Consider the following 112,572-nt stretch of genomic DNA (forward strand, 5'->3'; position numbering starts at 1 on the left):
AACTGGCGGAAGCGGTGGAAACGATGCACCCAGGTGGCGTAGTTGCCGGCGCCGTTGGTGAAGATGGCGTCTTCGGGCAGCGCCTTTTCCAGATAATTCATGATCGGCCCCATCTGAACCGGGCCGGGGCCGGTCTCGGGCGGCGTCGACCATTCGAGATAGGCGGCGTGCAGCCTTGGCGCTTCGGCTGTCCAGGCTGGCTCCGAAGCCGGCTTGCGTCCGGCTAAGGCTTCGACGAAGGCCGAGGGTGAGGCGTTGATCGCCAATGTCGGCCGATAGACGCGGCCAAGTTCGCCGGCGTCGGCATGGACATGCACCAGCGCCTGGTCGGGATAGGGGCTTTTCAGCAGCGTGTAGTCCGAGGATGGCATCTCGCCCATGCGGCCGCCGATCAAAAGCACGACGTCGGCCTGCTTGATTGCCGAGGCCAGCTTCGGGTTGATGCCGATGCCGACATCGCCGGCGTAGTTCGGATGGAGGTGGTCGAACAGCATCTGGCGCCGGAAAGAGCAGCCGACTGGCAGCGACCAGGCTTCGGCGATCGTGCGCATCCGCGCTACTGCCTCTTCGTCCCAGCGCGTGCCGCCGAGAATGACGAATGGGCGCTTGGCGCCGGCAAGCAGCATCTCCAGCGCGTCGAGCTCTGCTTCGCCGGGACGCGTCTCCACCGGCGTGTGCGGAAGGGCTTCCGGCGCCTCGACCTCGCTGGTCAGCATATCCTCGGGCAGCGAGATAACCACGGGGCCAGGCCGGCCCGAAGTCGCCACCGCGAAGGCGCGGGTGACGAATTCGGGAATGCGCGCGGCATCATCGATCTCGACCACCCATTTGGCGATGTCGCCGAAGAAGCGTTTGTAGTCGACCTCCTGGAAAGCTTCGCGCTCCTTGGCGTGGCTGGCGACCTGGCCGATGAACAGGATGAGCGGCACCGAATCCTGCATGGCGATGTGGATGCCGGCCGAGGCATTGGTGGCGCCCGGGCCGCGGGTGACGAAGCAGATGCCGGGTTTGCCGGTCAGGCGACCCTGGCAGTCTGCCATCATCGCCGCACCTCCTTCCTGGCGGCAGACGATGGTGCGGATGGGCGAGTCATGCAGCGCGTCGAGCACAGCCAGATAGGATTCGCCCGGTACGCAGAAGATGCGGTCGGTGCCGTTGGCTTCCAGCGCCTCGACTATCAATTGTCCGCCTGTCTTCATTTTTCGGATCTCTCCAGTTCGGCAAGGATTTCCGCGGTGTGCTCGCCAAGGCGCGGCGAGGGGCGCTCGTAGACCAGCGGCGTGCCCGACATCAGCATCGGCGCCCGCACCGATGGCAGCAAATTGCCATGGCCGTCGTCGAGGTCGAGCCGCATGCCGCGCGCGATCGTCTGCGGGTCGGCGAACATCTGGCCGATGGTGTTGATCGGGCTCGCCGGCACGCCTGCTGCCTCAAGTTTTGCCAGCAGCGGATCGCGATCCCAGGTCTTCAACGTCTCGATGATCAGTTCGCGCAGTTTCGCGCGGTTGGCGACGCGGGCAGGATTGGTCGCGAAATCGGGATCGGCTGGCAGGTCGGCGAGACCGACCGCGGCGCAGAATTTGGTGAACTGGCCGTCATTTCCAATCGCCAGGATGATGTGGCCGTCCTTCACCGGCAGCACCTCATAAGGCGCAATGTTCATATGCGCATTGCCCATCTGCACCGGTGACTTGCCGGAGACCAGATAATTGAGGTTCTGGTTGCCGAGCGCCGAGATCTGGCTGTCGAACAGCGCCATGTCGATGTGCTGGCCTTCGCCGGTCTTTTCCGCATGGCGCAGCGCCGCCTGGATGGCGATGACCGAGTAAAGCCCGGTGAACAGGTCGGAGATGGCGACCCCGGCCTTTTGCGGTTCGCGCCCGGCCTCGCCGGTGATCGACATCATGCCGGCCATCGCCTGGATGATGAAATCGTAGCCCGCACGGGGCGCATAGGGGCCGTCCTGGCCAAAGCCGGTGATCGAACAATAGACGAGGCGCGGGTTGAGCTTCTTCAGGCTGTCATAGTCGAGGCCGTATTTCTTCAGGCCGCCGAGCTTGAAGTTCTCGATCAGCACGTCCGCAGTGGCGACCAGCCGGCACAGCGTGTCGGCGCCTTCCGCTTTGGAGAAATCGACAGCGATCGAGCGCTTGCCGCGGTTGCAGGAGTGATAATAGGCGGCCGACAGGTTCACGCCGTCGTGGCTCATGACGAAGGGCGGACCCCATTTGCGGGTATCGTCGCCGCCATCCGGGCTCTCGACCTTGATGACATCGGCGCCGAGATCGGCGAGCAACTGCCCGGCCCAGGGGCCAGCCAGGATGCGGGCGAGTTCGATAACGCGGATGCCTTTGAGCGGAGGTTCGGCCATCGCCGGTTCGGACATGGGATCACCGTGGTTTAACGAAGCGAAGGCTCTATCAATCGCAGGCCACCCTGTCACGGCCCATGCGATGGGCCACACCGGTCAGCACTTCAGCACGCGGTCGGTCCAGGCGGCGAAATCATCCATGACGACGTCGCGATTGATCTCGTTCAGACTTTCGTGGCGGGTGTCGGCGTAAACTTTTGAAACCAGATTCGAAAAGCCCATCATGTGCATGCGCCCGGCCAGGTGGTTGACGGCTTTGCCGTAATCCGACGCGGGATCCTTCTCGCCACCGACAAGATTGACGAAGAGTTCGCGGCGCACATCGGCAAAGCTGCTGTTCTTGCCGCCGTAAAGCGCCATTTTGACCACGTCGCGCCACATCGACACCGAGGCGTCCCAGCCGCAGAGCGGGTCGGCGATGTATTTGTCGACCTCGGCCGGGTCGCGCGACAGCCAGTCGAACAAGGTCCGGTGATCGGGCACCGCCTTGCCCCAGGCCTGGAAGGTCAGCTTCGGCAAAAGCCGAGAAGGGACGTCGGAGCCCAGCCGCATCCGTTCCCAGCCGAGAATGCCCAATGCCAGCTGCCCGAGCAGGCCTTGCGAGAAATTGCCGTTCCAGATCGCGGCGGCATGGACACGACCGGAATGGCGCAGGACAAAGTTCAGCGCGATCGAGGCACCGAGCGAATGGCCGAAGACGATGACCGGCAATCCCGGATGCTCGGACGCGATCAGGTCATGGACCGCGCCGACATCGGCGATCACCTTGGCGATGCCATCAGTATCGGCGAATTTACCGAGCGGCGCGTCGGGTGCCTTCGTCGCGCCATGGCCTCGATGGTCATGCGCATAAACGTGGAAGCCACGGCCCCCGAGGAAATCGGCAAAGCGGGCATAGCGCGCCGCATGCTCGGCCAGCCCATGGTTGATCTGGACCACGGCGCGCGGGTTTGCCCCCGCCTGTTTCACATTAAGGTTGAGGTCGGCCCCTGTCGGTGAGGCCAGCCTGATCTGCTTGTCGAATGGCATGTCTCGCTCCCTCCGCGACTGTTGGGGGAGCGGCTGATCGGCGTCAAGGGCAGAGCCGTTCGATCAGCGCAGCCTGGAAGCGTTCAGCGGGAGATTGTTTTTTTCGCCCGGCGAAAAAAGATCGCAATTCTGACACGCCGACTGTTCTAGTGTGACAATCCAATACTGATTTGTTGCAATCAACTGCCGGGAGAGCGGGAATGCGGGTTTGGGCACTGTGGGGTTCGGTTTTTCTGTGCGCCGCCGGCGTCAACGCGGCGCATGCCGACGTCAAAATGAGCGGCACCTTCGTGGCCGACAGCGCCTGTCCGGCGACGCAGGCCATCAAGAGCGGCAAGAACCCCGGCAATGTCTCGACCGAGGCCGGGCAGAGCTATCAGCTTCTGGCCGGCAACAAGGACCAGCCAAGCCATTATCTCATCCAGGTGCCGGGCGCCGATCCGGAACGGCGCTGGGTGAAGATCGGCTGCGGCCATGTCAGCGGCGGCAGTGCGTCAACCACGACGGCGCCCTCCGACCAGACCACTAGGCCGTCGCAACAGGTCTCGGGCAAGCCGGAATATGTCTTCGCGCTGAGCTGGCAGCCGGCCTTCTGCGAAACCAAGGCCAGCAAGCCCGAATGCAAGGCGCAGAGCCCCGGCGAGTTCGATGCCTCGCACTTCACGCTTCATGGGCTGTGGCCGCAGCCGAACGGCAATTTCTATTGCCAGGTGTCGGGAAGCGACAAGGCCAATGATAATCCATCCCACTGGGGCGACCTGCCGCCGGTCAATCTCGACGCGAACACGCGCGCCGAGCTTGAACAGGTGATGCCGGGCACGGCTTCCAAGCTCGAACGCCACGAGTGGATCAAGCACGGCACCTGCTACGGCAAGAACCAGCAGGATTATTTCTCCGATGCGCTCAATCTGATGCGGGCGGTGAACGCTTCGCCGGTGCGCGATCTCTTCAACAAGAATGTCGGCAAGCAGCTGACGTCGGACCAGATCCGCAGCGCCTTCGACCAGGCTTTCGGCGCCGGCGCCGGCGAGCGCGTGCGCGTGTCCTGCCTGGTCGATCCGTCGAGCGGCAGGCGGCTGATCGGCGAACTGACGCTCGGCCTCTCGGGCCCGATCGCTGCGGATAGCAAGCTCAGCGATCTGCTCATGGCCTCGGCGCCGACAAGCAAGGCCGGCTGCCCGAAGGGCACGGTCGACCCGATCGGGTTCCAGTAGAAGAGCCGGGCCACCGGCACGTCCAGTGCGCAGACGGCGCGGATTTCGGCGTTGTCTGCGGGAACTTGCGAGCTTGCGCAAGCCGCGGGATTGACCGCGGCATGGCGAAAGCGATTGCCGTTGGCCGCTGCATCGCCTACATAGCGCGCAATCTCCATCCAACCGACACTTCAGTTTTCAGGGAAAGCGCGCGTGGCTCGCCAGTTCATCTATCACATGTCCGGCCTGTCGAAGGCCTATGGCACCAAGAAGGTGCTCGATAACGTTCATCTGTCCTTCTATCCGGACGCCAAGATCGGCATTCTCGGCCCCAACGGCTCGGGCAAGTCGACCATCCTGCGCATCATGGCCGGGCTCGACAAGGAGTATCAGGGCGAGGCGTGGCTGGCCGAAGGCGCGACCGTCGGCTACCTCGCGCAGGAGCCGCAGCTCGACCCCAACAAGACCGTGATGGAAAACGTCATGGAGGGCGTCGCCAGGAAGACCGCCATCATCGAGCGCTACAACGAGCTGATGATGAACTATTCCGACGAGACGGCCGACGAGTCGGCCAAGCTCCAGGACGAGATGGACAGGCTGAACCTGTGGGACCTCGAGCAGCAGGTCGAGATGGCGATGGATGCGCTGCAGTGCCCGCCGGGCGATTCCGAAGTGACCAACCTGTCGGGCGGCGAGCGCCGCCGCGTCGCGCTTTGCCAGCTTCTACTGCGCCAGCCGGATCTGCTGCTGCTCGACGAGCCGACCAACCATCTCGACGCCGAGACGACGGCGTGGCTGGAAAAGCATCTGCGCGACTATCCGGGCTCGGTGCTGATCATCACCCACGATCGTTACTTCCTTGACAATGTCACCGGCTGGATTCTCGAGCTCGACCGCGGCCGCGGCATCCCCTACGAGGGTAACTATACCAAGTATCTCGACGCCAAGGCCAAGCGCCTGATCCAGGAAGGCCGCGAGGACGACGCCCGCCAGAAGTCGATCTGGCGCGAACGCGAGTGGATCCAGTCCTCGCCGAAGGCGCGCCAGACCAAGTCCAAGGCGCGCATCAAGGCCTATGAAGAGCTGGTCGAGCAGTCGCAGAACCGCAAGCCGACCGACACGCAGATCGTCATCCCGGCGAGCGAGCGGCTCGGCAATGTCGTCATCGAGGTCGAAGGCCTCAACAAGGGTTTTGGCGACGAGCTTCTGATCGAAGATCTGTCCTTCAAGCTGCCGCCGGGCGGCATCGTCGGCGTCATCGGCCCGAACGGCGCCGGCAAGACGACGCTGTTCAAGATGTTCACCGGCCAGGAGAAGCCGGATGCCGGCTCGATTCGCATCGGCGAGACGGCGAAGCTCGGCTATGTCGACCAGAGCCGCGACGCGCTCGACCCGAACAAGACGGTATGGGAAGAGATTTCGGGCGGCGCCGAGGTCATCAAGCTCGGCAAGCACGAGGTCAACAGCCGCGCCTATTGCTCGTCCTTCAACTTCCGCGGCGGCGACCAGCAGCAGAAGGTCGGCAACCTTTCGGGCGGCCAGCGCAACCGCGTGCATCTTGCCAAGATGCTGAAGGGCGGCGGCAATGTGCTGCTGCTCGACGAACCGACCAACGACCTCGACACCGAAACGCTGAGCGCGCTGGAAGACGCGCTGGAAGCCTATGCCGGCTGCGCGGTCATCATCAGCCACGATCGCATGTTCCTCGACCGCATGGCGACCCACATGCTCGCCTTCGAGGGCGATGCGCATGTCGAATGGTTCGAGGGCAATTTCGAGGAATACGAGAAGGACAAGCTGCGCCGCCTGGGCGCCGAAGCGGCGGCCCCGCACCGCATGACGCACAAGCGGCTGACGAGGTAGGCTTCAATCCGTTGCGAGCATCCCCGGTTTGACCTAAATTGGTCTAATGGAGCTTCCATATGATCACAGTAAAACTGCCTGAGAAAGCCGAGAAGCTGCTGACCGCCATGGCCAAGGCCAGCGGTCGTTCGACAGATCAGGTCGCGACAGAAGCCATTCTCGAGGCGATCGAGGATTGGCAGGACGCCAAGATCGCTGACGAGCGTCTGGGGAATGACGACGGCATTCGCATTCCGCTGGAGGACGTGATGCGGAAGCTTGAGCTTCGTGAAGCCGAGGAACGTCGCAAGAAGCCCGCCGCTGAATGAACTGGCGTGTCGAGTTCACGCCAGGAGCCGTGAAAGACATCGAACGGTTGTCCACAAAAGATCGGCGCCACATTCTTGAATTCCTGCACCAGAGGGTATCGTCCCATCCCAACCCAAAACCCTTGCCAAGCGGCTCACCGCGACCAAGGCAGAGGCTTGGCGTTTTCGCGTCGGCGACTACAGGATCATCGCTCAATTCCAGGATAGCCGTCTGGTTGTTCTGATTGTGGAAGTTGGCAACCGTCGCGAGGTCTATCGATGAGCATCACAGCCACCAGGACGAAACCTGACTGGTCCGCCGCCCAATATCTGAAGTTCGAGGACGAGCGCACGCGGCCGGCGCGGGACCTGGTGGCGCAGGTGCCGGTGGATTTCCCGCGCCGCGTCGTCGACATCGGCTGCGGGCCCGGCAATTCGACCGAGCTTCTGGTCGAGCGCTGGCCGGATGCCGAGGTCAGCGGCTTCGACACCTCGCCCGACATGATCGAGAAGGCGAGGGCGCGGCTGCCGGGTGTCACCTTCGCGTTGGCCGATGCCGCCAGATGGCAGCCTGAGCAGCCGGTCGACGTCATCTTCGCCAACGCCGTCTTCCAGTGGCTGCCTGAGCATCCGACGGTATTCCAGCGCCTGATGGGATTGCTGGCGCCCGGCGGCGCGCTCGCCGTCCAGATGCCGGACAATCTCGGCGAGCCCTCGCATCAGATGATGCGGGATACGGCGGCCGAGATGCCGTTCTCGGCGAAGCTCGACGGTGCGGCGCGCGGGCCATTGCCGCCGGTGTCCTTCTACTACGACCTTTTATCGCCGCTCGCCGACCGGCTCGATATCTGGCACACGATCTACAACCATCCGCTCGCCGATGCCGAAGCGATCGTCGAATGGGTCAAGGCGACCGGGTTGAAGCCGTTCCTCGATCCACTCGATGCGGATGAGAAAAAGCTGTTCCTGGAGCATTATACGGCAAGGATCGCACAGGCCTATCCGAAGACGGCGAACGGCAAGGTGCTGCTGCGCTTCCCGCGTATTTTCATCATCGCCAAGCGGGCTTAAAGCATGTCGCGTGAAAAAGGGTTCACGTGACATGCTTTAAATCTTTGATCTTCAGCATGTCTTTGTCCCGAAACCGCTGCACACTTTCGGGAGACATGCTTTGGCCCGCCGGAACGATACCTGGCGATGCCAGGCTTGGGGCGCCGCAGTGCCCGCGGCGGTTGTCGATTTAAGCTGGCATAAACCGGCCAAATGCGACATGGGTAGCGCGGGTTCGCTTCGGGCTCCGTGCCCCCGGATGGATTGGACATGCATCGCGTCATCATCAGCGGCATCGGCGCCGAAATCCCTGAACCCGTCATCACCAATGAAGAGCTGGTCGAGAGCTTCAACAGCTGGGTCGACACCGAAAATGCGCGGCGCGCCGGGACCGACAAAGAGTTGCTGCAGAAATCCGACAGCGCCTTCATCGTCCATGCCTCGGGCGTAAAGACGCGCCACGTCATCGAGCGCGAAGGCATCCTCGACCCGACCCGAATGGCGCCGCGCATTCCAGCGCGGCCGGACGATGCGCTGTCGCTGGAGGCGGAGTTCGGCATTGCTTCGGCCAGAAAGGCGATTGCCCACGCCGGCGTGGAAGCGTCGGATATCGACCTGGTGATATGCTCGGCCTCGCATCACCAGCGGCCCTATCCGGCGATTGCCATCGAGATGCAGGAGGCGCTCGGCACAAAGGGCGCCGGCTTCGACATGGGGCTTGGCTGCTCTTCCGCCGCGGCCGCCCTGCATGTCGCGGTCAATCTGGTGCGCGCGGGCGCGCACAAGCGCATTCTGGTCTCGACGCCCGAGATCATCACCGGCCATCTCAATTTCCGCGACCGGCAGACGCATTTCATCTTCGGCGATGCTTCGGTGGCCATGGTCGTCGAGGGGCTGGCGCAAGGCGAGAAGCGGCCGGGGCGCTTCGAGGTGCTCGACACGCGCGCCTGGACACAGATGTCGAACAACATCCGCACCAATCTTGGCTATCACACCCGCACCGCCCAGGACGATCCCTATAGGATCGATCTGGTGGGCAACCTGATCAAGCAGGTCGGCAACAAGGTGTTCAAGGAAGTCACGGTCGCCGGGCACAAATTCATCGTCGAGTTCCTGGCCGAGCATGGGCTGACGCCGCAGGGCATCCGCCGCTTCTGGCTGCACCAGGCCAATGCGCGCATGAACGCGATGATCCTGAAACTGTCCTTCGGTCACGATGTCGACCACGACCGCGCGCCGATGGTGCTGGAACGCCTCGGCAACACCGCAGGCGCCGGCGCCATCGTGGCGCTGTCGGAGAACCACGCCGACATGAAGGCCGGCGATTTCGGCCTGCTCTGCGCCTTCGGCGCCGGCTATTCGATCGGCGGCGCCCTTTTGAAAATGCTTTAAATCGCCGCTATTTACGCCGGTGCGAAGGGCACCAGCATCGGCACCCGCCTGGCATAGTCGTCGTAGGCGGTGCCCAACTCGCCGCGCAGGAAGTTCTCCTCGAGCTTCGCCTTGACGACGATGCCGATGAGCAGCAAGGCGGCGCCGGCGATGCCCCAGACCGTGCCCTTGGCAGCCATGGTAGCGAGGATTGACAGCAGCAGGCCGGTGTAGATCGGATGCCTGACCAAGCCGTAGGGTCCGGTATCGACCACACGGTGATCGGCCTTGGCGGTGATGGTGCCGGACCACAGCCGGCCGAGATGCAGGCGCGCCCACCAGGCGAAAGCGATGCCGACGGCGATCAGCGCGACGCAGATCCACGCCTCTGCAAGGGTCGGCATCCAGAGCCGAAGCCTGCCGACATAGCCATGCGCCGGAACGAATAGCAGAATCGTGCCGGCCAGCCACAAAATACGATAGCTGAATTCAGCTCGAACGCCGGCGCGCTTTTGCGCCGGATCGGACCAGAAGGCGGCTGCGGCCCAGGACACGACCCAGGCCAGCCACAATGCCGCAATTGCGGATGCGGGTTGCATGATCGAACGTCCTCCCGAGTTATGGTTCAGGTTTGCCGCACGGCGGCAATGCCGCATAGCGGAAAGCGCCGGCGTTTCCGGTAAGAAAGTCGTGATCGGCCATCAGGTCGCCTGATCGGACCATCAGCGCTTTCGACTGGACCGCGCGAGGGAGGGTCTCTAGACCAGCGATATGCAGGATACGAAAACAAATCCGGACCTCTTCCCGGCGACCGAGGCTCCGACCGATATCGTCCCCGCGCGCAAAATCACCGCAAAAGCGGCGGCGCTGTATGCGGCGCCGTTCGATCATTTCGAAACCAGGCCGGTTGAGGAATTGCGGCTCGGCTTCGACGGCATCGAGGGCGACTTTCATGCCGGCGCGACGCGGCGCTCCGGTGGGCGCGAGCCCTGGTATCCGCGCGGCACCGAAATGCGCAACGAACGGCAATTGTCATTGGTGGCGGCCGACGAGCTCGCCATCGTCGCCGAGCGCATGGGACTCAAGCAGATCAAGCCGGAATGGATCGGCGCCAACCTGCTGATCGAGGGCGTGCCGCAGCTTTCCATGCTGCCGGCCGGCTCGCTTTTGTTCTTCAAGGGCGGCGTGACCATCAAGGTCGACGCGCAGAACGGGCCTTGCCGCATCGCCGGCCGCTCCATCGCCGAGAATGCCGGCATGGCCGATCACGAGGCGGGAGCGCTGCTGTTCCCGAAGGCGGCGAAACGGCTGCGCGGCCTCGTCGCCTGGGTCGAGAAGCCGGGCACGATCAAGGCCGGTGAGGAGATTTCCGTGCGCGTGCCAGAGCAGTGGATCTATCGCGGATAATCAGCGCTATTGCAGAAGGCCGCGCCGCCGTTTTGCGACGCGGCCGGATCGTACCTCAAGCCGCCTTGCGGTTCTTGTTGGCGCCCTGCGCCTTGACCGAAACATCGTCCCACTTTTCCCAGGTGGCGATGCGGTTGGCGTATTCCTGTTTGATCATCGGCAGGCCGCCGTCGCCGAAAAAGACTCTCAGCGGCGGCTCGGCTGCGTCGACGATCGCCAACATCGCGGGGCCGGTCGCCTCTGGATCGCCGGCCACCGCGCGGCTGCGGCGCTCCGCCATGGCGGCGCGGGCCGGAGCATAGGCCTCGATCTGCTTCGACACCTTGGCCGACGGGCCGGCCCAGTCGGTGGAAAAGCCACCCGGTTCGACGAGGGTCACATGAATGCCGAACTCGGCGACCTCGAGGCTGAGCGACTGGCTGAACGCCTCCAGCGCCCATTTCGAGGCATGGTAGAGGCCGAGCGAGGCGAAGGCGTTGACGCCGCCGATCGAGGAGATCTGGATGATGTGGCCCGAGTGCTGCGCCCGCATGATGGGCAAGGCGGCCTGGGTGACCCAGAGCGCGCCGAACACGTTGGTTTCGATCTGGTCGCGGGCTTCCCGCTCGCTGACTTCCTCGATGGCGCCGAAATGGCCGTAGCCGGCATTGTTGATGACGACGTCGAGCCGGCCAAAGCGCTTGTGCGCCTCGGCGATTGCGGCCTCGACGGCTTGCTTGTCGGTGACATCAAGTTTCAGAGCCGCGATCTTGTCGCCATATTTCTCGACGAGGTCGGCGAGGGTGCCGGCATCGCGAGCAGTGGCGGCGACGCGGTCGCCGCGGGCGAGCGCAGCCTCGGCCCAGACGCGGCCAAAGCCCTTCGACGATCCGGTGATGAACCAAACCTTATCTGTCATGATCGGTGTTCCTTGCCCATGGGGGCGTGATTTTTGGGGATAAGCGGAGGTATCTCCGTTTCTGCCATATATGGCGAACACCGGGTTTTTCCAGCGGCGGCGCCGGAAATATTTGGACAGCGGCGATCGAGGTCAGGAATAGCGCACTGCGCTCGACCAGGCCGGATCCTCATGTTTTTGCCAGTAGAGCCGCATCAGGCGATCGGTGATTGTGCCGACTTTGCCGTCGGCCACGGGCATGCCGTCGACCGTCGTCACCGGCATGATGCCGCCGGCAGTCGAGGTGATGAAGACTTCGTCAGCCGCCTTGAGGGCGGCGACGCTGACATCCGCGGCAATCGCGGCGAGCCCGGCTTCGGCACAAAGATCGAAGACAGTGCGGCGCGTGATGCCGGGCAGAACACCGACGGCCGGCGTCGACAGCCTGCCGTCCTTGACGCAGAACACGTTGAAGCCCGGGCCTTCGGCGACATTGCCGTTGAAGTCGAGGACGAGCGCGGTTTCGGCGCCGCGGTCATAGGCATCGTAGAGCCCACGCACCAGGTCCAGCCAATGGTAGTTCTTGATCGAGGGATCGATTGAGGCCGGCGGGATGCGCACCTTGTCGCTGATCGCGACGTGAAGGCCGCGGCGCAGTTGCTCGGCATTGGCGACCGAGCCGAAGGGGACGGCGAAGGCCATGAAGCGGTTGATCGACTGGCGCGGATCGCGGCTGAAGGTCGGCGAGGCGCCGCGCGTGCAAAGCATCTCGACATAGGCGGCGCGATGGCCGGAGAGCGCGACACAATCATGCAGGATTTCGGCGACGTGCTCACGGTCGAACGGGATCGACATGCGCAGCCGCTCCAGCCCGCCGAAGAAACGGTCGAGATGCAGGTCGAGCCGGAAGAAGCGGCCATCCCAGACATGCACCGTGTCGTAGGTGGCGTCGGAGTGCAGGAAACCCCAGTCCAGCACCGAGATCTTGGCTTGCGACATCGGCAGATATTGCCCGTCGAGAAAAGCGACGCCGCTGGGATAGGCATGCGGGTCGACATGGCGGTCCGAGAGCAGGGGCGGCGACCCGGGGGGCCTGGCGGCAGCGTTCTGGCTCATCGCGATCGTCCTCCTCGATATGACAACGCAGGCTATCGCGGCGTCCCTGATGAGATAGAGCCAGCCTGCCCGTGCTGCTTGGCCTCGGAAGCAGACCGAACAAGCATATACGGGCCAGCAGTTCTCATTCTTCCTCGTCATGTTCCTGAAGCAGCCGTGTCGCCCGCCAACGGGTGAGCACCTCGTTGGTCCGCCCAATGACGAAGAAGCGCGCCGAATCCCGGTCGTAACCTTCGGCGAGCAGCTTTTCGTAGTCGGTATGGGCGTGGCGAACATGGGCGATGGTTGCCAGCCACACGGCGATCGACGGCGGCAAGCTCTTCATATGCACCGAACCGGCGTCGGCGCGGATCTTTTCCATGTCCGCATAGGGAGCGAGCGGCAGCAATGCCGTGAGCGCCTTGGCGATGGCGCGGCGGCGGCCGGTCGGCGCGCTCATTTTTCGTCGCGCCCGGCAATGGTCGCGTCGGGGAAAGCGTCGGTCGAGGCATAATAGGGTTTTACGTCGATGACCGGCGTGCCGTCGAGCACATCGATCGCATCGATCTCGATGCGGCCAGCCTCGATATCGAGCGCGACGAGTTTCGCGACATGCAGCCCGACCGGGTTCGGCCGGGCAGGCGAGCGCAGCGAGAAAACCCCTTTCGGTTCAGCGGCATGGCGCGGTTTCTGCACGATCAAATTGCGCGGCGCGTGATTGAGCCAGGACAGGATGACGATGTGGCTGGCGCGGTCGAGGTTTTGCAGCCCAGGGCGGAAAGGCTCGCCGACAAGGATGGTTGCCGTCCGTCCGTCCTCGCGGGCGGCGCGCATGTTCTTGGGGCATTCCTCACGGCTCGTCCAGGGCGAGACGATATGGCCGATGAAGACGACATGGCCGTCCGGCCGCATATCCGCCGGGTCGGTCTGCAGAAACTGCTCACCGTCACGTGTCTCGAACATCGTTTTCATCCCAGTCTTTTCCGCGAAGAACCGCATAGCCAAGCGGATCACGGCTGCGCCATTTTCTTGTCCGGAAGCGACATAGCGCTTGCCAAGATATCAAAATCCACATAAACATATCTTTATATCTTTCAACGAGAACGCGCCCATGCATGCTCCGCTCGACACCATGGTAGATACATTGAAGGCGGCGGCCGAATCCAGCCGGCTGCGCATCCTGGTGCTGTTGTCGCGCGGCGATCTCACCGTCTCCGACCTCACCGAGATCCTCGGCCAGTCGCAGCCGCGCGTCTCGCGCCATCTCAAGCTGTTGCTCGAGGCCGAGCTTATCGGCCGTTACCAGGAAGGGTCGTGGGCCTTCTTCAGGCTGTCGGATGCGGACAGCTCGCGCGACTTCGTGCAGCGGCTGGTCTCCAGCATAAGTGAGGCCGATCCGCAGGTGGTGCGCGATCTCGAGCGGCTGGCAGCCGTCAAGCGCAAGCGGCAGGACCGCGCCGCCGAATATTTCTCGGAAAATGCCGCAAGCTGGGACCGAATCCGCTCGCTGCACGTGCCGGACCGCGCGGTGGAAGCGGCATTGCTCAAGCTCGTCGGCAAACGGCCGTTCCAGTCGATGCTCGACCTCGGCACCGGCACGGGCAGGCTCTTGGAAATCTTCTCGCCGCTTTACCGGCGCGGCATCGGCATCGACATGTCGCGCGAGATGCTGACGGTGGCGCGCGCCAATCTCGACAAGGCCGGTGTGGCCAATGCGCAGGTGCGCCAGGGCGACATCTTCTCGCCGCCGGTCGAGCGCAACGCCTTCGATCTCGTCACCATCCATCAGGTGCTGCACTATCTTGACGATCCGGCGCGCGCCATCGGCGAGGCGGCGCGGCTGCTGCGCCCATCAGGTCGGCTGATCGTCGTCGATTTCGCGCCGCATGCGCTGGAATTCCTGCGCGACCAGCATGCGCATATGCGGCTCGGCTTTTCCGACCGCCAGATCGCGGAGTGGTTCGCGGAAGCAGGCCTCGATCTCGAGGACAGCCAGGAATTCGAGCCGCGCGCCGGGAATGAAGCAAGCCTTACCGTCAAGCTTTGGCTCGGCCGCGATCGCCGCCTGCTGATCGCCGATCCATCCAACGACACGCTGCCAGCAAGGGAAACAGCCTGATGAACCAGTTCCGCTTTTCCCGCCGCCCCGACATTGGCGACAAAGTCAGGGTTTCGTTCGAGTTCTTTCCACCGAAGAACGACGAGATGGAGGCAAGGCTCTGGGATACGGTCACCCGCTTGGAGCCGCTCAAGCCGAAATTCGTCTCGGTGACCTACGGCGCCGGCGGTTCGACCCGGGAGCGCACCGCGCGCACGGTGAAGCGCATCCTCAACGAGACGACGCTGACGCCGGCGGCGCACATGACCTGCGTCGATGCGGCCCGCCATCAGGTCGACGCCGTCATCCGGGAATTCACCGACTTTGGTGTCACCCGTTTCGTGGCCTTGCGCGGCGATCCGGCCGCCGGCGTGGGAACCGCTTACCGTCCGCATCCCGATGGCTATGCCAACGGCGCCGAGCTGGTCGGGGCGCTGAGGAGCGTCGGCGATTTCGACATCTCGGTCTCGGCCTATCCGGAAAAGCATCCGGAAAGCCCCGATTTCGCCACCGATATCGACATGCTGAAGCGCAAGGTCGACAATGGCGCGACGCGGGCGATCACCCAGTTCTTCTTCGACAACGATCTTTATGAGCGCTATGTCGAGCGGGCGCGCCGCGCCGGGATCTACATCCCGATCGTGCCGGGCATCCTGCCAGTGCATAATTTCACCCAGGTCGCCAATTTCTCGGCCCGTTGCGGCGCGCTGGTGCCGGCCTGGCTGGCGGAGCGCTTCGAGGGGCTCGAGAACGACCCGCAGACGCATGCGCTGGTGGCATCGGCGGTGGCGGCGGAGCAGGTGCTCGACCTGGTCGAGCGCGGCGTCGGCGATTTCCATTTCTATACGATGAACCGCGCCGATCTGGTATTTGCCATTTGTCACATGATCGGCATCCGCTCGCATGAGTCGGAGGCAGCCGGATCGGCGGCGGCCTGAACTTTATGTGGGCAGAATGAAATGCAAAAGGCCGGGAGAAAACCCGGCCTTTCGAATAGTTTTTGATTATCAGCTAATTTTGTTCGTTCCGCTCTGGCGGTTACGGAAGAACACCTATGATAAGGGCGCAGATGAATGCGAACGCTGCGCAAATCATCAATGCGTTGATTGGCCTCGTCAGTCCCATGTCATAGCCTCCTGTCAAGAGCTATGGCGGGAGTCTAGGGTCATTTGTGCCACAGGCAAGCGGAAAATATGCTGCAATGCGACGCGATTGTGGAATCCGCGACCCGCAATTTGCTGTTTAGCCGTTGAAACTCTTCGGCAAAAACCGGCTAAGAAGTTGTGAATAAATTATGGCGGCGCTGTGGCATGGTACCGCTACCATCGGCCGAACAAGCGCCCGTCTATGGTGATCAAGCCGAGTCCGATCAGCGCCATGCCGCCCATCTCGAACAGCTGGAGTCGTTCGCCGAGGAACAAAAAGCCGAGCAGCACGGCGCTGACCGGAACGATCAGCGTCACCAGCGAGGCGTTGGTGGCGCCGGCCGAGGCGACGAGGTTGAAATAGAGGATATAGGCGAAGGCGGTCGACAGCAGCGCCAGCGAAAACACCGCTGCCCAGACCGGCGGCGAGGCCGAAAACAGCCCGGCTGGACCATAGGCGATGAGCACCACCGGGATCATGAGGACGGTCGAGGCGGTCAGCTGGCCGGTGGCGATGACCGGCGACGGCACGCCCTTGAAGCGGCGCGCGATCATCAGCGCCACTGCATAAGACACGGAAGCGCCGATCAGCGCGAACTTGGCCCAGACCGGGCCGCCGAGCCCGGCAAGCAGGCCCGGACCGATCATCACCGCCGTGCCGGCGACGCCGAGCGCGATGCCGGCAAGCTTGTTCCAGGTGAGCTTCTCGTCGGTGGTCAGCGCATTGGCGAGGATCAGCGTCCAGAACGGCGTCGTCGCATTGAGCACGGACGCGACACCGGCGCCGAGCTCGGTCTGGCCGGCGAAGATCAGCGAGAAGGGCACGACGTTGTTGGTAAGCGCCAAAAGGAAGAACAGGCCGGCATGCGGCAAGGCGAGGCGGAAGGACGGGCCGCGCAGCCCGAGATAGAGCTGAAGCGCCGCCGCGGCGATCGCCACACGAAACAGCACCAGCGCCAGCGGGTGAATCTCGGAGACGGCGATGCGGGCGAAGAAGAACGAGCCGCCCCAGATCGCGCCGAGCAGCAGGAGTTGCGCCCAATCCCTTAATGTCATCGGTCCGCGCGTCGGCGCGGTGCCGGCGGTGATCGTCATGTCGTCAGCCCTCTCCCGGGGCCGATCGCAATTCGGCCCGTCAAACATCTCCAACCGATATCCGGTCTGGCGGCAAGGGCCACCCGAAACCTGACCGGTGGTTTAGCATTGCCGCGAAATGGTGCGGCCGGCCGCAAAGGAAGGCCAGACACAGAACTGTTTTCTTTGGCGGCTAGCTAGGATTAATTGTGCGCGCTTCAGATTGGGGATTCGTCCATGCAGCGATTCGAAAATGCCAGCGAGGCGGCGCTCGCCCTTCGCCCGGACGACCCTGTCTACTGCTTCCGCCCGCAAGTGCTGAAAGCCGATGCCCTGCAGTTCATGGGTATGTTTCCCGGCAAGACCGCCTATGCGGTGAAGACCAATGGCGAGCAGATCGTGCTCAGGACGCTGGTGGACGCCGGCGTCGGCGCCTTCGATGTTGCCTCGCCCGGCGAATTCGCCGCCGTGCGCGCCGTCTCCCCCGATGCCGAGATGCTCTACATGCATCCGGTCAAGGCGCAGTCCGACATCAAGCTGGCGCTGGAGAAATACGGCATCCGTGTCATTTCGCTCGACCATGAGGACGAGATCACCAAGCTGACGCGTGTGGTGCGGGCGCTCGACATCGATCCGGGCGCAATCAGTGTGTTCGTGCGCATCCAGACCAAGGGGCACGCGGCTTACGAATTGTCGAAGAAGTTCGGCGCCGGCCCCGCCAACGCGGTGGAGCTCGCCGAACGGCTCAACCGCACCGGCTACAGAGTGGGCCTGTGCTTTCATGTCGGCAGCCAGATCGAGGACCCGGACACCTATGAGCGCGCACTGGCATCGGCAGACTGGGTGCGCAACCGGCTGACCTTCGACATTGCGGGGCTCGATGTCGGCGGCGGCTTTCCGGCCGAATACGGCCACGATCCCAACCGCAAGCAGATCGAGATGCCTTCGCTTGGACAGCTGATGTCGCGGCTGGCGGGCGACCTCAAGGAATATCAGTTCGACGAGATGCCGCTGGTGGCCGAGCCGGGGCGGGTGATCGTGGCGCGCTGCCTGTCGCTGATCGTGCGCGTGCTGCTGCGCAAGGGCAAGCGGCTCTATATCAATGACGGCATCTGGGCGTCGCTGTCGGATTCATGGACCGGCAAGATCACGCTGCCGGCGCGCTTCATCCCCGACCCGGCAATCCGCACACGCAATGGCGACGAGAAGACGATCGTGCCGTTCAAGGTCTGCGGCGCGACCTGCGATTCCGTCGATATCCTGTCCAGGCCCTTCTGGCTGCCGGAAACGGTCGACACCGGAGACTGGATCGAGATCGGCCATATCGGCGCCTATTCGCTGTCGCTGCGGACCCGCTTCAACGGCTTCTATCCCGATACCTTCGTCGAGGTGACGACGCCGTTCGACGAAGGCGACGCGCCGGTGGGGTTTGCGAGTTTGGAGACGATGGCGGATTAGGGAATTGGTGAATAGTGAATAGTGAATAGTGAAAATCCACCTATATAAAGTGAAGTCAATCCGAGTTACCACTCACTACTCACTACTCACTACTCACTACTCACTACTCACTACTCACTATTCACTATTCACTATTCAACTTCGCCAGTAGCTCCGGCGTCGGCCAGCCATCGACCGGCATTCCAAGCCGCATCTGTTCCTTGCGGATCGCCTCGCGGGTGTTGGTGCCAAGAATGCCGTCGACGGTGCCGACATCGTAGCCTCTGGCTTCGAGCTTGGTCTGCAGCGTCTTCATCTGGTCGCTGCTAAGGCCCGGATCGGGGGTGCGCGGGTCGAATTGCGGCGCGCCGGCAAGCCGCGACGCAAGGGCGGCCGCGGTCAGCGCGTAGGTGAAGGACTGGTTCCACTCCAGATAGACGTCGAAATTGTCGTAGGTGAGGAAGGCAGGACCCTTGCGGCCCATCGGCAGGGCGAGGCCGGCCTTTAATCCGTTGTCGATGAGCGGATTGCCATTGGGTTCGGTAACACCCCATTGAGCCCATTGCGACAGCGGCAGCTTGTTGGTGCGGCCGGTCTGGTCCCAGGGCATGTCGTCGGGAACGCGCACTTCCTCGATCCAGGGCTGATCGCGCTTCCAGCCGCGCGACAGGATCTTGTTTGCCGTGGTCATGATGACGTCCGGCGCGCTGTTCCTGAGATCGACCTTGCCGTCGCCATCGCCGTCGACACCGTGGCCGAGGTAATCGGTCGGCAGGATCTGGGTCTGGCCGATCTCGCCGGCCCAGGCGCCCTCGACGTCGGGCGGCAGCACGCCGCGATCGATCAGGGTCAGCAACGGCACCAATTGCGGCCTGAAAAGCTGCGGGCGTCGGCAGTCATGCGAGAGCGTGACCAGCGCGTTCAGCGTATGGAAGTCGCCTTGCACGGCGCCGAAATCGGTTTCCAGGCCCCAGAAGGCGGCAATGACGGCCGGCTGCACGCCGAACTGCTGGTCGGCGCGGGCAAAGACGTCGGCATATTTCTTCAGATTGGCGGCGCCCTGCCTCAAGCGGTAGGCCGAGATCATGCGGTTCGAGAATTCAGTGAAGGTCTGGGTGAAGACACCCTGGGCGCGGTCGCGCGCCAGCGCCTTCTGATCGATAGTGGCGTCTTCCAGCGCGTCGAGGCCGACCGCGCCGACGCCGGCCGCCTTGGCTTCTGCCGCGACGCCCTGTTTCCAGGCCTCGAAATCGCCGCCACATTGCTGTGCCGCCGCCGGCCAGGCGAAAGCCCCTAGGATCAGCGCTGCCAAGATTTCAACGCGCAATCGCATCGTTTCCCTTTCGAGACCGGCGCATGGCGCCGCATGACCACGAACCGGTTCTTGCCAGACCATGCGTAAGTATCAAAGTTCAGGGGCGTCCACAGACACCCCCTATGAATGCGCCGCTCGGGTCACCAGCGGTTGCAAAAATCGCCGCTGGCCGTGTCGAAAAGCAGGCGCGGCGGCCGATGTCAACGGGTGTTCTGCCGCAGCCATTTTTTCCAGGCCGCCTCGGAACCGTTGAAAACGTTGATATCGCACTTGCCGGTCATACCGGGAACGATGCCGGTTCCGGTGTATTGCCAGAAGGCGAAGGGATGGCCGCCGTATTTATCGCGCGGATGGCCGGCGACCGAGCGCAGCCAATAGGGATAGCCGCGGAACGTCGCCAGGTCGTTGTCGTCGAAGAAGTCGAGCGAGGTGTAGATGATCGGCTTCTTGCCGTAATGGCGCTCGATCATTTCGAGGAAAATGGTCATCTCTGCGCGCACCGTCGCCGGGTCAGGGCGCAGCCTGCAGGTCGGCGACTTCGGGTTCCATTCCATGTCGAGCACCGGCGGCATCGCCGACGGATCGTTGGGGACATTGGCGATGAACCAGCGCGCCTGGGCTTCGGCCGGCGTGCAGAAATAGAAGAAGTGATAGGCGGCGCGGGGAACGCCCGCGGCCTTCGTCCTTTGCCAATGCTCGTTGAAGGACTCGTCGAAGCGGTCGCCGCCCTCGGTCGCTTTGATGAAGGCGAAAGAGATGCCGCTGGCTCTCGCCGTCGGCCAATCGACCGAGGTCTGATACTTGGAGACGTCGGTGCCGTGGATGGCGTAAGTCCATGGCGCGCCGCTGTCCCACTCATGCGGCTTTGAGTCTTCGAATTTGGGCGCGCGCACGGCAATTGTCTGCGACGGCGACAGCGGCGAAAGATCGTCCACCGTCGAACAGGCGCCCAGCAGCGTCAGCATCAGGATGGCCGCAAGACGGCGCATGATTTTCCCCGAGCCGGTTCCAGCCGGCCGCTGATGGGTCTCTACTGATGGCCTTCGCTCGCTCGGGCCCCCTCCGAACGATCGCCCCACAGGATCGTTCAGCTGTCCAAAGCGCGTCGAAGGGGACGCGCCTTGGTGGTTATTCCTTCGTGCATGTCGTTGTCCCAAAACCGCTCGGCACTTTTGGGCGACATGCATCGGTCATCGCCGAACATGGTTGATAATCCATTGACGGCGCTCGACAACGCTCGTGATTTTGCGGAAGCAATGGCGGCAAATCGATGACATAAGTCGAGCCGGAAAATTTGGGGGAAAGATGCGGGCGGTTGTGAAATTCATCAAATGGCTGCTGGGCCTTGTCGTGCTGGCTGTCGTCGCACTCTTCGCCTGGCTCTATTTCGCGCCGCCGGAGCTGATCCGGGTCGGCTCCGGCTATTCTGCCAAGATCGTCTGCTCCAACGTCTTCATTGCCGGCCGCGACGCCGATCAGGTGCTGGCGGTCGACGTCCAGGCACCGGGCCATCCACTGCTGAAACTGATGAAAGTGTCCGTCGACAAGGAGAGGGGGATTGTTTCGGCGGGCCTGCTTTGGGTGCTGGGAAAAAGTATCGCCGTCGAGCGGGACGGCGTCGGCTGCGCTTCCGTTCCCGACGGCGACACTGGCAAGTCCAGACAGACGTCCCTGCATGCCGCGCCGCCAGCCGCAACGCAACCGGACGCGCTCTGGCCCGAGGGCGAGCGGGTGGATGCCTCGCAAAACCCTGAGGTTTCGAAGATCGTCGACGATCAGGCTATGGCCGGCATCGGCATGCGCGCGATCGTGGTGGTGAAGAACGGCCGTATCGTCGCGGAGCGCTACGGCGACGGCTTTTCGGCAAAGACGCCGCTGCTCGGCTGGTCGATGACCAAGACGGTGAATGCCGCGATCGTCGGCACGCTGGTGAAGGACGGCAAGATGGCGCTCGACAACAAGGGCCTGTTCGCGCCGTGGAAAGCCGACGGGCGGGCGGCAATCAGCCTTGCTGACATGATGGCGATGTCGAGTGGGCTGGAATTCAATGAGGATTATGGCGACGTCGCCGACGTCACACGCATGCTCTATCTGGAACCGGACATGGCACGGTTTGCCGGGGCCAAGCCGCTGACCGGCGAGGTCGGCAAGGTGTTTTCCTATTCGAGCGGCACGGCGGTGATGCTGTCGCGGCTCTGGCAGGATGCGATCGGCGACAAGGTAAAGGCGCTGGCATGGCCGAGGACGGCGCTGTTCGAGCCGCTCGGCATGCGCAGCGCGGTGCTCGAGACCGACGAGCAGGGCACTTTCGTCGGTTCATCCTATCTCTACGCCACGGCGCATGACTGGGCCCGCTTTGCACAGTTCCTGCTGCAGGGCGGGGTCTGGGACGGCAACCAGATCCTGCCTGCCGGCTTCGTCGACTGGATGCGCGAACCGGCGCCGGCCTCGAGAGTCTACGGCAAGGGCCAAGTGTGGATCGAAGGTCCGGGCGACGAGGAGAATCCCGGCGCCGGCGTCACCGAGGGCCTGCCCAAGGACACTTACTGGATGGAGGGGCATGACGGCCAGACGGCGGCCATCATTCCGTCGGAGCAACTGGTGGTGGTGCGGCTAGGACTGACGCCGGGCAAGTTCGGCTACCGGCCGCAAACGATGGTGGCGGCGCTGGTCAAGGTGCTGCACCAGTAATGTGTTATTTTGGGGATCCAAGCACGGCCAACCAGGCGTAGCCGCGATAAAGCGTTCTGAAATGGAAGCCTGCGCCGGTCCGCTCGGATTCCGATTCCAGCACCTCACGCAGCGAAGCGCGTGGCTGGACATGGAACTTCCGCAGCCAGCCGCGCAGCATCGCCCGGAACCACCGCGGCAGGCCTTCCTGCTGGCCGAAGTCGACGACATGCAGCGAGCCGCCGGGTGCCAGCGCAGCGAGTGCTGCCGAAACGGTCTTTTCCCAGCCTGGGATCATCGACAGCGAATAGGAGACGAAGACGCGGTCGAACCGCTCAACGCCGAAGAGCGCCCCAGCGTCGAAATCGGTGGCGTCGCCGCGCGCCAGGCTGACTTTGGCCGAGAGGCCTTCGCGGGCGATTGCAGCGCCGGCCGTTTCCAGCATCTCGGCCGAGATGTCGAGGCCGAAGAAGCGGGCATCGGGATAACGGCGAGCGGCGAGCACGATGTTGCGGCCGGTGCCGCAGCCGAGCTCAAGCACGGTGCTGCCGGGCGGCACGTCGAGCCCTTCGATCAACCGATCGCGGCCGAGCAGGTAATATTTGCGGGTCAGATCGTAGATATGGCGCTGCCAACGATAGACGCCATCCATCAGTTCGGCGTGGCTGGCGGGCAGCTCCGTCGTGCTCATGCGGCGCGCTTCACATAGAGGTGGAAGCCGCCATAGATGGCCGAGCGGTCCTGCGCCGAGAATTCGCGCGACGCTTCGTTCTCGTAATTCCACTGGTCGAGGAGCGAGTTGGAGAGGCGGCCCGGCAGCAGGCTGGGTTCGGCCGCGGTGCGAAAGATGACGCGGGCGCCGGCCGACGCCGTGCGGGTGATCTCGGTCCACAGCGCATTGAGCTGGTCGTCGGTCATCCAGTCCTGCGCATCGAGGAGCACGAAACGGTCGACGGAGCCGGCATCCTTGCCGGCGAGGAATTCGATCAGATTGGCGTGGTGGATGGCGACGCGATCGATGTTGGCGCGGATCACCTTGTAATTGCGCTTTTCCAGGTAGGCGGGCAGCGCAGCCTCGCCTGGCTGCGGATAGCGGCGGGCAAAGGCCTGCCAGGCAAAGTAGTTGTTCTTCAGCGGGAAATCGCAAGCGAGCTTTTCCAGCCGGGCTTTCAACACGCTGACCATCGTGCCGTCGCCTGAGGTGATCAGCGAATCGTACTGTGCCGGCGGGATGCCGAGGCCGAACAGCGAGGCCTTGCGCGACATCGTCCATTTCAGCAGCTTCTTGTCGAAAACCGGCGCCAGCTCCTCGTTGAAGAAGCGGCGCTGTTCGCCGATGTTGGTCGCGGCCATGATGCCGGCCGGGTCGACGCCGAACAGCTTGGCGACGCGATGTCCCATGGCGATGAACAGGCCGAGCAGGCCGGTTTGATAGAAGTTGCGGTCGAAAACCGCGATGCGGCGGCGGCCTCGCCAGTTCCGGCGCTCCCAATATTGGCGGCTGACCGGATCGAGACGCGGCGCGATGAAGCGGTCATAGGCGTCCGAATTATGGCTTGTGTCGGCGGCGCCGAAGAAGCGGAACAGGTCGGCCTGCGACGGCAGGTGGCGCACGGCCTGCAGCTTCATGCGGTTCAGTGCGACATGCGCGGTATTGAGATCGACGGCGTCTATGCTGGCCGGAGAGCGGGTGAGATAAGCCAGAATGTTGCAGCCGCCCGACGCGATCGTGACGACGCGATGGCCGGCGCCCAACTGCATGGCCTCCATGTCGACGTCCGGATCTTCCCAGATCTGCGGATAGACGAGGCCGGAGAACAGAAAGGCAAACAGCCGCTCGGAGATACCCGCCTTCGACAGGGCCCGGTTCTGATAGACGGCTTTTCCGACTTCCTTGCCACGGCGAAAAACGAGTTCTCCCGAAATATCCGACATGGCAAGGTGATTCCCCGTTTGCGTTGGCGCAAGCGGGTAGCGCAGCGTCATGACAGGCAGGTGACAGGCTGTTGACGCCCGGTTGACACTATTCTTACAGCTTCCCGAAGCCTCCCGGCGTTGGTGTGGTAACAACGACTGCTTCGCCGGCATCGAGCGTCGTCTGGTCGCAAGCCTTCAGCACGTCGACCGATCCGTCGTTGCGGCGGACCTTGGTCGAGCCGGCCTCGCCATCGCCGCCGCCGTCGAGACCACGAGGCGGCCGGTTGCGGTGCGAGGACAGGATGGCGCATTCCATCTTCTCCAGGAAGCGGATCGTGCGCCTGGTGCCGTCGCCGGCGTTCCACTTGCCTTTGCCGCCGGAACCCTCGCGGATGCGGAAGTCCTCCAGCAGGACAGGGAAGCGCAGTTCCAGCACCTCCGGATCGGTCAGGCGCGAGTTGGTCATGTGGGTGTGGACACCGGAGGTGCCGGCAAAACCACGGCCCGAATTCATCCGGCCGGCCGGCGAGCCGGAGCAGATCGTCTCGTAATACTGGTATTGCTTGTTGCCGAAGGTAAGGTTGTTCATCGTGCCTTGCGCATTGGCCATCGCGCCCATGGCGCCGAACAGCGCATTGGTGACGTGCTGCGAGGTCTCGACATTGCCGGCAACGACCGCCGCCGGATAGGCGGGCTTCAGCATGCAGCCGTCGGGAATGATGATATTGATAGGCCTGAGACACCCGGCATTCATCGGGATATTGTCCTCGACCATGACGCGGAAGGCATAGAGCACGGCGGCGCGGGCGACCGGCTCCGGCGCGTTGAAATTGTTCTTCATGACCGGCGAAGTGCCGGTGAAGTCGACGGTGGCCTCGCGCTTTTTGCGATTGACGCTGATCTTGACCTTGATGACTTGGCCCGTGTCTGTCGGGTATTCGTATTGCGAGCTGTCGGGCAGTCTTTCCAGCACCCGGCGCACGCTCTCGGCGGCATTGTCCTGCACATGGCCCATATAGGCCTCGACGACATCGAGGCCGAAATGCGCGACCATCTTGCGCAACTCCGCGACGCCCTTTTCGTTGGCGGCGATCTGCGCCTTGAGGTCGGCGATGTTCTGGCCGGGGTTGCGGGCCGGGTAGGGATGGTCGGTGAGCAGCGTATCGAGCTCCTTCTCGCGGAAGCGGCCGCGGTCGACGATGCGGAAATTGTCGAACAGCACGCCTTCCTCATCGACCGTCGTGGCGAGCGGCGTCATCGAGCCGGGCGCGGTGCCGCCGACATCGGCGTGATGGCCGCGCGAGGCGGCCCAGAACAGGATCTGCTTGCGCGCATCGTCGAACACCGGCGTCACCACGGTGATATCAGGCAAATGCGTGCCGCCATTATACGGCGCGTTGAGGGCGAAGACGTCGCCCGGATGGATGTCGCCCGAGTTCAGGCGGATAATCGTTTCGACCGAGCGATCCATGGAGCCGAGATGCACCGGCATGTGCGGCGCATTGGCGACCAGCGCGCCATGGCGATCGAACACCGCGCAGGAAAAGTCCAGCCGCTCCTTGATGTTGACGGAATAGGCGGTGTTCTGAAGCGTCACGCCCATCTGCTCGGCGATCGACATGAAAAGGTTGTTGAACACCTCCAGCATGACCGGGTCCGCTTCGGTGCCGAGTGCCGCCCGCCGACGCTTCTTGCTCGTTCGCCGCAAAAGCACATGGTTCCTTGCGGTGATCTCGGCCTGCCACCCCGGCTCGACGACGATGGTCTGGTTGGGCTCAATGACGAGCGCTGGCCCCGCCACCTTGTAGCCGGGCTGCAGATCCTCGCGCCTGAAAATGCCCGCATCGCGCCAGGCGCCGTCGACAAAGAATTGCCGGGCCTGCCAAGGACTTGCCGCCTTGTCTTCGAGGTTTGATTCGCTTTCGTCCCGGCCAGTATTGCCGATCTCTGCGCCTTCGACGCCAACTGCCTCGACGATCATCGGCTTGTTCTCGTAGACGAAGCCGAACTGGGCCTTGTGGGCGGCTTCGAAATCGCTTCTGGCCCGGAAGATCGAGCCATGCTCGAAATTCACCGGCAGCGCGGTATCGGTGCCGTCATAGCGGATCTGCAGGATCGGCTTTGAAGCTATGGCGGCCTCACCAATGCCTTGCTCGCTCAGTTCGGCGACGACGCCCTGGCGCAACGCCGCGATTAGCGCCTCGATCGCCGAGCGGGATTCCTCCGCCAGCGGCTGCAACAGCGCCTGCTGGCGCGAGGCAAAAACCGACGACAGGCCGATGCCGTAAGCCGAAAGCAGGCCGGAAAACGGATGGATGAGCACCGCTTCCATGCCGAGCGCGTCGGCGACCAGGCAAGCATGCTGACCGCCGGCGCCGCCAAAACAATTGAGCAGATATTCGGTGACGTCATAGCCGCGCTGCACCGAGATCTTCTTGATGGCGTTGGCCATGTTCTCGACGGCGATGGTGATGAAGCCTTCGGCCACCGCTTCCGGCGAGCGGCCGTCGCCGATGTCGGCGGCAAGGGCGGCGAACTTTTCGCGTACGGCGTCGACATCGAGCGGCTGGTCCTGGCCGGGGCCGAAAATCGCCGGAAAGAAATCGGGCTGCAATTTGCCGAGCATGACATTGGCGTCGGTGACGGCAAGCGGTCCGCCGCGCCGGTAGGCGACCGGGCCGGGATTGGCACCGGCCGAGTCCGGGCCGACGCGAAAACGCCCTGCCTCGTAGTGCAGGATCGAACCGCCGCCGGCGGCGACTGTGTGGATGCGCATCATCGGCGCACGGATGCGCACGCCCGCGACCTCGGTGTCGAAGGCACGCTCATACTCGCCGTCATAGTGGGCAACATCGGTCGAGGTGCCGCCCATGTCGAAGCCGATGACCTTGTCGAAGCCGGCGAGCTTCGCCGTCTCGACCATGCCGACGACACCGCCGGCCGGGCCGGACAGCAGCGCGTCCTTGCCCTGGAACATGTCGGCGGCGGTCAACCCGCCCGAAGACATCATGAACATCAGGCGAGGCGATTCCCTCCCACTTGAGGGGAGGATGGCGGCGGAGCCGCCGGGTGGGGTCGGGTCGACTGGGCTTGGCGTTCTAGCGGTGCCTTCTGAGGTGACCCCCTCTGGCCGCTTCGCTGCGATCTCCCCCTCGAGGGGGGAGATTGGTGCCGTGCCCAGTTCGCCCGCCACCCTTTGCACATAGCGCGATAAAATCGGCGACAGATAGGCGTCGACCACTGTTGTGTCGCCGCGGCCGACCAGCTTGATCAGCGGCGAGACTTCGTGGCTGACCGAAACCTGGCCGAAGCCGAGCTTGCGGCAGACCTTGGCCACGGCCTTCTCATGGTCTGGATATTTCCAGGCATGCATGAAGACGATCGCCACCGCATCGATGCCGTCGGCCTTCGCCTGCTCGATCGCCGGGCGGCAGGCGGCGATGTCGAGCAGCCGCTCGACGCGGCCATCGGCGCGCACGCGCTCGTCGATCTCGATGACGCGCTCATAAAGCTGCTCGGGAAGAATGATTTCCTTGGCGAAGATATCGGGCCGCGCCTGGTAGGCGATGCGCAGTGCGTCGCGAAATCCCTTGGTGATCAGCAACAGGACACGATCACCCTTGCGCTCGAGCAGCGCGTTGGTGGCGACGGTGGTGCCCATCTTGATATCGCCGATCAGGTCGGCGGGAATGGTGGCGCCGGCTTTCAGCCCAAGCAAATCGCGAATGCCCTGGATAGCGGCATCGGCGTATGCACCCGGATTGTCCGACAGCAGTTTACGCGGATACAAGCGGCCTTGCGGGTCGCGACCGATAACATCGGTGAAGGTTCCACCACGGTCGATCCAGAAATCCCATCTGGAGATATCGGCAGGTCCCGGCATTTGCTTGTCCGATTTTGTCATTGAGTCTGTCTGTTAGTTCGCCGTACGTCCGCCGGCAATCGCAAGTTGATGTTACATATGGAAACGCAACGTTACGAAACCGTGCGGCGACTGATGCATTTTTCTTTCGACCGCTCACCGAAACGTGAGCGTTGTTGAAGGAGAGATATCATGAAGAAGCTCATTCTGGCGTCTGTTTCGGCGCTCGCCCTGCTGGGGGTCGCGGCTTGCAGCAACAGCGGCACCGGAACCGACAATACGACCACCCAGAGCACCAACCCGCCGGCCTCCGACCAGACGATGAAGCCGGCGAATCCTGATGCTTCGAAGCCTGCCCAGCCGGCTCCGGCAACACCTCCCGCTGCCCCTGCGAAGTAGGGTTCAGCCCAATGGAATGGAGAAGGCTGGCCTTGTGCCGGCCTTCTTTCTGCTCTGGGAACTCCTCCGCGTGCCGGCGGGTCGGCGTCTGCGGCATTGTCCCAGCTTGATAGTGGTGGCCGGTTCGCACTAAGAAGCCGGCATGTCGATTTGGGACCGCCTCGGCGACTTCATCGCACGTGTTTCGTCGTCGGCGTCCTCGGGCGTTGCGGACGTGGTTGAGGCTGTGCGCACAGTCTTTGCCGGCGACGCGGACCTGCGCCGCCGTGTTGCCTTTTCGGTGGCGATGATCGCACTCTCGGCCAAGATGGCCAAGGCCGACGGCATCGTCACCCAGGACGAGGTGCGTGCTTTCCAGGAAATCTTCGAGGTGCCACCGAACGAGACACGCAACGTGGCGCGCCTCTACGACCTCGCCAAGCGCGACGTCGCCGGGTTCGAAATCTATGCCCAGCGGATGGCGCAACTTTGCGGCTCCGGCCATGCGAACTGCATGATGCTGGAAGATATCCTCGACGGGTTGTTCCACATCGCCAAGGCCGATGGCCTGATCCACGAACGGGAAGGGCTCTTCCTGCATCGCATCGCCCAGATCTTCGAGATCGACGAGGCGCATTACCAGGCGATCCTGTCGCGACATGTCAATCTCGGCGCCGCCGACCCCTATGTCGTGCTCGGCATCGAGCGCGGCAAGTCGTTCGAGGAGGTCAGGAAACGCTACCGCAAGTTGATCTCCGACAATCACCCGGACAGGCTGATCGCGCGCGGCCTGCCGCAGGAGTTCATCAAGATCGCCACGACCAGGGTCGCGGCGATCAATGCAGCCTATGAGATGATCGAACGGGGCCTCAGGCACGTATGAGCGGTTTCCTGCCCGATCAGCCGGGTGCCGAGGTCAGGGTGTCGCCGAATTTCGGCCCGCGTCGCGAAACGCTGAGGCCGGACATGATCGTGTTGCACTATACCGGCATGGCGACCGGCGCCGGTGCCGAGGCATGGCTGTGCGACCCGGCAAGCGAAGTCTCATCCCATTATCTCATCCATGAGGACGGCCGCATCGTCCAGATGGTACGCGAAAGCGATCGCGCCTGGCATGCCGGCAGGAGTTCGTGGTTCGGGCGGACCGACATCAACTCCTGTTCGGTCGGCATCGAGATCGTCAATCCTGGCCATTCGCTCGGCTACAGGGCGTTTCCGAAACGGCAGATCGATGCCGTGGTCAGTCTCTGCACGGGGATCGTCGGCCGCCATTCCATTCCGGCTCAAAGGGTGCTTGCCCATTCGGACGTGGCGCCAGGCCGCAAGGTCGACCCAGGCGAAAAGTTCCCCTGGAGGACGCTGTTTGCTGCCGGCGTCGGTCACCTCGTTCCGGCCGCGCCGATAAGGCCGGGTGCGGCGCTGAAGGCAGGCGATACCGGCGCCGAGGTCGAAGCGCTGCAGTCGATGCTGGCGCTCTATGGCTATGGTGTCGAGATATCGGGCGCTTTCGACAGCCAGACCGAAATCGTCGTCGCTGCATTTCAGCGGCATTTCAGGCGGCGGCTGATCGACGGCGTGGCGGACAGTTCGACAATCCGCACACTGCAAAGGCTGCTGGCTTCCGTAAAGGCAGCCTCGTCGAAATAGTCTCCGCAGGTTCTTTAAGTTACAGCCTGTCACTTAAAGTGACTTGCTCCGCCTTCATTGCCGCCAATTCGGCCTTCAAACGCGTCTCCCGCAAGTTGTCGGACGTCTAGCCCCCCAAGATGTTCCGACATTGAATTGGCTTACCTGCGTGAAGTTCTTCGCGTAGCTCAAACAGAACAGGACTACATGCAAAAATTGACCGTTGTAGCGGCAGCTGTTGCTGCCGGCGTAATGACTTTTGCCATCGGCTCGGCAAACGGCGCACCTCTCAGTCTCAGGGCAGATAACGGCTTCGCCGCAGCCCCAGGCAAAACCGCAACGGCGAAGGCGGCCGCCTCCAGCCCGAAAATGTCGAAGAAGACGAAAGCGGCCCCGGCAAAGGTGCAGGAAGCTGCCGCAACCAGGGCGATGAAACCAGCGGCCAAGCGTGGCGCCGCGCGCAACCGGCAGACCGTCGATCTGACGAAGACCGCCTCCATCCATCCTGAAATAGCCGAGTTGCCGGCCTCCGCCGCAGGCGGCGGGCAATATTCGGCGATCATTCAGCGCTATGCCGCGAGCTATGGCGTGCCGGTGTCGCTGGCCAAGGCGGTCATCAAGATCGAAAGCAACTATCGGCCGAACATGGTCGGCAGCGCCGGCGAGATCGGCCTGATGCAGATCAAGCCGGCGACGGCTCGGATGATGGGCTATACCGGTTCGGTCAAGGGACTGTTCAATCCCGACACCAATATCAAATACGGCATGAAATACCTCGCCATGGCGCAGGGCCTCGGCGGCGGGACGACCTGCGGTACGATCCTGAAATACAATGCCGGCCATGGCGCAACCCGGATGAACCCGATCTCGGCCGCCTATTGCAGCAAGGTCAAGGTGCAGATGGCGGCGCTCGGCTCGCCCGCGTAGGAGACATTTCGCCTTTTTCGTTTGCGTTTTCAGGCGCGAACCCCTTTATACGCGCGTGCCAGCTGGCCGGGCGGCCGCACTCGCAAAAGCCGAAAGGCGGCGGGTGAGGAAAGTCCGGGCTCCATGGAGACACGGTGCCGGCTAACGGCCGGCGGGGGCGACCCCAGGGAAAGTGCCACAGAAAGCAAACCGCCACGGCATTTGCCGCGGCAAGGGTGAAAGGGTGGGGTAAGAGCCCACCGCGCGACTGGCAACAGGAGCGGCACGGTAAACCCCACCGGGAGCAAGACCGAATAGGGGCGGTGCGAGGGGAAACCTTCGAGGGCTGTTTCCGGCCCACCGCCCGGGTAGGTTGCGTGAGGCGCGTGGCAACGCGCGCCCAAGATGAATGGCCGCCACGTTCTCGCGCCGCAAGGCGCGAGGGCCATACAAAACCCGGCTTACAGGCCAGCTGGCATCTTCCGACGTTGCGATAGGCATTTGATATCGGCAGGTTGCGCCGCTCGGCGCACCTGCCGATTCAAGCTTTTACGGCGGGGCAGCCACCTGCACGAACGGATGCATTCCTTGAAACCGGTGCGATTAAATCGTACCTTGAGCGAGAGAGGACAGGAGCGCATCGTGGGACAGGTCGACAAACGCAGCATCACGCTTTCGCCGGAACTGGCGGCCGCCGTCGACGACGTCGTCGCGGCGGGCGAGTACGCCTCGGCAAGCGAAGTGATCCGCGACGCGCTCCGTCAATGGAAGGATCGACGCGACCTGCTCGGCTACACCGTCGAGGAGTTGCGGAAGCTGGTGCAGGAAGGGATCGATAGCGGACCAGGGCTAGAGGGGCCGCCGATTATCGAACGAGCGCGCGCCAAATATCTCAAGATGGCTGAGGCGAAAGGCCTCGAAGAGTGAAATACCGACTGCTTCCTCAAGCGGCGGTCGATCTCGAAGATATTGGCGACTACATCGCTGGCCATAATCCTAATGCCGCGGTTCGTTTCGTGGATGGCTTGGAAAGGCGATGGAGTCTGCTCACCCTGCATCCGTTCTCAGGCGCTCCGCGCGACGATATCGCGCCCGGTATCCGGCATCTGGTCGTCGGTGAGTACCTTATACCGGGTCGGTGACGATGCGATCGAAATCGTCCGCGTGCTACATGGCCGGCGCAAGATCGGGGCCGACGATGTGGCGTCGTGATCGGCTTAGCCGATTTTATCCAGCGACGCTTCGATCGCTTGCCACAATTCCTCTGCCGGTTCGCAGCCGATCGACATGCGCACGAAACCGGGCGGCACTGCGTCGCCACGCTTTGAACGCCGCTCGGCCGAACTGTGCACGCCGCCAAAGGAAGTTGTCGATTCCAACAGTGCGCAATTGTCGATGAAAGCTTCGGCCTTCTCTTCAGACGTCAGTTCGAACGAGATGAGGAAACCGAAGCGCTCCATCTGGGCGCGCGCCAGATTGTGCGAAGCATCGCCCTCGAGCCCGGGAAAGCGCAGGCCGCTCACCGCGCGATGTCCCTTGAGACGACGGGCGATCGCTTCCGCCGAGGAACACATGCGGTCGAAGCGCACCTCCAGCGTCTCGAGACCGCGATGGACGAGCCATGCCTCGAACGGTCCCGGAATGCCGCCTGCCGTCTCGCGCCAGTCCCGGACCTTGGCAACAATATCGGGATTGCGGCTGGCGACATGGCCGAACAGCACATCCGAGTGGCCGTTGACCGCCTTGGTATCGGCCGACACCACGATATCGGCGCCGAGGTCGAGCGGGCGCTGGCCGAAGGGCGTCATCGTCGTGTTGTCGACGATGAGGATCGCGCCTTGCTCATGCACGGCCTTGGCGACGGCCGCGATGTCGCAGATATCCAGCCTCGGGTTGGATGGGGTCTCGGCGAACACCAGCCGGTAGCCGGCAAAACCGCCATCGAGCATGCTCGATGTCGCCCTCACGTCATAGGTGACGCCGAGCGGCTTCAGGAAACGCTCCGCCAGCGCACGTGTCGTATGGTAGCCGTCCGAGGGTAAGAGAATGCGGTCGCCCGACTTGGCGAGCGAAAAAAACGCCGCCGAAATCGCTGCCATTCCCGACGGAAAGGCGACGCATTGCGCATCTTCCAGATGGCCAAGTACATGCTCGACGGCGTGCCAGGTCGGATTGCTGAAACGGCCGTATTGATCGAAGCCCGTCGCGTCGCCCGGCGAATGAAAGATCGAAGCCATGGTCAGCGGCAAGGGGATCGGATCGCCCTTGTGGAAATCGCTGCTGCGCAAATGGGCGAGTGCCGCAGCGCGTGACGTCGCGTTATCGGACATGAGGCTCGATCCTTTCGCTGAGCAAAGAGTTGCCCGCCGACGCTATGCGGGCCGGCGATGCGCGGCAAGCCGTGTCCTTTTGTGCCAAGCCGGCTCTAAACGGTTCGTTAGGCTTAATAGAGGATAAAAACGAGACGTGCCGTTAGCCTGCTCCTTCCGGTTGTGGCGCGCGCGTTTGTGAAGCTTGTTCCCGTTGACGCCCATAATACCCCATGATATCCCATTCGCATCATCGAGCCTTCGTTCCGCGTCAGGGTGAAGCGTACGCCAGTCGGGCAGTCGCAGCGGCTGCGCGTTTGCCGGTTTTCGCCCCTGTGAATGAGGGGGATTTTCGCAAGGGAACGCGCTGCGGCGGCGCGGACGACAAGATGGAGAGGGGTGCGGCGGCGGAAGCGGCTGTAACGCGTCATGGACCGGTTTCTGTCAAACGCGGTGAACAGGATCGATGCGAAGGGGCGGGTTTCCGTTCCGGCGCATTTCCGCTCGGTCGTGCAGAAACGCGGTTACCAGGAACTCTACGCGCTACGCTGCCTCGATCTTCCGGCGATGGATGTCGGCGGGCTCGATCTGCTCGACCGCTACGAGCAGCGGATAGCGCTGGAGGATCCCTTTCTGCAGACTGCGGACGACATGTCGTTCTTCTGCCATGGCGATGGCACATTCCTGAAGCTCGATCAGGACGGCCGCATCACCATGAGCGATTTCATCCGCGAGCACACCGGCATCCAGGCAGAGGTGGCCTTTGTCGGTCGCGGCACTTTCTTCCAGATCTGGGAGCCTGGACGGCTTGCCGCCTATGGGGCGCAGGCGCGGGCCAGGCTTTTGCAGCTTCGGCAGGGGACGAAGCCCGGGGAGCGACCGGAATGATGGCTGGCCACGGCGATGATCCTCACGCCGTTGGCGGACTGGCCCGCCACATTCCGGTCCTCCTTGCCGAAGTGCTGGAGGCGCTTGCGCCGAAAGCGGGCGAGATCATCATCGATGGGACCTTTGGTGCCGGCGGCTACACCAGCGCCATCCTGGAGCGCGGCGCCTCGGTGGTGGCTATCGACCGCGATCCGGATGCGATTGCCGCGGGCCGCGCGCTCGAGCAGCGGTCCGGCGGCAGGCTGAAGCTCGTGCAGGCGCCATTCTCGACGCTGGACGAGCATGTCGAAACCGCCGATGGCGTCGTGCTCGATATCGGCGTTTCCTCCATGCAGCTCGACCAGGCCGAGCGCGGCTTTTCCTTTCGCACTGACGGGCCGCTCGACATGCGCATGGCGCAGGCCGGCCTGAGCGCTGCCGACGTCGTCAACACTTTCAAGACGGGCGACCTTGCCCGCATCTTCGGCTTCCTCGGCGAGGAGCGGCACGCCGGCCGCATCGCCCGCATGATCGAGGGCCGGCGCGAGAAGCGGCCTTTCGAGCGCACGCTCGATCTCGCCGACGCCATCGCCACCCATATCGGCCGCGCGCCGAAGGACAAGATCCACCCCGCCACCCGCGTCTTCCAGGCGCTGCGCATCTTCGTCAATGACGAGCTTGGCGAACTGGCGAGCGCGCTGTTTGCCGCCGAGCGGGTGCTGAAGCCCGGCGGACGGCTGGCCGTGGTGACGTTTCATTCGCTGGAGGACCGCATCGTCAAGCGCTTCATCGCCGACCGCGCCGACGCGGCATCTGGCTCGCGGCATATGCCCGACGCGCCTTCACGGCTGGCGACATTCCGCAAATCCGCTGGCGGCGGGGTTACCCCCGGCGAGGATGAGATCGCAGCCAATCCGCGGGCGCGCTCGGCCAGGCTGCGCGCGGCAATCCGCACCGAGGCGCCGGCGCGCGCCGACGACTTTTCGATTTTCGGTCTTCCAAAGCTTCCCGCCATCGAGCGGCCGGGGGAGAGGTAAGCACGTGTTCCGTACCAGCGACATAGTCCTGATCGCCGTCATGGTCTCGGCGGCGGCATTGACCTACAAAACCAAACGCGAGGCCGAGGAACAGCTGGCGGCGGTGCAGAAGATCCAGGCGCAGATCCGCTACGAGGAGGATACGATCGATCTCCTGAAGGCGGACTGGAGCCTGCTCACCCAGCCATCGCGGCTGCAGAAGCTCGCCGACATCTACAAGTCGCAGCTTGGGCTCGAGCCGGTCAATGCCCGCCAGATCGTCGGCCTCGACGATGTGCCGCTGAAGCCGGTCAACATCCAGGACCTGTCGTCGCAGCGGCTTGGCGGCATGGCTGACAATTCCGGCAAAGGGCCGCCGAACGGCAAGGATCCTGTCGTCACCGGGAGCACCGTGCAGTGATCAGCAGATTTCCAAAGATCGGTGACCTGCTGAACCGCCGGAAGAAACCCGCCGGGGACGGCTCGATCGTCGTCGACGCCGCCCGCAAGGCGACCGGCGGCAAGGCCAGAACCCGCATCATCATGACGATGGCGGTGTTCTTCAGCATCTATTCGACGATTGCCGGCAGGCTGATCTATCTCGGTATGCAGAACCCTGACCTGTCGGACGGCCCCCAGAGCCGGGTGACTGCTTCGCGGCCGGATATTGTCGATCGCAACGGTGAGGTGCTGGCGACCGATATCAAGACGGCGTCGCTGTTTGCCGAACCGCGCCGCATCATCGATGCCGATGAGGCGATCGAGAAGCTTTCGACCGTGCTTCCCGAGATCGATTACGAGCAGACCTATCGCAAGCTGAAGAGCGGCGCCGGTTTTGTCTGGCTGCAGCGCCAACTGACGCCGAAGCAGCAGGCTGACATCCTGGCGCTGGGCATTCCTGGCCTCGGCTTCCGCACCGAAAAGCGCCGCTTCTATCCGAGCGGCGAGACCTCCTCCTACATTGTCGGGCTGACCAACATCGACAACCAGGGCATCTCCGGCATGGAGAAGTATATCGACGAGCAGGGGTTGAGCGATTTGCAGGCGTCGGGCCTGGCGGTGGCCAGGGATCTCAGGCCGGTCAAGCTCTCGATCGACCTGCGCGTCCAGCATGTGGTGCGCGACGAGATTGCCGCCGGCCTGGAGCGCTATCGCGCCATAGGCGCCGGAGCCGTTGTGCTAAACGTCAAGACCGGCGAAGTGATCGCCATGGCCTCGGTGCCGGATTTCGATCCGAACAATCCCTATAATGCACAGGAAAAGGACCGGCTGAACCGTATGTCGGCAGGCCTTTACGAGATGGGCTCGACCTTCAAGAGCTTCACCTCGGCCATGGCGCTCGATTCCGGCAAAGCGACCATGGCGAGCCGATTCGACGCTTCGCATCCAATCCGGGTTGGCCATCAGGCCATTCACGATTTCCACGGCAAGGGTCGCGTGCTGTCGTTACCGGAGGTGTTCCTCTATTCGTCCAACATCGGGTCGGCCAGGGAGGCCGAGCTGGTCGGCATCGAGGGTCACCGCGAATTCCTGCATCGCCTTGGAATTTTGGACAAGATGCAAACCGAACTGCCGGAGGTCGCCCGCCCGACCGAACCGAAGGTCTGGAAACAGGTCAATTCGTTCACCATCGCCTTCGGCCATGGTGTGTCGACGACACCGCTGCAAGCGGCCGTCGGTTGCGCGGCGCTGATGAATGGCGGTTATCTGATCGAGCCGACATTCCTGGTCCGCAGCCAGGAGGATGCAATGGCGGTGGCCAAGAAAGTGGTCAGCGAAAAAACGGTCGAAGGCATGCGCTACCTTTATACGCTCAACGCCGAGAAGGGCTCTGCCAGGAACGCCAGAGTCCCCGGCTACCGGGTTGGCGGCAAGACCGGAACGGCCGAGAAAGTCATCAACGGCCGCTACTCTAAGGACTTGAATTTCAATACCTTCGTCGCCGCCTTCCCGATGGACGATCCGCAATACCTCGTGTTCACGATTGCCGACGCCCCGCATCCGGAAAAGCCCGGGATGACAGACGTCGCGGCCAACAATGCGGGGGTTATGGCCGGCAATATCATCAGACGTTCCGCGGCCATGCTTGGCGTGAAGCCAGATTTCAGCCATGAAAATGGTGCAACGCTGGTTTCCTATCAGTGATTCTTGGGGCGCGCCGGTAACTGCGCGCTATTTTGTTGCGGTGAACGGGGTTCGATGCATCTGAAAGATCTAGCCGGTATCCTGCCTGTCGAGGGAACTGCTTGCCCCGATCTGGAGGTGACCGGCCTCTCCTCCGATTCCCGCCAGGTGAAACCGGGCGTCGTCTTTTTCGCGCTCGCCGGCAGCAAGGCGGATGGCGCCAGCTACGCCGCCGATGCCGCCAGCCGCGGCGCGGCAGCAATAGTCGCGGGCAAGAGCAACGCCATTTCCGGCCTGTCTATCCCGGTCATCCATGTCGACGATCCGCGCCTGGCACTGGCGCTGAGCGCGGCGCGCTTCTTCGGCAGGCAGCCGGAAACGATGGTCGCCGTCACCGGCACCAGCGGCAAGACATCGGTCGCAGCCTTCACCCGGCAGATCTGGGAGCAGGCAGGATTTTCCGCCGCCTCGATCGGCACCACCGGCGTGGTGGCGCCCGGCCGCAACGAATATGGTTCGCTCACCACGCCGGATCCGGTGGGGCTCCATAAACTGCTCAAGGAATTGGCGGAGGCCGGCGTCACCCACGCCTCGATGGAAGCCTCCAGCCACGGCCTCGACCAGCGCCGGCTCGACGGCGTCAAGCTCGCCGCCGGCGGCTTCACCAATCTCGGCCGCGACCATATGGATTATCATCCGACGGTCGAGGACTATCATCGCGCCAAGCTGCGCCTGTTCGACACGCTGCTGCCGAAAGGCGCGCCGGCCGTCATCTTCGCCGACGACCCGTGGTCGGAGCCCACGATCAAGGCAGCGCGAGCGGCGGGGCTACACGTGCTGACGGTCGGGCGCCACGGCAATTTCCTGACGCTGAAGCGGGTCGAGCATGAGCGGCGGCGCCAGCGCGCCGAGGTGGAGGCCGACGGCGTGCTCTACGAGATCGACCTGCCGTTGGCCGGCGATTTCCAGATCGCCAATGCTCTGGTGTCGGCCGGCCTTGCCATTTCGACTGGAACGTCGGTCGGTAAAGCCTTGGCGGCGTTGGAAAAACTGAAGGGCGCACCGGGCCGGCTCGATCTTGTCGGCACGACAGCGGCGGGCGCTCCGGTCTATGTCGATTATGCCCACAAGCCCGACGCGCTGGAAAATGTGCTGGCTGCGGTCCGTCCGTTCACCACGGGGCGTGTCGTGGTGGTGTTCGGCTGCGGTGGCGATCGCGATCGGGGAAAAAGGCCGATCATGGGCGGGATCGCGACGCGGCTGGCCGATGTCGTCATCGTCACCGACGACAATCCGCGCACCGAAGTTCCCGAAACCATCCGAGCCGCGATCCTAGCCGCGGCGCCCGGCGCCATCGAGATCGGCGACCGCCGCAGGGCGATCCACGAGGCGGTGGCGATGCTGCATGCCGGCGATACGCTGATCGTTGCCGGCAAGGGGCACGAGGAAGGCCAGACCATCGGCACCGAAACCTTCCACTTCTCCGACCATGAGGAAGTGCGCGAGGCGCTCCAGGAGCGCGCCGCATGAACCTGCTCTGGACCCCCGAGGCGCTGGTCGATGCCATGGAGGGCAGGCCGATCGGCTCGCTGCCGGAAGGCATCAGCGGCATCTCGATCGACAGCCGCAGCCTCGAGCCGGGGGACGCCTTCTTCGCCATCAAGGGCGAAACGATGGACGGCCACGATTTCGCGACCGCGGCGGTAAAAGCGGGTGCTGCCGTGCTTGTGGTCGCGGAAGGCAAGCTGCCGTCGCTCGGCCGGCTGACAGCGCCGATGATCGTCGTGCAGGATGTGCTTGCGGCGCTTGAGAAGCTTGGCGTAGCGGCGCGCGCCCGTTCGAAGGCCAGGATCCTTGCGGTGACCGGATCGGTCGGCAAGACGACCACCAAGGAAGCGCTTCGCCATGTGCTGTCGGCGGTCGGCAAGGTGCATGCCTCGGCGCTGTCGTTCAACAACCACTGGGGCGTGCCCGTGACCCTTGCGCGCATGCCGCAGGACTGCGACTATGCGGTCTTCGAGATCGGCATGAACCATCCAGGCGAGATCAGGCCGCTGGCCAAGATGGTCAGGCCGCATGTCGCCATCGTGACGCTGATCGCCGCCGCCCATCTCGGTTTCTTCAAGAGCCTCGACGAGATCGCCAAGGCCAAGGCCGAGATTTTCGAGGGGCTGGAGCCAGGCGGTGTCGCGGTGCTCAATCGCGACGATCCGCGCTGGAAGCTGCTTGCCAAATCGGCGAAAGAGGCCGGCGTCGAGCATGTTTTGGGCTTCGGCGAGAATGCCCGCTCGACTTTCAGGCTCACCAATTGTGAGCTCCACGCCGACCATTCCGACATCACCGCCAGGATCGGCAAGCAGGACGTGACAGCCCGTGTCGGCGCGCCCGGCCGCCACATCGTGCAGAACGTGCTGGCCGTGCTGGGGGCGGCGCAACTGGTCGGCGCCGATCTCGAAAAAGCAGCGGCGGCTCTCGCCCATCTCTCCGCCGAGCGTGGCCGCGGCAGGCGCCACATATTGCGCCATCCCGAAGGGCGGATCACACTGATCGACGAAAGCTTCAATGCCAACCCGGCCTCGATGGCCGCGGCCATGGCGCTGCTCAACGCCACGCCTGTATCGGGCGAGGGCAGGCGCATTGCCGTGCTCGGCGATATGCTCGAACTCGGAGGCCATTCGGCGAAGCTCCATGCCGCCCTCGCCGAACTCATCATCGGCAGCGGGACGCGCACCGTGTTTCTCGGCGGTCCCGAGATGCGGGCGCTTGCCGAAATTCTGCCTTCCGATATCGAGACGGAGTATCGCGCCGGGACGGAGGATTTGAAGCCGGTCCTGCTTTCGGCGCTCAGGCCCGGCGACGTGGTCATGGTCAAGTCGTCGAAAGGCATCGGGTTTTCGAAACTGGTCGACGCATTGCTCGGCAAATTTCCGGCGGAAGCCACAACCATCGAACCGACCTGAAGTCGGCTCCGGGGGACGGAAGCGCATGTTCACTCTACTCGTCGATTTCGCGGACAAGATCTCGGTCTTCAACGTCTTCCGCTACATCACCTTCCGCACCGGCGGGGCGCTGATCACCTCGGCGCTGATCGTCTTCATCTTCGGGCCGACGATCATCAATTCGCTGCGGCTGCGGCAAGGCAAGGGCCAGCCCATCCGCGCCGACGGGCCGCAGACGCACTTCAAGAAGGCCGGAACGCCGACCATGGGCGGATTGATGATCCTGTCCGGCATCATCGGCTCCTCGATCCTGTGGGCGAACCTTTCCAGCATTTATGTCTGGGTGGTGCTGCTGGTCACCGTCGGCTTCGGCTCGATCGGCTTTTACGACGACTATCTGAAAGTCACCAAGCAGTCGCATCTCGGCTTTTCCGGCAAGGCCAGGCTGGCGATCGAATTCGTCATCGCCGGCATCGCCGCCTGGGTGATCATGCATAACGGCCAGGCGCCGTTCTCGTCGTCGCTGACGTTCCCTTTCGCCAAGGAGTTCCTGATCAATCTCGGCTGGTTCTTCGTGCCGTTCTCCTGCTTCGTCATTGTCGGCGCGGGCAATGCGGTGAACCTGACCGACGGCCTCGACGGCCTGGCGATCGTGCCGATCATGATCGCCGCGGCGTCCTTCGGCGTCATCGCCTATCTGTCGGGCAACGCGATCTTCGCCGAATATCTGCAGATCCATTTCGTTCCCGGCACCGGCGAGCTGGCGGTCGTGCTCGGCGCGGTGATCGGCGCCGGCCTCGGCTTTCTCTGGTTCAACGCGCCGCCGGCGGCGATCTTCATGGGCGACACCGGCTCGCTGGCGATGGGCGGACTGATCGGCACCATCGCAGTCGCCACCAAGCACGAGATCGTGCTGGTCATCGTCGGCGGGCTGTTCGTGGTCGAAATCCTGTCGGTCATCATCCAGGTCGGCTACTTCAAGATGACCGGCAAGCGCGTCTTCCTGATGGCGCCGATCCATCACCATTTCGAAAAGCTCGGCTGGACCGAGAGCCAGGTGGTGATCCGCTTCTGGATCATCGCCGTGATCCTGGCGCTCGTCGGCCTCTCGACCCTCAAGCTCAGATAGGACAACCGATTGATCCCCGCCGCTTCCTTTGCAGGCAAACGCGTTTCGCTCTTCGGGCTCGGCGGCTCGGGGATCGCCACCGCGCATGCGCTGCTTGCGGGCGGCGCCGAGATCCTCGCCTGGGACGACAATCCAGACAGCGTCGCCAAGGCAGCTGCGGCAGGTATCGCGACCGGCGATTTGCGCGGCGCCGACTGGTCGCGCTTCGCGGCCTTCGTGCTGTCGCCCGGCGTGCCGCTGACGCATCCGAAGCCGCATTGGACGGTGGAGTTGGCGCGGGCTTCCGGCGTCGAGGTGATCGGCGACATCGAGCTGTTCTGTCGCGAACGGATCCAGCGCGCGCCGGCCGTGCCCTTTATCGCCATCACCGGCACCAACGGCAAGTCGACGACGACGGCGCTGACGGCGCATGTCCTGAAATCGGCCGGGCGCGACACGCAGATGGGCGGCAACATCGGCCGCGCCATCATGACGCTCGATCCGCTTGAGCCTGACCGGCACTATGTGGTCGAGTGCTCGTCTTACCAGATCGACCTCGCGCCCTCCATCAATCCGACCGCCGGCATCCTGCTCAATCTGACGCCCGACCATCTCGACCGCCATGGCACGATGGCGCACTACGCCTCGATCAAGGAAAGGCTGGTTGCCGGCAGCGACACCGCTATCATCGGCGTCGACGATTCCTGGTGCGCCCAGATCGCCGACCGGCTGGAGCGGGCGGGCAAGACCGTCATCCGCATCTCCAAGCGCCTGCCTTTGACAGACGGCTATTTCGCCGACGGCACCAATCTGATGGAAGCGGTGCACGGCCGCTACAGCCGCGTCGCGTTTCTCGAGGGCATCGGCTCGCTGCGCGGCCAGCACAATGCACAGAATGCGCTGGCTGCCGTTGCCGCCTGCCTGAAAGTCGGGCTGGAGCTCGGCGAAATCCAGGCTGGGCTGGAAAGCTTTCCGGGGCTTGCGCATCGCATGGAGCAGGTCGGCCGCAAGGACAACGTTCTGTTCGTCAACGATTCCAAGGCGACCAATGCCGATGCGGCCGCCCCCGCGCTGTCGAGTTTCAACCGCATCTACTGGATCGCCGGCGGTCTGCCCAAGGAAGGCGGCATCGAGCCGCTGCGCGGTTTCTTCCCGCGCATCGCCAAGGCCTACCTGATCGGCGAGGCGGCGCCTGCTTTCTCCGCCACGCTCGGCGAGGCGGTGCCTTACGAAATTTCCGGAACGCTGGCGGCGGCGGTCGAGCATGCCGCCAACGACGCGGCAAACGACACCGGCGGCGAGGCCGTGGTGCTGCTTTCGCCGGCCTGCGCCAGTTTCGACCAGTTCAAGAATTTCGAGGTTCGCGGCGAAGCCTTCAGGCAAGCTGCGACTGCTATTGATGGGGTGAAACCCATCGGAGGGCCACGTTGATGCAAAGCCGTCTCGACAAAAGTCCGGTCGCAACCTGGTGGTGGACGATCGATCGCTGGTTTCTGGCGGCATTCTTGTCGCTGATGGGGCTGGGTATCGTCCTGTCCTTCGCCGCGAGCCCGGCGGTGGCCGAGCGCATCGGTCTCGACAGCTTCCACTTCGCCACCAGACAGATCATCTTCACCATCCCGGCGCTAGGCGTTATGCTCGCCGTCTCCTTCCTCGAAGCGCGGCAGATCAGGCGCATGTCGCTGGTCATGCTCTGCATCATGCTGGTGCTGATGGTGGCGGTGCTCTACATCGGCGTCGAGGTCAAGGGCGCGCGGCGCTGGGTGTCGCTTGCCGGGCTGTCCATCCAGCCGTCCGAATTCCTGAAGCCGGCCTTCGTCATCATCTGTGCATGGCTGTTTGCCGAACACCGGCGCCAGCCCGATATCCCCGGCAATCTGTTTGCCATGCTGCTGCTTGCCCTGGTGATCTCGCTTTTGGTGGCGCAGCCCGATCTCGGCCAGACGATGCTGGTGCTGGGCACCTGGGGTGTGATGTTCTTCATGGCCGGATTGCCCTGGTTCTGGATCGTCGCACTGGGTGCGGCCGGCGTCGGCGGCGTGTTCGCCGCCTATACCGTCTTTCCGCACGTTGCCTTGCGCATCGACAAATTCCTCACCGGCGAGGGCGACACCTTCCAGGTCGATATGGGCCGCGAGGCGCTGATCAACGGCGGCTGGTTCGGGGTCGGGCCGGGCGAGGGCACGGTGAAGCGGGTCATCCCCGACAGCCACGCCGACTTCGTCTTCTCGGTCGCGGGCGAGGAATTCGGGCTGATCATGTGCTTCTTCATCATGTCGATTTTCGCCTTCATCGTGCTGCGCGGCCTCAACACCGCGCTCAAGGAGCACGATGATTTCACTCGCTACGCCGTCGGCGGCCTCGTCACCGTTTTCGGCCTGCAGTCGGCCATCAACATGTGCGTCAACCTGCAGCTGATGCCGGCCAAGGGTATGACGCTGCCGTTCATCTCGTATGGCGGCTCCTCGCAGATTGCGATTGCCGTCTCGATGGGCATGGTGCTGGCGCTGACCCGCAAGCGTCCGGAAAAGCGCAAGCAGATGGGCTTTGCCTTGTCGCAGCGCGCAATGCCGGCGGAATGAGACCGGATGCCGAAGGGTAACATCCTCCTGGCGGCCGGCGGAACGGGCGGGCATCTGTTCCCGGCCGAAGCGCTGGCGCATGAACTCGCCGAACGCGGCTGGAAGGTGCATCTGGCCACCGACCATCGCGCCGAGCGCTATTCCCGCCATTTCCCGGCTGCAGACGTCCATCCGATCGCCTCGGCGACGCTGGGCTCGAGGAACCCAGTTGCCGTGCTCTCGGCATTCTGGAAGATCTGGCTGGGCGTGCGTGAAGCCGGGCGGGTAATTGCCAAGATCAAACCGGAGGCGGTCGTCGGCTTCGGTGGCTATCCGACGCTGCCGCCGCTCTACGCCGCGACCCGGCGCAAGGTGCCGACGCTCATTCATGAGCAGAACGCCGTCATGGGCCGTGCCAACAGGGCGTTGGCCAGCCGCGTCGACGCGATCGCCGGCGGCTTCCTGCCGGAAGTTGAAAATGCCGCCGGCGCCAAGACGGTGACCACCGGCAATCCGGTCAGGCCGCAGGTATTGGAGGCGGCCAAGACGCTTTATGCGGCGTCCGGCGACAATGAGCCGTTCCGCTTTCTGGTGTTCGGCGGCAGCCAGGGTGCGCAGTTCTTTTCCGATGCCGTGCCGGCGGCAATCGGGCTGTTGCCGGAGGACCTGCGCAAGCGGCTGGTGATCACCCAGCAAGCGCGTGCCGAGGATGTCGCGCGGGTGAAGGCCGCCTATGCCAGCCTCGGCGTTGACGTCCAGGTCTCGCCGTTCTTTACCGACATGGCGGCGCGGATGGCAGCGGCACATCTGGTGATGTCGCGCTCCGGCGCCTCGACCGTGTCCGAAATCGCCGTCATCGGCCGCCCGGCACTGCTGGTGCCTTATCCGCATGCGCTCGACCATGACCAGGCGGCGAATGCTGCGGCTCTGGCTGCTGCCGGCGGGGCCGAAGTTCATCCGCAGTCGACGCTGTCGGCCGAGCACATTGCCGGTCTGGTCGGCGCCCTGATGCAGGATCCGGGCCGGCTGGCCACCATGGCTGCCGCTGCCCGCTTGGCCGGAAAACCCGACGCGGCGCGGTTGCTCGCCGATCTGACAGAGGCTATTGCGTCCGGCAAAACCGTTTCGGACTACAGGAGGACGCGCGCATGAAGATGCCGCAGACGATCGGCCTCGTGCATTTCATCGGCATCGGCGGCATCGGCATGAGCGGCATCGCCGAGGTGCTGCACAATCTCGGCTACAAAGTGCAAGGCTCAGACCAGGCCGACGGCGGCAATGTGCAGCGGCTGCGCGACAAGGGCATCGAGTGCTTCGTCGGCCACAAGGCGGAAAATCTCGGCGATGCCGAAGTCGTGGTGGTGTCGACGGCGATCAAGAAATCCAATCCGGAACTCAAGGCCGCGCGGGAGAAGCTGCTGCCGGTCGTCCGCCGCGCCGAGATGCTCGCCGAACTAATGCGTTTTCGCCAGGCCGTTGCCATCGGCGGCACGCACGGCAAGACGACGACCACCTCGATGGTGGCGACATTGCTCGATGCCGGCGGGCTCGATCCGACCGTCATCAATGGCGGCATCATCAATGCCTATGGCACCAATGCCCGCATGGGCGACGGCGAATGGATGGTCGTCGAGGCCGATGAGAGTGACGGCACGTTCCTGAAGCTGCCGGCCGAGATCGCCGTCGTCACCAACATCGACCCTGAGCATCTCGACCACTATGGCAGTTTCGACAAGGTGCGCGAGGCGTTCCGCCAGTTCGTCGAAAACGTGCCGTTCTACGGCTTCGGCGTGATGTGCACCGACCATCCGGAGGTGCAGGCGCTGGTCGGCCGCATCGAGGACCGACGCGTCATCACCTATGGCGAGAACGCGCAGGCCGACGTGCGCTTCACCAATCATCGCACAGCCGGCGCCGCGTCGGAGTTCGACGTGGTGATCCGCGACCGCAAGGGACGCGGCACGACGGTGATCAAGGATCTGCGGCTGCCGATGCCGGGTCGGCACAATGTCTCCAACGCCACTGCCGCGATCGCGGTTGCGCATGAGCTCGGCCTGTCGGCGGAGGCGATCAAGAAGGGCCTGTCGTCCTTCGCCGGCGTCAAGCGGCGCTTCACCCATACCGGTTCGTGGAACGGCGTCGATGTGTTCGACGATTACGGCCATCACCCGGTCGAGATCGCGGCGGTGCTGAAGGCCGCGCGCAGCGCCACCAAGGGCCGCGTCATCGCCATCGCGCAGCCGCACCGCTTCACCCGGCTGCATGACCTGTTCGAGGAGTTTTCCGTCTGCTTCAACGATGCCGACACGGTGATGGTGGCGCCCGTCTATGCGGCCGGTGAAGAGCCGATCGAAGGCGTGACGTCGGATGCGCTGGTGTCGCGCATCCGCTCCGGCGGTCACCGCGACGCGCGCTTTGTCGAGGGTCCGGCTGCGATCGCGCCGATCATCCGCGACTTGGCCAAGCCCGGCGACTTCGTCGTTTTCCTCGGGGCCGGCAATATCACGCTATGGGCCTATGCGTTGCCCAAGGAACTCGGCGGGACCGGCTCATGACACGCGGCCAGGCCCTGATCGACAAGCTTGGCGACCGGCTTGCCGGCCTGCGCGGCCGCATCACGCCCAATGCCGAGATGGACAAGATCACCTGGTTCCGCGCCGGCGGCCTGGCCGAGGCGCTGTTCCAGCCGGCCGACGGGGAGGATCTCGCGGCATTCCTGCGCGCGGTGCCGGAAGAGATCCCGGTGATGGTGGTTGGTGTCGGCTCGAACCTGCTGGTGCGCGACGGCGGCATTCCCGGCTTCGTCATCAGGCTTTCGGCCAAGGGTTTTGGCGAGGCCGAGGTGATCGGGCCGAGCACGATCAGGGCGGGCGCCGCGACCCCGGACAAGCGCTTGGCTGCTGTAGCCTATGAAGCCGGCATCGGCGGCTTCCATTTCTATCATGGCATCCCGGGCGCCGTCGGCGGAGCGCTCAGGATGAATGCCGGCGCCAACGGCGTCGAGACGCGCGAGCGCGTGGTCGAGGTGCGGGCGCTCGATCGCAAGGGCAATCCCTACACACTGAGCAACGCCGACATGGGCTATGGCTATCGCCATTCCTCGGCACCCGCCGGACTGATCTTTACCTCGGCCGTTTTCGAAGGCGTGCCGGAAGACAAGGCGGCGATCAAGGCGGCGATGGATGCCGTGCAGAACCACCGCGAGACGGTGCAGCCGATCCGCGAGAAGACCGGCGGCTCGACGTTCAAGAATCCGGAAGGCACCTCGGCCTGGAAGGAGATCGACAAGGCCGGCTGCCGCGGGCTGATGATCGGCGGCGCGCAGATGTCGCCGATGCATTGCAACTTCATGATCAACACCGGCACCGCGACCGGCTACGACCTCGAATATTTGGGCGAGACGGTGCGCGCGCGGGTGCTCGAGAATTCGGGAATCCGACTGCACTGGGAGATCAAGCGGCTCGGCAACTTCCGGCCGGGCCACGCCGTGCAGGAGTTCCTCGGACAACTGCTCTGAGATGTGCGATATTCAGGTGATGCCGGCCGGACCTGAATCCCAACACATCCCGGCGGTATATCCAGGTTCAAGTGATGCTTGAACCTGGACGGTTGGAATGCCGCTGAGCGTTGCCGCAAAGACTCAACAACACGCTTTTTTCTGCCGTTTTCGCGGAAAGTGAATCTCTCGGAATCATAGGCACTTGCCAGCGAATCAACTCTCTGATTCTCTGCCCTGAAGCGTTTCCTGATTTGAGTCGTTCGACGCGTGAAGCCGCGTTTTCCGTCTGGGGGGCAACCTGCCGGAAGACTCGGACTCAATGTATGGCGATGCTGGTGTGGAAATCTCGGTTGCGGGCCCGGCGTGAGAGGGGATGACGGGAAATGAACAAGAAGCATGTGGCCGTCCTCCTGGGTGGTTTCTCCTCGGAACGGCCCGTGTCTCTGTCCTCGGGAAAGGCATGTGCGGATGCGCTCGAGAATGAAGGCTATCCGGTCACCCGCGTCGATGTTTCGCGCGATGTCGGGGCTGTGCTTGCCGAACTCAAGCCCGACGTCGTCTTCAATGCACTGCATGGTCCGTTCGGCGAGGACGGCACCATCCAGGGAATTCTCGAATATCTCGGAATTCCCTACACCCACTCGGGTGTGCTCGCCTCGGCGCTGGCCATGAACAAGGAGCAGTCCAAGAAGATCGCCAAGGCGGCCGGCATTCCGGTCGCGGAATCCAAGGTGATCAACCGCTTCGCTGTTCAGAACAAGCATCCGATGAAGCCGCCTTATGTGGTGAAGCCGGTCAACGAAGGCTCGAGCTTCGGCGTCGTGATCGTGCATGAGGGGCAGTCGCATCCGCCGCAGGTGATAGGTTCGTCCGAGTGGCGATATGGCGAGATCGTCATGGTCGAGCGCTACATCCATGGGCGGGAATTGACCTGCGCGGTGATGGGCGACGTGGCGCTCGGCGTCTGCGAGATCATCCCGACCGGCCATTCCTTCTACGACTACGATTCAAAATACGTGCCCGGCGGCTCAAAACACGAAATCCCTGCAAAAATTTCACCGAATATTTACCAAAAAATACAGACACTGGCCCTTAAGGCTCATCTTGCCATCGGTTGCCGGGGCGTCTCCCGGTCGGACTTCCGTTACGACGACCGTCACTCTGAAAACGGCGAGGTTGTCTGGCTCGAGATCAACACCCAGCCGGGCATGACGCCGACGTCTCTGGTGCCGGAAATCGCCGCGCAAGCGGGACACTCGTTCGGCGATTTGTTGAGTTGGATGGTGGAGGACGCTTCGTGTCTGCGTTGAGGTGGGGACAGGATAGAGGCAGCGGCGCGGCTGGTTTCGCGCTGTTCGGCATCCCGCTGTCGTTCGACCATTTCGTGCTGCCGCGCCAGCTTCGCCGGCCGGTGCGCCAGTTGGCGCGCCTGTGCGGCGGTGAATATGAGGCGCCGCGTTTCTCCGCTGCGATCCTCTCCGCCGTGCTGCTGGCCTCGAGCGGCGCCTATGGCGCCATTCTCGGCGGCTACGCCGACAGCATCGTGCAGGGGGTGACGGCCCGCACCGGCTTTGCCGTCGATCAGATCAAGGTCGTCGGCAACCGCCAGACCTCCGAGATCGACATACTGGACCAGCTCGGCCTTGACGGCTGGACGTCGTTGATCGGCTTTGACGCCGAGGCCGCTCGCGAACGCATCGCAACGCTGCCCTGGGTCGAGGTGGCGGCGGTGCGCAAGATCTATCCGCACACGCTGGAAGTGCACATCCAGGAGCGCGAGCCCTTCGCGCTCTGGCAGCAGGGCAGTTCGCTTTCGGTCATCGAGCGGTCCGGCGCCGTGATCGCACCTTTCTCCGGCGGCAAGCAGGCGCTGCTGCCGTTGATCATCGGCACCGGCGCGCCGGCCAAGGCGCCGGAGTTCATGGACAAGATCAAGCGCTATCCCGAGCTCGCCGCGCGGGTCAAAGGCTATATCCGCATCGGTGAACGCCGCTGGGACCTGAAGCTGGAGAACGGCATCACGGTCAAATTGCCGGAAGACGGCGAGGACCAGGCGATCGCCGATCTCGTCAAGCTCGATCATGACGACGGTCTGCTGACGCGCGATATCGCCGCGGTCGACATGCGCCTGTCCGACCGGCTGGTCGTCGAGCTGACGCCGGAAGCAGCAACGCAGCGCGAGGCCGCGCTCAGCGAAAAGCCGAAGAGCCTGGCCAAGCGCAAGCCGGAGACGAAGATATGAGCTGGCTTGGCGGCAGCGGTGATGCTTCTTCGCGCCGGTCCGGCACGCTCACCGTGCTGGATGTGGGCTCGAGCAAGGTTTGCTGCGTGGTGGCGAAGCTGCGGCCGCGCGAGGATGGCAAGCTTCTGCGCGGGCGCTCGCATCGCATCCAGGTGATCGGCATCGGCCATCAGAAATCGCAGGGCGTGAAGTCGGGAGTCGTGGTCGATCTCGACCGCGCAGAGCATGCGATCCGCCTTGCCGTCGATGCGGCCGAGCGCATGGCCGGACTGACCGTCGATTCCCTCATCGTCAACATGACGGCCGGCCGGCTGAAGAGCGAGGCCTTCTCGGCAACCATCAATCTCGGCGGCCACCAGGTCGAGGAAGCCGACATCAAGCGTGTGCTCGCCGCCGGCGCCAAGCAGGCATTGCGGTCCGAGCGGGAGGTGGTCCATTCGCTTCCCGTCGGCTTCTCGCTCGATGCCGAACGCGGCGTGCGCGATCCGCGCGGCATGGTCGGCGATGCGCTGGGCGTCGACATGCACGTGCTGACGGGCGATGCGGCGCCGATGCGCAATCTGGAGCTCTGCATCAACCGCTCGCATCTATCCGTCGAGCGCCTGGTGGCGACGCCCTACGCCAGCGGGCTGGCAGCACTGGTCGACGACGAGCTCGAAATGGGCGCGGCCTGCATCGACATGGGTGGCGGCACCACAACGATCTCGGTGTTCTCGGAAGGCAAGTTCGTGCATGGCGACGCCATCGCGATCGGCGGCAACCACGTGACGCTCGACATGGCCAAGGGGCTGTCGACCTCGCTCGACGCCGCCGAGCGGCTGAAGGTCATGCACGGTTCGGCGCTGCCCGGCAGCGCCGATGATCGTGACCTGGTTTCGATCCAGCCGATCGGCGAGGAAGGCGAGATGCCGCTGCAGATCCCGCGCTCGGTGATGACGCGCATCATCCGCGCCCGCATCGACGAGACGCTGGAACTGCTGCGCGACCGACTCAACAAATCCGGCTACGGCAATGCCGTCGGCAAGCGTGTCGTGCTCACCGGTGGCGCCAGCCAACTGTCAGGCCTGCCGGAAGCGGCGCGCCGCATCCTCGGACGCAATGTGCGCATCGGCCGGCCGCTCGGCGTGGCGGGCCTGCCGGAAGCGGCCAAGGGACCGGCGTTCTCGACCCTGGTCGGGCTGCTGATCTATCCGCAGATGGCGAGCTTCGAGAGCCATTCGGCGAAAGGACTTTCCGGTTTCAGGATGACCGGAACGGGCGGAAAACTGCATCGCATGAGTCAGTGGTTGAGAGACAGTTTTTAATTTGACGGGGACAGCCCCATAGGCGGCCGCAGCGGCGAGGCGGCGGGAAAGGCAAAGGACGGAGACAATGACCATCAATCTGCAGAAGCCGGACATCACCGAGCTTAAGCCGCGCATCACCGTGTTCGGTGTCGGCGGCGGCGGCGGCAATGCCGTAAACAATATGATCACCGCCGGCTTGCGCGGCGTCGAGTTCGTGGTGGCCAACACCGATGCGCAGGCGCTGACGATGTCGAAGGCGGAGCGGCTGATCCAGCTCGGCGCGCATGTCACCGAAGGGCTCGGCGCCGGTTCGCAGCCGGAAGTCGGCCGCGCGGCGGCGGAAGAGTGCATCGACGAGATCATCGATCATCTCTCCAACACCCATATGTGCTTCGTCACCGCCGGCATGGGCGGCGGCACCGGCACCGGCGCTGCTCCGGTCGTTGCCCGCGCCGCGCGCGAAAAGGGCATCCTCACCGTCGGCGTCGTCACCAAGCCGTTCCACTTCGAAGGCCAGCGCCGCATGAAGACGGCCGACATGGGCATCGAGGAACTGCAGAAATGCGTCGATACGCTGATCGTCATCCCCAACCAGAACCTGTTCAGGCTGGCCAATGACAAGACCACCTTCGCCGATGCCTTCGCCATGGCCGACCAGGTGCTCTATTCCGGCGTCGCCTGCATCACCGACCTGATGGTCAAGGAAGGCCTGATCAATCTCGACTTCGCCGACGTGCGCTCGGTGATGCGCGAGATGGGCAAGGCGATGATGGGCACCGGCGAGGCTTCGGGCGAGGGCCGCGCGATGGCAGCGGCGGAAGCCGCCATCGCCAACCCGCTGCTCGACGAGACCTCGATGAAGGGCGCCAAGGGCCTGCTGATCTCGATCACCGGCGGCCGCGACCTCACCCTGTTCGAGGTCGACGAGGCCGCGACCCGCATCCGCGAGGAGGTCGACCAGGACGCCAACATCATCCTCGGCGCCACCTTCGACGAGGATCTGGAAGGCGTGATCCGCGTCTCGGTCGTCGCCACCGGCATCGACAAGTCGGCGGCCGAAATCGCTGCTGCGCCGATCTCGATCCGCGCGCCGCAAAAGCCGGTTGCCCGTCCAGCAGCGCCTGTTCAGGAAAGCCGTCCCGCACCGGTTCAGCAGCAGGCTTACGAGCCTCGCGCCTTTGATCCGGTCGCCGAAGCGATCCAGCTTGCCGAGGCCAACGCCGCCGCGATGGCGCAGCCGCGTCAGGCGCCGGTCGACGACTTCCGTCCGCAGAGCAAGATCTTCCAGGCTCCGCCGGCGCAGCCTCAGCCGCAGCCGGTGGTGCAGCAGCAGATCGTGCAGCCGGCGCCGCTGCGCGAAATGCCGCAGCCGATGGCGGCGGCGCCGCAGCGCATGCCGCGCGTCGAGGACTTTCCGCCGGTGGTGAAGGCCGAGGTGGAAGCCAAGAGCCGCCCCGCCGACCATGAGAACAGCGGACCGATGGGATTGATCAAGCGGCTGACCAACGGCCTGACCCGCCGCGAGGAAGAGCCGGCGCGGCTCCAGCCGGCGCAGCCGCGCGAGCCGAAACTGCGCCAGGCAGCACCGGAAATGCGCCGCCTCGCCAGCCAGGATCCGCAGCTCTACGCGCCGCGTCGCGGCCAGCTTGACGACCAGGGCCGGCTGACGCCGCAGGCGCGTACAGTCCAGGAAGACGACCAGCTGGAGATTCCGGCGTTCCTGCGCCGCCAGGCCAACTGATCGTTAACGATTTATAACGGTTGTTAACAGGCAGACGAGCGACCGTCTGCCTGTTGGCATTTTAAAATGGTGATAAAACAGAGGCTTACGTGTATTTCCTCGCGTCCAGATGCGGTTACACCGGGAAAGAAACCGTGATTTGGAGTCTCCCGGCGGGACCACTATCTTCGCGCCGGACTAAAGTCGGTTTGCCGGGATTCGGGGAGTTGGCCCTGCCTGCCGATCATCAGAGCCGCATGCCCTTGTTTATTTTGCCGCTTTCATGCGGACGCCAAATGATCCATTTGGCCGCAAAATGCGCAAGCGGCTGACGAAGCGGACGCAGGCTATGGGGTTTGTCTTGCACGACTATCAGACGACAGTTAAATCGCGTGCGACGCTGACCGGCGCGGGCGTCCACAGCGGCAAACCCGTCACCGTTCATTTCCTGCCCGCCGACGCCGATACCGGCATCGTGTTCCACCTTTCGGATGGCGGTGCGGGCCGCGAGTTCCGCGCGCTGGTTTCCGAGGTCGGCGCGACCGATCTTTGCACCATGCTCGGCGATCCTGCCGGCCAGCATATCGGCACTGTCGAGCACCTGATGGCGACGGTGTTTGGGCTCGGCATCGACAACCTCATCATCGAGATCGACGGTCCGGAGGTCCCCATTCTCGACGGCAGCGCGGTTGCCTTCGTCGAGGCCATCGACCAGGCCGGCATCGAGACGCTGCCGGTCAAGCGCCGCTATATCCGCGTGGTCAAGCCGGTCCGCATCGAAGCCGGCGCGTCCTGGGCCGAATTCCGCCCCTATGACGGCACGCGCTTCGAGGTCGAGATCGATTTCGAAAGCCCGGCGATCGGCCGTCAGCTTTTTGCCTCCGACATCAACGCCGACATCTTCCGCCGCGACATCGCGCGGGCCCGCACCTTCGGCTTCATGAAGGATGTCGAGCGACTGTGGGCGGCCGGCTACGCGCTCGGCTCGTCGCTCGAGAATTCGCTGGTCATCGGTGACGACAACCGCGTCATCAATGTCGGCGGGCTGCGCTACCCGAACGAGTTCGCCCGCCACAAGACGCTCGATGCCATGGGCGATCTGGCGCTGGCCGGGGCGCGTTTCATCGGCTGCTTCCGCTCCTATCGCGGCGGCCACCGGATGAACGCTGCGGCGCTGCGCCGCCTGCTTTCGGACCGCACGGCCTTCGAGATCGTCGAGACCAGGCGCCGCGATCGCGGCCGCAGCGCCGAGATGATCGCTGTCAGCGGGCCGGTCTACGCACCCTGGGTGATCTGATTTTTAACGATTTTCTGGCGTTATAGGGGCGGGGTTGTGTTGCGCGGATGCATCACAAACTCCCGAAATTGTGCAGCCTCGCGCATTGCGTCAAACCGCCACAAAAATGTGCGATTGGCCGCAGATAGCGTTGCCGGGCAAGGGGAATATGGTTTATGGCTGCGGCCCGGACCGAAACGGCGCCGAAAGGGCGGATTCCAAACATGTTTTTTTCGCGAGTTGGTCAATCGGTAGCGCCGCATCGGGCTGTTTTCCTGGCGCTGTCGGTGGTCGTTCCTTCGCTGGTGCTGTCCGCCTGCCTGTCGTCCGAGAAGGACGTTAATCTGGCGACCTATGTCGACCAGACCGAACCGGCGGACGTTCTCTACAACCAGGGCCTCGCCAATTTGAACGCCGGCCGCCTGGACGAAGCGAGCAAGAAGTTCGATGCTGTCGACCGTCAGCATCCCTATTCGGAATTCGCCCGCAAATCGATGGTTATGGGCGCCTTCGCCGACTATCGCGCCGGCAATTATGACGAGGCGATCGGCTCGGCCAAGCGCTATCTGACGCTCTATCCGTCGACGGACGATGCTGCCTACGCGCAGTACATCATCGGCTTGAGCTACTACCGTCAGATCAAGGACGTCACCCAGGACCAGAAGGAAGCGCGCCAGACCGTGCAGACCATGCAGGAACTGGTGACGCGCTGGCCGACCTCCGAATATGTCGATGACGCCAAGGACAAGATCCGCTTCGCCACCGACCAGCTCGCCGGCAAGGAAATGCAGATCGGCCGCTATTATCTCGAGCGCCGCGAATATATCGCCGCCGTCAAGCGCTTCCGCACCGTGGTCGAGAATTATTCCAACACGCGCCATGTCGAAGAGGCGCTCGCGCGCCTGACCGAGAGCTATTACGCCATGGGTCTGACCTCGGAAGCGCAGACCGCCGCGGCGGTGCTTGGTCACAACTATCCGGACAGCCAGTGGTACAAGGACTCCTACAAGCTCCTGCAGAGCAATGGGCTTGAGCCGCGCGAAAATGCCGGGTCGTGGATCTCCAAGGCCGGGAAACTGATTACCGGCGCCTGAAGCTGATGCTGTCCAGACTGTCGATCCGCGATATCGTTCTGATCGAGAAGCTGGACATCGACTTCCTGCCCGGCCTTTCGGTGCTGACCGGCGAGACCGGCGCCGGCAAATCCATCCTGCTCGATGCGCTGTCGCTGGCGCTTGGCGCGCGCGGCGATGCCTCGCTGGTCCGCCACGGCGCGGCGCAAGGCCAAGTCATCGCGGTGTTCGACGTGCCGCGCAACCATCCGGCCCGCGCGATGCTCGCTGAGAACGCCATTGAGGACGACGGCGACATCATCCTGCGCCGTGTCCAGACGGCGGATGGCCGCACGCGCGTGTTTGTTAATGATCAGCCCTCCAGCGTCACGTTGATGCGCGATGTCGGCCGTGCGCTGGTCGAGATCCATGGCCAGCACGATGAGCGCGCCCTGGTCGATCCCGGCGCGCATCGCGACTTGCTGGACAGCTTTGGCGGCCATCTGGGCTCGGCGCGTGGAGCGGGCGAGGCCTGGCGCTACTGGCTCGGTTGCGAGCAGGAACTGTCAAGGCATCGCGCCAAGGTCGAGGCGGCGGCGCGTGAGGCCGACTATCTGCGCGCCTCCGTCGCGGAGCTGACGAAGCTCGATCCCCAACCAGGGGAAGAGGCCGTTCTCGCCGAGTTGCGCGCGACGATGATGCGGGCAGAAAAGATCGCCTCGGAAATCCATGATGCGCAGGACGTGCTGTCTGGGCCGTCCTCGCCCCTGCCGCAGCTTGCCAGCCTGCTCCGGCGGCTGCAGCGCAAGGCGGGCGAAGCACCGGGCCTGCTCGACGACGTGGTGAAATCGCTGGACGAGGCGATGATCTCGCTCGACGCGGCGCAGTCCGGCGTCGAAGCCGCGCTTCGCGCCACCGAATATGATCCGCAGCGTCTGGAGAAGGCGGAGGAGCGGCTGTTTTCGCTGCGCGCCGCCTCGCGCAAGCACAATGTCGCCGTCGACGACCTGGCGCAGCTGCGCGACACGATGGTGGCCGACCTTGCCGACCTCGATGCCGGCGAAGAGCGGCTACACGGGTTGGAGAAGCAGGCGGCCGCCGCGCGCAAGGCCTATGACATTGCCGCCGCGCAGCTTTCCTCGCTGCGTCATGCCGCCGCCGCGGGCCTGACCAAAGCGGTGATGGCCGAATTGCCGGCACTCAAGCTCGAACGGGCCGAGTTCATCGTCGAAATTGCAAGCGACGCCGAAGGCCGCATGGAAGAGGGCATCGATCAGGTCGAGTTCTGGGTGCGCACCAATCCAGGCACAAGGCCAGGCCCGATGATGAAGGTGGCTTCGGGGGGCGAGCTTTCGCGCTTCCTTTTGGCGCTTAAAGTGGCGCTGGCCGACCGTGGCTCGGCGCCGACCTTGGTTTTCGACGAAATCGACACCGGTGTCGGCGGCGCCGTGGCCGACGCCATCGGCCAGCGGCTGGCGAGGTTGTCGAAACGTGTGCAGGTGCTTTCCGTCACCCATGCACCGCAAGTGGCGGCGCGCGCGGCCACGCATTTCCTGATCTCCAAGTCCGGCGGCAGCGACCGTGTCGCCACCGGCATTGCGGAGATGGACCGCGCGGCGCGCCAGGAAGAGATCGCGCGCATGCTCGCCGGCGCCACCATCACCGACGAAGCCCGCGCCGCCGCCGAGCGGCTGCTGCGCGAGAATACGGCCGCGGCTTAGCTTCCCGGAAGCCACCCCTTCCCGGCTTGGCCCGACCTCGATCTCAACGCATCCCGGCTGCTTGATTCTCCATGCTGGAAAGCAGAGTCAGCAGATGACTGCATCCCGCTGTTCAACAATGATTTTTGCGCAGGCCGACTCCCTGCCGGCGAATCCTGATTTATAGTGGCCCGCCATAGTCGAGGAACGCGCTGCATGTCGGAAAAGCCAGTCGAATCATTGAGCGAGAGCGAAGCCGTGGACGAGCTGAAGCGGCTGGCTGAAGAGATCGCGGTGCACGACCGGCATTATCACACCGAGGACGCGCCGACGATCACGGACGCTGAGTACGACGCGCTGCGCCGGCGCAACCTCGCCATCGAGGAGCGTTTCCCGGATCTGGTGCGCGAGGATTCGCCGTCGCGCCGCGTCGGCGCGCCGCTGGCCGAGGGCTTTGCCAAAGTGCGCCACGCGGTGCCGATGCTCAGCCTCGCCAAGGCCTACACCGACCAGGACGTCGCCGACTTCATCGAACGCGGGCGGCGCTTCTTCGACCGCGACAAGGATCTCGACATTGCCTTCACGGCCGAGCCGAAGATCGACGGGTTGTCGGCCTCGCTGCGCTATGAAAACGGCGTGTTCGTGCAGGGCGCGACGCGCGGCGATGGCGCCGTCGGCGAAGACATCACGGCCAATCTCAAGACCATTTCCGATATTCCGAAGACGCTGAAGGGATCCGGCTGGCCGGACGTCATCGAGGTGCGGGGCGAGGTCTACATGACCTATGCCGAATTCGAGGCGCTGAAGGAGCGCTCGGCGGCGATCGGCGGCCAGGATTATGTCAATCCACGCAACACGGCGGCCGGCTCGCTGCGGCAGAAGGACCCGACGGTCACCGCCAGCCGCAACCTTAAATTCTTCGCCTATGCCTGGGGCTATACGACGGCGGATCCCGCGCCGACCCAATACGCCGCCGTGCAGAAATTCGCCGAATGGGGGTTCAAGGTCAGCCCGCTGATGGTGCGGGCTAAGTCGGTCGAGGAACTGATCGCGCATTATCACCGGATCGAGGATCAGCGCTCCTCGCTCGGCTATGACATCGACGGCGTCGTCTACAAGGTCGACCAGTTGGAACTGCAGCGCCGCTGGGGTTTCGTCACCGGCGAGCCGCGCTGGGCGGTTGCCCACAAATTCCCGGCCGAGCAGGCGATGACGACGGTGGAACGGATCGATATCCAGGTCGGCCGCACCGGCACGCTGGCGCCGGTTGCGCGGCTGGCGCCGGTGACGGTCGGCGGCGTGGTGGTCGAGAACGTCACCCTCCACAACGAAGATTATATCAAAGGCTTCGACAGCAACGGCCAGCCGATCCGCGACGGCATCGACGTGCGCATAGGCGACACGGTCGTCATCCAACGGGCAGGCGACGTCATTCCGCAGATCGTCAGCGTCGTCGTCGACAAACGGCCGGCCGATGCCGTGCCTTACGAATTTCCGCACACCTGTCCGGTCTGCGGTTCGCCGGCGACGCGCGAGATCAACGAGAAGACCGGCAAGGAAGATTCCCGCCGGCGCTGCACCGGCGAGCTGATCTGCGCCGCGCAGGCGGTGGAAAGATTGCGTCACTTCGTGTCGCGCGGCGCGCTCGATATTGAAGGCCTGGGCGCCGAAAACATCGACTTGTTCTTCAATCGCGGATTGGTCAAGACGGCGGCCGACATCTTCACGCTCAAGGATAGGCGGCCCGCTGTCACCAGGGCGCTGGCAGAGCGGCGGGAGGAGCAGGCGCGGCAGCGCGAGGCGGCATCCGGCAAGGCGCGCAAGAATGCGCGCAGTGTCGAGGAGCGCAATTATGAAAGCCTCGACAAGCTGTTCGCGGCCATCGATGCGCGCCGCGAGCCGGAGCTCGACCGCTTCATCTTTGCGCTTGGCATCCGCCACATCGGCGAGACGACGGCCGCGGTGCTTGCCCGTCAGTTCTCGACCATCGAGGAGCTGATCCGCGTCGGCAAGGAGACGGCCAAGGCCGAGGATCCACACAGCGTCTTTCCGTCGATCAACGGCATCGGCGACACGGTTATCAACGCGCTGCGCGATTTCTTCTGCAACGAACGCAATGACGCCGTGCTCGACGCGCTGCTGGCGCAGGTCCATCCGAAGCCCTATGTCGTGGAGATCTCGGCCGGCAGCGAAGTGTCTGGCAAGACGATCGTGTTCACCGGCACGCTGGAAAAGGTAACGCGGTCCGAAGCCAAGGCGATGGCGGAGCGCCTCGGCGCCAAGGTCGCGGGCTCGGTTTCGGCGAAGACCGATCTGGTGGTGGCCGGGCCTGGCGCCGGATCCAAGCTGAAGGTCGCCACCGACCTCGGCATCGAGGTGATCGACGAGGATACCTGGCTGCAGCGGATAGGCAGGGGCGGCTGATGGCGGGCGCATTCAAGGGTTTTGGCGACAAGGCCATTCCATTCCTGAAGGCGCTCGACTTCCACCAGAGCCGGGAATGGTTCCAGGAAAACCGCGGCCTCTACGAAAGCGAGCTGCACGAACCGTTCTGCGACCTTGTCGAGACGCTCACCGAGCGTTTTGCGACGGCCGGGCTCGGCCTGCGCGGCGACCGCAAGAAGTCGCTGTTCCGCATCAACCGGGACGTGCGTTTCTCCAAGGACAAGCGGCCCTACAACCGGCATCTGTCTGCCATCCTGTCGCCGGACGGCACCAAGATGGAGCAAGGCGTCTTTTACGTGCATATCGGGCTCGAGCGCAGTTTCGCCGGCGTCGCCTGGTGGCAGCCGGGACCGGAACTGCTGCAGGCGATGCGCAAGACGATCGTGACGAAGCCCGCGGCGTTCCGCGGCATGGTTTCTGCGCTGAAGAAGGCAAGGCTCGAGCTGGAGACCGAAGGCTGCCTGAAGCGCGCGCCGCGCGGCTTTGAGGACGTTGCGGAGGCCGATCTCGCCGCCGCCGTCCGCAACAGGCACTTCTATGTTCAGCAGGCTATCGATCCGGCGACGATCCATTCGCCGGCGCTGGTCGATAACCTCGTCGATTTCACCTTGCGCGCCAAGCCGCTGCTCGACTGGGGCAGGGCGATCCAGGGCAAAGCTGGGTAAACGTTACCTTGTTCGGCGATCAGTTCTGCTGATCGTCGGCTCAAGCGAATTTGTGTGACAAGAAAGGCGACGCTCCCTACATCAAGCCGCTCAAGGGAGCAGTTGGATGTCGGCGGAAGCTATCTCCGAAAGCGGCGTGAAGAGCGATTTCTGGGATGGCGTGCGGCTGTCGATGCCCGTGGTCGTCGCCTCGGCGCCGTTTGCGATTTTGTTTGGCGCGCTTGCCGTCGACAACGGTTTTTCCGTGCTCGAAGCCTTCCTGATGAGCGCCATGATCTATGGCGGCGCCAGCCAGATGGTCGGCATCGAACTGTTCGGCCAGCATGTCGCTCCCTGGCTGATCGTGCTGTCGATCTTCGCAGTGAACTTTCGCCATGTGCTCTATTCAGCCGGCATCGGGCGGCGCATCGCGCATTGGCCGGTGCTGCAGCAGGCGCTCGGCTATTTCATCCTGACCGATCCGCAATTTGCCATCGCCGAGGCGAGGGCAGAGTCCGGCCGCCCGGTCGGTTTCGTCTGGTATCTCGGGCTCGGGCTGCCGATCTATTTCTTCTGGGTGGTCGAAAGCGCGCTGGGCGCGGTGTTCGGCAAGCTCATTCCGGACACGCACGCGCTTGGCATCGATTTCCTGCTGCCGATCTATTTTCTCGGGCTCGTGCTCGGCTTCCGCAAGCGGCCGCTCTGGCTGCCCGTGGTTGCGGCCAGCGCGGTGGCTTCCATCATCGCCTACAAGACGGTCGGTTCGCCCTGGCACGTTTCCATCGGCGCGATCGCCGGCGTGCTTCTGGCGGTGATCCTGCCGCCGCATCGCAGCGGCGTGGGAGAGCGGCCATGAGCACGACCTTCTGGATCATTTTGGCCGGCGCCGTCGCCACCTATCTCACCCGCGTCGGCGGCCACCTCGTCATCTCGCGCTTCGAGACCATTCATCCGCGCGTCGAGGCAGGGCTGAACGCCGTGCCGGCCGCTGTGCTGACGACGCTGGTGGCGCCGGAGCTCCTGCATGCCGGTCCCGCCGAATGGGCGGCGCTGATCGTCACCGCGCTGGCATCGCTGCGCGGCGGGCTAATGGCGATGTTTTTGGCCGGCGCGGCGGTGCTGATCCTGGCCCGGCAATTCGTCGGTTAGACCGTGATGACGTTTCGTTGAATCGCCATCACGGTCTAACTCTTTGTTGGAGCATGATCGTTGTCCGAAAACCGGTTCCCACTTTTCGGGATCATGCTCTAGATCAAATCTTGGCGTCGTGTGGCAGCGGCGCGGTGGCTTTCTCCAGCCAGGTCAGCGTCTCGCCGTCCACCATCGGGCCGATCTCGGCCAGCACGCGCGCGTGGTAGGTGTCGAGCCAGTGCAGTTCGTCGCGCGTCAGGAGCTCCGTGCGTATAAGCCGCTTGTCGATCGGCGCCAGCGTCAGCGTCTCGAAGCTGTGCATGGCGATGTCGCCGCCCTCTATTTGCTCAGCCGGCGTCACCAGGACGAGGTTCTCGATGCGGATGCCGTAGGAGCCTTCCTTGTAATAGCCAGGCTCGTTGGAGAGCATCATGCCGGCGAGCAGCTTTTCGGTGCCGGTGCGCGCGATGCGCTGCGGGCCCTCGTGCACGGCGAGATAGGAGCCGACGCCATGGCCGGTGCCATGGGCGAAGTCGCAGCCATGCTTCCACAGCGCCACACGCGCCAGGGCATCGATCTCCGAACCGCGCGTGCCGGCGGGGAAGCGCAGCGTCGAGATTCCGATCATGCCTTTCAGCACCAAGGTGAAGCGCTCGCGCATCTCCTCGGTCGGCTGGCCAATTGGGACGGTGCGGGTGATGTCAGTGGTGCCGTCCTGATATTGACCGCCGGAATCGAGCAGGAACAGCTCGCCCTCGACAAGCTTGCGGCTGGTGGCGCGCGAAACGCGGTAATGCATGATGGCGCCATTCGGGCCGGCGCCGGAAATCGTGTCGAAGGAGATGTCGCGCAGCGGCATCTGCGTTTCCTCGCCGGTCTGCCGGCGCACCTCCTCGAGCTTGGTCACGACGTCGATCTCGTCGAGCGTGTCCGGCTTTTGCCGGTCGAGCCAGCAGAGCAGCTTGGCGACCGCGGCGCCGTCGCGGCGGTGCGCAGCGCGGCTGCCGGCAATCTCGGCCTGGTTCTTGGTGGCGCGCGGAATGCGGGCGGGGTCGGCAGCCGAGACGACGGTGCCGCCATTGCCCTCGACCAGCATCTTCAGCTTTTCCGCCGCCAGCACCGGATCGAGCGCGATCTTCGCACCGCCCCTTGCAAGATCGGCAACGGCGGCCTCGAACCCGCCTGGCTCGTGCAAATCGGCAAGCTGGGTGAGGTAGGCGGCGACCATGCGCGAGAATTTGCGCTGGTCCATGAACAGCTGGTGCTTGCCGTCGGCGGCGAGGATGGCGAAGCCGAGCGCCAGCGGCGTGTGCGCTACGTCGCCGCCACGAATGTTGAACGCCCAGGCGATCGAGGAGGGATCGGTGAGCACCACATGGGTCGCGCCGTCCTTTTCGATCGCACTTGCAAGCCGCGCCAGCTTGTCCTTGGCAAGCTCGCCGGCAAATTCGATCGGATGCAGCTCGACAGGCGCCCGCGGCGGCTGCGGCTGGTCCTTCCAGATGACGTCGATGGGGTTCTTGTCGAGCGGCACCAGCGTTGCGCCGGATTGCTCGGCCGACGCCTTCAGCGCCTTGATCTCACTGAGCGTATGCAGCCAGGGATCGAAACCCAGCCTGGCGCCCTTGCCGAGATTGTCCTTGATCCAGGACGGCGGCGGATTGTCGATGAGGCTCTCGATCGTGAAGATCGAAAGGTCGACCTCGCCGCGCACCTGCAGCGTGTAGCGGCCGTCGACGAAAATGAAGGCGCGGTCGCGCAGGATGATGGCGACGCCTGCCGAGCCGGAAAAGCCGGTCAGCCATTTCAGCCGCGCGGAGCGATCGGCGACATACTCGCCCTGATGCTCGTCCGCGCGGGGAACAATGAAACCATCGAGGTTAATTTCCGCCAGCCATTGGCGCAGCATCGCCACACGCGGCTTGCCGACGGCCGGATCGCCGGCGGAATCAAAGCTCTGGAACATCGTTGCGTCTCCCTCGAATGCGAGCCGCGACCGTAACGCATACACCTTCAAACCGGAATCAGTTTCGGCAGGGCCAGGCGGGATTGAATCGAGTCTGAATCACCGCTTGAGGTGGATCGTCACCCAGCCTTCGCGATGCAAGGTGCGGACGTGCCGAAAACTCTGGCCGACATAGGCCGAGATCACGGCGTCGCGCTGCCGGTCGAGGATGCCGGAGAGCACGATCGAGCCGCCGAGCCTGATGTGCCTGGCCATCTGCGGCGCCAGCCGCATCAGCGGCCGCGCCAGGATATTGGCGACGATAAGGTCGAAGGGCGCGCGCCCGGCGAAGATCGGGTGGTGGAAGCCCGGCGCCGTCACCGTCTCGACCAGCGCCTTGACGTGGTTGAGGCGGACGTTGGTGGCGGCCACCCGAACGGCAACCGGATCGATGTCGGTCGCCAGCACCGGTATATGCGCCAGCCTGGCCAGCGCGATCGCCAGCACGGCGCTGCCGGTGCCGAGGTCGAGCGCGTTGCGCGGGTGTTCGCGCCGCACCACCTGTTCCAGCATTTCCAGGCAACCGGCCGTGGTGCCGTGATGGCCGGTGCCGAAGGCGAGGCCGGCCTCGATCTCGACGGCGATGTCGCCGCTGTGGCGCTTGCCGCGGTCATGCGCGCCATGGACGAGGAAGCGACCCGCGCGGACGGGCTTCAGGCCTTCCAGCGAGCGGGACACCCAGTCGATGTCGGGGAGGGCCTCGCGTTCAACGGGCTTCGGCAGGCCAAGGCCGGCGAGGACATGCTTGACTCGCGCCTCGATCGCATCGACGTCGCCATCGGCATAGAGCGACACTTCGTGGACATCGTTGTCCTCATCGAGCTCCAGCACGGCCAGCGGCAGGCCGTCATCCTCGAACGCACCATCCAGCGCTGCGAAGATGCGGTCGGCCTCGATCTTGCCGGCGGTGAGATGCAGCCTGGTCTGCGGCATCAAGGCGACTCTTGTTTGAGCATGACCTTTTCCGAAAACCGGTTCCCACTTCTCGGGATCATGCTTGTCCGCCAGCCGCCAGCCGTTTCAGCTTGGCAATGGCGGTGTCGGCGCTTTCGCCATAGGCGATGGTGCCGGCGAACTCACCCTTGGCATTGAGCAGCAGCACCGAGGCAGTATGGTCCATCGTGTAGTCGCCGTCGCCGGTGTCGACCTTCTTCCAATAGATGCCGAAGGCCTTGGCCATGGCATGCACCTTGTCAGGGTCGCCTGTGATGCCGGTGATGCGGTCGGAAAAATTGCTGACATAGGAATTCATGATGTCGGGCGTATCGCGCTCAGGGTCGACCGAGACGAAGTAGGCATTGAGATTTTTGCCGCTGTCGCCCATCGTCTTCAGCCAGCCGGCCATTTCGAAAAGCGTGGTCGGGCACACCTCCGGGCAATGCGTGAAGCCGAAGAAGACGACGCTCGGATGGCCCCTGAACGCGGTCTCGGTGATCGGCGCGCCTTTCTGGTCGACCAGCGTGAAGGAGCCGCCATACGGCTCGCCGCCATAATGGCCGCGGTACCAGTCGAATGTGAGCCAGCCGATGCCTGCCGCCATCAGGACGAGAATGCCGACCAGAATTGAACGCATCATCGCAGGGTGTCCGTCGTGAATTTGTCTTGGCGCGCGGGCCGATTTTGGCGAACAGTCATAACGGTTCGCCGGCGCGCGCGCAAAGATGTCGCGTTGCCGCAACCTCGCTTGACGTGCTTGCAAACAGGATAGCCCTATCCCACCTGACATCGGCAAACGCGAACCGAGGAGGCTCCCCTTGCGAAAACTGATCGGCGGCGCATTCGCCGCATGCCTTGCCCTGAGTGCCGGTGCTGCGGCGGCTGACGAAGTGGGCAAGGTCGGCGTCGACTGGGTCGGCAACGACATCATGGTCGACGCCATCAAGGATCCGAAAGTGGACGGCGTCACCTGCCACGTTGCCTATTTCGACCGCAGCGTCATCGACCGCCTGCAAAAGGGCAACTGGTTCGAGGATCCGTCCGATTCGTCGATCTCCTGCCGCCAGACCGGGCCGATCACCATCGGCGATATCGACATGGGCGAGGGCGGCGAGGAGGTCTTCAAGCAGGGCCTCAGCCTGATCTGGAAGAAGCAGGTGGTGAACCGCATCTACGACAAGAAGAACGAGACGCTGATCTATCTGTCGCATTCGCGCCAGGTGCAGAACGGCTCGGCCAAGATGTCGGTCACCACCGTGCCGCTCTATGGCCAGAGCGTGGTGTGGACCAAGGGCAAGCCGCAATAGGATAGACGGACCCGGCTTGCGGGTCCAATCGCCCGGGCGTAAAGCCGCGCCATGGACCGCCCAGAAGACCTCATCCTGAAAGATCCCGAGCCGCGTATCCACCCGACGGCGGAACTGAAGGGATGCAAGCTCGGCCGCTATGCCGCGATCGGCGAGCGGGTGATCCTGCGCGAGGTGAGCGTCGGCGACTTCTCCTATTTCGAACGCCATTCGGAAGCGATCTATACGGCGATCGGCAAATTCTGCTCGATCGCCGCCAACAGCCGCATCAACGCGCTCGAGCATCCGATCGAGCGGCTGACGCAGCACAAGGTCAGCTACCGGCCGAACGAATATTTCCGCTGGCTGGGCGTCGACGCGGCATTTCGCGGGCGCCGTCAAGCAAAGTCGGTAGCCATCGGCCACGACGTCTGGATCGGCCATGGCGCGGTGATCATGCCTGGCGTGACAATCGGCAACGGCGCCGTTGTCGGCGCCAACGCGGTGGTGACCGACAATGTGCCGCCTTACACGATCGTCGCCGGCGTCCCGGCCAAGCCCTTGCGCCGGCGGTTCGCCGCCGATGTCGCGGCGCGCGTCGAGACCCTCGCCTGGTGGGATTGGCCGCTCGAGAAACTGGCCAGGGCCGTTCCCGACATGCAGGCGATGCCGATCGAGGCCTTTCTCGACCGCTGGGAAAACGACGCGGCTTGATCTTCCCCCGTTGCCCCTTCCGCCAGGCGGGGGGGCGCGACGGAAGGGGCTGGAGGTAAACCGCCGTGAAGCGGAAAACAGGCTTTTGACCTGCACCGGCACTATGGCAACAAACGGATAAGCCGTTTTGTCGCGTCGCCACGCTTTTCGCGTGTATCGGATTGCAGATACGTGCAGACCAGAAAATCGATCCTGGGAACCCGGAGCGGCCGCAGCTTGTTTCCTCGGAAATGCTGCGCTCTGGCGGCTCATCGAGGGATGGATGTTCGAGAAGCTTTTCACCAAGATCGCTAATCGGGTCGCTCACGTGGCCGGCATGCCACCGACCTTCGCCGCCTGTGTGCTGATCGTCGTCGTCTGGGCGCTGAGCGGCCCGTTTTTCGGCTTTTCGGATACCTGGCAACTGGTCATCAATACCGGCACCACCATCGTCACCTTCCTGATGGTGTTCCTCATCCAGAACACGCAAAACCGTGATAGCGCCGCGATCCAGGCCAAGCTCGACGAGCTGATCCGCGTCAGCCGGGCCCACAACACCTTCATCGGCATCGAGCACCTGACGGAGACCGAGGTCGAGGAAATACGCACCAAATGCGAGGCGGCGGCAAAACGGCATGACAAGAAGATTGCCGAAGCCGCCGCCAAGAAGGCCGTGGCGGCGAAGCGCGATGCGAAAAAGAAAGCGACTGTTTGAGCGAGGCGTCAGCGCTTCATGAAGGCCGTGAATGCGTCCTTGTGGTCCGGATGCCAGCGCGACAAAGCCGGGCGGTTCTCGATGATGTCGCCGATCGCCCAGGCCATGCGTTTCTCATCCATCGGCCGCGTGACGTCGTTGTCCGGGCACAGGATGTAGAAGTCGCCGCGCTTAAGCGACGCCAGCATGAAGTCGATCACCTGCTCGCCGGTCCAGGCGCCCGCCGGCTTTTCGGTCGCGCCTTCGGTGAGACCGGTATAGGTGAAACCGGGGATGAGCAGGTGCGCCGCGATTTTCGCTCCCGGCTCGTTGCGCAGCGCATGCGCCAAGCCTTCGGTGAAGGTCTTCACGCCGGCCTTGGAGACATTGTAGGCAAGGTTGCCGGGCGGCGTGGTGATGCCTTGCTTGGAGCCGGTGTTGATGATCAGGCCTGGCTTGCCGGACTGAAGCATGCGCGGCGCAAAGGCCTCGACGCCATGCACGACGCCCCAGAAATTGATGTCCAAAAGCTGCTTCCAGGCGTCGCGGTTTTCCCAGGGCTTGCCCGGATTGTTGCCGACGCCGGCGTTGTTCATCAGCACCGACACCGCGCCGAAGGCGCTGGCGACGGCTTCCGCCAGCCGATCGACCTCTTCGGGTTTGGAAACGTCGGCGGCGACGCCAAGGGCGGCATCGTCGCCGGAGATCACCGCGACCGCTTGCCGCGCCTGGTCGAGACGTACACCGCCGATATCGGCAAGCACCGTCTTCATGCCCATGGCGGCAAAGCGCTTCGCCGCGGCAAGACCGATGCCGCTGGCGCCGCCGGTGATGACGGCGACATTGCCGGAGGCGAAAGCGGGGAGCGCGGTCTGGATTTCGGCGTCGCTGGTCATGATCCTTGGTCCTTGTTCGGGGTCGAGCCGAACTTAACGCCGGGCAGGGATGAGGCAAGCCCGCATCGGCGCAACGGATTGACCGCGATAGCGGCAACGGGATGACCGCAATGGCGGCAACGGGTTGACCGCGGCAGCCCGCGCCGCGCATGCTGTCGAAAAAGGAGGTTCGACGATTGACCGACTGGATCGGAATCCTGAAGGAGCAGACCGTCACCGGTGACCAGATGGGGCGCGAGGTGCCGCAGATGCTGGCCAATCCCGATATCAGCGAGGCGCAGGTCAAGACGCTGTTTGCGGCGCTGGAAAAGCAGGCCGATTTCGCAGAAAAGCTGCGCCTGGCATTGGAGAAATTCGGCCATGATTTTCCGGTCATCAAGGCCGCGGAGCGGCTCGAGGAGCGCTATGCCGATCTCGCAGCGTCGGTGGCCGAAAAGCTTAAGACGATGCGCGGCCAGGCAGTTCAGAATCGCTGAATTGTTGAGATCGCTAGGCTTTTTCGATCAGCCGCTCGAAACGCTTGTCGGGCACGAACCAGATCATCGCCACAAAGACGTAGAGCGCGATGCCGATCCACTGGCTGATGAACGTCAGTGCTACGCCAGCGAGGTAGAGCGCCAGCGAAATCTTGCCTTTGCGGTCCTGTCCCACGGCCTTGGCGAAGGTTGTCCCGGGGCCGTGCAGACGGCGGAGCATGACGACCAGAATGGCATAGGCGACGGCGCAAAGCGCAAGGTCGATGCCGTAGACGGCCACAGGCACCGGCGCGAAGTGGTTCTCGCCCACGAAGGCGGTGGTCACCGGCATCAGCGACAGCCAGAAAAGCAGATTGAGATTGGCCCACAAGACGCGCCCGTCGACGCGCTGCACGGTGTGGAACATGTTGTGCATGTTGTTCCAGTAGATGCCGACATTGATGAAAGACAAGACATAAGAGAAGAAGATCGGCCAGAGCGGCAAAAGCGCATGGACGTCTTCGCCATGCGGCACCTTCAGCTCCAGCACCATGATGGTGATGATGATGGCGACGACGCCATCGGTGAATGCCTCGACCCGTCCCTTGCCCATGGTTCCTCCCTTCATTGCTCGACGGAGGTTACGGGAGGACGTTGCGCAAGACCATCCTGCCAGGATTGTCAGGAGCGCATTCGACGAACGGAACAGCCGTCTTATATGGGCGTTGGGCCTGCAAACAGCTGGAGGTGACTATGACCAGCTACGCTCAAACCATGACGCGTGACAACGAACTCGGCGGCGCCGCCGCAATGGCCAGCGTCGCCGCCATGATCGCCGCGCTGTTTGCCGGCAGCACCGCCTTGACGCCGCTCTACGTGATCTACAAGCAAGCCTTCGGCTTTTCGCAGATCACGCTGACGCTGGTCTATGCCGTCTATGTGGTCGGCAATCTGGCGGCGCTTCTCGTTTTCGGACGATTGTCGGATGCCATCGGCCGCCGACCGGCGGCAATGGCGGCCATGGCGGTCGCCGTGGCCAGCGCGCTGTTTTTCCTGTTTGCCGAGAATGTCGCATGGCTGGACATCGCCCGTATTCTCAGCGGTCTTGGGGTTGGCGTCGGCGCCGGGACCGGCACCGCCTGGCTTGCCGAGCTGATCGAAGGCGAGGACAAGTCGCGTGCCGCCATCATCGCCACCACCACCAATTTCATCGGTCTCGGGGCCGGCGCGCTGTTGTCAGGGCTGCTCGCCGAATACGCGCCCTGGCCGCTCAGGCTGACCTTCGCCGTCTATCTCGCGCTGCTGGCGCTGGTGACGCTGGCGATCTGGCGCACGCGCGAAACCGTGTCGCGGCCGGGGCGGCTCGCCGATGTCTCGATGCGGCCGCGCCTTTCGGTTCCCGCCAGCATCAGCGCGCAATTCGTGGCGCCGGCGGTGACCGGCTTCGGCGCGATGGCGCTGGTCGGCTTTTACGCGGCACTGGCGCCGAGCATCCTGGCGCAGCAACTGCACGCCACCAACCATGCCGAAGCCGGCGGATTGTTCTTCGAACTGTCGATCGTGGCGGCGGGGACCATCCTGGGCACGGCGCGGCTGTCCAGCCGCTTCACCATGCTGGCGGCGCTTATGCTGATGATCCCGACGGTAGCGCTGATCGTCGCGGCGCAGGTTTTCGCCTCGATGCCAACCATGGTCGTCGCGACGGCGCTTTGCGGGGTGGCGGCGGCGCTTGGCTATCGCGGCAGCCTGCAAGTGGTGAACCAGATCGCCCCGGCCGACCGCCGCGCCGAGGTGGTCTCGGCCTTCTTCGTCTGCTGCTTCTGCGGCAACGCGCTGCCGGTCATCGGCATCGGCGTCCTGTCGAGCTGGACGAGCGCGACCCTGGCGAGCCTGGCTTTTGCAGGCATGATCACGATCTTCTCGCTGGTGGCGCTGGGGTTCGGTGCCAAATACGCGAGGTGATCCGCAGCGGCGGGCGAACCCTCAGCCGTCGGGCGTTTCCGGCAAGAGTTGCGCGCGCTGGCGCGGCACGCCGAGGCCGGTGTCCGGCGGCTCGCCGGCGGCCGGCCTGTCCTCGATCATATGCATGGTCCGCCAACGGCCGAAGCGATAATAGGCGGCGGCCAGCAGGAGCGAGGTAATCGAGCCGGCCGGAAAGCTCCACCACAGCGCTTCCTGGCCGATGACGCTGCGCATGGAATAGGCAAAGCCGGTGCGCACGACCAGCACCGAGATGACCAGGATGATCAGCGGCGGCATCACCGCGCCGGTGGCGCGCACCGTGGCGAAAAGCACGATGGTGATGCCGAACAGGATGAACGACCACGACGCCACCTTGTTGATGTGGGCGGCGATGTCGATCGCGGCGCTGTCGCCGCTGAGGAACAGGCTCAGCACCGCGCGGTCGAAGACGAACAGCAGCGCCACCAGCGCGCCGGTCAGCACCAGGTTGAAGCCGACGCCGGACGCTGCGACCTTGCCGATGCGGTCCCATCGCCCGGCACCGACATTCTGCGCCGCCATCGAGGAGACCGCGGCGCCGATGGCCAAAGCCGGCATCTGGATGTAGGTCCAGAGCTGCGCGGCGATGCCATAGGCGGCGGCGATCTGAGAGCCGTAGGAATTGACGATGCCCATCACGGTCAGCGCCGCCGCCGAGATGACGATCATCTGCAAACCCATCGGGATGCCTTTTGAGACGATGATGCGCAGCAGCGCCGGATCCGGCTGCAACAAAGCGAGGTCAGCGCCGACGAGCCGCAGCGGGTGCCTGCGGGCATAGAGCACGATCAGGATGGCGACCACGCTCACCGTCTGGCCTATCAGCGTCGAGGTGGCCGATCCGGCGATGCCGAGCTCCGGAAAGGGCCCGATGCCGCGGATCAGCAGCGGGTTCAAAACGACGTCGAGCACGACGGCCAGCGCCATGAAGGCAAACGGCGTGCGCGAATCGCCGGCGCCGCGCAGCACCGTCATGACGAAGGACAAAAGGTTCATCATCGGCACGGCGACGAAGATGATGCGCAGATAGGCGCGCGCCAGCGGCAAGGCATCCGCCGGCGTGCCGAGTCCGGTCAGGATGGCGTCGACCCAGATCCAGCCGCAGACCGCGAACACCGCCGAGACGAGAAAGAAGAAGGTGGCGCTGGTGCCGACGATGCGCCGCGCCTCCGGCAGATCGCGCGCGCCGACCGATTGCGCCACCAGGATGGTCGCCGCCATGCCGATGCCGAACACCGTGCCGAGGATGAGGAACAGCACGAGGTTGGCGTTGGAGGTCGCCGTCAGCGCCGCCTCGCCGAGGAAGCGGCCGACCCAGACCGCGTTAATCGAGCCGTTCAGCGACTGCAGCACGTTGGAGCCCAGCACGGGCAGGGCGAACAACAGCAGGGTGCGCGGGATCGGGCCGCTCGTCAGGTCGTGGGTCCGCCTTCGAGCGGGCTTTTTGTCATCCATGACAGCACCGAAAATGAATCAGGCCCGCGATGCTATCGCAGGCCTGATGCTCATGCATCCCTTCCGCGCTTGGCCATATGCCGTTCGGCACACGACCGAAGCAGAACTAATTCGCGGCGAGGCTGTTCCTAGACAGTCCGGGCAGGGTGACCTGATAGACCAGGAAGGTGGTGTCGACATCGGCGCCGTCCTCGGCCTTGTAGGGCGCGCCGACCTGGAAGCCGTCCTGGGTCAGGAAGTCGTTGTCGTTGGCGACGAACAGGAAATAGTCGTCGGGCAGCTTCGGATCGAGCACGCTCGCGAGCGACATCGCCTCCCACTTCTCCGAGAGGTTGTTCCTGTCGTTCGGCACGCCGTTGTGCATGCCGAAGCGGCCGAGCTCGCCCTTGTCGTTGATGTCGATGAATGCGGTCAGCTTGGCCGGCGTCACCGACGGATCGAGCACGCCTTTCGGCGCCACCGGCTTGTCGGCGGCGTCGAAGGGGCCATTGGCGATATCGGTGGCGCCGGAGAGATCGACGATGTTGATCTTGCGGTAAACCGACTCGGCATCCTTCACGCCTTGGCCGTTGCCGCTGTCGCGCGCAATCATCAGGAAGCTGGTGTCCGACAGCGCCACGATCTCGCTCTGCGCGGCGACCTTGGTCTTGCCCTTGGCGTCCTTGAACACCGGCAGCGGCACCACATACTCATGCGCCAGCTTGAGATGGGCGAGGTCGGACGCATCATAGACCAGCGCGCGCGTGTTCTGGCGCGTCGAGCCGGAATCGCCTCCGTCCTGGCGCGGCGCCGATTGCAGCACGGCGATCAGGAACTTGCCGTCCGGCGTCATCGACATGCCTTCCAGGCCCTGATTGTTCTGGCGGCCGGTCTCGGGATCTTTCGGATCGGGCTCGGCCGCACCCGGGCCAGGATTGTTGGAAGCGAAGTTCGGCTTGCCATGGCGCATCGGCACCAGGGCGGCCGGCGGCTGCGTTGCCGACATCAGATGGCCGTCGGCCGAGAAGCGGTAGATGTTGGGGCCATATTCGTCGGAGATGAACATGGTGCCGTCGGGCAGCCGCACGATTGCCTCGTTGTCGAGCGCCAGCTTGCCGTTGGCCTCAGGCAGGATCGGCATGCCGCCGGCGGCGGCGCGCACGCCGTTCAACGGATCAAGGCCGGTTGCATCGGCGCCCTTGTCGTCGGTCAACAGCATGGTATCGGCGAGCATCGCCTTGACGCCCGACTGTTCCTGGCCGGCAGCGGGTGCCGCGCCTGGCGCGGTCGGGGTGAACTCGATCGAAATGGTGTTGAGGCGCGGCCGGTAGTCGGTGGTGCCGACGACATTGTAGCCACGATCCGGCAGCAGCCAGAGCGAACCCTTGTAGGCGTTCCCGTCACGCGTCCAGGACTTGGTGTCGATCGCCATGCCGGAACCGGAGCCGAAGGTCTCGCCGAACTTGTCCTTCTGGCCGGCCGGGATGCGGCCGATGCCGACGAGCCCCTTGTTGACATAGGCGACGCCGTCGGCAAGCGCCGGGGGCAGGGTAGTGAAAAGGGCAAGTGCCGCGCCGAGCGCGACGGTTCGGTTGAGATGCTTCATCGATATCCCCTTCTTGACGAGCAGAGCGGCTTGGAAGGAACGCGCATCGGCGATGCGGCGAGCCGGTTCCCGTCAAGCGGTCTAGGACGTGAACGTGATGGTTGCGTGACAGTTTCCTTCTCCCCTTGCGGGAGAAGGTGGATCGGCGCGTAGCGCCGAGACGGATGAGGGGTGCTCCAGCGGAGTGAGACGCTGGTGCCATCTGGAGCACCCCTCATCCGTCGCCTTCGGCGACACCTTCTCCCACAAGGGGAGAAGGGAAAGCGCCTCCGCTCAATCGCTCTCTCTTGCGATCAGTTCCAGCGGCCAGACCTCCCGCATGATCCGCGTGCCTTCGGGACCGGCGAAGGCGGGAAGCGAAGCGAGCAGCATCTCGGCCAGCCGCCTGCCCATGGGCTCCAGCGATGGACGGAAGGCAGTCAGCGCCGGCGAGAAATAGCGGCAGAGCGGCGTGTCGACGATGACGATCACGGCCATGTCATGGCCCGGCTTGATACCCATCTCGGCCAGCGCCTTGCAGCCGCCGAGCGCCATCGCGTCATTGTTGAAGATGATCGCCGTCGGCGGGTTTTTGGAGCGCATTACTTGCGGCGTCACCTGGTAGCCGCCGGTCTCGTTGATGAAGCCATCGGCGATCAGGTCGGGGTCGACCTCGATACCGTGCCGCTTCAGCGCCTTGCGGTAGCCGTCGAGGAACAGGTAGCCGAAGTTGAGATCAAGCGAAGGGCGGATGGCGGCGATGCGGCGGTGGCCGCGCGCGACCAGCCGGTCGACCGCTTCATCACCCGCCCTCTCGAAATCGATATCGAGTGAAGGATACGTGTCGCCGCCGGACTGACTTCTGCCAAGCGTGGCGAAGGGAAAGCCGGCCTTGCTGAGATAGTCGATCCGATCGTCTTCCCTTCGCGTATTGGCCAGCACGACCGCGTCGGCCCGGCGCGTCTCGACCACGCGGCGCAACCGCTCCTGCTGATATTGGCCCGGCTCACCCATGACGACCATCAGATCCAGGTCATGCTCGGCGAGCCGCGCCTGCAGGCCCGTCAGGAACGGGATGAAGAACGGCTCGCCATATTGCTGGTCGCCGGGATGCGGCTGCAGCATGAAGGCGATGGAATGGGTGGCGCCCTGGCGCAGGCTGCGGCCTGACTGATTGGGCGAATAGTTCAGCTTCCTGGCTGCTTCGAGCACACGCTGGCGCGTCTCGGCATTGACGTCCGCACGGCCGTTCAGAGCGCGCGACACGGTGCCGATCGAGATGTTCAGGTGACGCGCGAGATCGTGGATGCTTGACGCCAAAGGACGGTTCTCCCCCTGCCTTGGCTAGCACCGGCTGCCGCTCAGGCCAAGGCGTCGGGACGATTTTTGCAGGCAGCCGATTGACATTCTAGGCCATCGGGTGTGTTGTCGTAAACGTTTACGGAAAAACGTTTACGGTGACCCCGTGGATGCCGTGACATTCGGCCTGGAGGGGCCGAACGGGAGGAGCGCTGGATGATGAAGGTCGTCCTGGCCGGGTGCGGAGCGATGAGCAAGCACTGGCTCGATGCCGTGAAGCAGATCGACGAGCTCGCCATTGTCGGCCTCGTCGACCTCGATGTCGAGCGGGCACAGGCGAGGGCGCGCGAGTACGCGCTTACCAACACCGTCATCGGCACCAACCTTGACGCCGTCCTCGACCAGGTCAAGCCCGATGCCGTGTTCGACGTCGTGGTTCCCGCCGCCCGGCGCGAAGTCGCGCTTTCGGCCTTCGCGCACAACTGCCATCTGCTGACCGAAAAGCCGCTGGCCGACAGCCCGCAGAATGCACGCGCCATCATCGAGGCGGCGCGCCGCGCCGACTGCATCCACGCCGTCGTGCAGAACCGACGCTATGTCGCCAATGTCAGGCGCATCAGGCGGTTCCTGCACTCCGGCGCCATCGGCCAGCCGACCAGCATCCATGCCGACTTCTTCGTCGCGCCGCATTTCGGCGGGTTTCGCGAGGAGATGCGCCACGTGCTGCTGCTCGACATGGCGATCCACACGTTCGACGCCGCCCGCTACATGGTCGGCGGCGAGCCGGCCAGCGTCTATTGCCAGGAATGGGAACCGCCCAATTCCTGGTACCGGCAGGGCTCGTCGGCCAGCGCCGTCTTCGATCTCGGTGGCGGCAAGATCTTCACCTATGCCGGCAGCTGGTGCGCCGATGGTTTCCGCACGAGCTGGGAGGGAAGCTGGCGTATCGTCGCCCAGCGCGGCAGCGTGCTGTGGGATGGCCATGACGGGCTCAGGGCGGAGGTGGTTGCCTCCGGCCGCGACGGTATCATCGACAAGACCCAGCCGATCGAAGTGCCGCCGCTCCATCCCGCCGACCGCGTTGAAGGCCATCTCGGCATCATCAAGGATTTCATGCAGGCGGTCGAAACCGGAACCGAGCCGGAGACGCGCGGCACCGACAACATCAAGAGCCTCGCCATGGTCTTCGGCGCGATCGAAAGCGCCGAGACCGGGCGCCGTGTCGCCATCGCACAGGAAGCACAATGATGCCAAATCCGCTTCTCGACATCAGGATCGGCACCATGGTGCGGGCCAATCTCGAAGACCCGGCGGCCTATGTCAGGCAGATCCTGCCGCTTGGCTTCGAGAGCATCCAGCCTTTCTTCTGGCAGACATTGGGCGGCAAGGACCTGAAGCGCCTGGCGGGCGAAGTCCGCGAAGCGATCGGCGATGCCGACGTGACCGTGTCCTCGATCGGGGTGTTCGGCAATCCTCTGGAGAGCGGCGATACCGATAAGGGCGTGCTCAAGGCTTGGGAAGCGGCGATCGACAATGCGCATCTGTTCGGTGCTTCCATGGTCAGCGGCTTCACTGGGCGCCTGCGCGGCAAGAAGCTGACCGACAGCCTGCCGCGCTTCCGCGAGGTCTGGGGGCCGCTGGCGAAACGCGCCGCCGACAAGGGCGTGCGCATCGCTTTCGAGAATTGCGCGATGGACGGTAACTGGGCGAGCGGCGACTGGAATATCGCGCATAACCCGGATGCCTGGGAACTGATGTTCAACGAGCTGCCCGACGACAATCTCGGTCTCGAATGGGAGCCGTGCCATCAGCTCGTCTATCTGATCGATCCAATCCCGCAGATCCGCAAATGGGCGCCGAAAATCTTCCATGTCCACGGCAAGGACGCGACCGTGCGCTGGGACGTGATCCGCGAGCACGGCGTGTTCGGCCGACTGCCTTTCGTGCAGATGCGCACGCCGGGCTTCGGCGACAGCGACTGGACGCGGGTAATCAGCGAATTGCGGTTGGCCGGCTACCGCGGCGCCATCGACATCGAAGGCTGGCACGACCCGGTCTATCGCGGCGACCTCGAGATCACCGGGCAGGCGCGGGCGCTGGAATACCTCAAGCAATGCCGGGGAGGGAACAGCTACCTGCCCAATCCGGCTTGAGGCCAAATTTGATGTGAGCATTGGCCGACGGGAGGAGCCGGCCGACCGAGGATGCAGATCAATTCGAAACCCTCTATCGGGAGGGTCTAAAAGGGAGGAACGTGCATGAGGATGACGACCAGAAGGACTGTTCTGCGCTCGACCGTCGTGGCGGCAGCCACGGCGCTCTGCGCCTCGATCTCCACCTTGCCGGCGCACGCGCTCGACGCGCAATGGTGCAAGGACGTGCATATCCGCTTCTTCGTCGGCGGCGCAGAGGGCGATGCCTTCGGCACTATCGTCTACAATGGCGCCAAGCAGGCGGCGGCCGATCTCGGGCCGAAGGTCGACTACATCTTCTCGCAGTGGGACGTCGAGAAGATGGTGCAGCAATTGCGCGAAGCGGTTGCGGTCAAGCCGCAGGGCATCGCCATGATGGGCCATCCGGGCGACGCCGCGATCATGCCGCTGGCCGAACAGGCGCATAAGGACGGCATCAAGATGATGTACCAGAACGTGCCGGTGCCGAAGGTGGTCGCGGCATTCGGCGGCGGCTATGTCGGGGCCCAGCAGGAGCAGCAGGGCCGCGCGCTCGGCGCCGAGGCGTTCAAGCTCGGCAAGCTCAAGGCCGGCGACAAGGCGATCATGATCGGCCCGTTCGAGAACGAGAACCGCGGCGCGCGCGAGCGCGGCACGGTGGCTGCGCTGAAGGAAGCAGGCGTCGAGGTCATCCAGCTGTCCTCGCCGCCAAGCGGTGAGTGGGCCTCGGACCCCAACCTCGCCATTCCTGTGATCACGGCAGCACTTCTCAACCACCCCGACGTCAAGGCGGTCGGCTATCCCGGCGGACAAATGCTCGGCAACGTCGCGACTTATATGCAGGCGGCGGGCAGGAAGCCGGGCGATATCTTCAATTTCGGCTTCGACACCAGCCCGCAGATCGTCGAGGGCTTCAAGGGCGGCTGGGTGCAGCTGACGGCCGACCAGCAGCCGTTCCTGCAGGGTTATCTGCCGATCCTCAGCCTGTGCCAGCAAGTAGTGCTGGGTCTTGCGCCGATGAACGTCGACACCGGCGCCGGCTTCGTCACGCCGCAGAATTACGAGATCGTCGCCGAGCTGGCCAAGCAGGCGCTGCGTTGACCTCCCAAGCCGCCGGCCGGTCCTGACCCGGCCGGCGGGGGCCGCCGGCGAGGCGGCGGCAAATAGACAATCAAGCGAGGATCGCATGGGCGAACGCATCATCGAACTGCGCGACATAGCCAAGTCCTACGGCCAGGTCTACGCGCTGGGCGGGGTCAATCTCAGCGTCGACCGCGGCGAGGTGGTCGGCCTGATCGGCGACAACGGCGCCGGCAAGTCGACGCTGATCAAGATCCTGTCCGGCGTGGTCAAGCCGACCAGCGGCGAGATCCTGGTGCGCGGCAAGCCGGTCACCGGCTGGAGCGCGGCGCGCTCGCGCGACGCCGGCATCGAGACGGTGTTCCAGGACCGGGCTTTAGCCGTCCAGCAGACGATCGTGCGCAACATCTTCATGGGCCGCGAACTGGCCGGCTTCATGGGCTGGCTGAAGGTCAACAAGGAAATCGAGGAGGCGAGCCGGCTGATGCGCGAGATCGGCTTCACCTCGAAAGTGTTCACGCCGCAGTCGATCGTCGGCCAGCTTTCCGGCGGCGAGCGCCAGGGCGTGGCGATCGCGCGCGCCATCTACAAGCAGGCGGAGCTGATCATCCTCGACGAGCCGACGACGGCGCTGTCGCTGACCGAGACCGCCAAGGTCTTCCATTTCGTGCGCCAGGTGCGGGCCAGCGGCCGCTCGATCCTGTTCATCGGCCACAACATCCATCATGTGTTCGACATCGCCGACCGCTTCGTGGTGCTCGACCGCGGCAAGGTGGCGCTGAGCGCCGACCGCAGTGAGGTCAAGTCGGCCGACGACCTCATCAACTTCATGGAAGACATCGCGCATCCCGGCGGCCTGGCCGGACTGCACGAGACCGGCGAAGCGGAGCAGGGAGCGCGATGAGCAAGACCATGGAACCCGATCTGCAGAGCCCGCTCGGCAACGCGCGTGGCGAAGCCGCCGCGAAGGAATGGAAGCACCCGTCCGATCACTGGCTGCGCGGCTTCATCCTCGACAACCGCGCAGCGCTCGGTACGCTTGCCGTGTTCATCGTGATGATGGCGGTTTTCATCATCGCCAACCCGACCGTGTTCACCACCTGGTATCTCTACAGCTCCGTGCTCACCACGTTGCCGGTGGCGCTGTTCGTCGTGGTGCCGCTTGTCTTCGTCGTCACCTGCGGCGAGATCGACCTGTCGTTTCCGGCGACGATGGGCTTTGCCTCCTGGGTCTTTGCGCTGGTCGTGCAGGGCGGCTACGATCCGTTCCTCGGCATTGCCGCCGCGCTTCTCACTGGCACGCTGCTCGGCTTCTTGGTCGGATCGCTGGTCGTCTATGGCGGGCTATCGTCGCTGATCGCCACGCTCGGCATGAATTTCCTGCTGCGCGGCCTGATCCAGATCATCAACGAGGGCAAGTCGATGGCGCTGACCGGCCTTGCCGACAGCTCGGCCTACAAGATCTTCTCCAGCCAGATCTGGGGCATTCCGGTGCAGATCTTCTGGGCCATCGCCTTCGTCGTGTTCTCGGCGCTGCTCTATAACCGCCACCGCTTTGGCGCGCAGGTGAAAGTGGTCGGCGACAATCCCGACAGCGCCAGACAGATGGGCATCGATGTCAAATGGGTGCGGGTCAAGGTGTTCGTCTTCGTCGGCATCGGTGCCGCCATCGCCGGCACCTTCTCGGTGATGATCAACTTCACCTGGTGGCCGACGGCGGGCGACGGCTATCTGCTGCCGGTGCTGGCCTCGGTGTTCGTCGGCGGCACTCCGACCTGGGGCGGCATCGGCACCGTGGTCGGCGGCGCGATCGGCGCGGTCACCGTGTCGTTCATCCAGACCGGCGTGGTGGCGGCGGGCTTGAGCGGCTTCTACGTCCAGTTCTTCAACGGGCTGATCATCATCCTGTCGCTGCTCGGCCACAAATGGAACCAGGCACGGTACAGGTGAGGTGAGGTAGATTTCAGGCCGCTCACACCGGCGCGACAAACCCGTCCAGCACGCGCTTCTGGCCGGCCTTGTCGAAGTCGATGGTGAGCTTGTTACCGTCTATTGCCGCGATGTTGCCGTTGCCGAATTTCTGGTGGAAGACGCGGTCGCCGATGCTGAACGGAGAGGGCGTGTCGGCGACGGATTTGGCGACCAGCTCGCCCTCGATGGTGCGGCCCTTCACGCTGGTGCGACCGGCGCCGTAGCCTGAGTCGGTCTCGCCATAGCCGATGCGCTCGACCTGGTGGCCGGAGCGGGTGCCCCAGTTGCGGTCGGTCGCCTCGGTGCGGTTGGCCTGCGCGCGCTGCCAGCCGGGCGTCGCATAGGTGTTGGAGAAGCTGCCCGATTTCTCGGCGCCGATATTGTCGAAGCGCGAGGCGCCGTAAGGGTTCTGGCGGCCGCCGCGGCCGGAGGCGAACGAGCCGCCGCCGTAATTGTTGCCGTAGCCGCCATAGGAGTTGCCGGTTTCGGCGACATCGACATGGGTTTGCGGCAATTCGTCGAGGAAGCGCGACGGGATGGTCGATTGCCACAGGCCATGGATCAGCCGGTTGGAGACGAACCAGATGTGCAGGTTCTTCTTGGCCCGCGTCAGGCCGACATAGGCAAGCCGGCGCTCTTCCTCGAGACCGGAACGGCCGCCTTCATCCAGCGCGCGCTGGTGCGGAAAAAGGCCTTCTTCCCAGCCGGGCAGGAAGACGGTCTCGAATTCGAGGCCCTTGGCCGAATGCAGCGTCATGATCGAGACCGCATCGAGCGATTCACTCTGCTCGGCCTCCATGACCAGCGCCACATGCTCGAGGAAGGAGCGCAGCGATTCATACTCCTCCATCGAGCGGATCAGTTCCTTGAGGTTTTCCAGCCGACCCGGCGATTCCGCCGAGCGGTCGTTCTTCCACATGTCGGTATAGCCGCTCTCTTCCAGGATAGTCTCGGCCAGCTCGGTGTGCGGCTTGGTCTCCAGCGCCTTTTGCCAGCGCTCGAAATTGGCCGCGACCTCGCGCAAGGCGGCGCGGGGTTTGGGTTTCAATTCATCGCTTTCGGCGAGCGTCGCCGCCGCCTCCAGCATCGGGATGCGCAAGCCGCGCGCCGTGTCGTGGATCTGGCGGATGGTTGCTTCGCCCAGCCCGCGCTTCGGTACGTTGACGATGCGCTCGAAGGCGAGGTCGTCGCCGCTGTTGGCGACGACGCGGAAAAAAGCCAGCGCGTCGCGGATTTCCATGCGCTCGTAAAAGCGCGGACCGCCGATGACGCGGTAGTTGAGGCCGAGCGTGATGAAGCGGTCCTCGAAGGCCCGCATCTGGAAGGACGCGCGCACCAGGATCGCCATGTCGTTCAAATTGTGCTTCTGCCGCTGGTAGGCCTCTATGGCCTCGCCGATGGCGCGCGCTTCTTCCTCCGAATCCCACGAGGCATGGACATGCACCTTGTCGTCCTCGGGGTCGTCGCGGTCGGTGAACAGCGTCTTGCCGAAGCGTCCTTCATTATGGGAAATGAGGTGGGACGCCGCGCCCAGGATATGCGCGGTGGAGCGGTAGTTGCGCTCCAGCCGGATGATGGTGGCGCCGGGGAAATCCTTGTCGAAACGCAAGATGTTGTCGACCTCGGCGCCGCGCCAGCCATAAATCGACTGGTCGTCGTCGCCGACGCAGCAAATATTGACTTTGTTTTCGCTCACGGCCGCACGCGAGCTTCGCTCGCTGGCCTCCGCGGGGGCGGCCTGGCCGGCCGACGCCCGGTCGGGCTTGCGGCCTTCGGCCGATCGCACATCGGCAGACGTTGACGCTCGCCCAGTTTCCGGCCGCTGTGCCAGCAGCCGCAGCCACATGTATTGCGCGGTGTTGGTGTCCTGATACTCGTCGACGAGGATGTATTTGAATTTGCGGTGGTAGTCCTTCAGCACGTCGGGATTGGCGCGGAAGATGCGGATCGGATGGCAGAGCAGGTCGCCGAAGTCGCAGGCGTTCAGCGTCTGCAGCCGCTCCTGATAGGCCTTGTAGAGCTGGCGGCCCTTGCCGTTGGCGAAGCTGCGGGCATCGCCTTCCGGGATCTCGGCAGGGCCGAGGCCCTTGTTCTTCCAGCCGTCGATCATCTGGGCGAACTGCTTGGCCGGCCAACGCTTGTCGTCCAGCCCTTCGGCCTGGATCAGCTGCTTGATCAGCCGCACGACATCCTCGGTGTCGAGGATGGTGAAATCGGATTTCAGCCCGGCAAGTTCGGCATGCCGGCGCAGCAGCTTGACGCCGATCGAGTGGAAGGTGCCAAGCCAGGGCATGCCCTCGATCTTTTCGCCAACAAGTAGCCCGATGCGGGTTTTCATTTCTCGCGCGGCCTTGTTGGTGAAGGTGACGGCGAGAATTTCCCACGGGTTAGCTTTGTGGGTTGAGAGGATGTGGGCGATGCGCGTGGTCAGCACCCGCGTCTTGCCGGTGCCGGCGCCGGCCAGCACCAGAACCGGCCCTTCCGTTGTTTCGACAGCGAGCCGCTGCTCGGGGTTCAGCCCCTTCAGATAGTCGGGCGCGTTGTTGTGCCCGTTGCGGGCCGCCATGGCGCGCGCGGCAATGCCGGACGGGGCCGCGGGCCGCGCATTCGGTTCATCGAAAAAAGGCATGTCCTCGGAAAAGCCCGACATCGCCCCGAATGTAGTGATTCGGGAGCGAAAGACCAGAACTGTCTACGTTTTGTTCCGTTTTTTGAAGAGGCGCTTGCCGGTCGCCGCAGGATTTTCTTCCTCGGCAGCGTTCTGCAGGCCCTTTGTGTCCCTCATGCAGTGGCTGCCCGCATCCGTTCGCCGATTTTTTCAGCGACGTAGCGGGCGTCACGTGCCGCGCCGTGGATCATCGTCGAGGAGGGCGAATGCTGATAATGGAGGCCGCAGACGTAGAGGCCAGGCTCGCCGTCGACGGCGCCGCGATACTGCTTGATGCGGCCGTTTTCGTCAAATACCGGCAACTTGATGAAGTCGAGGCCGGCCCGAAAACCGGTGCACCAGACGACGTTGGCGACGTCCAGAATCTGGCCATCCTCGAGCAGTGGCTTGCCGTGCTCGATGCCGGCCACGCGTGCAGCGCGTTGGATGCCGGCATCATCCAGATCCTTTGGCTTGACCCGGATCAGCGGCAGGCCGCGGGAAATCATGCCCGGTTTTGCCTTGCGACCCATCGGCGTGTCGACCGACAGCAGCCGGTGAAAGACGATGCGGAACAGGACCGGGATGACGAGGCGCAAGGTGAAATAGCTGTTATAGGCGACCGGGATATTGCCGGGATGGCGTCCGGCGAGCCAGACCTTGTGGGTGCGGCTGATATCCATGGCGATTTCCGCACCCGAATTGCCGGCGCCGACCAAAAGCACACCGCCGGGATTGAGCTGGGCGGGGTGCTTGTAGGCGATCGAATGGAATTGCCGGATCGACGGATCGAGCAAAGCGGCGAAATCCGGAATCTTCGGCTTCTGATAGCTGGCGGCGGCGACGACGACGTGATCGGCGCTGTAGCGCGTGCCGCCGGCCGTGACGACATAGCGACCGCCGCTGCGCGTGACGTCCTCGACCCTGACGCCTGTGCGCACCGGAAGTGAGAATTTCGCCGCATAGGCTTCCAGGTAGTCGGCCATCGCGTCCTTGGTCGGGAAAGTATATCGCCCGGCGGGGAAGGGCATCCCGGCCAACCGGTCGAAGCGGGCCGGGGTGAAGAGACGCAGCGAGTCCCAACGGGAGCGCCAGATGTCGCCGACACGCTCGCGGGCTTCGAGAACGACGAATTTCACCCCCTTGCGGGCAAGGTTGTAGCCGACTGAAAGGCCGCTCTGGCCGGCGCCGATGACGACGACATCGAAATGTTCGTGGCGAGGCGCGGGCAGCGTTTCATCCCCGGTCGGGGTATGGCCAGCCCGGGCCTGCAGCGTGTCGGACTCCAATCTCATGAATGCCATGCCTTGTTCCAGCGGCGCGCCGGCGCGCGCGCGGGTCTCGGCGATGTCGCGATTGCGGTGCGGCGGCCTTGCCCGCGCTGAATCCGGGCCATGTGTCGAGGTCGTGGTCATGTCTGTCTCCATGCGGCTTTGCCGGCGATGGAGCCAAACTAGCGAACCGGCGCACCGCCGCTTCGGGGAGATGCCTCATGAAGCGAGAAAAATCAGATGGGGATTTTCCCCCATGCCGCTGCGTTATAACAGTCCATTCTGGAAGGCATAGGCGGTGGCGGCCGCTCGCGAGTTGACTGCCATCTTGTCGAATATGTTGCTGACGTGGCGGTCGACGGTCTTTTCGCTGAGGCCCAGTTCGGCCGCTATGATTTTGTTGGTCTTGCCGGTGGCGACGAGGCCAAGAACTTCGACCTCGCGCCGCGTCAGGCCATGTGTTGATGAGCCGGTCGACTTGGCTATTGAGGTTACACGCGCAAGATCCGGCGCCGCGCCGAGTTCCATGAACACCCTGCTGGCGGCGTCGAATTCGAGCCCGGCGCCGTCCTCATCGCCGAGCAGGCGGCAGGACTGGCCGGCAAGAACGCGCAGCCGCGCCTCCAGATAGGGCGCGCCAGCGCGTTGCCAGATCTTCAGCGCCGCCCGGAAATGGCCGAGCGCCGTCGCCGGGTTGTTCTCGCCCAGCTCGATTTCGCCCCTTGCCTGGGCCGCCATCGCGCCAAGAATATCGGTCGCAAAACGGCCGGCAGTGGCTTCCAGCTCCTGGCAGGCCTCCTGCGCCTCCTCAGCCGCGCCGGCCGCCAGCATGATCTCGACCACGGCCGGCAGCAGGCGGGCGCGGCGGAGCGGGGGCCTTGTTGTGGCGAGCACGCGGCGAATGGTTGCCGCCGCCTGTTCGGCGCGGCCCTGCATGAGACGCAGCAACGCCATGCCAGGCTGCGGTTCGAGGCCGAGCCGGCTGGCGTCGCGATAAAGCTCCTCGGCGGCCATGAACTCGCCGCGCAGGCGATGGATTTCAGCCTCCTGATAGGCAGCACCTGCGGCCGTTTCGTTGCCGATGGCTCTCGCCAACGACAGCGTCGCGCGCCGCGCCTCCGCCACCGAGTCCTGCCAGGCGCCGTTCATCTCCATGATCTCGGCCCGGTGCAGCATGCAGACGCCGTTGAACTGCACCAGTTGCGGCTGCGATCCGCACCAGTCCGACAGCGCCTCGGTCCACTCGCGCGAACGATCGAACGCATAGACCTGCCGGCAGGCGGCGATCAGATTGCAGTAGATGAGGCCGGTGACGATCGGCGTGAGCTCGCCGCCCACTGCCGGCAACATGGCTTCGTCGAGCAGGGCGATGCCTTCCGCGATCAGGCCCTGCCGCAGCAAAGCCCGGCCGAGATAGCATCTGGCGAAGGCGACAAGGTCAGCGTCGCGGCAGCGCTCGCCGAGTTCCAGCGCCTGTCCTGCCAGCGATGCTGCGGCGGCATCATCGCCGGCGATGAATTGCCGTTGACCCGCCAGCAACAGTAGAAAGCCGCGCGCGGCGCATTCGCCGCCGAAGCTGTCGGCGAGGCGCTGTGCCCGCTGCAGCCAGGCGGTGGCGCGGCCTTCCTCGCGCAGCGCCAGAAGCCGGAAACCGCAGAAGAACGCCCAATAGGCGGCCTTGTCGTCGCGGCCGGCATCGGCGTGCAGGTTGAACAGGCGCTCGACAGCGGCGAAGATGTCTGCGTCGCGGTCGAGCATACCGGCAGACCAGAGTAGCCGCTCCAGGTCTTCGGGTCCGAGCGGCATGACGGCGTCCGCCGCCTGCAACAGCCCGAACGCGTCCGACCACGCCCGTTGCTCATAGGCGTGACGGGCCTTGTCGAGCAAAGAGTCGGCATCGGCTTTCATCGACGAAGCATACAACAGAAGAATGGCCGGGGCGAACGGCCCGAGCCGTCGCGCATGATCGCCTCAAGACAGTGGACCGCCTGCCGGTGGTGATCGCTGCTTCCCATTTGACACCGCGCGCAGGCGAGCGGAAAACTGCGGCAGCGGATGAAAGAATCGGAACGGGAAGCCCGGCGTCTCGTTCTTACGGCGGGGATTTTAGCCGTTCGAATGCAGCCTTTGAAGGAGTGTCGTCGTGGCAACCACCCTCACTGCCCTCGTCCTTTTCCTCATCGGCCTGGCAATCGGCGGCGGCGGCATCTGGCTCGTGGTCCTGGGCGGCAGCTGGTACTACCTCATCGCCGGCCTCGCCTTTCTGATCACCGCTTGGCTGCTTTTCAGACGCCAGTCGACATCGCTCTGGCTTTATGCGCTGTTTGTGCTGGCCACGCTTGCCTGGGCGGTGTGGGAAACCGGTTTCGACTGGTGGCAGCTCGGTCCGCGCGGCGGCATCATCGTTCTGATCGCTCTGTGGCTCCTCACACCTTGGGCGCGGCGAGGGCTGATGGGCCCGGATGCGCGGGCGCCGCTGATCCTGGCGGTGCTGGCTTCTCTGGCGGTCGCCGGCTATTCGATGACCGCCGACCCCAAGGATATCGACGGCACGCTCGGCACCGAAAAGGTGACGCCGACGGCCAATCTTGGCGGCGACATACCGGCCGGCGAATGGCACTTCTACGGCCGCACGCCGTTCGGCCAGCGCTATGCGCCGCTCGACCAGATCACACCGGACAATGTCGCCAGCCTGCAGCCGGCCTGGACCTATCGCACCGGCGACGTCAAGGGTCCCAACGATGTCGGCGAGACCACCTATCAGGTGACGCCGCTGAAGATCGGCGATGCGCTGTTCATCTGCACGCCGCATAATTTCGCCATCGCCATCGACGCCGCGACCGGCAAGGAGAAATGGCGCTACGACCCGAAAATCAAGCTGGATACCAACCGCCAGCACCAGACCTGCCGCGGCGTGTCCTATTATGCCGACGCCAAGATCGCCGCCGGCCAGCCTTGCGCTGCACGGATCTACCTGCCGACCTCGGATGCGCGGCTGATCGCGCTCGACGCCGCGAACGGCCAGGTGTGTCCATCCTTTGCCGAAGGCGGCACGCTGAACCTTATTGCCAACATGCCCTATCCGAAGTCGGGCTACTACTATTCTACCTCGGCGCCGCTGATCGTCGCCGGCAAGATCATCGTCGGCGGCGCCGTCAACGACAATTATTCGACGCAGGAGCCATCGGGCGTCATCCGCGCCTATGATGCGTCCACCGGAGCGCTGATCTGGAACTGGGATTCCGGCAATCCGGAGCAGACGACGCCGCTGCCGGCCGGCCAGACCTACACCGCCAACTCGCCCAACATGTGGTCGACGGCAAGCGCCGACGAGAAGCTTGGCCTGCTCTATGTGCCGCTCGGCAACCAGACGCCGGACCAGCTCGGCATGGGCCGCAGCGCCAATGTTGAAAAATTCTCCTCCTCGATCACGGCGCTCGATCTCAACACAGGGCAATTGCGCTGGGTGCGGCAGACGGTGCACCACGATCTGTGGGACATGGACGTGCCGGCGCAGCCGACGTTGGTCGACATCACGACGGCTGCCGGCGTCGTGCCGGCGCTGGTCGGGCCGACCAAGCAGGGCGACCTCTATGTGCTCGACCGGCGCACCGGCGAGCCGATCATTCCGGTGAAGGAAGTGCCGGCGCCGGGCGGCGCGATCGAAGGCGACCATACCTCGCCGACGCAGCCGTCATCGGATCTTTCGTTCAATCCGAAGCCGCTGACCGGCGCCGACATGTGGGGCATCACCATGTTCGACCAGTTGGCCTGTCGGATCGAGCTCAGGAAACTGCGCTATGAAGGCCGCTACACGCCGCCCTCGTTGCAGGGCTCGCTGATCTATCCAGGCAATTTCGGCGTCTTCAACTGGGGCGGCGTCGCGGTCGATCCGGTGCGGCAGGTGATGTTCGGCATGCCGACGTACCTGGCCTTTACGTCGAGGCTGGTGCCCCGCGCGGACGTGCCGGCGCCGGGCGACAACACCAAGGGCAGCGAACAAGGGCTCAACCGCAACGAAGGCGCGCCCTATGCCGTGGTGATGGGGCCGTTCCTGTCGCCGCTCGGCATTCCCTGCCAGGCGCCGCCCTGGGGTTATGTCGCCGGTGTCGACCTCAAGACCGGCAACATCGCCTACAAGCACCGCAACGGCACCGTCTACGACATGACGCCGCTGCCCTTGCCGTTCAAGGTCGGCGTGCCCGGCATCGGCGGGCCGATGATCACCGCCGGCGGCGTCGCTTTCCTTGGCGCCGCGGTCGACGACTATCTGCGCGCCTACGACCTCACCACCGGCAGGCAGCTGTGGCGGGCGAGGCTGCCGGCCGGCGGGCAGTCGACGCCGATGAGCTACACGGTCGCCGACGGCCGCCAGTTCGTGGTCATCGTCGCCGGCGGCCATGGCTCGGTCGGCACAAAGCCCGGCGATTATGTGATGGCTTACACGCTGCCCAAATAGCGAGAGCCGTCGGCCCCGGCCTCACAGGCCGAGATGGCCCTTCAGGCTGGGAACCTGGTCCAGCACCTGGTTGGTGAGATCCGGGCCGGCGGCAGTTTCGGCCTGCTTGATCAAGGTCTCACCGGCCTGGCGTATCTGCGCCATGTCGAGACCGGACGCCTTGAGCACCGCGACGCCGTTGATCAGGGCGCCGGCCTTCTCGCCGAGCACGCCGCCAAGCGCGCCCTGCAGCGACGACAAAAGGCCGCCACCGGAATTGGCCGCGGCGCCGGCCGCCATCACATCGTATTTCTGGGCAAGCGCATCGGCGCCGGGAATCCGGTCGAAGAAAGACGAAACGGTGGTGCCTTCCGCCTCGTGCTCGAGCACCGAGAAGATAGTGCCGACGACCTTCTCGGTGGTGGGCTGATCAAGTCCTGCTTTTTGCGAGACGGTGTTGACGATGTCCTCGACGTTCATTGCATTTCCCTTCTTGTCATTCGGACCAGGCGGATCGGGCGAGGCTGCATTTTGGCAGCTTCCGTCGCTAATGTGACAGTACCATCAAGGCTTTCGGAAATGACCAAAATGTGATGGACGCACAGGCAGCTCACGATCGTCATGATCGAAGGTCCCGTCGAGGGCCGATCGTCATAGTCGGGCGGCTGGACCGTGCAAATCTCGACCCTATCTTGCCGATCAACCTGTCCGTGAGGGAGAGCCATGACCGAACCAGTTGCCAAGCCCGTCATCACCCAGGCGATGATCGACGCCTATGACGAATACACACATCTGACGCTCGACCGCCGCCGCTTCATGGAGCAACTGACAAGGCTTGCGGGCTCGGGTGCGGCCGCCGCGGCGATCGTGCCGATGCTGGCGGCCAATTCGGCGCAGGCGGCCATCGTTGCCGAGGACGATCCGCGGGTGAAGGGCGAGGACATCACCTATCCCGGCAGCGGCGGCGAGATGAAGGGTTATCTGGTCAAGCCGGCGGACCAGTCGGGCAAGCTCGGGACCGTCATCGTTATTCACGAGAACAGGGGTCTCAACCCGCATATCCGCGATGTGACGCGCCGCGTGGCGCTGGAGGGCTTCGTTGCGTTGGCGCCGGACTTCCTCTCGCCACTTGGCGGCACGCCCTCCGACGAGGACAAGGCGCGCGACATGTTCGCCAAGCTCGATGCCGCCCAGGTCGCGGTCGACGGTGTGGCAACGATCGCTTACCTCAAGGATTTGAAGGACGGCAACGGCAAGGTCGGGGCGGTCGGCTTCTGCTGGGGCGGCGGCGCGGTAAACCAGCTTGCCGTCCATGCGCCCGACCTTGCCGCCGGCGTGGCTTATTACGGCATGCAACCCAAGGCGGAGGATGCCACGAAGATCAAGGCGCTGCTGCTCCTGCATTATGCCGGACTCGACAGCAGGACCAATGCCGGCATCGACGCCTACAAGAAGGCGCTGGACGCCGCGCATGTCGAATACACGGTCTATGTCTATGACGGCGCCAACCACGCCTTCAACAACGATACGTCCGCCGCGCGCTATGACAAGAAGGCGGCCGATCTCGCCTGGGGAAGGACGGTCGCCTTCTTGAAGGAGAAGTTGGCCTAAGTGTGTTGTTATTCAGGTGAGGCCGGTCTGCAAACCATGGCTTCGTACGCTTCCCGGTGCTCACGTACTTCAAAGTACGCTCCGCTCCGGTTCTCGGAAGCCATGGTTTTCGACTCGGCCTGACCTGAATCTCAACACACCTTGAAGGCGGGTCATTCCGCGGCCGGTTTGTGGAATGCGACACCCGCGACCACCAGGGCGATGCCGAGACAGTCGGTGAGGCTCGGAACCTGGCGCAGCACGACGACGCCGATCAGCGTCGCCGTGAGCGGCAGCAGCGACAGCATCAGCGCGAAGCTGGCGCGCGGCAGCCGCGCCATGGCAAGCTGGTCGCAGATGTAGGGGATGACCGAGGAGCAGACGCCGACGCCGACGGCGGCGACCAGCAGCCTTGGCGCCGAGAAGGCAGGCAGCGCCTCGCTGAACCCGACCGGCAGCACGACGAGGAACGCGATCGCCATCGCCGTGCCGAGGCCGGCGATGCCGACGCCGGTACGGGCGACACGGTGGCCGATGATGATATAGCCGACGAACAAGGCGCCGTTGAGAAAAGCCCAGGACAGGCCGACCGGGTCACTGGACCATTTGACATCGATCAGCAGCAAGGTGCCGGTAACCGCCACGGCCAGGGCGGCGAGATTGCGGGCACTTCTCAAGCCGACAAGCGCGACGCCGATCGTGCCGACGAATTCGATCGCGGCGACCAGCGAGATCGGCAGCCGGTCGAGCGCCAGATAGAAGGCGCAGTTCATCACCGCCAGGCAGGCACCGAAGGCGAGCAGCAGGAGCCGGCCTTCGCGGTCGGTGCGCGCGAACACCCGCCAGGGCCGGGTCAGAGGCGCGAAGATGAGCGCGGCAGTGGCGATGCGCAGCCAGGCCATGCCGAGCACGCCGACCTGTGCAAACAACAGAACCGCGAAGGCCGGCCCGAGATAATGGAAGATGGCGCTGACGCAGAACCAGAAATGCGGCGGCACCACGTCGGCGAGCCCGCTGAGGGCAGGTCGGGCAGCGATGGCGTCGCTGTCCACCTGGTTTGCAGCCGGAACTTGCGCTTGAGATTTCATGCGATCATTATCGCAGGCAAAACTCGCGATCGATATGGATGATGATAGGCTTAGAGGCAAATCTCCCTTCTTAAGTAAGAGATTTTTGGTGAAACGCCTTCGAAATGAAAATGCCGATCTGGATGCGGCGGACCTCAAGCTCCTGCGGCTGCTGGAAAAGGATGCGCGCACCAGCATCGCGGAGCTAGCGCGCGCCGTCGGGCTGTCGGCGCCGAGCGCGGCAGAGCGTATCCGCAAGCTGCAGGAGAGCGGCGTGATCGAGGCCTATACGGTCAGGATCAATCCGGCGGCGCTCGGCCTGAAGCTGTCGGCGTGGCTGCGGATCAGGCCGGTGCCTGGCCAACTTTCCGTGGTGGCCGAGATCGTCCGGGAGCTGCCGGAGATCGCGCAGTGCGACCGGGTGACCGGCGAGGATTGCTTCATCGCGCTGGCCCATGTCGGCTCGGTGGCCGAGCTCGAGCGGGTGATCGACAAGATCAATCCCTACGCGATGACCAACACCGCGATCATCCAGTCGTCGCCGGTCGAGCCGCGCTCGCCGTTGGGCGGTCTTAAGGAACGCTGATTGGTCAGTTGTGGCCGCGCCTCATGCGTGCCTGCTGCAGGATGGCGCGCCAGCGGATCATGTCGAAGGGGATGGGTTCGTTGTTGTTGGCGATGTGGAAGATCTCGTTGTCGACGTTCTTCAGCGATCGCCAGAAATCATAGTCGGTGATGCGCGGGTCGGCCGCCAGCCGCTCTACCTCGACCTTGATGTCGGTTTTCATGCACTGCCCTCGAACCGCATTCCGCCCGCCGCCCACGCGTAAAATCCGGTAGGGCGGTTTTCGAACGCGCCGCTGAGTCGTTCAACGGCTCAATTGGCTTGTTCACGTTAAAAACTTGGTAAGGTTAATGCGGACGTCAAGGGGCATCAGCCGGTCTTGCGCCTGATGCCGATCGAGCGGCCGGCGCGCTCCGGCATCGGCAGTGCGATATGGGCGGCGCGCATGGCTTCCACCCTGGCGAGCACGTCGGCGGGGAAGGGGGCGACCTTCGGTCCGGCCATGTCGACATGCAGCGCAAGCTGCTCAGACGTGGCGGCGAGCCAGCCGTCGACATGGCGGATTTCCTGATAGGCCCGCAGCCGCTTGTCGTCATGGTCGATGAGCTGGAACGAGACGTTCACCTTATGGTCGAGGTGCAGTTCCTGCACGTAGCAGACATGGACCTCTGCCGTGTAGATGGTTAGGCGGCGCTCCTTGGCGTAGTTCGGCCCCATGCCCATCATTTCGAAGGCTTCGTCCGAGCAGCGGTCGAACAGCACGTTGTAATAGGCCATGTTGAGATGGCCGTTATAGTCGATCCAGTCCTTCTCGATCGCCATGGCGTTGGACATGATGGGCGCGGGGATCGGCATCGGATTTTCCTTGATGGTTGCTGGACAGGGCGTGGCCGGTGAGGTTCTCATTGTAATGGCGCAATTCCGGACGGAAAACCGCTTCACACTTTTCCTGGAATTGCTTTAGGCATCATCCATAACTGGATAACAAGAGCAGCCGCTGGTCCATTCGCGGAGGAATTCATGGCTTTGAGCGACCTCAATCCCGTCGAGCGCAACGAGGAGGGCATCGCCAAGGTGCTCGGCATCCTCAAGCAACGGTTCGGCGAGCGTTTTCAGACCGGCGAGGCGATCCGCGGCCAGCATGCCCATACCACCACCTATATTCCGACGCAGGCGCCGGACGGTGTCGCCTTTGCCGAGACGACTGCGGAAGTGCAGGACATCGTGCGCGCCTGCGCCGCGCACCGCGTGCCGGTGATCGCCTTCGGCGTCGGCTCCTCGCTCGAAGGCCACACCAACGCGCCGGGCGGCGGCATCTCCGTCGATACCTCGCGGATGAATCGGGTCCTTTCGGTCAACCCGCAGGATCTCGACTGCACGGTCGAGCCAGGGGTGACGCGCGAGGATCTCAACCGGCACCTGCGTGACACCGGGCTGTTCTTCCCGATCGATCCCGGCGCCAATGCCTCGCTGGGCGGCATGGCTGCGACGCGGGCCTCCGGCACAAACGCGGTGCGCTACGGCACGATGCGCGAGAACGTGCTGTCGCTGACCGCCGTCATGGCCGACGGCGAAATGGTGACGACTGGCAAGCGGGCGAAAAAGAGCTCGGCCGGCTATGATCTGACCAGGCTGCTGGTCGGCTCGGAAGGCACGCTCGGCATCATCACGTCACTGACGCTGAAGCTGCAAGGCATTCCGCAGGCGATCTCCGGCGGCGTCTGCCCGTTCCCCAGCCTGGAAGCGGCCTGCAACGCGGTCATCGCGACCATCCAGATGGGCATTCCGGTGGCGCGCATCGAACTGGTCAACGCGCTGCAGATGCGGGCGATGAAGAACTATTCCAAGCTCGACTATCCGGAGAGCCCGTGCCTGTTCGTGGAATTCCACGGCAGCGACGCCGGCGTCGCCGAGCAGGCCGAGACTTTCGGCATGATCGCTGAGGAACAGGGCGGTGGACCGTTCCTGTGGACCAGCGTCGCCGAGGAGCGCACAAAACTCTGGAAGGCGCGGCACGATGCCTACTGGTCGTCGCTGACGCTGCGACCCGGCGCCAAGGGTCTGTCGACCGATGTCTGCGTGCCCATCTCGCGGCTTGCCGAATGCGTCATCGAGACCGAGGCCGATATCGCCGAAATGGGCCTGGTCGCGCCGATCGTCGGCCACGCCGGCGACGGCAATTTTCATGTGCTGGTGCTGATGGATGTCGACAACAGCCAAGAGATCGCGCTCGCCGAAAAATTCGTCGCCAGGCTGAACATGCGCGCCATCGCCATGGAGGGGACCTGCACCGGCGAGCACGGCATCGGCCAGGGCAAGGTCGGCTTCCTGCGTCAGGAGCTCGGCCACGGCGTCGACATCATGCGTACGATCAAGCAGGCGCTCGATCCGCTCAACATCATGAACCCGGGCAAGATCTTGCCGGCGGCTGGGTGAGGCTGAAGCTGTCGCACAACACCGGGCGCCGCCAGGACTTGCGCGTCAAGAGAGCCGAATTGCCTCTTTATCGACACGCGGATGCGGGTAGAGTGCGGCTGACTTCAACCTGACGCTCTGGAGAAGATGCTCGCACGCCTGTTCGTGATTGTCGGTGGCCTGTTCGTGCTGGTGCTGTGCGCGGCGCTGGTGGTGCCGTATTTTGTCGACTGGACGGGCTATCGCGCCGACTTCGAGCGCGAGGCAAGCGCCGTGCTCGGCCGCAAGGTGACGGTGAGGGGCGATGCGACCGCCAGGCTTTTGCCCTTTCCGTCGGTGACCTTCTCGAATGTCGAGGTCGCGGGCGGGGCCGGCGGACAGCCGGCCATGACGATGGAGACTTTCTCCATGGATGCCGAGCTTGCGCCGTTCCTGCGCGGCGAGCTGCTGATCTTCGACATGCGGCTGGTGCATCCGAAAGCGATCATCGACGTCGCCGCCAACGGCACCGTCGACTGGGCGATGCGGCCATCCTCGCCCTTCGATCCCGGCCAGATCTCGATCGAGAAGCTGACGGTGACTGAAGGGCAAATCGAGCTGCGCCACGCAGCGGGCGGGCGCAGCCACTTCATCTCCGAGATCAACTCGACCGTTTCGGCCAAATCGCTCGCCGGCCCCTGGCGCATGGATGGATCGCTGCGCTTCGACGGCCTGCGCACGGAAGTCACGGCCTCGACCGGCAGGGTCGAAGCCGACGGGCAGATGCGGCTGCGGCTGAAGGCCGATCCGGATGCCTATCCGCTGGTCATCGAAACCGACGGCAATGCCGGCCTCATCAAGGGCGCGGCGGTCTATTCCGGCCAGTTCAAGATTTCATATTCCGACAAGAATGGCGCCGACCGGAATTCGGCCGAACTGCGCGGCACCGACGGCGAGCCGGTCAAGGTCAGCACCGGCAAGCCCGACCCGGGCTTTCGGCTGAACGGCAAATTTGCCCTCGACCACCAGAGGCTCGGCGTGGACGAGTTCCGCTTCGAGACCGGACCGCTCGACAATCCCTATACCGCGGACGGCAAGGCCTCGGTCGATCTCGGCGCCAAACCGCATTTCTCGATCGAGGCGAGCGGCGCGCAGGTCCAGTTCGACGAGGCGGTGGGTGCCGCCGCCGGAACCGGGCTGACGCTCGACCAGCGCATCACAGCACTTGAGCAGACGCTGCTTCATATGCCGAAACCGACGATACCGGGCACCGTCGAAGTCAAGCTGCCGGCAGTGGTCGCCGGCGACACGACGGTGCGCGACGTACGACTGTCGGCGGAGCCGGTCGAAGGCGGCTGGTCGGTCAAGTCGCTTGCCGCGACGCTGCCCGGCCGCGCGACGCTCGAGGCCGACGGCATGCTGAGCGTCCAGGATCGATTCGGCTTCACCGGGTCGCTGCTGCTTGCGGTCGGGCAGCCCTCCGGCTTCGCCGCCTGGCTGTCCAAGGATGTCGACGAGGCGATCCGCCGCCTGCCGGCCGCCGGCTTCAAGGCCAAGGTCGATCTCAGCGAGAACCGGCAGAAGTTCAGCGATCTCGAACTGATCCTCGGCAAAGCGAAATTCTCGGGCCAGATCGATTCCAGCCAGCCCGACGGCGCCAGGCCCTCGGTGCTGATGCGGCTGGAGGGCGGCGATCTCGATGTCGACGGACTGGCCGCCTTCGCTTCGCTCTTCGTCAGCGACAAGGGCGCCAATCGTTTCTCCGACCGCGACCTCGATTTTGAGATCAAGGCGGGACCGGTCAGCGCCGGCGGGCTGACCGCCGATACGGTGGACACGGCGCTGAGGCTGCGCCAGGGGCTGCTCGAAATCGACCGGCTGTCGGTCGGCGGGCTTGCCGGCGCATCGATCAGCGCCACCGGCCGGATCAAGGATTTTCCGCAAAGCCCGACCGGCAAGCTCGACGCTTCGGTCGTTGCCGTCGACCTGAAGCCGCTGATCGACATCGCGGCGCAGCACTATCCCGACAATCGGTTGCTCAAGGGTCTGGCGGCCAGGGTGGCCGCCTATCCCGAACTGTTCCAGGACGCCCGCATCGATCTGGTGACCAGCGCCGCCGACAATGGCGACGGCACCACCGGGCTGGCGCTCTCCGCGCAGGGGCGGGCGGGCGGCTCGGCCTTTTCGGCTTCGCTCTCCGGCAAGGGCACGGCCGATCGTTTGCCCGAGGCGCCGGTTTCGCTCACCTTCAACGCAAGGAACGATAACGCCGCCACGCTGCTTGCGCTCTACGGCCTGCCGTCGCTGCCGCTTGGCATGCTCGGCCATGCGGCCACCGACGTCTCGGCGAAAGGCACGCTCGGCGGCGGCCTGGCGACCAGCTTCAGCCTGACGGCCGACGATTTCTCGGCCGGCTTCAACGGCACCGTCGCCGACACACAGCAGGGCGCCACTGCCAAGGGCAAGGTCAGCCTGGTCGCCTCCGACATCGAGCCGTGGCTGATGACGACCGGCATCGGCCTGCCCGGCATGGGGACCGGAACCTCGACGTCGCTCGCCGCCGATGCCGATTTCGGCAACGGCTTGCTGGTGCTGAGCGGCCTCACCGGCGCCATCGACAAGGCGGCGGTGTCCGGCGACGTCAATGTCGACATCAAGGACGGGCTGCCGCATCTCGCCGGCGCGCTGGCGCTCGACAAGCTCGACCTCGATCCGCTGGCGGTCTCCCTGTTCGGCGACCAGTCCTTCACGGCCGCCAAGGGCGGCTGGCCGACCGCGCCGTTCAGCCAGAAATCCAGCCTGCCGTTCAGTGCGGATCTCGATCTCAATGCGACCGCATTGGCCGCCGGGCCATTCGCCGCGGCGCATGATGCGTCCTTGTCGCTGAAGCTCGACCGGGAAGGCATCCATGTCTCGGACCTGAAGGCCAAGCTCTACGGCGGCGCGCTGACCGGCCTGTTCGAACTCAAGAACACCGAGGGAACCGGCCTGTTTTCGGGCCAGATGAAGCTCGCCGGCGGCGATCTCGCGGCCGTGCTGCCAGGCGCCGGCGTGAGCGGCAGCGGCGATATTTCGGCGGCGCTGTCGACCAGCGGCAAGTCGGTGGATGCCATGATTGCCGCCTTGTCGGGATCCGGCACGGCCGCGCTGAAAGGCTTGAATATCGCCGGCATCAATCCCGACGGCTTCGCCGCCATCATCGCCAAAGCCGACGCCATCGGGCGCGACATCGATGCCGCCAAGACCGCCGGTTTCGCGCCGCAGATCGCCGGGGACGGCAGTTTCGCCGCCGGTGATGCGGACGTCGCTTTCACCGTCGCCGGCGGTATACTGCGGGCGCCGCCGATAAGCTTCAACAATCCGGCAGCTACGTTGTCGGCCGATGTTACCGCCGACCTCAATGCCAGCACCGTTTCCGCCACGGGTGCGATTACTTACCGTCCCGGCGACGAGGCGCTGGTCGGGTCCGAACCGGCGGTGAATTTCAGCGTGGCAGGCCCTCTCGGCGCCGCCAGGCCGCAGTTCGACAGCGATCCCCTGGCGCAATTCCTGACCCAGCGCGCGCTGGAGAAGGAGCAGCAGCGCGTCGAGGCGATGCAGGCGGCACTGCTCGAAAAGCAGAGGCTGCGGCGCGAGGTACGCTACTACGCGGCGTTGCAGACCGAGCGCGACCGTGCGGCGGAGGAATTGCGCCGACAGGAGGAAGAGGCGCGGCAGAAGGCCGAGGCCGAAGCCAGGGCAAAAGCCGAAGCGGAGGCGCAGGCTGAAGCGGAAGCGAAGGCCAAGGCGGAGGAAGAGGCAAGGGCCAAGTCTGAGGCCGACGCGGAAGCCCAAGCCAAGGCGGAAGCGGACGCCAAAGCTCAGGCAGAGGCGGAGGCGCAAGCTAAGGCGGCGGCTGAAGCAAGGGCAGAGGCGGATGCCAAGGCCAAGGCGGAGCAACAGGCCGCCGAGGACGCGGCCAAAGCCCGGGCCGAGGCGCAACGCAAGAAGGCCGAGCAAGCGAGGCTGGAGGCCGAGCGCAAGGCGGCTGAGCAGGCGCCAAAGGTCGACCGGTCGCTTCCCGGCGTCAATGACGGTTCGGCTCCAGAGCCGCCGAAACCCAAGGCCAATCCGTTCACGATCGACAATCTCCTGAAATCGCTGGACGGCGGCTGACGCTTGTCGGTTCAGCGTACCGCGCGTTCAGCAATTTGGCGGCGCCCGGCTTACGTCGGCTCCTGACGAAAAAGCAGGCGCCGCAGCATCGGCTCGATCCGCGACAGTTCGTCGAGATGGGCGGCCGATAGATCGGCGAGGCGATCGTCGGCGAGCGGGGTGAGCTGCAGCAGCACGCGGCGCTGGTCGGCTTTGTCCTGATCCCGCGTCACCAGCCCGGCCTCGCCAAGGCGGTTCACCAGTTCGACGGCGCTGTGATGGCGGATGCGCAACCGCTCCGCCAGATCGCCGATCGTTACCGGTCCGCCGCCGGGATATCCCTTGATCGCCAGCAGCGCCTGATGCTGGCGCGGGGTCAGGCCGGCATCGTGCGCCTGGATCTGGCTGAATTCCAGAAAGCGGCGGATCAGGTAGCGGAACTCCGACAGCCGCTGGTAGTCGGCCTGGCTGATGGCGGGACGTGGTTTCTTTGGCGGCGTCATATCCCGACTTATGGTGCTTTCCCGCGAAAGCTCAACGGCCCGGCGCAGTCCTTGCCTAAAATGACGCGGTGCGGCGGGCGAGAACGGCCTTGAAGATTTATATCGTATTACGATATGAAGCCGCCGGACACCGAACGGCGCATGCGCCATCAGAAAGTCGAGATCCCCATGAAATCCGCTCACGCCGGCAACGGCCATCTCCGCGACTTCACCACCGATCCGCGGGTGCTGCTGATTGCGGCCATCGCAATCGTGGTCGCGACGGCAGGGCTGTTTGCCGGCATCGTGCTGCTGAAGCTCATCCGGCTCGCCACCAACATCGCCTATTTCGGCCAGTTCACACTGGCCGAGCTGAGACTGGAAGACACCCCGCTCGGCTATGCCTCGATCATCGTGCCGGTGATCGGTGCGCTGATCATCGGGCTGATGGCGCGTTTCGGCAGCGAGAAGATCCGCGGCCACGGCATTCCCGAGGCCATCGAGGCGATCCTGCTCGGGCGCTCGCGGCTCGATGCCAAGGTGGCGGTGCTGAAGCCGCTGTCGTCGGCGATCTCGATCGGCTCCGGCGGGCCGTTCGGCGCCGAGGGGCCGATCATCATGACCGGCGGCGCCATCGGTTCGCTGATCGCGCAGATGCTGCCGGTCAGCGACAATGAGCGCAAGACTTTGCTGGTGGCGGGTGCCGCGGCCGGCATGACGACGGTGTTCGGTACGCCGATCGCCGCCATCATGCTGGCGGTCGAGCTGCTTCTGTTCGAATGGACGCCGCGCAGCTTCATTCCGGTCGCCGTGGCCGCAGTCGTTGCCGAGGTCGAGCGCACCTTGCTGCACCTGCCGGGCCCGATCTTCCCGTTCACCGGCAGTATGGAGCCGTCGCTCGCCGGGCTGGGCGGCTGGGTGCTGGTCGGCATTGCCGCCGGCTTGCTGTCCGGGCTGCTGACGCAGATGGTCTACCGTTGCGAGGACGCCTTCCAGAAACTGCCCATTCATTGGATGTGGTGGCCGATGATCGGCGGCCTCGTAGTCGGCATCGGCGGCCTGATCGAACCGCAGGCGCTCGGCGTTGGTTACGACAACATCGCCAATATGCTGGATGGCCGCACGGTAGCGACTGCTGCGCTCCTGCTGCTGGTGGTCAAGGCAATCATCTGGTCGGTGGCGCTGGGTTCCGGCACGTCGGGCGGCGTGCTGGCGCCGCTGTTGATCATGGGCGGCGCTATGGGGGCGGTCCTTTCAGGCATCCTGCCCGAGGCGAGTCCAGGCTTCTGGCCGCTGCTGGCGATGGCTGCGACCATGGGCGGCACCATGCGCGCGCCGCTTACCGCGACCTTCTTTGCCACCGAGCTCACCGGCAACACGCATGTCCTGGTGCCGCTGATCGCTGCCTGCGCCACCGCCCATGCCGTCACCGTGCTGTTGATGAAGCGCTCGATCCTGACCGAGAAGGTGGCGCGGCGCGGGCATCATCTGGTCCGCGAATACCGCGTCGATCCCTTCGCGCTGACCAGGGTCCGTGAAGTGATGACCACCAAGGTCGAGAGCGTGCCGGCGAATATGACGCTGCATGGCGCGGCCGCGTTCCTGACCGCGCCGGACACGCGGCATCCGAGTTTCCCGGTGATCAACGAAGAGGGGCATGTGCTGGGCGTCATCGACCCGCCGGCGATCCTGCGCTGGCGCCGTGCCGGCATGCACCGAAAGGCGACGCTCGGCGAATTGCTGGCCGGCAGCAAGGTCACGCTCGCCTATCCGGACGAATATCTGGAAGGACTTTCCGACAAGCTGCTCTTGGCCAACGTCTCGCATCTGCCGGTCGTGTCGCGCGAGGACGCGCGGCTGGTCGGCTATGTCGGCTGGAAGGATTTGATGCGGGTGCGTTCGAAAAAGCTGGCGGAAGAGCGCGACCGTTCCGCCTTGCTCAGCTTCGGCGCCCGGCGCAAAGGGCCGCAGAGCGTCAGCGATACTGCCGGCTAGAGCGGTCCAACTTTTATAGAATGGCTGTTCGTGTCTCAGTTCGAATTTTGCTTCGATAGAACATGGCGCAGGAGCGAGGTGATATAAGGCTCAATCTCAAGCCGATGAGCCGTGGAGAGGACGGTTGTCCAAGTGTCTTGCGGCTCACAGCCAGAAGCAATCATGCTTGGCGCATTATGGAGCGCGTCAGCAAGCATCCGAGCTTTGTCGAGATTATCGGTCGCACGAATTTCGACGAGAACAATATGCAGAATCCGCAGGATGGTGTCGTTGGTGATCGGCTGGGGATCAGTCAATTGGGCAACTTTCTTTTTGCACGGGAAAGCTTGCCCCGGCTTCAGTGACTACCGGATGGCCGGCTCGCTCGAACTATTTTCCTTACGCAATTCCGGACGGAAAACCGCTAGGCGTCTTTGGTGGAATTGCTCCGGGGCCTGTCAAGATGCCTTGCCGCCGCGCTTGGCCCAGGCCAACACATAGAGCCTGAGCGCGGAGGAGAGATTGGCGTCGCGGCTCCGCGTTTCGTCGATTTCCGCGACTAGTGCGGCCAGCGACAGCGAGCGCGACGCGGCGATGGCGACGAGATCGTCGTAGAAGGGCTTTTCCAGGGAAAAGCTGGTGCGATGACCGCGGATCGTCACCGAGCGTTTTTCGACCGCGGTCATCGCGGCGCTCAGCGTTCGTCCTTATCGCCGAGTTTCTCGCGGCGATGGTCGGCGACGAACTTTTCCGCCTTGTCGGCGCTCAGCCGGTCGCGCTGGCGCTCGGCCCTGGAGCGGCCGTGCAGTGCCCGGTTCTCACCAGCCAGGCGTTCCTTCTCGATGCGCGCTTTCTGCTTGCGGGCCTGGCGGAGATTGACGACCTCGCCCATTTCGCCGCTTCACTTCTTGCGGAAGGCGTCGAGCGAAACCACGTCGGCGCCCTTGCCGCCGGTCTCGGCGACGGCCGTCTTCTTTTCGACCTCGGCGGCCTTCTTCTTCGATTCGGGCTTTTTCTCCGGCACGACGGCCGGTGCCGGTGCTGCGATCTCTTCTTCCGCCGCGCTCTCAGTCTTGACGTCGAATTCGAGCTCGAAATTGACCGAGGGATCGTAGAAGCCGCGCACGGCGGAGAAGGGTATTTCGAGTTTTTCGGGAACGTCGGAGAAGGAGAGCCCGACCTCGAAGCCGGTTTCGGTGACTTTCAGGTCCCAGTACTGGAACTGGATGACGATGGTCATCTGCTCCGGATAGCGCTCGCGCAGCCTTGACGACACGCGCACGCCCGGCGCGCCGGTCAGGAAGGTGATGAAGAAGTGGTGGTTGCCGGGAAGGCCGGTGCGCGCGACTTCGGCCAGGACCTTGCGCATGACGCCGCGCAGAGCCTCCTGGGCCAGAATATCGTAGCGGATGTGATCGTCGGCCATGTGACGGTCGGGTTCCGTTGAATCGTCCGCATAGCTGTAATCAAGCTTGGGCGCGGCGTAAACCGGATATAGGCGCGAAGCGCTCAGGCCAAGAGGGGTGCCAGCAATTTCGTCGCTCAGGCGTGGGTCAGCGAGGACTGCTTGATGGCCGGTACCTTCTGTCTGCCGAAGGCGCGCAGGAAGGTGTGAACGCCATTTGTCGCCGACTGCAGCACCTCGTGCTCTGTCGGCGTGCCGCCAAGCATGAAAATTATCTGCAGCTCCGCGTTCACGAGCGCCAGGAACTGGCGCGCCGCTACATCCGGATCCTCGATCGAGAGGTGGCCGGCATAAGCGAGCCGGGCGAAGCGGGCGGCAAGCGCCGACCAGGTCCGGCCAGGGCCTCGTTCGCGCCACTCGGCAAAGAGCTCGGGATAGCGCCCGCCTTCGGCCTGGATCAGCTTTCGCAGGAAACGGCCGTCGCGGCTGCAGATGCAATTTTGGTTCATGCGCACGGCAAAGGCGATCAGGTCGGCCTCGAGATCGCGCGGCTGGTCGGGGAAGGTGGCGATGGTGGCGAAGATGCCGGCATTGCACCGTTCCGTCAGGTCGCGCACGACCGCCATGAAGAGCTTTTCCTTGTCGCCATGGTGATTGTAGACGGTCTGGCGCGAGACGCCCGCCTCGGCGGCGATCAGGTCGATATTGGCGCCGGCATAACCTTCGCGGCAGAAAACGGAAGCGGCGGCGTCGACCACCGAGATGCGCTTGGCCTCGTGGCTGCGTGGCGGGAAGGTGTCAGGAGAGACACTCGATTTCATGAAAAACTATATAGCGGTGATTGACGAGTTGGACAAGACTGTCTAAATTTGTGGACACAATAAAATGGCAATCCGCGCCTCTTGGACGAATAAATTCGCTTTGAAGAGACGAATAAATTCGCTCTCAAGAGACGAATAAATTCGCTCTCTGATGTCGGGTTTCCATGGGATGGAACGTCCTGGGGTTAGACGCCGGTTCTTTTCGCCGCGGCAAACCAGATCCGAAAGAAGCGCTATCATGAGTCCCAAATTCCTCCGCATCGCGGTCGTGCTCGGCTTGTTGTCCGCAATCGGCCCCTTCGCCATCGACATGTATCTCCCCGCGCTGCCCTCGATCGGCGAGGATCTCAAGGCCGGCACCGCTGCCGTGCAGATGAGCCTTCTGATCTTCTTCCTGTCGATGGGCTTCGGCCAGATCGTCGTCGGGCCCATCTCCGACATGGTCGGCCGCAAGTTGCCGCTCTATGGCGGCCTGGCGCTGTTCATGGTCGGCGGGGTCGGCTCGGCGATGGCGCCGACCATCGAGTGGCTGATCGCCTTCCGCTTCCTGCAGGGCCTCGGCGCCAGCGCCGGCATGGCCATACCGCGCGCCATCGTGCGCGACCTGCACACTGGCAACGAGGCCGCCAAGCTGATGTCGCTGCTGATGCTGGTGTTTTCGGTGTCGCCGATCCTGGCGCCACTGACCGGCAGCCAGATCATCGAGAATTTCGGCTGGCGCGCCGTGTTCTGGACGGTGACGGGCGCCGCGGTACTGGCCACCATCCTGCTCGCGACCTCGCTCAAGGAAACGCGACCGGTCGAGGAGCGCGCCGGCTCGTCCTTCGGCACGGCGCTTGCCGGCTACCGGTTCCTGATGGGCGACCGCAACTTCCTCGGGCTGACGGCGATCGCCGGCTTCGGCATCGCCAGCTTCTTCGTCTACCTGTCGAGCTCGTCCTTCATCCTGATCGATCATTATGGGCTGTCGCCGTCGGTCTACAGCGTGTTCTTCTCGATAAATGCGGTGGCCTTCATCGGCATGTCGCAGCTGACCGGAATGCTAGCGGAGCGGTTCGGGCTGAAGCGCGTCGTCTGGGTAGCGGTGACGGGTTATGCCACGACGATGGTGGCGCTGTTCGCGATCATGGCTTCCGGCGTCGACCGGCTCGATGTGATGGCCGCGCTGCTCTTCGTCGGCTACGGCTTTCTTGGCCTGGTCATTCCGACGACCTCGGTTCTGGCCATGGAGGAGCATGGCGAGATCGCCGGCACCGCCTCGGCGTTGATGGGCACGCTGCATTTCGCCATCGGCGCGCTCGCCATGGGCGTCGCCGGCATCTTCTTCGACGGCACGCCGTTGCCGATGGTTGCCGGCATCACGCTCTGTGCGGTGATCTCGTTCACGCTGGCCAAGGTCACGCTTGGCCGTGCGCGGGAAACGGTGGAAGCGCCAGCGGAGTAAAGCATCATGAAAAAGGCCGGGCCTGCCGGGCCTTTTTCATGATCGCGAGAGTTTCAGGACCGCAGGCCGTTCGGTTGAACGGCGGCGGGGGGCATAAAAGAGGGGGAAGGTGGAGGTTTCTGTTGCCAGGTACCTCCGAACCCCGCCTAGAAGTGCGAACCCCTAGGGCTTGATTTGAAGCGTTCGCGCCGCATTAAGCAGCGAGACGAGCTTCCGCATAGTTGTCGTTGGCAACTATAAGTTTAGCCCGATAACGGTGGTACAATGCCGGGCAAAAGTACGATCTTTACACCTTCGTCGATCCTATTTCGCCCCCAGCAAAAGCCGCTCCTTTTGAACGAGCGGTTTTTGGTGGAGGCGCCGGGTACCGCCCCCGGGTCCGAACGGCTTATTTCATCGCCTGTTTATCGCCATAGTCGGTCAAGCCGACAAAGCGAATATAGGAACCCGTCATGGAAAATGAAAGGCCGCATCCGACTTTGTCCCTATGTCAAAATGGACCCGCCGAGGGTTGACTTGCTCGCGCGCTCAACCGAAGCTTCGCAGGCGGTGAGGAGTTTCAGACCTAGCGCGTAGGTTGCGTAGCGCGCCACAGCCCTCATCGATCGGATCCGTGGCGCCGACGAGGGGAAGTTTGATGGCCGACTATCTTGCGGATGTGAAGAAATACGACGCCGGCGCCAGCGCCGATGCGGTCGAGAAGATCGTCAAGCATCTGGGCATCGCGCTCAGGAACCGCGATTCCTCGTTGGTGTCCTGCACGGATCCGAAGGAGCTCGAGCGGGTCCGGGAAAGCTGGGTTGCCAAGAAACTCGGTGTTGCCGACGCCGGCAAGGCGGATGCCTCGATCGAGAAAGTCTGCAAGGCAATGGCGGCCGACCACACCAAGAACCGGGTGACGTTCTATTATCTGGTGGCGAAGGATCTCGGCAAGCTGGGTTCGCTCTGAACCAATACCGCCACGGCCGCCGGCGACATCGTGCCGGCGCCGTCCCCCATCCGAACGCGATCCGCGCACGGTTTTGGTGTGTTCGGCCGGCGGTTGGTCGGCTATTATGGCCGGCGATCCCGAATCGAGGGCGAAGCCGATGCGCCAATATCTCGACCTGTTGAAGCATGTGCTGGAGAACGGCGCCGATCGCGGCGACCGCACCGGCACCGGCACGCGCTCCGTGTTCGGCTGCCAGATGCGCTTCGACCTGTCGCGCGGCTTTCCCGTCACCACCACCAAGAAGCTGCATCTGAAATCGATCATCCACGAGCTTTTGTGGTTCCTGGCCGGCGACACCAATGTCAAATATCTCAACGACAACGGCGTCACCATCTGGGACGAATGGGCCGACAAAAATGGCGATCTCGGTCCAGTCTACGGCAAGCAATGGCGTTCATGGCCGGACGGACATGGCGGCGGGATCGACCAGATCGCGGGCCTTCTCATGGAGATACGCAAGAATCCCAATTCGCGCCGGCTGATCGTCTCGGCCTGGAATCCGGCCGAAGTCGAGGCGATGGCGCTGCCGCCCTGTCATTGCCTGTTCCAGTTCTACGTCTCGGAAGGCAGGCTTTCCTGCCAGCTCTACCAACGCTCGGCCGATATTTTCCTCGGCGTGCCGTTCAACATCGCCTCCTACGCCCTGTTGACGCTTATGGTGGCGCAGGTGACCGGGCTCAAGCCCGGCGATTTCGTCCATACGCTGGGCGACGCGCATCTCTACGCGAACCATTTCGAGCAGGCGCGCGAACAGCTTGGGCGCACGCCGAAGCCGCTGCCGACGATGTGGATCAACCCGGAGGTGAAGGACCTCTTTGCCTTCCGCTTCGAGGATTTCCGCCTCGAAAATTACGTCGCCGACGCCAACATCAAGGCGCCGATCGCGGTATGACGCTGGAAAGGACCACGCTCCAGGCGATCGCCAACGCAAAGCTGCAAGACGCAGAGCTTTTATTTCAAAACGAGCGCTACTCGAACGCCTACTATCTCTTCGGCTATGCCGCAGAGATTGCCATCAAGTCGCGTATTTCGAGGCTTTTTCAATCTGATACGATTCCTGACAAGAAATTCGTCCAAGATATTCATAGCCATGATCTCAACAGGCTTATAGGGTTGGCTGGTTTGTCTGCAGATCTCACCGAAAGCCGGATCGCATCGCCGGTTTTCGATGGCCATTGGTCGGCAGTCTCAGATTGGAATGAGGCTTCTCGCTACGATATAATAGATGTGTTTGAGGCGACGGCGATGCGAAACGCCATGGTCGACGAAGTGCAAGGAATATTCAGATGGCTTCAGGAGCGTTGGTAAGGACCGACATCGATGCCGGCATCAACTTAATTCGTGCTCTTGACGAAAAAGGTTTTGGGGTTGCGGCCGCGCTCTGGTTGTACAACAGCGATGTCGACAATTGGCGTATGATTATAGCGTATCGCGGCCCTCGAAAGGACCTTGAAAAAAAATACCTCGATGCGGCAACTATTGCCGCTGATTGGCGCAACTTACATCCAGAGGAATCAATTTTAGATCTTAGTAAGGTAAAAATAACATCGGCGGACGACCGGCTTATCGCCGGTTTAGGTATTGCAATGCGAGTTGATGGTCTTGGTGAAGTGCGATTTTCCCACAACACCATCAACGGCATATATGTCGAAGACGCCTTGATCCACAGGCTTGCCGCCTGAGCCACTGACGTGCTCAGTCGATACCGACCATCACGTCCGATGCCTTGATCACGGCATAAGCGGCTTGCCCATTTCCAGCTTGAGGTCGGCGGCCGCCTCGTTGGTGATCGAGACGGTGACGATGGCGCCGCCTCCGATATCGATCTTGACATGCGAGGTGGTCGCTCCCTTGACGATCTCGGTGATCGTTCCCTTGAGCATGTTGCGGGCGCTGATCTTCATGCGTCTCTCCTGACCTTCGCTGTGTCTGCTGGCTTCATCGTAGGCTGCGAAGATCCCGCCGTACAATGCGCGCAACAGGTGAAAAGCCTTCCTTTGTTATATTCATCCGGATATATCGGTTGGCAGGCTTCGCGCCGATCGGCATTCAAACGCAGGAAGAGAGTTCATGACGGGCAAAGGTTTTGGATTGAGAGCAATGGCCGTCGGCGGTTTCGCGGCGGCGCTGATGGCGGCGATGCCGGCTGCCCATGCCGACGACAAGGTGATCGTGTTCGCTGCGGCCAGCCTCAAGGATGCGCTTGATGCGGTCAACAAGGCCTGCGAGCACGAGGTCGGCGAAGCCGCGACCATTTCCTATGCGGCGAGCTCGGCGCTTGCCAAACAGATCGAGGGCGGCGCGCCGGCCGACGTCTTCATCTCGGCCGACCTCGACTGGATGAAGTATCTGTCGGACAAGAAGCTGACCAGGCCGGACACTGAAGTGAAGCTGCTCGGCAACCGGATCGTGCTGGTGGCGCCGAAGGACTCCACGGCCGAAATCAAGGTCGAGAAAGGCTTCGACCTCGCCAGGCTCATCGGCGATGGAAGGCTCGCCATGGGCGATTTCAAGGCCGTGCCGGCCGGCAAATATGGCAAGGCGGCGCTGGAATCGCTGGGCGTCTGGTCGTCGATCGAGAGCAAGGTGGCGCAGGCCGAGAACGTCCGCGCCGCGCTTAAGCTGGTCTCGACGGGCGAGGCCCCGCTCGGCATCGTCTACGCCACCGACGCGCATGCCGAGGAGGGCGTCAAGGTGGTCGGCACCTTCCCCGAGGATTCGCACCCGCCGATCATCTATCCGATTGCCCAGACGGCGGATTCGAAGGACAAGGATACGACCGCCTTCCTGAAGTGCGTCGAGTCCGGCAAGGCGGCGGACCTGTTCAAGGAGCAGGGTTTCACGGTGCTCACACCGAGCAATTGAGAAGGCCTTCAATCGCAATATGAATTGGCTGCTGGACCTCACTCCCGACGAATGGAATGCGGTCCGGCTGTCCATCAAGGTGGCGACGGTGGCGATGATCGCCAGCCTGCCGCCAGGCATAGCGATCGCGCTGGTGCTGGCGCGTGGCCGGTTCTGGGGCAAGACCCTGCTCAACGGGCTCGTGCACCTGCCGCTGATCCTGCCGCCGGTGGTTACCGGTTATCTTTTGCTGCTCACCTTCGGCAGGCGCGGGCCGGCGGGCGCCTTCCTTGCCGAGCATTTCGGGATCGTCTTTTCGTTCCGCTGGACGGGGGCGGCACTTGCCTGCGGCGTCATGGGTTTTCCGCTGATGGTGCGGGCGATCCGGTTGTCAATCGAGGCGGTCGACCGCAAGATGGAGGCGGCTGCCGGCACGCTCGGCGCCAATCCGCTGTGGGTGTTCGGCACCATCACACTGCCGCTGATCCTGCCGGGCCTGATCGCCGGCGCCATCCTGTCCTTCGCCAAGGCGATGGGGGAGTTCGGCGCCACGATCACCTTCGTCTCCAACATCCCCAACGAGACGCAGACGCTGCCTTCGGCAATCTACACCTTCACCCAGGTGCCCGGCGGTGACGCCGGCGCGCTGAGGCTGACGCTGATTTCGATCGTCATCTCGATGGTCGCGCTCGTGGCCTCGGAGGTTCTGGCGCGGCGGGTGGGCAGGCGGATGGACATCGAATGACGCTTGCGGTCGATATCCGCCACCGGCTGGGCGATTTCGCACTCGAGGCGAATTTCGAGAGCGCCGGCCGGCTGACGGCGCTGTTCGGGCCGTCGGGCTCCGGCAAGTCGACGCTGATCAACCTGATCGCCGGGCTGATCCGCCCTGAAAAGGGGCGCATCGCTGCCGACGGCCGCGTGCTGGTCGACGTCGCCGCCGGCATCTTCGTGCCGGTGCACAAGCGGCGGATCGGCATGGTATTCCAGGACGCGCGGCTGTTCCCGCATATGAGCGTCGCCGGCAATTTGCGCTACGGCCGTTGGTTCACGCCATCAGCCGAGCGCTATGCCAATATCGACGCCGTGGTCGACCTGCTCGGCATTGGTCATCTGCTCGACCGGCGGCCGGCGAAACTGTCGGGCGGCGAAAAGCAGCGGGTGGCGATCGGCCGCGCCTTGCTTGCCAGCCCGAAGCTGCTGCTGATGGACGAGCCGCTGGCCTCGCTCGACGATGCGCGCAAGGCGGAGATCCTGCCCTATATCGAGCGGCTGCGCGACGAGACCAAGATCCCGATCGTCTATGTCAGCCATTCCGTCGCCGAGGTGGCGCGGCTGGCCAGCGACGTCGTGGTGCTGGCGCAAGGCGAAGTCATGGCCTCCGGCCCGACCACTGCGATCATGCAGCGGCTCGACCTGCTGCCGGAGGCGGAGCGCGGCGAGGGCGGCGCGGTGCTGGACACCAGGGTGCTGCGCCATGACGAGGCCTTCGGCATGAGCATCCTTGGCTCGCTGGCGGGCGAGATCCGTGTGCCGCGACTGGCGATACCGGCGGGCGCGCCGGTCCGCATCCGCATTCGTGCCCGCGATGTCATGATCGCCACCCAACAGCCGGTCGGGCTCAGCGCGCTCAATATATTGGCGGGAACGATTACGGCGGTCAGGCCTGGCGTCGGGCCCACGGTGGAAATCGCCATCGACTGCAACGGCGCAATCGTGCTGGCGCGCATTACAGAGCAGTCAAAGCAGACGCTGCGGCTGAAGCTTGGCGGCAAGGTCTTTGCGGTGATCAAGACAGTGAGCTTCGACCAGGCAAACACCGGCGCAGGCCTCCCTGCCGAGGCCGATGGTTGACCAAAGGACAATGTCGCTATGTTGGTTTGGAATAGCGCCAGGGCCGCAGAGGAGGTAATCTGATCGCGGAGGAGCAGAGATGCCGTCGCTGAGCTTGCGCATAAACCTCGATCCCGACGGCCGCATCGGGCCGGGCAAGATCGAGTTGCTGGAGCAGATCGCCGCCTTCGGCTCGATCTCCGCCGCCGCGCGCGGCATGGAGATGTCCTATAAGCACGCCTGGGACCTCGTCGAGGACATGAACAGGGTGTTCGGCAAGCCGCTGGTGGCTGCACAGACCGGAGGCAAGAAAGGCGGCGGCGCCCAGCTCACGCCGGTTGGCCTGGCCGTCGTCAGCCGCTTCCGCGCCATCGAGCGGGCGGCAAGTTCGGCGGCCGCCACGCATATGGCTGCGCTGCAGGCCGAAATCGACGCCGGCTGAGAATAGCTCGTCTTATTCCTCCGGCTCGTCCGGCTTGCGCAGCAGGTAGGTGTCCATGATCCAGCCCTTCCTTCGACGGGCTTCCTCGCGGATTTTTTCTATCTCGGCGCCGACATCGCCGAGCCGGCCGGACAGGATGATTTCATCCTCCGTGCCGAGATAGGCTCCCCACTGGATGAAGACATCCCTGTCGGCCAGCGTGTTGAAGGCGCATTTGCCGTCGAGCATCACCACCGTCGAGCCGGCATTGGCGGGCAGGCCCTCCTCGGACAGGCGGCGGCCGGTGGTAACCAGGATCGAATCGCCAATGCGGTTGAGCGCGGTCGCATGGGCGGCGGCAAGCGCCTGGATCGCGGTGATGCCCGGGATGATTTCAAGCTCGAACGCGACATTGCCTCTCTGGCGCACCCGCTCGAGAATGCGCAGCGCGCTGTCGTAGAGCGAAGGATCGCCCCAGATCAGGAAGGCGCCGCAGCCATCTTCGGCAAGCTCGTCGCGGATCAGCCCTTCATAAATCGACGCGATCGCCTCGTGCCAGTCATCGACGGTCGCGCGATAGGAAGAAGAAGGCTCGGCCCGCACCGGCACGTCGAACTCGACCCGGCGCGATTGCGGATTGGTGACGAAGCGGTCGCAAATATGCCGGCGCAACCCGGCGAGATCGCTCTTCCTGGCGCCCTTGTCGGGAATGAACAGCACGTCGGCGCGGTTCAGGCCGTTGATGGCCTGGACCGTCATGTGCTCGGGATTGCCGGCGCCGATGCCGATGACGAGAAGCTTGCGCATGAGCGCTCTCCTGCCCGATCGCGATCTGTGTGTCCAGATCGCTGCTGGTGCCAGACCGGCTCCTATGCGGGAAGGGCTTTGAAACACCGGGCCGACCGGGTAGGTTGGCCGCGGCATTGCCGCGAAAGGGGATTTTCATGTTCCGCACCGTTCTGATCGCAGCCCTCACGCTCGCGGCCGCGCCGGCCTTCGCCAATGATTCGGTCGCCGAGCTCGGCACCGGCGGGCTGATCCTGTCGCGCAGCGATGCGGTGGCCATGCAAAGCGAGGATCTCTTCATCTCGCCGGAAAAGGTGACGGTCGACTATGTCTTCCACAACAACACCGACAAGGATGTCGACGCCATCGTTGCCTTCCCGATGCCCGATATTTCGGGCGATCCCGAGGAAATGCCGGCAATCCCTGAAAACCAGAGCGACAATTTTCTCGGCTTCGAGGTGACGATCGACGGCGCGCCTGCCAAGCCGCAGCTCGAGCAGAAAGTGTTCGCGCTCGGCATCGACATCAGCGAAGACCTGAAGGCGCAGAATGTGCCGTTCAACCCGTTCGGCGACGCGGCAAAGGCGGCGCTGGCGAAGCTGCCGAAGGCGGTTGCCGAAGACTGGGAGAACCGCGGCATCGTCATCCAGGACGCCTCCAGCGACCCGGGCACCACGCCTTCCTACTCGCCGTTCTGGCAGTTGCGTTCGACCTATTGGTGGCGCTCGACCTTTCCGGCCAACAAGGACGTTCACGTTTCGCACCGCTACAGGCCGAGCGTCGGCGGCACGTCATCGGTCAGTTTCTTTTATGACGGCAAATTCCAGGGCCAGTACGAAACCTACAAGAGCCGCTATTGCATGGACCAGACATTCGAGAACGCGGTGCGCAAGGAGGCCAAGGACAATCCGGACGGCTATCCGAAATACTACGAAAGCCGCATTGCCTATATCCTGACCACGGGCGGCAACTGGGCGGCCGGCAGCATCGGCAAGTTCAAGCTGACCGTCGAGAAGGGCAATCCGAAGGCGCTGGTCTCGTTCTGCGGCGACAATGTCAGAAAGACCGGGCCGACCAGCTTCGAGATGACGGCCGATGATTACTATCCCGAGCACGACATCGACATCCTGATCCTCGAGCCGTCGGACAGCGCGAACTGATGGATATCGCGATCTATGTCGCCATTGCCCAGAATGGCGTGATCGGGCGCGACGGGGGCCTGCCGTGGCGGCTTTCCACCGATCTCAAGCGCTTCAAGGCCGACACGATGGGCAAGCCGATCATCATGGGCCGCAAGACCTATGAAGGCATCGGCCGGCCGCTGCCCGGCCGCCTCAACATCGTGGTGACGCGCGACAAGGGCTGGCGCGCCGACGGCATCGAGGTCGCCCATTCGCTCGATGAGGCAATTACGCTGGCCAGGGTGCGCGGCCGCTGCATGGCCGGCGCGGAGGAAATCTGCGTCGTCGGCGGCGGCGAAATCTATGCCCAGGCGCTGCCGCTTGCCGATCGCCTGCATGTCACCCATGTGCTGGCCACGGTCGACGGCGACGCGCATTTCCCGCCGATCGACCCCGCAATCTGGCGGATCGTCCGCGCGCAAGATTTTCCGGCGGGCGAAAAGGACAGCCACGCGACGCGCTATACTGTCTATGAGAGGCGGGGCGAGGGTCATTGAGACGACAAAGGGTCGCTGCCGGCCCAAATCGGACGGTGCGGACAGCAGATCGCGTTGAAAGCGCGTCAAGGCGTCCCTATAGAAGTACGAGATTAGGATTGCGCCGTAAGGCCTTGAGGGAATCCCGAGCGAAAGGACATTCATGCCCTGGAACGACAAGAGCGGTGGCGGCGGCCCTTGGGGCGGCGGCGGCAATCAGGGACCCTGGGGGCAGGGGCCGAAGGGGCCGAGCGGCCCTCCCGGTTCGCCTCCCGACCTCGAAGACATCATCCGCCGCGGCCAGGACAGGCTGCGGCGTGCGCTTCCCGGCGGCGGTGGCGCCAGTCCGGCTGTTTTCGGGCTGATCGCGCTGGCGCTGGTGGTGCTGTGGACCTTCAAGGCAGTCTATACC

At 64.0% G+C, this 112,572-nt stretch carries 105 protein-coding genes, 2 other RNA genes and 1 pseudogene (2 of these 108 running past the window's edge); 70 read left to right on the plus strand and 38 right to left on the minus strand.

Annotation, left to right across the window (positions count from 1 at the left end; genetic code table 11):
• The 3 genes from FJ974_RS12655 to FJ974_RS12665 form a co-directional block, all read right to left on the minus strand.
• Positions 1-1,199, minus strand: the 5' portion of a protein-coding gene (locus tag FJ974_RS12655; RefSeq protein WP_140530203.1) for a thiamine pyrophosphate-binding protein. The gene continues 451 nt to the left of window position 1, outside the view; 1,199 of the gene's 1,650 nt are visible here — the first part of the coding sequence; its start codon is at positions 1,197-1,199; its stop codon lies beyond the left edge, outside the window.
• Entirely contained in the window at positions 1,196-2,371 is a 1,176-nt protein-coding gene (locus FJ974_RS12660) for a CaiB/BaiF CoA transferase family protein (protein ID WP_140530205.1), read from the minus strand. The genes FJ974_RS12655 and FJ974_RS12660 overlap by 4 nt, the downstream gene beginning before the upstream one ends.
• 96 nt (positions 2,372-2,467) lie before the next feature.
• Positions 2,468-3,400, minus strand: coding sequence for an alpha/beta fold hydrolase (locus tag FJ974_RS12665; protein ID WP_140530206.1), 933 nt, complete (start codon positions 3,398-3,400; stop codon positions 2,468-2,470).
• 200 nt (positions 3,401-3,600) lie between these two features.
• Between FJ974_RS12665 and FJ974_RS12670 the strand changes: the two genes are divergently transcribed.
• From FJ974_RS12670 to FJ974_RS12695, 6 genes are all read left to right on the plus strand, one after another.
• Positions 3,601-4,614 carry a ribonuclease T2 family protein gene (locus tag FJ974_RS12670; protein ID WP_140530208.1) on the plus strand — a complete coding sequence of 338 codons (1,014 nt, stop codon included), beginning with the start codon at positions 3,601-3,603 and terminating at the stop codon, positions 4,612-4,614.
• A 192-nt stretch (positions 4,615-4,806) separates the two neighbouring features.
• Positions 4,807-6,456 carry an energy-dependent translational throttle protein EttA gene (gene ettA, locus FJ974_RS12675; RefSeq protein WP_140530210.1) on the plus strand — a complete coding sequence of 550 codons (1,650 nt, stop codon included), beginning with the start codon at positions 4,807-4,809 and terminating at the stop codon, positions 6,454-6,456.
• Positions 6,457-6,515: 59 nt separating this feature from the next.
• Positions 6,516-6,764 (plus strand): DUF6290 family protein, encoded by a 249-nt coding sequence (locus FJ974_RS12680; protein WP_140530212.1) that lies wholly within the window; start codon positions 6,516-6,518, stop codon positions 6,762-6,764.
• 187 nt (positions 6,765-6,951) lie between these two features.
• A complete protein-coding gene (locus FJ974_RS30395; RefSeq protein WP_413468353.1) occupies positions 6,952-7,026 on the plus strand; it encodes a type II toxin-antitoxin system RelE family toxin in 75 nt (24 codons plus the stop codon).
• A complete protein-coding gene (gene tam / locus FJ974_RS12690; RefSeq protein WP_140530214.1) occupies positions 7,023-7,814 on the plus strand; it encodes a trans-aconitate 2-methyltransferase in 792 nt (263 codons plus the stop codon). The genes FJ974_RS30395 and tam overlap by 4 nt, the downstream gene beginning before the upstream one ends.
• A gap of 249 nt (positions 7,815-8,063) precedes the next feature.
• Positions 8,064-9,185 carry a beta-ketoacyl-ACP synthase III gene (locus tag FJ974_RS12695; protein WP_140530215.1) on the plus strand — a complete coding sequence of 374 codons (1,122 nt, stop codon included), beginning with the start codon at positions 8,064-8,066 and terminating at the stop codon, positions 9,183-9,185.
• An 11-nt stretch (positions 9,186-9,196) separates the two neighbouring features.
• Here FJ974_RS12695 and FJ974_RS12700 read toward each other — a convergent pair whose 3' ends face one another.
• The gene (locus tag FJ974_RS12700) at positions 9,197-9,763 is read right to left on the minus strand and encodes a methyltransferase family protein (protein WP_140530217.1); all 567 of its coding nucleotides are present in this window, start codon (positions 9,761-9,763) and stop codon (positions 9,197-9,199) included.
• Positions 9,764-9,935: 172 nt separating this feature from the next.
• Here FJ974_RS12700 and FJ974_RS12705 point away from each other — a divergent pair, with 172 nt between their 5' ends.
• Complete coding sequence (locus FJ974_RS12705; protein WP_140530218.1) at positions 9,936-10,571, plus strand: MOSC domain-containing protein; 636 nt, start codon at positions 9,936-9,938, stop codon at positions 10,569-10,571.
• Between the two features lie 55 nt (positions 10,572-10,626).
• On the opposite strand, the gene FJ974_RS12710 is transcribed toward FJ974_RS12705, so the two are convergent.
• From FJ974_RS12710 to tsaA, 4 genes are all read right to left on the minus strand, one after another.
• Positions 10,627-11,469, minus strand: coding sequence for an SDR family oxidoreductase (locus tag FJ974_RS12710; RefSeq protein WP_140530220.1), 843 nt, complete (start codon positions 11,467-11,469; stop codon positions 10,627-10,629).
• A 132-nt stretch (positions 11,470-11,601) separates the two neighbouring features.
• On the minus strand, positions 11,602-12,564 hold the full coding sequence (locus FJ974_RS12715; RefSeq protein ID WP_140530221.1) for an aminotransferase class IV: 963 nt from the start codon (positions 12,562-12,564) through the stop codon (positions 11,602-11,604).
• A 124-nt stretch (positions 12,565-12,688) separates the two neighbouring features.
• Positions 12,689-13,003: a DUF2293 domain-containing protein gene (locus FJ974_RS12720; protein WP_140530223.1), complete on the minus strand. Its 315-nt coding sequence runs from the start codon at positions 13,001-13,003 to the stop codon at positions 12,689-12,691.
• Complete coding sequence (gene tsaA / locus FJ974_RS12725; RefSeq protein WP_140530225.1) at positions 13,000-13,506, minus strand: tRNA (N6-threonylcarbamoyladenosine(37)-N6)-methyltransferase TrmO; 507 nt, start codon at positions 13,504-13,506, stop codon at positions 13,000-13,002. Before tsaA ends, FJ974_RS12720 begins: the two co-directional genes overlap by 4 nt.
• A 148-nt stretch (positions 13,507-13,654) precedes the next feature.
• Here tsaA and FJ974_RS12730 point away from each other — a divergent pair, with 148 nt between their 5' ends.
• Together FJ974_RS12730 and metF are read left to right on the plus strand one after the other, a co-directional pair.
• Entirely contained in the window at positions 13,655-14,662 is a 1,008-nt protein-coding gene (locus FJ974_RS12730) for an ArsR/SmtB family transcription factor (RefSeq protein ID WP_140530226.1), read from the plus strand.
• Complete coding sequence (metF, locus tag FJ974_RS12735) at positions 14,662-15,579, plus strand: methylenetetrahydrofolate reductase [NAD(P)H] (RefSeq protein WP_140530228.1); 918 nt, start codon at positions 14,662-14,664, stop codon at positions 15,577-15,579. The genes FJ974_RS12730 and metF overlap by 1 nt, the downstream gene beginning before the upstream one ends.
• Before the next feature lie 381 nt (positions 15,580-15,960).
• Here the strand turns inward: metF and FJ974_RS12740 are convergent, their stop codons facing one another.
• Positions 15,961-16,881, minus strand: a complete 921-nt coding sequence (locus tag FJ974_RS12740) for a DMT family transporter (protein ID WP_140530229.1) — start codon at positions 16,879-16,881, stop codon at positions 15,961-15,963.
• A gap of 216 nt (positions 16,882-17,097) precedes the next feature.
• Between FJ974_RS12740 and FJ974_RS12745 the strand changes: the two genes are divergently transcribed.
• Positions 17,098-18,318 carry an alanine racemase gene (locus tag FJ974_RS12745; RefSeq protein ID WP_140530231.1) on the plus strand — a complete coding sequence of 407 codons (1,221 nt, stop codon included), beginning with the start codon at positions 17,098-17,100 and terminating at the stop codon, positions 18,316-18,318.
• A 124-nt stretch (positions 18,319-18,442) separates the two neighbouring features.
• Here FJ974_RS12745 and FJ974_RS12750 read toward each other — a convergent pair whose 3' ends face one another.
• Positions 18,443-19,630: a lytic murein transglycosylase gene (locus FJ974_RS12750; protein WP_140530233.1), complete on the minus strand. Its 1,188-nt coding sequence runs from the start codon at positions 19,628-19,630 to the stop codon at positions 18,443-18,445.
• A 182-nt stretch (positions 19,631-19,812) separates the two neighbouring features.
• Positions 19,813-20,601 (minus strand): GH25 family lysozyme, encoded by a 789-nt coding sequence (locus FJ974_RS12755; protein WP_140530234.1) that lies wholly within the window; start codon positions 20,599-20,601, stop codon positions 19,813-19,815.
• A 316-nt stretch (positions 20,602-20,917) separates the two neighbouring features.
• Between FJ974_RS12755 and FJ974_RS12760 the strand changes: the two genes are divergently transcribed.
• On the plus strand, positions 20,918-22,303 hold the full coding sequence (locus FJ974_RS12760) for a serine hydrolase domain-containing protein (protein WP_140530235.1): 1,386 nt from the start codon (positions 20,918-20,920) through the stop codon (positions 22,301-22,303).
• Positions 22,304-22,307: 4 nt separating this feature from the next.
• On the opposite strand, the gene FJ974_RS12765 is transcribed toward FJ974_RS12760, so the two are convergent.
• From FJ974_RS12765 to FJ974_RS12775, 3 genes are read right to left on the minus strand one after another with little or no spacing between them, the layout of a single operon-like run.
• Positions 22,308-22,973, minus strand: coding sequence for a class I SAM-dependent methyltransferase (locus tag FJ974_RS12765; RefSeq protein ID WP_140530236.1), 666 nt, complete (start codon positions 22,971-22,973; stop codon positions 22,308-22,310).
• The gene (locus FJ974_RS12770; RefSeq protein ID WP_140530237.1) at positions 22,970-24,268 is read right to left on the minus strand and encodes a DUF3419 family protein; all 1,299 of its coding nucleotides are present in this window, start codon (positions 24,266-24,268) and stop codon (positions 22,970-22,972) included. The genes FJ974_RS12765 and FJ974_RS12770 overlap by 4 nt, the downstream gene beginning before the upstream one ends.
• Before the next feature lie 43 nt (positions 24,269-24,311).
• On the minus strand, positions 24,312-28,082 hold the full coding sequence (locus tag FJ974_RS12775; protein WP_140530238.1) for a hydantoinase B/oxoprolinase family protein: 3,771 nt from the start codon (positions 28,080-28,082) through the stop codon (positions 24,312-24,314).
• A gap of 171 nt (positions 28,083-28,253) precedes the next feature.
• On the opposite strand from FJ974_RS12775, the gene FJ974_RS12780 reads away from it, so the two are divergent.
• The 7 genes from FJ974_RS12780 to FJ974_RS12810 all read left to right on the plus strand — a co-directional run bounded on the left by FJ974_RS12780 (position 28,254) and on the right by FJ974_RS12810 (position 32,113).
• Entirely contained in the window at positions 28,254-28,460 is a 207-nt protein-coding gene (locus FJ974_RS12780; protein WP_140530240.1) for a hypothetical protein, read from the plus strand.
• A 142-nt stretch (positions 28,461-28,602) separates the two neighbouring features.
• On the plus strand, positions 28,603-29,322 hold the full coding sequence (locus FJ974_RS12785) for a J domain-containing protein (protein ID WP_140530242.1): 720 nt from the start codon (positions 28,603-28,605) through the stop codon (positions 29,320-29,322).
• Entirely contained in the window at positions 29,319-30,086 is a 768-nt protein-coding gene (locus FJ974_RS12790; protein WP_140530244.1) for an N-acetylmuramoyl-L-alanine amidase, read from the plus strand. The genes FJ974_RS12785 and FJ974_RS12790 overlap by 4 nt, the downstream gene beginning before the upstream one ends.
• Before the next feature lie 186 nt (positions 30,087-30,272).
• Positions 30,273-30,992, plus strand: coding sequence for a lytic transglycosylase domain-containing protein (locus FJ974_RS12795; protein WP_140530246.1), 720 nt, complete (start codon positions 30,273-30,275; stop codon positions 30,990-30,992).
• A gap of 58 nt (positions 30,993-31,050) precedes the next feature.
• Positions 31,051-31,451, plus strand: an RNA gene (rnpB, locus tag FJ974_RS12800) — RNase P RNA component class A.
• A gap of 162 nt (positions 31,452-31,613) precedes the next feature.
• Positions 31,614-31,898, plus strand: coding sequence for a type II toxin-antitoxin system ParD family antitoxin (locus FJ974_RS12805; protein ID WP_140530247.1), 285 nt, complete (start codon positions 31,614-31,616; stop codon positions 31,896-31,898).
• On the plus strand, positions 31,895-32,113 hold the full coding sequence (locus tag FJ974_RS12810; RefSeq protein ID WP_226891587.1) for a type II toxin-antitoxin system RelE/ParE family toxin: 219 nt from the start codon (positions 31,895-31,897) through the stop codon (positions 32,111-32,113). Before FJ974_RS12805 ends, FJ974_RS12810 begins: the two co-directional genes overlap by 4 nt.
• Before the next feature lie 75 nt (positions 32,114-32,188).
• Here FJ974_RS12810 and FJ974_RS12815 read toward each other — a convergent pair whose 3' ends face one another.
• Positions 32,189-33,301: a cystathionine gamma-lyase gene (locus FJ974_RS12815; protein WP_140530249.1), complete on the minus strand. Its 1,113-nt coding sequence runs from the start codon at positions 33,299-33,301 to the stop codon at positions 32,189-32,191.
• A 408-nt stretch (positions 33,302-33,709) separates the two neighbouring features.
• Between FJ974_RS12815 and mraZ the strand changes: the two genes are divergently transcribed.
• The 23 genes from mraZ (at position 33,710) to FJ974_RS12930 (ending at position 60,908) form a co-directional block, all read left to right on the plus strand.
• Complete coding sequence (gene mraZ / locus FJ974_RS12820; RefSeq protein ID WP_140530250.1) at positions 33,710-34,168, plus strand: division/cell wall cluster transcriptional repressor MraZ; 459 nt, start codon at positions 33,710-33,712, stop codon at positions 34,166-34,168.
• Positions 34,165-35,184: a 16S rRNA (cytosine(1402)-N(4))-methyltransferase RsmH gene (rsmH, locus tag FJ974_RS12825; protein ID WP_140530252.1), complete on the plus strand. Its 1,020-nt coding sequence runs from the start codon at positions 34,165-34,167 to the stop codon at positions 35,182-35,184. Before mraZ ends, rsmH begins: the two co-directional genes overlap by 4 nt.
• Before the next feature lie 4 nt (positions 35,185-35,188).
• Positions 35,189-35,584, plus strand: a complete 396-nt coding sequence (locus FJ974_RS12830) for a hypothetical protein (protein ID WP_140530255.1) — start codon at positions 35,189-35,191, stop codon at positions 35,582-35,584.
• Positions 35,581-37,308, plus strand: coding sequence for a peptidoglycan D,D-transpeptidase FtsI family protein (locus FJ974_RS12835; RefSeq protein ID WP_413468342.1), 1,728 nt, complete (start codon positions 35,581-35,583; stop codon positions 37,306-37,308). The genes FJ974_RS12830 and FJ974_RS12835 overlap by 4 nt, the downstream gene beginning before the upstream one ends.
• Before the next feature lie 54 nt (positions 37,309-37,362).
• Positions 37,363-38,817: a UDP-N-acetylmuramoyl-L-alanyl-D-glutamate--2,6-diaminopimelate ligase gene (locus FJ974_RS12840; RefSeq protein WP_140530257.1), complete on the plus strand. Its 1,455-nt coding sequence runs from the start codon at positions 37,363-37,365 to the stop codon at positions 38,815-38,817.
• Positions 38,814-40,247, plus strand: coding sequence for a UDP-N-acetylmuramoylalanyl-D-glutamyl-2,6-diaminopimelate--D-alanyl-D-alanine ligase (locus FJ974_RS12845; protein WP_140530260.1), 1,434 nt, complete (start codon positions 38,814-38,816; stop codon positions 40,245-40,247). Before FJ974_RS12840 ends, FJ974_RS12845 begins: the two co-directional genes overlap by 4 nt.
• Before the next feature lie 25 nt (positions 40,248-40,272).
• Entirely contained in the window at positions 40,273-41,355 is a 1,083-nt protein-coding gene (gene mraY, locus FJ974_RS12850; RefSeq protein WP_140530263.1) for a phospho-N-acetylmuramoyl-pentapeptide-transferase, read from the plus strand.
• 9 nt (positions 41,356-41,364) lie between these two features.
• Positions 41,365-42,765 carry a UDP-N-acetylmuramoyl-L-alanine--D-glutamate ligase gene (murD, locus tag FJ974_RS12855; RefSeq protein ID WP_140530265.1) on the plus strand — a complete coding sequence of 467 codons (1,401 nt, stop codon included), beginning with the start codon at positions 41,365-41,367 and terminating at the stop codon, positions 42,763-42,765.
• Complete coding sequence (gene ftsW / locus FJ974_RS12860; protein ID WP_140530885.1) at positions 42,765-43,916, plus strand: putative lipid II flippase FtsW; 1,152 nt, start codon at positions 42,765-42,767, stop codon at positions 43,914-43,916. Before murD ends, ftsW begins: the two co-directional genes overlap by 1 nt.
• A gap of 6 nt (positions 43,917-43,922) precedes the next feature.
• Entirely contained in the window at positions 43,923-45,047 is a 1,125-nt protein-coding gene (gene murG / locus FJ974_RS12865; protein WP_140530268.1) for an undecaprenyldiphospho-muramoylpentapeptide beta-N-acetylglucosaminyltransferase, read from the plus strand.
• The gene (gene murC, locus FJ974_RS12870; RefSeq protein WP_140530271.1) at positions 45,044-46,450 is read left to right on the plus strand and encodes a UDP-N-acetylmuramate--L-alanine ligase; all 1,407 of its coding nucleotides are present in this window, start codon (positions 45,044-45,046) and stop codon (positions 46,448-46,450) included. Before murG ends, murC begins: the two co-directional genes overlap by 4 nt.
• Complete coding sequence (gene murB, locus FJ974_RS12875) at positions 46,447-47,412, plus strand: UDP-N-acetylmuramate dehydrogenase (protein WP_140530274.1); 966 nt, start codon at positions 46,447-46,449, stop codon at positions 47,410-47,412. Before murC ends, murB begins: the two co-directional genes overlap by 4 nt.
• A 365-nt stretch (positions 47,413-47,777) precedes the next feature.
• The gene (locus FJ974_RS12880; protein ID WP_140530277.1) at positions 47,778-48,704 is read left to right on the plus strand and encodes a D-alanine--D-alanine ligase; all 927 of its coding nucleotides are present in this window, start codon (positions 47,778-47,780) and stop codon (positions 48,702-48,704) included.
• Positions 48,692-49,636 (plus strand): cell division protein FtsQ/DivIB, encoded by a 945-nt coding sequence (locus tag FJ974_RS12885; RefSeq protein WP_140530280.1) that lies wholly within the window; start codon positions 48,692-48,694, stop codon positions 49,634-49,636. The genes FJ974_RS12880 and FJ974_RS12885 overlap by 13 nt, the downstream gene beginning before the upstream one ends.
• Positions 49,633-50,940 (plus strand): cell division protein FtsA, encoded by a 1,308-nt coding sequence (gene ftsA, locus FJ974_RS12890; protein WP_140530283.1) that lies wholly within the window; start codon positions 49,633-49,635, stop codon positions 50,938-50,940. The genes FJ974_RS12885 and ftsA overlap by 4 nt, the downstream gene beginning before the upstream one ends.
• A 67-nt stretch (positions 50,941-51,007) precedes the next feature.
• On the plus strand, positions 51,008-52,663 hold the full coding sequence (gene ftsZ / locus FJ974_RS12895; protein WP_140530286.1) for a cell division protein FtsZ: 1,656 nt from the start codon (positions 51,008-51,010) through the stop codon (positions 52,661-52,663).
• Between the two features lie 328 nt (positions 52,664-52,991).
• Positions 52,992-53,939 (plus strand): UDP-3-O-acyl-N-acetylglucosamine deacetylase, encoded by a 948-nt coding sequence (gene lpxC / locus FJ974_RS12900; RefSeq protein ID WP_140530289.1) that lies wholly within the window; start codon positions 52,992-52,994, stop codon positions 53,937-53,939.
• Positions 53,940-54,142: 203 nt separating this feature from the next.
• Positions 54,143-55,012 (plus strand): outer membrane protein assembly factor BamD, encoded by an 870-nt coding sequence (locus FJ974_RS12905; RefSeq protein WP_140530292.1) that lies wholly within the window; start codon positions 54,143-54,145, stop codon positions 55,010-55,012.
• 5 nt (positions 55,013-55,017) lie between these two features.
• Complete coding sequence (gene recN, locus FJ974_RS12910) at positions 55,018-56,691, plus strand: DNA repair protein RecN (RefSeq protein ID WP_140530295.1); 1,674 nt, start codon at positions 55,018-55,020, stop codon at positions 56,689-56,691.
• A 195-nt stretch (positions 56,692-56,886) separates the two neighbouring features.
• The gene (gene ligA, locus FJ974_RS12915) at positions 56,887-59,094 is read left to right on the plus strand and encodes an NAD-dependent DNA ligase LigA (protein WP_140530298.1); all 2,208 of its coding nucleotides are present in this window, start codon (positions 56,887-56,889) and stop codon (positions 59,092-59,094) included.
• Positions 59,094-59,780: a DUF2461 domain-containing protein gene (locus FJ974_RS12920; RefSeq protein ID WP_140530301.1), complete on the plus strand. Its 687-nt coding sequence runs from the start codon at positions 59,094-59,096 to the stop codon at positions 59,778-59,780. Before ligA ends, FJ974_RS12920 begins: the two co-directional genes overlap by 1 nt.
• Positions 59,781-59,886: 106 nt before the next feature.
• Entirely contained in the window at positions 59,887-60,615 is a 729-nt protein-coding gene (locus tag FJ974_RS12925) for an AzlC family ABC transporter permease (RefSeq protein WP_140530304.1), read from the plus strand.
• Positions 60,612-60,908, plus strand: a complete 297-nt coding sequence (locus FJ974_RS12930) for an AzlD family protein (protein ID WP_140530307.1) — start codon at positions 60,612-60,614, stop codon at positions 60,906-60,908. Before FJ974_RS12925 ends, FJ974_RS12930 begins: the two co-directional genes overlap by 4 nt.
• A gap of 103 nt (positions 60,909-61,011) precedes the next feature.
• On the opposite strand, the gene FJ974_RS12935 is transcribed toward FJ974_RS12930, so the two are convergent.
• From FJ974_RS12935 to FJ974_RS12945, 3 genes are all read right to left on the minus strand, one after another.
• Positions 61,012-62,856 carry an aminopeptidase P family protein gene (locus tag FJ974_RS12935; protein WP_140530309.1) on the minus strand — a complete coding sequence of 615 codons (1,845 nt, stop codon included), beginning with the start codon at positions 62,854-62,856 and terminating at the stop codon, positions 61,012-61,014.
• A gap of 99 nt (positions 62,857-62,955) precedes the next feature.
• On the minus strand, positions 62,956-63,828 hold the full coding sequence (locus FJ974_RS12940; RefSeq protein ID WP_140530312.1) for a 50S ribosomal protein L11 methyltransferase: 873 nt from the start codon (positions 63,826-63,828) through the stop codon (positions 62,956-62,958).
• A gap of 58 nt (positions 63,829-63,886) precedes the next feature.
• Entirely contained in the window at positions 63,887-64,471 is a 585-nt protein-coding gene (locus FJ974_RS12945) for an SCO family protein (protein ID WP_140530315.1), read from the minus strand.
• Between the two features lie 178 nt (positions 64,472-64,649).
• Here FJ974_RS12945 and FJ974_RS12950 point away from each other — a divergent pair, with 178 nt between their 5' ends.
• The 3 genes from FJ974_RS12950 (at position 64,650) to FJ974_RS12960 (ending at position 66,525) form a co-directional block, all read left to right on the plus strand.
• Positions 64,650-65,138 (plus strand): CreA family protein, encoded by a 489-nt coding sequence (locus FJ974_RS12950; protein WP_181177019.1) that lies wholly within the window; start codon positions 64,650-64,652, stop codon positions 65,136-65,138.
• A gap of 51 nt (positions 65,139-65,189) precedes the next feature.
• On the plus strand, positions 65,190-65,831 hold the full coding sequence (locus FJ974_RS12955; protein WP_140530322.1) for a DapH/DapD/GlmU-related protein: 642 nt from the start codon (positions 65,190-65,192) through the stop codon (positions 65,829-65,831).
• Between the two features lie 262 nt (positions 65,832-66,093).
• The gene (locus FJ974_RS12960; RefSeq protein WP_140530888.1) at positions 66,094-66,525 is read left to right on the plus strand and encodes a low affinity iron permease family protein; all 432 of its coding nucleotides are present in this window, start codon (positions 66,094-66,096) and stop codon (positions 66,523-66,525) included.
• Positions 66,526-66,533: 8 nt separating this feature from the next.
• Here FJ974_RS12960 and FJ974_RS12965 read toward each other — a convergent pair whose 3' ends face one another.
• Complete coding sequence (locus FJ974_RS12965; RefSeq protein ID WP_140530324.1) at positions 66,534-67,400, minus strand: SDR family NAD(P)-dependent oxidoreductase; 867 nt, start codon at positions 67,398-67,400, stop codon at positions 66,534-66,536.
• A 176-nt stretch (positions 67,401-67,576) separates the two neighbouring features.
• Here FJ974_RS12965 and FJ974_RS12970 point away from each other — a divergent pair, with 176 nt between their 5' ends.
• Positions 67,577-67,876 carry a hypothetical protein gene (locus FJ974_RS12970; RefSeq protein ID WP_140530327.1) on the plus strand — a complete coding sequence of 100 codons (300 nt, stop codon included), beginning with the start codon at positions 67,577-67,579 and terminating at the stop codon, positions 67,874-67,876.
• A 13-nt stretch (positions 67,877-67,889) separates the two neighbouring features.
• On the opposite strand, the gene FJ974_RS12975 is transcribed toward FJ974_RS12970, so the two are convergent.
• Entirely contained in the window at positions 67,890-68,468 is a 579-nt protein-coding gene (locus FJ974_RS12975; RefSeq protein WP_140530329.1) for a TMEM175 family protein, read from the minus strand.
• Positions 68,469-68,608: 140 nt separating this feature from the next.
• On the opposite strand from FJ974_RS12975, the gene FJ974_RS12980 reads away from it, so the two are divergent.
• Positions 68,609-69,817, plus strand: a complete 1,209-nt coding sequence (locus FJ974_RS12980) for an MFS transporter (RefSeq protein ID WP_140530332.1) — start codon at positions 68,609-68,611, stop codon at positions 69,815-69,817.
• 21 nt (positions 69,818-69,838) lie between these two features.
• Here the strand turns inward: FJ974_RS12980 and FJ974_RS12985 are convergent, their stop codons facing one another.
• The 3 genes from FJ974_RS12985 to FJ974_RS12995 all read right to left on the minus strand — a co-directional run bounded on the left by FJ974_RS12985 (position 69,839) and on the right by FJ974_RS12995 (position 74,195).
• Positions 69,839-71,311: an MATE family efflux transporter gene (locus FJ974_RS12985; RefSeq protein ID WP_140530335.1), complete on the minus strand. Its 1,473-nt coding sequence runs from the start codon at positions 71,309-71,311 to the stop codon at positions 69,839-69,841.
• A 106-nt stretch (positions 71,312-71,417) separates the two neighbouring features.
• Positions 71,418-72,896 (minus strand): esterase-like activity of phytase family protein, encoded by a 1,479-nt coding sequence (locus FJ974_RS12990; protein ID WP_140530338.1) that lies wholly within the window; start codon positions 72,894-72,896, stop codon positions 71,418-71,420.
• 273 nt (positions 72,897-73,169) lie between these two features.
• Complete coding sequence (locus FJ974_RS12995; protein WP_140530340.1) at positions 73,170-74,195, minus strand: LacI family DNA-binding transcriptional regulator; 1,026 nt, start codon at positions 74,193-74,195, stop codon at positions 73,170-73,172.
• Between the two features lie 195 nt (positions 74,196-74,390).
• On the opposite strand from FJ974_RS12995, the gene FJ974_RS13000 reads away from it, so the two are divergent.
• The 5 genes from FJ974_RS13000 to FJ974_RS13020 all read left to right on the plus strand — a co-directional run bounded on the left by FJ974_RS13000 (position 74,391) and on the right by FJ974_RS13020 (position 79,375).
• A complete protein-coding gene (locus tag FJ974_RS13000; protein ID WP_140530343.1) occupies positions 74,391-75,422 on the plus strand; it encodes a Gfo/Idh/MocA family protein in 1,032 nt (343 codons plus the stop codon).
• Positions 75,419-76,327 (plus strand): sugar phosphate isomerase/epimerase family protein, encoded by a 909-nt coding sequence (locus FJ974_RS13005; RefSeq protein ID WP_140530346.1) that lies wholly within the window; start codon positions 75,419-75,421, stop codon positions 76,325-76,327. Before FJ974_RS13000 ends, FJ974_RS13005 begins: the two co-directional genes overlap by 4 nt.
• A 105-nt stretch (positions 76,328-76,432) precedes the next feature.
• Positions 76,433-77,446 (plus strand): substrate-binding domain-containing protein, encoded by a 1,014-nt coding sequence (locus tag FJ974_RS13010; protein ID WP_140530348.1) that lies wholly within the window; start codon positions 76,433-76,435, stop codon positions 77,444-77,446.
• Between the two features lie 85 nt (positions 77,447-77,531).
• On the plus strand, positions 77,532-78,329 hold the full coding sequence (locus tag FJ974_RS13015; RefSeq protein ID WP_140530351.1) for an ATP-binding cassette domain-containing protein: 798 nt from the start codon (positions 77,532-77,534) through the stop codon (positions 78,327-78,329).
• A complete protein-coding gene (locus FJ974_RS13020) occupies positions 78,326-79,375 on the plus strand; it encodes an ABC transporter permease (RefSeq protein WP_140530354.1) in 1,050 nt (349 codons plus the stop codon). Before FJ974_RS13015 ends, FJ974_RS13020 begins: the two co-directional genes overlap by 4 nt.
• Before the next feature lie 22 nt (positions 79,376-79,397).
• Here the strand turns inward: FJ974_RS13020 and FJ974_RS13025 are convergent, their stop codons facing one another.
• The 3 genes from FJ974_RS13025 to FJ974_RS30300 all read right to left on the minus strand — a co-directional run bounded on the left by FJ974_RS13025 (position 79,398) and on the right by FJ974_RS30300 (position 85,222).
• Positions 79,398-82,046: an ATP-dependent helicase gene (locus FJ974_RS13025; RefSeq protein ID WP_210240690.1), complete on the minus strand. Its 2,649-nt coding sequence runs from the start codon at positions 82,044-82,046 to the stop codon at positions 79,398-79,400.
• Between the two features lie 131 nt (positions 82,047-82,177).
• Positions 82,178-83,458 carry a flavin-containing monooxygenase gene (locus FJ974_RS13030; RefSeq protein WP_226891588.1) on the minus strand — a complete coding sequence of 427 codons (1,281 nt, stop codon included), beginning with the start codon at positions 83,456-83,458 and terminating at the stop codon, positions 82,178-82,180.
• A 123-nt stretch (positions 83,459-83,581) separates the two neighbouring features.
• Positions 83,582-85,222 carry a helix-turn-helix transcriptional regulator gene (locus FJ974_RS30300; protein ID WP_140530356.1) on the minus strand — a complete coding sequence of 547 codons (1,641 nt, stop codon included), beginning with the start codon at positions 85,220-85,222 and terminating at the stop codon, positions 83,582-83,584.
• Positions 85,223-85,457: 235 nt separating this feature from the next.
• Here FJ974_RS30300 and FJ974_RS13040 point away from each other — a divergent pair, with 235 nt between their 5' ends.
• Positions 85,458-87,773, plus strand: a complete 2,316-nt coding sequence (locus tag FJ974_RS13040; protein ID WP_140530359.1) for a glucose/quinate/shikimate family membrane-bound PQQ-dependent dehydrogenase — start codon at positions 85,458-85,460, stop codon at positions 87,771-87,773.
• A gap of 21 nt (positions 87,774-87,794) precedes the next feature.
• On the opposite strand, the gene FJ974_RS13045 is transcribed toward FJ974_RS13040, so the two are convergent.
• On the minus strand, positions 87,795-88,232 hold the full coding sequence (locus FJ974_RS13045) for a hypothetical protein (RefSeq protein WP_140530362.1): 438 nt from the start codon (positions 88,230-88,232) through the stop codon (positions 87,795-87,797).
• Between the two features lie 243 nt (positions 88,233-88,475).
• Between FJ974_RS13045 and FJ974_RS13050 the strand changes: the two genes are divergently transcribed.
• The gene (locus FJ974_RS13050; protein ID WP_140530364.1) at positions 88,476-89,363 is read left to right on the plus strand and encodes a dienelactone hydrolase family protein; all 888 of its coding nucleotides are present in this window, start codon (positions 88,476-88,478) and stop codon (positions 89,361-89,363) included.
• Between the two features lie 152 nt (positions 89,364-89,515).
• Here the strand turns inward: FJ974_RS13050 and FJ974_RS13055 are convergent, their stop codons facing one another.
• Positions 89,516-90,430, minus strand: a complete 915-nt coding sequence (locus FJ974_RS13055; protein WP_140530367.1) for an EamA family transporter — start codon at positions 90,428-90,430, stop codon at positions 89,516-89,518.
• An 88-nt stretch (positions 90,431-90,518) separates the two neighbouring features.
• On the opposite strand from FJ974_RS13055, the gene FJ974_RS13060 reads away from it, so the two are divergent.
• Positions 90,519-90,995 (plus strand): Lrp/AsnC family transcriptional regulator, encoded by a 477-nt coding sequence (locus FJ974_RS13060; protein WP_140530369.1) that lies wholly within the window; start codon positions 90,519-90,521, stop codon positions 90,993-90,995.
• Between the two features lie 4 nt (positions 90,996-90,999).
• Here FJ974_RS13060 and FJ974_RS13065 read toward each other — a convergent pair whose 3' ends face one another.
• Both FJ974_RS13065 and FJ974_RS13070 read right to left on the minus strand, forming a co-directional pair.
• Positions 91,000-91,197 (minus strand): hypothetical protein, encoded by a 198-nt coding sequence (locus FJ974_RS13065; protein WP_140530372.1) that lies wholly within the window; start codon positions 91,195-91,197, stop codon positions 91,000-91,002.
• A 146-nt stretch (positions 91,198-91,343) separates the two neighbouring features.
• Positions 91,344-91,829: a thioesterase family protein gene (locus FJ974_RS13070; protein WP_140530374.1), complete on the minus strand. Its 486-nt coding sequence runs from the start codon at positions 91,827-91,829 to the stop codon at positions 91,344-91,346.
• 165 nt (positions 91,830-91,994) lie between these two features.
• On the opposite strand from FJ974_RS13070, the gene FJ974_RS13075 reads away from it, so the two are divergent.
• Both FJ974_RS13075 and FJ974_RS13080 read left to right on the plus strand, forming a co-directional pair.
• On the plus strand, positions 91,995-93,410 hold the full coding sequence (locus FJ974_RS13075; RefSeq protein ID WP_140530377.1) for an FAD-binding oxidoreductase: 1,416 nt from the start codon (positions 91,995-91,997) through the stop codon (positions 93,408-93,410).
• A gap of 126 nt (positions 93,411-93,536) precedes the next feature.
• On the plus strand, positions 93,537-97,523 hold the full coding sequence (locus tag FJ974_RS13080; RefSeq protein WP_140530379.1) for an AsmA-like C-terminal region-containing protein: 3,987 nt from the start codon (positions 93,537-93,539) through the stop codon (positions 97,521-97,523).
• Positions 97,524-97,573: 50 nt separating this feature from the next.
• Here the strand turns inward: FJ974_RS13080 and FJ974_RS13085 are convergent, their stop codons facing one another.
• Positions 97,574-98,005: a MarR family winged helix-turn-helix transcriptional regulator gene (locus FJ974_RS13085; RefSeq protein WP_140530382.1), complete on the minus strand. Its 432-nt coding sequence runs from the start codon at positions 98,003-98,005 to the stop codon at positions 97,574-97,576.
• A 168-nt stretch (positions 98,006-98,173) separates the two neighbouring features.
• On the opposite strand from FJ974_RS13085, the gene FJ974_RS13090 reads away from it, so the two are divergent.
• Complete coding sequence (locus tag FJ974_RS13090; RefSeq protein WP_140530384.1) at positions 98,174-99,979, plus strand: chloride channel protein; 1,806 nt, start codon at positions 98,174-98,176, stop codon at positions 99,977-99,979.
• 62 nt (positions 99,980-100,041) lie between these two features.
• Positions 100,042-100,323: a hypothetical protein gene (locus tag FJ974_RS13095; protein ID WP_140530387.1), complete on the plus strand. Its 282-nt coding sequence runs from the start codon at positions 100,042-100,044 to the stop codon at positions 100,321-100,323.
• 93 nt (positions 100,324-100,416) lie between these two features.
• Here FJ974_RS13095 and FJ974_RS13100 read toward each other — a convergent pair whose 3' ends face one another.
• The 4 genes from FJ974_RS13100 to FJ974_RS13115 all read right to left on the minus strand — a co-directional run bounded on the left by FJ974_RS13100 (position 100,417) and on the right by FJ974_RS13115 (position 102,184).
• Positions 100,417-100,644, minus strand: a complete 228-nt coding sequence (locus FJ974_RS13100) for a ribbon-helix-helix domain-containing protein (protein WP_140530390.1) — start codon at positions 100,642-100,644, stop codon at positions 100,417-100,419.
• An 8-nt stretch (positions 100,645-100,652) separates the two neighbouring features.
• Positions 100,653-100,850 carry a DUF4169 family protein gene (locus FJ974_RS13105; protein ID WP_140530392.1) on the minus strand — a complete coding sequence of 66 codons (198 nt, stop codon included), beginning with the start codon at positions 100,848-100,850 and terminating at the stop codon, positions 100,653-100,655.
• Positions 100,851-100,859: 9 nt separating this feature from the next.
• Positions 100,860-101,384, minus strand: coding sequence for an SspB family protein (locus FJ974_RS13110; protein ID WP_140530395.1), 525 nt, complete (start codon positions 101,382-101,384; stop codon positions 100,860-100,862).
• A gap of 116 nt (positions 101,385-101,500) precedes the next feature.
• A complete protein-coding gene (locus FJ974_RS13115) occupies positions 101,501-102,184 on the minus strand; it encodes a TetR/AcrR family transcriptional regulator (protein ID WP_140530397.1) in 684 nt (227 codons plus the stop codon).
• A 238-nt stretch (positions 102,185-102,422) separates the two neighbouring features.
• Between FJ974_RS13115 and FJ974_RS13120 the strand changes: the two genes are divergently transcribed.
• Positions 102,423-103,628, plus strand: a complete 1,206-nt coding sequence (locus FJ974_RS13120; protein ID WP_140530399.1) for a multidrug effflux MFS transporter — start codon at positions 102,423-102,425, stop codon at positions 103,626-103,628.
• A gap of 108 nt (positions 103,629-103,736) precedes the next feature.
• On the opposite strand, the gene ssrA is transcribed toward FJ974_RS13120, so the two are convergent.
• Positions 103,737-104,097, minus strand: a transfer-messenger RNA (tmRNA) gene (ssrA, locus tag FJ974_RS13125).
• Between the two features lie 168 nt (positions 104,098-104,265).
• Between ssrA and FJ974_RS13130 the strand changes: the two genes are divergently transcribed.
• The 4 genes from FJ974_RS13130 to FJ974_RS13145 all read left to right on the plus strand — a co-directional run bounded on the left by FJ974_RS13130 (position 104,266) and on the right by FJ974_RS13145 (position 106,301).
• Positions 104,266-104,577 carry a DUF2853 family protein gene (locus tag FJ974_RS13130; protein ID WP_140530401.1) on the plus strand — a complete coding sequence of 104 codons (312 nt, stop codon included), beginning with the start codon at positions 104,266-104,268 and terminating at the stop codon, positions 104,575-104,577.
• A 139-nt stretch (positions 104,578-104,716) separates the two neighbouring features.
• Positions 104,717-105,511: a thymidylate synthase gene (locus tag FJ974_RS13135; RefSeq protein WP_140530894.1), complete on the plus strand. Its 795-nt coding sequence runs from the start codon at positions 104,717-104,719 to the stop codon at positions 105,509-105,511.
• Positions 105,508-105,927 (plus strand): HEPN domain-containing protein, encoded by a 420-nt coding sequence (locus FJ974_RS13140; RefSeq protein WP_140530403.1) that lies wholly within the window; start codon positions 105,508-105,510, stop codon positions 105,925-105,927. The genes FJ974_RS13135 and FJ974_RS13140 overlap by 4 nt, the downstream gene beginning before the upstream one ends.
• Positions 105,906-106,301 (plus strand): hypothetical protein, encoded by a 396-nt coding sequence (locus tag FJ974_RS13145; RefSeq protein WP_140530405.1) that lies wholly within the window; start codon positions 105,906-105,908, stop codon positions 106,299-106,301. The genes FJ974_RS13140 and FJ974_RS13145 overlap by 22 nt, the downstream gene beginning before the upstream one ends.
• Before the next feature lie 13 nt (positions 106,302-106,314).
• Here FJ974_RS13145 and FJ974_RS13150 read toward each other — a convergent pair.
• A pseudogene (locus FJ974_RS13150) lies at positions 106,315-106,523 on the minus strand (TOBE domain-containing protein).
• Positions 106,524-106,689: 166 nt separating this feature from the next.
• Between FJ974_RS13150 and modA the strand changes: the two are divergent.
• The 4 genes from modA to FJ974_RS13170 all read left to right on the plus strand — a co-directional run bounded on the left by modA (position 106,690) and on the right by FJ974_RS13170 (position 109,738).
• A complete protein-coding gene (gene modA, locus FJ974_RS13155; RefSeq protein ID WP_140530408.1) occupies positions 106,690-107,484 on the plus strand; it encodes a molybdate ABC transporter substrate-binding protein in 795 nt (264 codons plus the stop codon).
• A 19-nt stretch (positions 107,485-107,503) separates the two neighbouring features.
• Positions 107,504-108,208, plus strand: a complete 705-nt coding sequence (gene modB, locus FJ974_RS13160) for a molybdate ABC transporter permease subunit (protein WP_140530411.1) — start codon at positions 107,504-107,506, stop codon at positions 108,206-108,208.
• On the plus strand, positions 108,205-109,317 hold the full coding sequence (gene modC, locus FJ974_RS13165) for a molybdenum ABC transporter ATP-binding protein (RefSeq protein WP_140530414.1): 1,113 nt from the start codon (positions 108,205-108,207) through the stop codon (positions 109,315-109,317). The genes modB and modC overlap by 4 nt, the downstream gene beginning before the upstream one ends.
• Positions 109,318-109,396: 79 nt before the next feature.
• A complete protein-coding gene (locus FJ974_RS13170) occupies positions 109,397-109,738 on the plus strand; it encodes a winged helix-turn-helix domain-containing protein (protein WP_140530416.1) in 342 nt (113 codons plus the stop codon).
• Positions 109,739-109,750: 12 nt separating this feature from the next.
• Here the strand turns inward: FJ974_RS13170 and cobF are convergent, their stop codons facing one another.
• Entirely contained in the window at positions 109,751-110,524 is a 774-nt protein-coding gene (gene cobF / locus FJ974_RS13175) for a precorrin-6A synthase (deacetylating) (RefSeq protein WP_140530419.1), read from the minus strand.
• Between the two features lie 137 nt (positions 110,525-110,661).
• Between cobF and FJ974_RS13180 the strand changes: the two genes are divergently transcribed.
• From FJ974_RS13180 to hflK, 3 genes are all read left to right on the plus strand, one after another.
• The gene (locus FJ974_RS13180; RefSeq protein WP_140530422.1) at positions 110,662-111,663 is read left to right on the plus strand and encodes a DUF4424 domain-containing protein; all 1,002 of its coding nucleotides are present in this window, start codon (positions 110,662-110,664) and stop codon (positions 111,661-111,663) included.
• Positions 111,663-112,181 carry a dihydrofolate reductase gene (locus FJ974_RS13185; RefSeq protein ID WP_140530425.1) on the plus strand — a complete coding sequence of 173 codons (519 nt, stop codon included), beginning with the start codon at positions 111,663-111,665 and terminating at the stop codon, positions 112,179-112,181. The genes FJ974_RS13180 and FJ974_RS13185 overlap by 1 nt, the downstream gene beginning before the upstream one ends.
• A 142-nt stretch (positions 112,182-112,323) precedes the next feature.
• Positions 112,324-112,572 carry the beginning of an FtsH protease activity modulator HflK gene (gene hflK / locus FJ974_RS13190; protein ID WP_140530427.1) on the plus strand. 864 nt of this gene lie beyond the right edge of the window, so the window shows 249 of its 1,113 coding nt (coding positions 1-249); the start codon lies at positions 112,324-112,326; its stop codon lies beyond the right edge, outside the window.

The organism is Mesorhizobium sp. B1-1-8, assembly GCF_006442795.2.
In the GTDB taxonomy this organism is placed as follows: Bacteria; Pseudomonadota; Alphaproteobacteria; order Rhizobiales; family Rhizobiaceae; genus Mesorhizobium.

Excerpts from the sequence above, each read along its gene's own strand:
- FJ974_RS12680 (WP_140530212.1), top strand. The coding sequence starts at position 6,516 with ATGATCACAGTAAAACTGCCTGAGAAAGCCGAGAAGCTGCTGACCGCC.
- ftsZ (WP_140530286.1), top strand. The coding sequence starts at position 51,008 with ATGACCATCAATCTGCAGAAGCCGGACATCACCGAGCTTAAGCCGCGC.
- tsaA (WP_140530225.1), bottom strand. The coding sequence starts at position 13,506 with ATGTTCGAGACACGTGACGGTGAGCAGTTTCTGCAGACCGACCCGGCG.
- FJ974_RS12780 (WP_140530240.1), top strand. The coding sequence starts at position 28,254 with ATGAAGAAGCTCATTCTGGCGTCTGTTTCGGCGCTCGCCCTGCTGGGG.
- FJ974_RS13015 (WP_140530351.1), top strand. The coding sequence starts at position 77,532 with ATGGGCGAACGCATCATCGAACTGCGCGACATAGCCAAGTCCTACGGC.
- FJ974_RS12695 (WP_140530215.1), top strand. The coding sequence starts at position 8,064 with ATGCATCGCGTCATCATCAGCGGCATCGGCGCCGAAATCCCTGAACCC.
- ftsA (WP_140530283.1), top strand. The coding sequence starts at position 49,633 with ATGAGCTGGCTTGGCGGCAGCGGTGATGCTTCTTCGCGCCGGTCCGGC.
- FJ974_RS13010 (WP_140530348.1), top strand. The coding sequence starts at position 76,433 with ATGAGGATGACGACCAGAAGGACTGTTCTGCGCTCGACCGTCGTGGCG.
- FJ974_RS12965 (WP_140530324.1), bottom strand. The coding sequence starts at position 67,400 with ATGACCAGCGACGCCGAAATCCAGACCGCGCTCCCCGCTTTCGCCTCC.
- FJ974_RS13105 (WP_140530392.1), bottom strand. The coding sequence starts at position 100,850 with ATGGGCGAGGTCGTCAATCTCCGCCAGGCCCGCAAGCAGAAAGCGCGC.
- FJ974_RS12790 (WP_140530244.1), top strand. The coding sequence starts at position 29,319 with ATGAGCGGTTTCCTGCCCGATCAGCCGGGTGCCGAGGTCAGGGTGTCG.
- FJ974_RS12945 (WP_140530315.1), bottom strand. The coding sequence starts at position 64,471 with ATGATGCGTTCAATTCTGGTCGGCATTCTCGTCCTGATGGCGGCAGGC.
- FJ974_RS12880 (WP_140530277.1), top strand. The coding sequence starts at position 47,778 with ATGAACAAGAAGCATGTGGCCGTCCTCCTGGGTGGTTTCTCCTCGGAA.
- FJ974_RS13075 (WP_140530377.1), top strand. The coding sequence starts at position 91,995 with ATGGCTTTGAGCGACCTCAATCCCGTCGAGCGCAACGAGGAGGGCATC.
- FJ974_RS12925 (WP_140530304.1), top strand. The coding sequence starts at position 59,887 with ATGTCGGCGGAAGCTATCTCCGAAAGCGGCGTGAAGAGCGATTTCTGG.
- FJ974_RS13050 (WP_140530364.1), top strand. The coding sequence starts at position 88,476 with ATGACCGAACCAGTTGCCAAGCCCGTCATCACCCAGGCGATGATCGAC.
- FJ974_RS12705 (WP_140530218.1), top strand. The coding sequence starts at position 9,936 with ATGCAGGATACGAAAACAAATCCGGACCTCTTCCCGGCGACCGAGGCT.
- modA (WP_140530408.1), top strand. The coding sequence starts at position 106,690 with ATGACGGGCAAAGGTTTTGGATTGAGAGCAATGGCCGTCGGCGGTTTC.
- FJ974_RS13110 (WP_140530395.1), bottom strand. The coding sequence starts at position 101,384 with ATGGCCGACGATCACATCCGCTACGATATTCTGGCCCAGGAGGCTCTG.
- FJ974_RS12760 (WP_140530235.1), top strand. The coding sequence starts at position 20,918 with ATGCGGGCGGTTGTGAAATTCATCAAATGGCTGCTGGGCCTTGTCGTG.
- FJ974_RS12980 (WP_140530332.1), top strand. The coding sequence starts at position 68,609 with ATGACCAGCTACGCTCAAACCATGACGCGTGACAACGAACTCGGCGGC.
- FJ974_RS12775 (WP_140530238.1), bottom strand. The coding sequence starts at position 28,082 with ATGCCGGGACCTGCCGATATCTCCAGATGGGATTTCTGGATCGACCGT.
- murG (WP_140530268.1), top strand. The coding sequence starts at position 43,923 with ATGCCGAAGGGTAACATCCTCCTGGCGGCCGGCGGAACGGGCGGGCAT.
- FJ974_RS12715 (WP_140530221.1), bottom strand. The coding sequence starts at position 12,564 with ATGAGCCAGAACGCTGCCGCCAGGCCCCCCGGGTCGCCGCCCCTGCTC.
- FJ974_RS13005 (WP_140530346.1), top strand. The coding sequence starts at position 75,419 with ATGATGCCAAATCCGCTTCTCGACATCAGGATCGGCACCATGGTGCGG.
- FJ974_RS12795 (WP_140530246.1), top strand. The coding sequence starts at position 30,273 with ATGCAAAAATTGACCGTTGTAGCGGCAGCTGTTGCTGCCGGCGTAATG.
- murB (WP_140530274.1), top strand. The coding sequence starts at position 46,447 with ATGACACGCGGCCAGGCCCTGATCGACAAGCTTGGCGACCGGCTTGCC.
- FJ974_RS13180 (WP_140530422.1), top strand. The coding sequence starts at position 110,662 with ATGTTCCGCACCGTTCTGATCGCAGCCCTCACGCTCGCGGCCGCGCCG.
- FJ974_RS13025 (WP_210240690.1), bottom strand. The coding sequence starts at position 82,046 with ATGTCGGGCTTTTCCGAGGACATGCCTTTTTTCGATGAACCGAATGCG.
- mraY (WP_140530263.1), top strand. The coding sequence starts at position 40,273 with ATGTTCACTCTACTCGTCGATTTCGCGGACAAGATCTCGGTCTTCAAC.
- FJ974_RS13145 (WP_140530405.1), top strand. The coding sequence starts at position 105,906 with ATGGCTTCAGGAGCGTTGGTAAGGACCGACATCGATGCCGGCATCAAC.
- FJ974_RS12750 (WP_140530233.1), bottom strand. The coding sequence starts at position 19,630 with ATGCGATTGCGCGTTGAAATCTTGGCAGCGCTGATCCTAGGGGCTTTC.
- FJ974_RS13030 (WP_226891588.1), bottom strand. The coding sequence starts at position 83,458 with ATGACCACGACCTCGACACATGGCCCGGATTCAGCGCGGGCAAGGCCG.
- FJ974_RS13045 (WP_140530362.1), bottom strand. The coding sequence starts at position 88,232 with ATGAACGTCGAGGACATCGTCAACACCGTCTCGCAAAAAGCAGGACTT.
- FJ974_RS13065 (WP_140530372.1), bottom strand. The coding sequence starts at position 91,197 with ATGAAAACCGACATCAAGGTCGAGGTAGAGCGGCTGGCGGCCGACCCG.
- FJ974_RS12935 (WP_140530309.1), bottom strand. The coding sequence starts at position 62,856 with ATGTTCCAGAGCTTTGATTCCGCCGGCGATCCGGCCGTCGGCAAGCCG.
- FJ974_RS12815 (WP_140530249.1), bottom strand. The coding sequence starts at position 33,301 with ATGTCCGATAACGCGACGTCACGCGCTGCGGCACTCGCCCATTTGCGC.
- FJ974_RS13085 (WP_140530382.1), bottom strand. The coding sequence starts at position 98,005 with ATGACGCCGCCAAAGAAACCACGTCCCGCCATCAGCCAGGCCGACTAC.
- FJ974_RS12660 (WP_140530205.1), bottom strand. The coding sequence starts at position 2,371 with ATGGCCGAACCTCCGCTCAAAGGCATCCGCGTTATCGAACTCGCCCGC.
- FJ974_RS12940 (WP_140530312.1), bottom strand. The coding sequence starts at position 63,828 with ATGCCGCAGACCAGGCTGCATCTCACCGCCGGCAAGATCGAGGCCGAC.
- FJ974_RS12845 (WP_140530260.1), top strand. The coding sequence starts at position 38,814 with ATGAACCTGCTCTGGACCCCCGAGGCGCTGGTCGATGCCATGGAGGGC.
- FJ974_RS12975 (WP_140530329.1), bottom strand. The coding sequence starts at position 68,468 with ATGGGCAAGGGACGGGTCGAGGCATTCACCGATGGCGTCGTCGCCATC.
- mraZ (WP_140530250.1), top strand. The coding sequence starts at position 33,710 with ATGGACCGGTTTCTGTCAAACGCGGTGAACAGGATCGATGCGAAGGGG.
- FJ974_RS12765 (WP_140530236.1), bottom strand. The coding sequence starts at position 22,973 with ATGAGCACGACGGAGCTGCCCGCCAGCCACGCCGAACTGATGGATGGC.
- tam (WP_140530214.1), top strand. The coding sequence starts at position 7,023 with ATGAGCATCACAGCCACCAGGACGAAACCTGACTGGTCCGCCGCCCAA.
- FJ974_RS12930 (WP_140530307.1), top strand. The coding sequence starts at position 60,612 with ATGAGCACGACCTTCTGGATCATTTTGGCCGGCGCCGTCGCCACCTAT.
- FJ974_RS12700 (WP_140530217.1), bottom strand. The coding sequence starts at position 9,763 with ATGCAACCCGCATCCGCAATTGCGGCATTGTGGCTGGCCTGGGTCGTG.
- FJ974_RS12745 (WP_140530231.1), top strand. The coding sequence starts at position 17,098 with ATGCAGCGATTCGAAAATGCCAGCGAGGCGGCGCTCGCCCTTCGCCCG.
- FJ974_RS13140 (WP_140530403.1), top strand. The coding sequence starts at position 105,508 with ATGACGCTGGAAAGGACCACGCTCCAGGCGATCGCCAACGCAAAGCTG.
- FJ974_RS12720 (WP_140530223.1), bottom strand. The coding sequence starts at position 13,003 with ATGAGCGCGCCGACCGGCCGCCGCCGCGCCATCGCCAAGGCGCTCACG.
- FJ974_RS13070 (WP_140530374.1), bottom strand. The coding sequence starts at position 91,829 with ATGCCGATCCCCGCGCCCATCATGTCCAACGCCATGGCGATCGAGAAG.
- FJ974_RS12955 (WP_140530322.1), top strand. The coding sequence starts at position 65,190 with ATGGACCGCCCAGAAGACCTCATCCTGAAAGATCCCGAGCCGCGTATC.
- FJ974_RS12785 (WP_140530242.1), top strand. The coding sequence starts at position 28,603 with ATGTCGATTTGGGACCGCCTCGGCGACTTCATCGCACGTGTTTCGTCG.
- FJ974_RS12770 (WP_140530237.1), bottom strand. The coding sequence starts at position 24,268 with ATGACGCTGCGCTACCCGCTTGCGCCAACGCAAACGGGGAATCACCTT.
- FJ974_RS13185 (WP_140530425.1), top strand. The coding sequence starts at position 111,663 with ATGGATATCGCGATCTATGTCGCCATTGCCCAGAATGGCGTGATCGGG.
- FJ974_RS12665 (WP_140530206.1), bottom strand. The coding sequence starts at position 3,400 with ATGCCATTCGACAAGCAGATCAGGCTGGCCTCACCGACAGGGGCCGAC.
- FJ974_RS13080 (WP_140530379.1), top strand. The coding sequence starts at position 93,537 with ATGCTCGCACGCCTGTTCGTGATTGTCGGTGGCCTGTTCGTGCTGGTG.
- FJ974_RS13020 (WP_140530354.1), top strand. The coding sequence starts at position 78,326 with ATGAGCAAGACCATGGAACCCGATCTGCAGAGCCCGCTCGGCAACGCG.
- rsmH (WP_140530252.1), top strand. The coding sequence starts at position 34,165 with ATGATGGCTGGCCACGGCGATGATCCTCACGCCGTTGGCGGACTGGCC.
- modB (WP_140530411.1), top strand. The coding sequence starts at position 107,504 with ATGAATTGGCTGCTGGACCTCACTCCCGACGAATGGAATGCGGTCCGG.
- recN (WP_140530295.1), top strand. The coding sequence starts at position 55,018 with ATGCTGTCCAGACTGTCGATCCGCGATATCGTTCTGATCGAGAAGCTG.
- FJ974_RS12840 (WP_140530257.1), top strand. The coding sequence starts at position 37,363 with ATGCATCTGAAAGATCTAGCCGGTATCCTGCCTGTCGAGGGAACTGCT.
- murC (WP_140530271.1), top strand. The coding sequence starts at position 45,044 with ATGAAGATGCCGCAGACGATCGGCCTCGTGCATTTCATCGGCATCGGC.
- FJ974_RS12740 (WP_140530229.1), bottom strand. The coding sequence starts at position 16,881 with ATGACGATCACCGCCGGCACCGCGCCGACGCGCGGACCGATGACATTA.
- FJ974_RS13095 (WP_140530387.1), top strand. The coding sequence starts at position 100,042 with ATGGCGCAGGAGCGAGGTGATATAAGGCTCAATCTCAAGCCGATGAGC.
- FJ974_RS12755 (WP_140530234.1), bottom strand. The coding sequence starts at position 20,601 with ATGCGCCGTCTTGCGGCCATCCTGATGCTGACGCTGCTGGGCGCCTGT.
- FJ974_RS30300 (WP_140530356.1), bottom strand. The coding sequence starts at position 85,222 with ATGAAAGCCGATGCCGACTCTTTGCTCGACAAGGCCCGTCACGCCTAT.
- ftsW (WP_140530885.1), top strand. The coding sequence starts at position 42,765 with ATGCAAAGCCGTCTCGACAAAAGTCCGGTCGCAACCTGGTGGTGGACG.
- FJ974_RS13135 (WP_140530894.1), top strand. The coding sequence starts at position 104,717 with ATGCGCCAATATCTCGACCTGTTGAAGCATGTGCTGGAGAACGGCGCC.
- FJ974_RS13055 (WP_140530367.1), bottom strand. The coding sequence starts at position 90,430 with ATGAAATCTCAAGCGCAAGTTCCGGCTGCAAACCAGGTGGACAGCGAC.
- FJ974_RS12960 (WP_140530888.1), top strand. The coding sequence starts at position 66,094 with ATGTTCGAGAAGCTTTTCACCAAGATCGCTAATCGGGTCGCTCACGTG.
- FJ974_RS12990 (WP_140530338.1), bottom strand. The coding sequence starts at position 72,896 with ATGAAGCATCTCAACCGAACCGTCGCGCTCGGCGCGGCACTTGCCCTT.
- FJ974_RS12985 (WP_140530335.1), bottom strand. The coding sequence starts at position 71,311 with ATGGATGACAAAAAGCCCGCTCGAAGGCGGACCCACGACCTGACGAGC.
- FJ974_RS12730 (WP_140530226.1), top strand. The coding sequence starts at position 13,655 with ATGCATGCTCCGCTCGACACCATGGTAGATACATTGAAGGCGGCGGCC.
- FJ974_RS12920 (WP_140530301.1), top strand. The coding sequence starts at position 59,094 with ATGGCGGGCGCATTCAAGGGTTTTGGCGACAAGGCCATTCCATTCCTG.
- ligA (WP_140530298.1), top strand. The coding sequence starts at position 56,887 with ATGTCGGAAAAGCCAGTCGAATCATTGAGCGAGAGCGAAGCCGTGGAC.
- cobF (WP_140530419.1), bottom strand. The coding sequence starts at position 110,524 with ATGCGCAAGCTTCTCGTCATCGGCATCGGCGCCGGCAATCCCGAGCAC.
- FJ974_RS13170 (WP_140530416.1), top strand. The coding sequence starts at position 109,397 with ATGCCGTCGCTGAGCTTGCGCATAAACCTCGATCCCGACGGCCGCATC.
- FJ974_RS12905 (WP_140530292.1), top strand. The coding sequence starts at position 54,143 with ATGTTTTTTTCGCGAGTTGGTCAATCGGTAGCGCCGCATCGGGCTGTT.
- FJ974_RS13000 (WP_140530343.1), top strand. The coding sequence starts at position 74,391 with ATGATGAAGGTCGTCCTGGCCGGGTGCGGAGCGATGAGCAAGCACTGG.
- modC (WP_140530414.1), top strand. The coding sequence starts at position 108,205 with ATGACGCTTGCGGTCGATATCCGCCACCGGCTGGGCGATTTCGCACTC.
- metF (WP_140530228.1), top strand. The coding sequence starts at position 14,662 with ATGAACCAGTTCCGCTTTTCCCGCCGCCCCGACATTGGCGACAAAGTC.
- FJ974_RS13100 (WP_140530390.1), bottom strand. The coding sequence starts at position 100,644 with ATGACCGCGGTCGAAAAACGCTCGGTGACGATCCGCGGTCATCGCACC.
- lpxC (WP_140530289.1), top strand. The coding sequence starts at position 52,992 with ATGGGGTTTGTCTTGCACGACTATCAGACGACAGTTAAATCGCGTGCG.
- FJ974_RS12710 (WP_140530220.1), bottom strand. The coding sequence starts at position 11,469 with ATGACAGATAAGGTTTGGTTCATCACCGGATCGTCGAAGGGCTTTGGC.
- FJ974_RS12670 (WP_140530208.1), top strand. The coding sequence starts at position 3,601 with ATGCGGGTTTGGGCACTGTGGGGTTCGGTTTTTCTGTGCGCCGCCGGC.
- FJ974_RS13130 (WP_140530401.1), top strand. The coding sequence starts at position 104,266 with ATGGCCGACTATCTTGCGGATGTGAAGAAATACGACGCCGGCGCCAGC.
- FJ974_RS13090 (WP_140530384.1), top strand. The coding sequence starts at position 98,174 with ATGAAATCCGCTCACGCCGGCAACGGCCATCTCCGCGACTTCACCACC.
- FJ974_RS13120 (WP_140530399.1), top strand. The coding sequence starts at position 102,423 with ATGAGTCCCAAATTCCTCCGCATCGCGGTCGTGCTCGGCTTGTTGTCC.
- FJ974_RS13115 (WP_140530397.1), bottom strand. The coding sequence starts at position 102,184 with ATGAAATCGAGTGTCTCTCCTGACACCTTCCCGCCACGCAGCCACGAG.